Source organism: Actinoplanes sp. NPDC051388 (genome assembly GCF_055586225.1).
Genome location: NZ_JBVJIP010000009.1, coordinates 275,340 through 366,947, shown reverse-complemented (window position 1 = coordinate 366,947; position 91,608 = coordinate 275,340). Strand labels below are relative to the sequence as shown.

Genomic DNA, 91,608 nt, shown 5'->3' with positions numbered 1-91,608 from the left:
CGCGGATAAGAGCGAAAACATAGCGCCCGCCATCCCCCCCCCCCCCCCCCCCCCCCCCCCCCCCCCCCCCCCCCCCCCCCCCCCCCGCTGCTCCCTTGGTCCGCCCGCGGACGACGTGGCAGGCGGCATCGCGAACACCTTCGGACCGGCACACCGCGGGCTGGCTGCCCCCGCCGCGTCGTTGTCTACTGGCCCCGTTCCACCCCCTGGCCCACGCCGGAAAAGCACATTGGTCCGCGCCGCCCCGCCGACCCCCACCCCCTGGACCTGGCGTGCGCGCGATCCCAGGGCGTGGGCTCGTGCGCGGCCAGTGGGCGAAGGAACGAAGCGAACAACAACTGCCTTCCCGCGTTGGGACCTAAGGACGGTACGTCCGACCCCCGCCCGCCTGTCAACCGTCCGTCCCGCGCACGGGCGTGTCGCGTTCCTCGGCGTGTCATCGGGTGTACCCGAACGGTCTACATGCCGTTCAGCAGGCCGGTGGCCGCCTCCGGATGGTCGGCCGCCAGCAGCCCGGCCGCGGCCAGCACGTACTCGGTGTCGATCATCCGACGGGCGCGGGACGGGACCGCCCAGCCGCCGCCGGTGTCGCCCAGCAAGGCGTCCAGGACGGCTGTCCCCCCGCCGTGGCGCAACACCCCGCCGGACCCCACCACGAGCGTGACGGACCGGAGGTCGCGGCCGCGGGCGTGGCGGCGTGCGGCGATGGTGGCCGCGGCGGAGGCCAGCGCGACCGGGTCGGACATTTCCGGAATGCGAAGACGAGCAGCAGCCGCGGCGGCGGCCGTCGATGCCGCGCTGACCGCCACGCCCAGGTCACCCTCGACCGTGCGGGAGAGCCACTGCGTGCCGGCCACGTCCCGGCGCGGCCCGGTGGACAGCTCGGCATCCGGCACCAGCGAGGAGTAGACGTCCGTGGTCGCTCCCCCGACGTCAACCACGAGGACCCCGGTGGACAGCGCAGAGGCGAGGAGTTCCACGCCGGCCAGCACCGCGTCCGGGGTGGCCGCGCGGACCAGCGACGCGAACCGGCGGCCCCGGGACAGCCGCTTGCCGCCGATGACGTGCCTGAGGAACACCGAGCGGATCGCCGCCCGGGCCGGGCCGGGATCGAGCTCGCCGATGCGCGGCAGGACGTTTCCGGTGACGGTCACCGTCAGGCCGCGTTCGGTCAGCAGGGACGCGGCTTGGTCGCGTACCGAAGAATTGCCGGCCACCACCACCGGGAGCCGCACCCGGGCCGTGCCCAGCCGCCGGGCGTTGTGCACCAGGATCTCGCCGTCGCCGCCGTCGGTGCCACCGACCAGCAGGATCACATCCGGACGCGACGCCCGCAGGGCGGCGACGGCCGCGCCGTCCAGCGCGCCGGCCGCGACGTGCACCACCTGGGCGCCCGCCGAAAGCCCGACCCGATGCCCGGCCTCGGCGGTGACCAGCGCCTCGTAACCGACCACCGCCAGCCGCAGCCCACCGCCCGCGGACGAGCAGGCCAGGATCGGCCCGGTCCCGCCCAGCCGGCCGACGGCCTCGTCGAGACCGGTCAGCACATCCGAGCCCGCCGTGGTCGGCACCTCCGCGCGCGACACCAGGCCGCCGCCGTCCAGGTCGACCAGGCAGGCCTTGGTGTACGTGGACCCGACGTCGACGCAGACGGCGAAGCTCACGGCTTCGCGGGGACGACCACCGTGCCCGTCGCGGTCACCGCCACGATCGGCTCCGGCAGAACGGAAGCGCCCGATCCCTCGGTGCCGCGGCAGACCACCTCGGCGCGGAAGTCGATGGTCCGCGAGCGCGAGCCCATCCGGGTCACCGTCGCGGTCACCTCGAGCACGTCGCCGGCCCGGACCGGCGCCTGGAACTGCACGTCCGAATACGACGCGAACAGCCCCTCGTCGCCGTCCAGCCGGATGCACACCTCGGTCGCGACGTCGCCGAACAGCCCGAGCGAATAGGCCCCGTCGACCAGATGCCCGGCGTAGTGCGCGTGGGCGTAGGGGACGTAGCGGCGATGCGTGACAGTGATCATGACTTCTTCTCCACAACGGCGTGCACCAGATAGGAAGCGACCTCGCGCGGCGTCGTGGCCCGGCCGAAGATCCGGTCCACGCCCAGCTCACCCGCCATCAGCTCGTCGAACCGCGGCCCGCCGACGATCAGCAGCGGGCGTTTCCCGGCCGGCAGCGCCTCACGGAACGCCGCCGCCATCGCCCGGGTGTTGTGCAGGTGCGCGTCGCGCTGGGTGACCACCTGCGAGACCAGCACGGCGTCGGCCTTCTGCGCGCGGGCCGTCTCCACCAGGTCGGGCACGGACACCTGCGCGCCCATGTTGGTCACCGCCAGCTCCCGATAGGACTCCAGGCCCTTCTCCCCCGCGATGCCCTTGAGGTTGAGGATGGCGTCGATCCCGACGGTGTGCGCGTCGGTGCCGATGCACGCCCCGACCACGCTCAGCCGCCGCCGCAGCTTGCGCTTGACTGTCGCGTTGACCTCCTTGGCGGACAGCAGCGGGAAGTCGCGCTCGACGACCTGCACCTGCTCGGTGTCCACCAGGTGGGCGACCCGGCCGTAGACGACGAAGAAGGTGTAGCCGTCGCCCATCTGCTTGGCGTGCACGAGCATCGCCGGTTCCATGCCCATCTTGGCGGCGAGCTGCAGCGCCGCGCCTTCGGCCCGCTTGTCGTGCGCGATCGGCAGGGTGAACGACACCTGCACCATGCCGTCGCCGGTGGTGTCCCCATAGGGACGAACGATCGTCATTCCTTCTCCAGGAGTGTGCTGACCAGCCGCCACATGCCCGTCGACGGGTTGCGGGCGTGGTCCTGCCCGCTCGGATCCAGCTTCTTGGCACGCGCGATGGCATCGTCCAGCCCATCCACGAAGTCTTCCCAGCGCAAGCTGTTCTTGGCGTAGCTGGGGACGTGCTTCCTGAGTTTGCGGTTTACGGCCTCGTGGTCGGCGCAATAGGCCGTGCACGCCTCGTGATGGAGCAACAACCACAGTTCGAAGCACGGATTGGAAACGGCGACGTTGATGCCCGCTTTCTCGGCGAGTGCCATGGCCATGGTCACCTTTCCGCCTTCCCGCTCGAACTGGTCGACATCAGTCACACACCAGACCTCGTCGTAGTCGTCCAATCGGAACGAAGCACGCGCGTGCTGAACCAGTTGGTCCGGCGATCCGGGCTTCTTCACAAACTTCATCGTCACGGTCGCCAGCTCGGAGTCCAGCCGCAGGCCTTCCAGGTAGTCGCCTTCGGTGCTCTTGGCGCCGATGACGATCAGGATGATCGGGCCCGGTTGACGCCTCGATGAGCGGCGCGGACGAGCCGGCTCATGCCGAGCCATCGCTGCCATCCGCTCTCGTCGCGATCATCGCCTTCACGAGGGAGTCCTCGAACACCACCGGTACCGCCCCGTAACTGCCCGCCAGATAGCGGCGTTCGCGATTCTCACCCTTGCGCGGATGAAAGTCGGACAGTGGGTACAGCGTGGTGGCACTGGACTTCTTCTCCACGAACCAGATCTCGTCGCGCATCAGCACTTCGTCTCCGAGGTTCGTGCCCAGCAACGTCGCATCGTGCGTGGTGAACACGAGTTGCGCTCCCCTGCTGTTGGTCTCCGGGCTTCGGAAGAGCTCGATCAGCCGGGCAGTCAACCTCGGGTGGAGACTCGCGTCGACCTCGTCGACGGCCATGACAGCACCGTCGTTCAGGGCATGCAGAGCCGAGATCAGGAGGTCGGTCCAGGCAAGGGTGCCATCGGACTGATCTTCTGGACCCATGGCGATGCCCTCGTCACCGTGCCGGAAGACGAGCTCGCGACGGACCGACTGCTTGATGAGGCTGATCCTCCGATCCGCTTGATCGACCTCCACGGCGGATGGCGGGACGAGGGTCTCCACGACCTCAACCGCGGAGATGCCGAGATCTGCGACCTTGACCAGATCGACGAACGAGGGGAACCGGCGGATCGCCACCTGAACACGGTCTGTCAGCCCGTCGCGAGGATGATCGGCGAAGCGCAATGCCTGGCGGAACCATCGGTAGATCGGAAGCACCTCGGCCTGAGCGGCCTGGACGGCAACGCTGAGCAGCAGGGAGTTGTCCCGCAGAAGGCCGCCGAGCACTTCCGCGCGGGCCCGGCGTTCCGGGACTGTCGACCCCAGTTCGACTTTCTTGCCGTGGCGCTCGAAGATGACTCGCTCGCGGCCGTGCGGATAGGAGTAGAGCCACTCCTCCTCGATCGCTTCCGAGTCGAGCTTCATGCCGTACAAGAATTGGACACCGTCGATCATCAGATCGACCGTGAAGGAGCTCGCAGCGTCATCGGCACGCAGTCGAAATCGGTTGCGTGGAATTCCGAACTCCGGCTCCCAGCTCCGATAGGAATGGAGAACGGCACTCCGCATCCATCGCAGCGCATCGAGCAGGTTGGACTTGCCAGAGGCGTTGGCACCGAAGATCGCAGCGACCGACACGACGGGACGTGATTGGTCATAGGCCGGGATCAGCGACAATTCCTGCTCATCTCGGATCGACCGGTGATTCTCAACCCGGAAGCTACGCAGCATGCCGGCCGTCTCGGAGATCCTGAAGCATCATCCTGCAAGTAAACCGCAAAATCCTCATTGTGGCTGCTCCAGCAGGGAGGTTACGGGGTTGAAGTAGTCGTCTGCGTGGCGGGCAACACCGTTCAGGCCTTTGCCGCGGTCGGCCGGGCGCTTCATGATGCCGAACGTGCCGTCCGCGATCGCGTTGAGCAGCGTGTCGTCGGCGATCCGGGACAGCAGGTCCACCGCCTCGTCCAGCACCAGGTGGGCGCGCCGCTGGATGAAGCCGTTCCGGGCCGGGACCAGGTCCTCGTGCAGGCCACCAGCCGCGTTCAGCACGTAGCGCACGTTCTGCAGGGCGATGTCGCGGTCGGACAGCCACGGCGTGACCACCGCCTCGGTCATCATGCCGACCAGCAGGATGCCCTGGCCGGTCAGCACGCCGGCCAGGTTGAAGAAGCCGTCCAGCAGGTTGCCGCGGAACACGTCGCCGGTCATGTGCTTGGTCGGCGGCATCCACTTCAGCGGGGCCTCCGGGAACAGCTCGCGGGCCAGCAGCGCGTGCGCCAGCTCGAGCCGGAACGACTCGGGCACGTCCGGGTTGATCTCGAACGCGTGCCCGATGCCGAGCTGCCAGTCCTCGAGGCCGGCCTCGTGCGCGAAGAACTCGTTCAGCAGCTGCGACACCGTCACCGTGTGCGCCGCCTCGACCGCGTCCGCCGTGGTCAGGTAGTTGTCCTCGCCGGTGTTGATGATGATCCCGGCGCGGGCGTGCACCTGGCGGGAGAAGCGCTGGTCGACGAAGGTGCGGATCGGGTTGATGTCGCGGAACAGGATCCCGTACATCGAGTCGTTCAGCATCATGTCGAGGCGTTCCAGGCCGGCCAGCACCGCCATCTCCGGCATGCACAGGCCGCTCGCATAGTTCGTCAGCCGGACGTAACGCCCCAGCTCGCGGGACGTCTCATCGAGGGCCGCGCGCATCAGCCGGAAGTTCTCCTGGGTCGCGTAGGTGCCGGCGAAGCCCTCCCGGGTCGCGCCCTCGGGCACGTAGTCGAGCAGCGACTGCCCGGTCGACCGGATCACCGCGATCACGTCCGCGCCGGCCCGGGCCGCGGCCTGCGCCTGCGGGATGTCCTCGTGGATGTCGCCGGTCGCCACGATCAGATAGATCCACGGCCGGCGCGGGGCGTCACCGAGCCGCTTGACCAGGCGTTCCCGCTCGGCCCGGCGTTTGTCGACGCGCGCCAGGCCGGCGCGCGCGGCCTTGGTGGCGGCCCGGCGGGCGGTCAACGGCTTTTCGGGTACGCGAAACCGCACCGCCCCCGCCGCCGCCTTCTGCGCCAGCTCCGTGACATCCCCGAAGCCCTGCGTCAGCAACGCGTCGTAGACCGGCACCGCCACCCCGTGCGCCAGCCCGACATCCGCCACCACGGCGTCGACCAACCGGTTGACCCAGGGAATGCCGTCCGGATCGGCGCCGGTCACCCCGGCCAGCCGCAGCACCGCACGCTCCACCGACACCGTGGTGTGCGAGCGCGCCAGGTCGACCACCGGCTGCCCGGCCCGCGCGGCCAGCCGCCGCGCCCGCCGCACCACGCGCGGATCCAGATCCAGCTTCCCTGCCATGTCCTACCCCTCGTAGATCGTCTCGCCGTGCAGCACCGTGCGCCGGCACACCGGCCGGGCCGGGACCACACCGTCCACATCGGGCAGCAGCCGCGGCAGCCCGTGGTCCACCCCGCCGGGCGTCTCCCACACCGCGAACGTCGCGGACGAGCCCGGCGACAGCACGCCGGCCCCGTCCTGGCCGGCCGCCCGCCAGCCACCCCGCGAGGACGCCGCGAACGCCGCCCGCACGCTCATCCGGAAGGCCGGGTTGCGGGGCGCCGCCGCGGCCGCCACCACCGTCCACGGGTCCAGCGCGGTCACCGGCGAGTCCGAGCCGAAGGCCAGCGCGACGCCGGTGGCGTGCAGCTGCCCGATCGGGTTCGACGCCATCGCCCGCCGCAGGCCGAGGCGCTGCTCGTACATCCGGCCGGCGCCGCCCCAGAGCAGGTCGAACACCGGCTGCACGCTGGCCACCACGCCGAACTCGACCATCCGCGCGATCATCGCCCGGTCGATCAGCTCGACGTGCTCGATCCGGTGCCGGCCCTCGCGGAGCCGGTCGACGCCGATCGCCTTGGCCGCGATCGCGAAGCCCTCCAGGACGGTCTCGATGGCGGCGTCGCCGATCGCGTGGAAACCGCCCTGCACACCGACGCTCACGCAGTCGAGCAGGTGCTCGCCGACCTGCTCGGCGGTCAGGAACGCCTCGCCATGGCCCGGGACGTCGGTGTAGGGCTCTCGCACCGACGCCGTGCGGGAGCCGAGGGCGCCGTCCGCGTACAGGTCTCCGCCCGCGCCGGCCGCGCCCATCTCGCGGGCCTTGGCCGCGCCGCCCAGCTCGCCCCAATAGCCGAAGACCTGCGGCAGACCCTGGCCGGAGAGCGCCAGCACCGACGCGAAGTCCGCCTCGCTGGAGGTGCCCGGGCCGCCGCACTCGTGCACCGCCGCGATGCCCATCGACGCGGCCCGTTCGAGCGCGGTGCGCTGCGCGGCCGTGCGCTGGGCCGGGGTCAGCGATCGCAGCGCGACCTCACGCACCGCGTGGTGGGCCTGCTCGCGCACCCAGCCGGAGGCGTCGTAGCCGTCCGCTCCGGCGGCCGTCGCCAGCAGCGACGTCGAGCACAGCGCGGAGTGGATCGAGGCCTGGGACAGATAGACGCGGCGGCCGGCGGCGGCGCGGTCGAGCTCGGCCGCGGACGGCGGGGTCTGGTCGGGCCAGGTCGACTCGTCCCAGCCGTGCCCGTGCACCACGCCGTCGGCCGGCCGGGTCGCCGCGAACGCCGCGACCGCGTCGAGCAGCTCCCCCGCCGAGCGCACGCCGGACAGGTCGAGCCCGTCGATCGCCAGGCCGGTGTCGGTGGCGTGCACGTGCGCGTCGACGAACGCCGGGGTCACCAGCGCACCGCCGAGATCCACCGTCAGGTCCGCGGCCGGCGCCTCGGACGCGTCGCCCAGCCACGCGATCCGCCCGTCGCGCACGAGCATCGCGGTCGCCTTGGGATCGGCGGCCGCGTAGAACCGGCCGCCCGTGAAAAGAGTCATGCCGGTCAGTGTCCCGCGAGCCGCTTCTCGAACAGCGCGCGGACGGCCGGCTCCTGACGCAGCAGGTCCACCGCGAACTCCGCGTGCCCGGGCAGATAGCCGTTGCCGATCAGCATGGTCACGTCCGCCGCCAGACCCTCCGCGCCGAGCGCCGCCGCCGGGAAACTGGTCGCCATCGAGAAGAAGATCACCGTGCCGCCACTGCCGGTGGACAGGATCGCGCCGTGCTCGCAGCCCGGCACGTCCACGCACACCACGGTCACCGTGGCCGGCCCGCCCAGCGCCTGGGCCACCGCGCTCGACACCGCCACCGGGTCGCGGGCGTCGGCGATCGCCACCGCGTCGGCCAGCCCGGCCCGCGTCAGCGCGTCACGCTCGCTCGGCGAGACCACGATCCCCGCCGTACGCGCACCCGCCCGCCGCGCCGCCGCCAGCGCGAGCGACCCGGACTTGCCAGCCCCGCCGAGCACCGCCACCGTGGGCACCTCGGAGTGGTAGCCCACGCGTGCATCCGAGGCCGGAACGGACGGCTCGGCTGCCACTTTTGTTGTGTAGCCGCGCACGACCCGGTCGACCAGCGCCGGGGCGCCGCACACGTCGTAGACCGCCAGCGCAAGCTCGGCCGGCAGGTCGTCGGGCAGCACCGCCACCACCGAGCGCCCGAACAGGATGGCGTGCCCGGTGGCCGGGACCTGCTCACCGCGGCCGTCCCAGCCGGCCAGCCCGTCCGTGACGGCCAGTGGCGTGAGGGTCAGCGACACCAGGGTGGCGACTCGGTCGCCCGGCTTGACCGGCAGCGGCGACTCGGGACCGACCTCGTCCACCACGCCGATCAGCATGCCGCCGGAGCCGGTCACCGGGTTGTGCATCTTCCCGCGCGTACCGATGATCTCCAGGACCTCGGACCGGACGGCCCGGCCGTCACCGCCGTGCTTTTCGGCCAGCTGGCGGAAGCTGGCCGCGTCGAGGTTGAGCCGCTCGACCCGCACGCGCACCTCGTCGGCGGCGATCTCCGGCCGCGCGTCCAGCCGCCACGCCGCCTGCGGCAGCACCCCGGCCGGCTCGAGCACCCTCGACAACCCCACCGACATCGTCATGCGCACGTTCCTCCCACGAAACATTCCGCCATCCGGCCCACTGGCCGCAAATCCTCCGTTGCGACGGTTTCCACACCGCAGATTCTTCAGTATCCTCGATCAATGACCATGCCACCAGGCCAGCCCTACGAATACCGGCGCGTCCCCCTCGTGGAGCCGGACTGGACCCGATTCCCCGGCTGGCGCGACGTCACCGCCCAGCAGTGGGAGTCCGCGCAGTGGCAGCGGGTCAACTGTGTGAAGAACGTCAAACAGCTGCGCAAGGTGCTCGGCGATCTCGTGGACGACGGTTTCTACACCGACCTGGAGACCGACCAGCAGCGCCTCGCGACCATGTCGATGCTGGTCACGCCACAGATGCTCAACACCATGGTGCCGGATGCGACCCCCGACACGGCGTCGTTCTACGCGGACCCGGTGCGGCGTTACATGATCCCGGTGGCCACCGACCGGCACCTCGACTGGCCGTCACACCCGCACGCCACCCGCGACTCGCTGCACGAGCACGACATGTGGGTGGCCGAGGGGCTGACCCACCGATACCCGACGAAGGTGCTGGCCGAGCTGCTCTCCACCTGCCCGCAATACTGCGGGCACTGCACCCGGATGGACCTGGTTGGCAACAGCACGCCGACGGTCGACAAGCTCAAGCTGTCGCTCAAGCCGGTGGACCGTTACGACGCCCACCTGGCCTATCTGAAGGCGCACCCCGGCGTGCGGGACGTGGTGGTCAGCGGCGGCGACGTGGCGAACGTGCCGTGGAAGCAGCTCGAGGCCTATCTGATGGGCCTGCTCTCGGTGCCCACCGTGCGCGACATCCGGCTGGCCACCAAGGCGCTGATGGGTCTGCCGCAGCACTGGCTGCAGGGCGACGTGGTCGAGGGCCTCAACCGGGTGGCGATCACCGCCGAGCGGCGCGGCGTCAACCTGGCCGTGCACACCCACGTCAACCACGTGAACTCGCTGACCCCGCTGGTCGCCCGCGCGGCGCGGATGCTGCTCGAGGTGGGCGTGCGCGACGTGCGCAACCAGGGCGTGCTGATGCGCGGCGTGAACGCCACCTCCAAGGACCTGCTGGACCTGTGCTTCGGGCTGCAGGGCGAGACCGGCATTTTGCCGTATTACTTCTACATGTGCGACATGATCCCCAACGCGGAGCACTGGCGCGTCCCGGTCTGGCACGCCCAGCAGCTGCAGCACGACATGATGGGCTACCTGCCGGGTTATGCCACCCCGCGGATCGTCTGCGACGTGCCGTTCGTCGGCAAGCGCTGGGTGCACATGGTCGCGGAATACGACCGCGAGCACGGCATCTCCTACTGGACCAAGAACTACCGCACCTCGATCGAGGCGACCGACGACGAGGCGCTGAGCAAGCTCTACGCGTACTACGACCCGATCGACTCGCTGCCGCAGTCCGGCCAGGACTGGTGGCGCAAGCAGGACGCCGACCTCGAGCCGGCATGAAAGAAGCGCCCCGCCGTCTGGCGGGGCGCTTCTTCGCTATGGGGTGGATCAGCTGAACGCGTCGCGAACGTCCTTGCCGGCGTCCTTGACGTGCTCGCCCGCCTGCTTGGCGTGCGCGGACGTCTCCTGCGCCTGACCTTCGGCCTGGAGGCGCTCGTTGTCGGTCGCGTCGCCGGCCTTCTCCTTCGCCTTGCCGGTCAGCTCTTCGACCTTGTTCTTGACCTTGTCCGTGAAGCTCATGTTGTCCAACCTCCTCGGTTGCTGACTCACTGCCCGCTCGGCGACTTCACCAAACGTCACAGCGTCTCAGGCGTCCTAGGATAGTGGGATATATGATCAAGGCGTGGATGATCGTGCGGCGCATGCGAACTCGTTCGGTCCGGCGGCGCACGTCTACGAGCGCGGGCGGCCGCCCTACCCCGGGGAGGCCCTCGACTGGCTGCTCCCGGCCGGCGCCCCGCGGGTCCTCGACCTGGGCGCCGGCACCGGCAAACTGACCCGGCAGCTGACCGCCCGCGGCCTGCCGGTCACCGCCGTCGACCCGTCCGAGGGCATGCTCGCCGAGCTGCGCCGGGTGCTGCCCGGTGTGCCCGCGCACCTGGGCAGCGCCGAGCGCATCCCGCTGCCGGACGACTCGGCCGACGTGGTGCTGGTGGCGCAGGCCTGGCACTGGGTCGACCCGGAGCGCGCGGCGCCGGAGATCGCCCGGGTGCTCTCCCCCGGCGGACGGCTCGGCATGCTCTGGAACGTCCGCGACGACGGCGAGGACTGGGTGCGCCGGCTCGACGCGATCATCGGCGCCCCCGAGCAGGGGCGCACCACCGAGGTCGGCGCGCAGTTCGAGGCGGTGGAGCACCACCGGGTGCGCTGGTCGCACACGATCAGCCCGGACAGCCTGCTCGACCTGGTCGCCTCGCGCAGCCACGTGATCCTGCTGCCGGCCGCCGAGCGGGCCGCGCTGCTCGCCCAGGTGCGCCAGCTGATCGTCACGCATCCGGCACTGGTCGGCCGCACCGGCTTCACCATGCCGTACGTCACCGACTGCGCTCGCACCACCCTGCTCTGATGCACAATCGGCGGATGCCGCGATCACGCCTGGCCGGCGCCGCGGTGGCCGCCGCCGGGCTGGGCGTCACCACCGCCGTGCTGCTGCCGCTGCGCGACAACCTGTCGCTGGCCGCGGTGATCCTGCTCCACCTGGTGCCGGTGCTGGCCACCGCCGCCGCCGGTGGGCTGTGGCCGGCCCTGGGCGCGGCCGTGGCGGCCGACCTGCTGGTCAACTGGTTCTTCGTGCCGCCCTATCGGACGCTCTCCGTGGAGACCGGCGACAACCTGGTCGCGCTGGTGGTCTATCTGCTGGTCGCGGCCGCCGCCGGGCTGGCCGTGGACGCCACCGCCGCCCGGGCCGCGCTGGCCGCCCGGCTGGCCGAGACCGACCGGCTGCGGGCCGCCCTGCTCGGCGCGGTCGGGCACGACCTGCGCACCCCGCTGGCCGGAATCAAGGCGGCTGTGTCCAGCCTGCGGCAGCCGGACGTGGCGTTCGCGCCGGACGACCGGGCCGAGCTGCTGGCCACCGTCGAGGAGTCCGCCGACCGGCTCACCGGCGTGGTGGACAACCTGCTCGCGGTCAGCCGGTTGCAGGCCGGCGCGCTGGCCGCGGAGGTGCGCCCGACCGCCCTCGACGGGGTGGTCGCGCAGGCCGTGCTCGACGGGCCGGGCGGCGCCGAGGTGGACGTGCCGGACGACCTGCCGCTCGCGCTGGCCGACCCCGGGCTGCTCGAACGCGTGCTGGTCAACCTGCTGGCCAACGCGCGGGTGGCCGGCGGACCGGTCGCGGTCCGCGGCACCCACGACAGTGACCGGGTGGCGCTGGCGGTGGTGGATCACGGGCCGGGCATCGCGCCGGATCGGCTGGCGGCGGCGTTCGCGCCGTTCCAGCGGCTCAACGACCACACCGGCGGCGGGCTGGGCCTGGGGCTGGCGATCGCCCGCGGCTTCACCGAGGCGCAGGGCGGCACCCTGACCGCGAGCGAGACCCCCGGTGGCGGCCTCACGATGACGATCAGCCTGCGGGCCGCGTCGTGAGCCGGATCCTGGTGGTCGACGACGACGACCAGCTGCGCCGGGCGTTGCGGATCAACCTGACCGCCCGCGGCTACCAGGTGCTGGTCGTGGCGGACGGCGCCTCGGCCCTGGACGCGGCCGGGCGCACCCCGCCCGACCTGGCCATCGTCGACCTCGGCCTGCCCGACCTGGACGGCGTCGACGTGGTCCGCGGGATCCGCGGCTGGAGCACGCTGCCGATCATCGTGCTCTCCGCCCGCGACGAGCAGGCCACCAAGGTGGCCGCGCTGGACGCGGGCGCGGACGACTATGTGACCAAGCCGTTCGGCATGGACGAACTGCTCGCCCGGATCCGCGCCGCGCTGCGCCGGGCCGCGCCGGCGCCGGACACCGCCACCGTCGTCACGCCCGACTTCACCATCGACCTGAGCGCCAAACGGCTGATCACCGAGGCCGGCGAGGTGCGCCTGACGCCGACCGAGTGGCACATGCTCGAAGTGCTGGCCCGGCACCCGGACAAGCTGGTCACCCAGAAGGACCTGCTGCGCGAGGTGTGGGGGCCGCGCTACGAGCACGAGACCAACTATCTGCGCGTGCACCTGGCCAACCTGCGGCGCAAGCTCGAACCCGAGCCGTCCCGGCCGCGCTATCTGATCACCGAGCCGGGGATCGGCTACCGATTCACTCCGCTGCCTTGACCTCCGCGAGGCGCGGCGGGCGATTCTCGTACGGCGTGGAGAGCACCACCGTGGTGCGGGTGGTGACGTTCGCCGCCGTCCGGATCTCCTGCAGCAGCCGTTCCAGGTCGGCGGGGCCGGCCACCCGCACCAGCAGAAGGTAGAAGTCGTCCCCGGCGACCGAATAGCACGAGTCGATCTCGGAGAGATGCGCCAGCCGCTCGGGCGCGTCGTCCGGCTGCGACGGGTCGAACGGCCGGATCGCCACGAACGCGGTCAGCGGCAGCTCGAGCGCCTCGAACGACACCTTCGCCGTGTAACCGCTGATCACGCCGCGCTGCTCGAGGCGGCGCACGCGCTGGTGCACCGCCGACACGCTCAGCCCGACCCGCTCGGCCAGGTCCGTGTATGACAACCGGCCGTCCGCGGTGAGGGCGCCCACGATCGCCCGGTCGATCTCTTCCACGGCGACACCTTACTGTGCGGCCTGTTTCGCGAGTGCGCGGCTGATCACCATCCGCTGGATCTGATTGGTCCCCTCGACGATCTGCAGCACCTTCGCCTCGCGGAACCAGCGCTCCACCGGGTGGTCGGCGACGTAGCCCGCGCCGCCCAGCACCTGCACCGCGTCGGTGGTCACCCGCATCGCCACGTCGGTGGCGAACAGCTTGGCCTTCGCCGCCTCGGTGGAGAACGGCCGCCCCAGATCCTTCAGCCGGGCCGCGGCCAGGGTGAGCGCCCGCGCGGCGGAGATCTGCGTGGCCATGTCGGCGAGCATGAACCCGACGCCCTGGAAGTCGCCGATCGGCCGGCCGAACTGCGACCGCTCCCTGGAGTACGCGCACGCGTGGTCGAGCGCCGCCTGCGCCAGACCCACCGCGCACGCCGCGATCCCCAGCCGCCCGGCGTCGAGGGCCTGCATCGCGATCCGGAAACCGGCGCCCTCCCCGCCGATCAGCCGGTCGGCGGGCACCCGGGCGCCGTCGAACACGATCGGGGCCGGCGGTGAGGCACGCAAGCCCATGGTGTTCTCCGCCTTCTGCGGCAGCAGCCCGGGGGTGTCGGCGTCGGCCAGCAGGCAGGAGATGCCGGCCGGGCCGGGACCGCCGGTGCGGCAGAAGATGTTGTAGAAGTCCGCCTCGCCGCCATGCGTGATCCACGCCTTGGTGCCGGTGACCACCCACTCCGCGCCGTCCCGGACGCCCCTGGTGGTGAGCGCCGCGGCGTCCGACCCGCCCTGCGGCTCGGACAGGCAGTAGGCACCCAGCCGCTCGCCGCCGAGCAGCTCAGGCAGCATCTCGCGCTGCGCCGCGGAACCCCACGCCGCCACCGGGAAGCAGGACAGGGTGTGCACGCTGACCGCCTCGGCGATCGCCAGCCACGACCCCGCCAGCACCTCCAGCACCTGCAGATAGACCTCGTACGGCTGGCCGCCGCCGCCGTCCCGCTCGGGGTAGGGCAACCCGAGCAGCCCGGCCCGCCCGATGGTGCGCAACACCTCACGCGGAAACTCGCCCCGTGCCTCGAAATCGGCCGCCCGGGGCGCGAGCTCCCCGGCGGCGATCTCCTCGGTCAGGCCGATCAAGTCGTACGCCTCATCCGTCGGCAAGATCCGGTCCACCGTCATAACGGATAGCTTAACGGTCGTTTGGTTGCCGGGAGACTAGGCTGACGTGCCATGAGCGACCGACCGCTGCTGGCCGTGGACGCACCGAGCCTGTACTTCCGGGCGTTCCACGGCATCCCGGAAAACGCCGCCCGCACGGAGGCCGGCGAGCCGGTCAACGCGATCCGCGGGTTCATGGACATGATCGCCCAGTTGATCCGCACCCGGCACCCGGATCGGCTGGTCTGTGCCCTGGACGCGTCGTGGCGGCCGGCCTGGCGGGTGGCGCTGGTGCCTTCGTACAAGAAGCACCGGGTCGCGCACGGCGACGTCGAGGAGGTGCCGAAGGCCCTCGAAAAGCAGATCCCAGTGCTGCTCGAGGTGCTCACCGCGGTCGGCATCCCGGCGTTCGGGGTGGACGGCTATGAGGCCGACGACGTGCTCGGCACCCTCGCCGCCACCCAGCCCGCGCCGGTCGAGGTGGTCTCCGGCGACCGCGACCTGTTCCAGCTGGTCGACGACGAGCGCCGCACCCGGCTGCTCTACTGCGGCCGCGGCGTGTCCAAGCTGGAGGACGCCGACGACGCCCTGGTCCGGCAGAAGTACGGCGTCCCGGCCCGGTGGTACGCGGACTTCGCGGCGATGCGCGGGGACCCGAGCGACGGCCTGCCCGGCGTGCCCGGCGTCGGCGACAAGACCGCGGCCCGGCTGATCGACCGCTACGGCGGTGTCGAGCAGATCCTGGCCGCCCTGGACGACCCGGACGCCGGCTTCGCGCCCGGGCTGCGCGCCAAGCTCAAGGACTCGGCGGGCTACCTGGACAAGGCACTGCCGGTCTGCAAGGTCGCGCTGGACGTCAAGCTGCCCGACTTCGACTCCACCCTGCCGAAGTCGCCGGAGGACCCCGACCAGCTCCTCGCGCTGGCGGAGCGCTGGAACCTGGCGGGATCGGCCCGGCGATTGGTCGACGCCTTGGCGGGCTGAGTTCGCCCGGTCAGCGCAACCCGTTGCGGCGGGCGACCAGGACTGCGGTGTCCGGGTCGTCCGAGATCAGGCCGTCCACGCCCAGGTCGATCAGGCGCTGCATGATCGACTGGTCGTTGATCGTGTAGGGCACCACCTTGAGCCCGAACCGCCGCTGGAGCACCGGCACGGCCGGTCCGAAGAAGTACTCCGGGCTCTGCCGCAGGTACCAGTCCGGATTCGGGACCAGCGGCTGCGCCGGGTCGTGCACCTGCCAGTTGGCCGAGACGGGTGCCCGCACCGGCTTGCTGGACGAGCCTGCCGAGGTTCCGGTGGTCCCACCAGTCGAGCCCGCCGGTCCACGGGCTGGTCACCGACGGGTCGTTCCAGACCGCCTTCAGCGAGCACTCGTCGGCGATCGAGGCGCATTCGGCCGGGCCGTACTGCCAGACAGCGCGACCGTCTCGATCCGCGGCGCGATTTCCTTGGCCAGCATGATCGTGCGCCAGTCGAACGACTGGATGGTGGCCCGCCGCGCGAAGCCCGCCCGGGTGATCGCGGTGGTCAGCTTGCGGGTGAAAGTGCGGTGGCCGGCGGTGGCGTCCGGGTCGGCCGGGCTGAGCTTGGTCTCGATGTTCAGCCGCACGTCGGTGCGCCCGCTCGCCGTGACCGCGGTGAACACCTCGTCCAGCGTCGGGATCCGCTCCCCCGGCACCGGCTGCTGCGCCGGGAACTCCGGCAGCGTCTTCGACCCGCAGTCGATCGTCTTGATCTGGGCGAGGGTCAGGTCGTGGACGAGGGTGGACACGTCACGGTCGCCGAGCGACCGGCGAAACGCGGCCAGGGTGTTCTCCGGCAGGGCGGCGCGACCCCCGCGATGTGCCTGCAGATCAAACGGCGACGGGTACGCGCGCGGCACGCGCCGTCCCAGCTCGGCGAGGCCGGTGTGCAGCCGGTCCGGATAGTCGGTAATCAGCCCGTCGACGCCCAGCCCGATCAGGTCGCGCATGACGGCCGGGTCGTCCACCGTCCACGGCACCACCGGGATGCCGGCCCGGTGGGCGCTGCGCACCATGGCCCGGGTGACGTAGGGGTCGTAGCCGCCGCCGGCCCGAGGCCAGCCGTAGACCGGGGAAAACGCGTCGGCGCCGAAGGCCCTGATCGCCGCGATCGGGTCGCCGAAGTCGTCGACGTCCAGGCCGCCCAGCCACGGCGACTTCCCGGGCTGCCCGGTCTGCAGGAAATCGCGGTTGGTCAGCGCGACGATCGGCAGTGCCGGCTCGACCCGGCGCATCAGCATCAGCGCACCCCGGTCGAAGCTCTGGATGGTGACCTGGCCGAGCAGCCCGGCCCGGCGCACCTCGCCGGCGGTGACGTGCACGAACTGGGCGCGCGGCGCGGTCTCCTGGGGGCGCCGACCTCCACCTTGGTCTCGACGTTCAGCTTGACGCCGTTCGCCCGGTATTTCTTGACCAGGTCGAAGACCTCGCGCAGCAGCGGCATCCGCGCGCCTGGCACGTCCACCTGACCGGGGAAGTCGGGCAGCTCCGGCGAACCGCAGTCGAAGGTGCGCACCTGCGCGAGCGTGACGTCCTTGATATAGCGGCCGGCGTGCTCGGTGCGGCACTTGCGGCCGTCCACCCGGCGGTCGTGGGTGACCACGGCCTGGCCGTCCTTCGTGATCTGCACGTCCAGTTCGAGGGTGCTGACGCCGAGGCGCAGCGCGTTGCCGAAGGACGCAAGGGTGTTCTCCGGGCGCAGGCCGAGCCCGCCGCGGTGGGCCTGCAGGTCGAACGCTCCCCCGGCGGCTCGCGCGGACACCGGCGCGGCCAGGCCGGCGGTGGTCAGCACGAGCGCCGCGAGGGTCGCTGTGATGCGAGTCGATGGCATGCCCGCAACCTGCCGGGCAGGCGTGGCGGGCGTGAGCGAAATGAACTCCGCGCAACGTCACGATGGCGGTCCTGCAGGGGTGAACTCCGGTCGCGCCTGCTTGCCCGGCGAGAGCCGTGCCGGTCTACTCGGCGGGTGCGACACCTCCCGAAGATCCGCGGTGTTGGCGCTCTCGTCCGGCGTCCGGCGGTGTGGGTGCCGTCGGCCGTGGTCGCCACGATCGGCCTGCTGGTCCTCCTGCTCGGCCCGGTCGCCTGGTGGGCGACCCCGGCGAAGCACCTGGACGGCAAGGACAAGGCCGACGTGCGCAACGCCACCCGGCAGTTGCTGCTCGCCGCGGTCGGCGGGATGGTGCTGCTCACCGGCGCGGCGTTCACGGCACGTACCTTCTATCTGACCCGGCGCGGCCAGTTCACCGATCGCTACAACAAGGCGATCCAGCAACTCGCCTCGGACCGGCTCACCGAACGCCTCGGCGGCATCTATGCGCTCGAGCACCTGATGGTGGAAAGCGAACGCGATCACGACACGGTGATTGACGTGTTGGCCGCCTTCGTGCGTGAGCGGGCTCCGCGGACGCAGACGGTCGTTGCCGGGGCGATCGGCTCCGAGGTCTTGGCCGCCGCATCGAGCCGCGACGACCGCCCGCGGCCCGCAACGGACGTGCAGGCCGTGCTGGAGGTCCTCGGCCGCCGCCCGGATCGCCCGGAACGGAACCGGGTGAATCTACGCCGGAGCGATCTGCGAGGCGCGTCTCTGTCCTCGGCTCGCCTGCAGAACGTCAATCTCTACCGCGCGCAGCTGCAGGGGGCGGACTTGTCCGGTACCCGGCTGGAAGGCGCGCATCTGCGCGAGACGCAGTTGCATGGCGCCTTTTTGGCTCAGGCGCGGCTGCAGAACGCCAACCTGTCGAAAGCCGACCTGCGGGACGCCAATCTCCGCCAGGCCCGGATGCAGGGCACAGATCTGACCGGCGCACGCCTGGAGGGCGCGGACCTGTGCGACGCACGGCACCTGGAATTCTCGCAGGTGGCGGCGGCCCGCTTCGACCGATCCACCCACCTGCCCGACTGGTTACGGAAGGCGTTCAACCCCGATGCGTGGCCGGAATCGACGGGGCCACAGGTCACGACGCCGCGGAAGCCTTCTCCGTCCGGAGGTGGCGGCGTTCAGCGAGCACGTCGGTGAGCGCGACGGCGAAAGCGACCAGGACGAAGCTGATCGCCACCGCGAGGGCGGCGGTCAGCGCCCGCGCCCAGTCGCCGCCGCTGTCCGCGAGCTGGGCGAAGAACACCGTGCCGGCCGCCGCGATGCCCACCGCGGTGCCGATCCGCTGCCCGGTCTGCAGCACCGCGCCCGCGCTGCCGGCCCGCTGCACCGGCACCCGGGAGAGCGTGAGTGTCTGGTTCGGGCTGATCACCAGACCGCCGCCGATGCCGGCGACCAGCAGCGGCAGCGCGGCCGCCCAGCCGATGCCCCGGCCCGGCACGAAGTGCAGCACCACCGCGGTCGCGGTCAGCCCGGCGGCGACCATCACCAGGCCGACGGCCACCAGCGGGCGGCCGTAGCGTTCGACCACCCGCCCGCCGAGCGCCGAGGACACCGCGCCGCCCACCGCGAACGGCGTGACCGCGAGGCCGGCGAGCAACGCGCTGTAGCCCAGGCCGTTCTGCAGGAACAGGGTGTAGACGAAGAACAGGGCCGGGAAGCCGGCGAAGTAGACCATGCCGATCACCGCGCCCAGGGCGTAGGACCGGACCTTGAACAGGTCGAGGTCGACGACCGGGGTCGCGTGCAGGGCGTGGCGCCGCTCCCAGACGTAGAAGCCGGCCAGCACGGCGAGCGCGGCCGGGATCAGCAGCCACTTGGCCGGGCCCTTCCACTCGCGCTCCTGCACCAGGGGCAGCAGGAGCAGCAGCACGCCGACGCCGAGCAGCAGCACGCCGACCGGGTCCAGGCTCTCGTGCTTGCGGGGGCGCTCGCCGGCGGCCTTCGCCGGGATGTAGCGGAACGCCAGCACGATCGCGAGGACGCCGATCGGGACGTTGATGTAGAAGATCCAGCGCCAGCCCGACTCGGCGCCGAAGATCGCGATCAGCAGGCCACCGAGCAGCGGGCCGACCGCGGTCGAGATGCCGATGATGGCGCCCAGCAGACCGAACGGCTTACCCCGCTCGCGCGGCTCGAACAGCTGCTGGATCAGACCGGACACCTGCGGGTTCACCACGCCGGCCGCGGCGCCCTGGATGAGCCGGGCGGCGACCAGCGCGAGCGCGCTGCCGGCCAGCCCGGCGGCCGCGCTGGCCAGGGTGAACACCGCGACCCCGGCGACGAACAGCGGCCGCCGGCCGCGGGCGTCGCCGAACCGGCCGGCCGGCACCAGCAGCAGGCCGAAGGTCAGCGCGTAGCCGGACAGGACCCACTGCAGCTCGCCGGCGCTCAGGTCCAGGTCGGCCCGGATCGACGGCAGGGCCACGTTCACGATGCTCACGTCGAGCAGCGTCATGAAGCCCGCGGTCAGGGCCACACTCATCGCTTTCCAGCGGTTCGGGGTGCTCACCCGTGTGAGCTGCCCCGGCTGTCAGCGATCAAAACCGCCGGTAGAGGCGGACGTCCGCCACACTCCACCAACTGCCGCTCGAAGCGGTCGACGTGATCCGCAGCCAGCGGGCCCTGGTGCGTGGCACGTCGACGTCGGTCAGCTGCCCGGTGCCGGCGCCGCTCGCCAGGACACGCCAGGTGGTCCCGTCGGTGCCGGCTTCGAGCCGCCAGCCGCGGGCGTAGTCGCCGAGGTTGCCGCCGGAGTCGATCGACACGCGGTCGAAGATGGTCGGCCGGGCCAGGTCGATCCGCAGGTGTTGGCCGGGCGCCTGGGCGGTGCCCGACGACCAGCGGGTGGACGCGTCGCCGTCGACCGCGGCCTGCGGCGTCTCCCCCACCGGCGACGCGGTGGCGGTGGCGCCCGGGATCCGCACCGGGTCGAGCGCGCCGTCCAGCAGCCCGTCACGCGGCCACGTGAAGGTGGCCAGCGCGCCGCCGGGCAGCGTGTACTCGAACTGGCGGTCGCCGGCCCGGACCGCGAAGGTGCGCGGGTCGTCGTTCTCGTTGTGCACGATCAGCGCGGTGGAGCCGTCCGGGTTCCGGAACGCCACGTCCATGATCTGGCCGTTCCAGCCGGTGGTGCCGAAGGACGTGCTGCCGATCCGCACCGCGCCCGGCCGCACGAACTTCGCCGCGTGGCCGATGGTGAAGTACTCCGCGTCGCGGGACACGCTGCCGTCCGGCATCAGCGTGAGCAGGCTGGTGCAGGTGTCGCAGCCGCCCAGGTGCGGGCCGCCGGTGGAGTCCAGCGCGATGTTCCAGTTCACCGCGGACTTCGCCCAGTTCCGCATGGTGCCGATGATGACGTTGCGGGCGTGCCAGGTGAGGGTGCCGCGGAAGATCTGCTCGGGGCTGTCCTGCGGGCCGTGCGAGCCGGAGCACTCGGTGAACCAGATGCCCTTGCGCGGGAAGGCCTGGTGCAGTGCGGTCATCGCGCTCGGGTCGCCCGAGTAGCAGTGGTAGGCGGTGCCGGCGATCCACCGGGCCGCCCGGGTGCGCAGCAGCTGATAGGGGTAGTCCGTCTCCGGGTCCTCGCCGGGCGGGGTGCCCTCGACATCCGCCGGGTGCGTGGACCAGTTGTGGTCGTACCCGAGGATCTTGGTCGGGAGGCCGGCCGCCTGGAGCTTGGGGCCGAGCGCGGCGATCACCGCGGCCTCCTGCCGCACCGGGACGTCGCTGCCGGGGTAGCCGCTGGGGTGCCGGTTCTGCGGCTCGTTCTGCACGGTCAGGTAGTCGACCGGAACGCCCGCCCGCTGGTAGGCGCGCACGAACTTGACCAGGTAACGGGCGTAGGCGTCATAGATCCGGGGGTCGTCGATCAGCCGGCCGCCGACCAGCGAGTCGGTGGTCTTCATCCAGGCCGGCGGGCTCCACGGCGTGGCCATCACGGTCAGCGCCGGATTGAGCTGCTTCGCCCGGCGCAGCAGCGGCAGGATCTGCGCCTCGTCGTGCGCGACGCTGAAGTGCCGCAGCGCGAAGTCCCGCTGCCCGGCCGGCACGTCGTCGTAGGTGTAGTGCGCGGCCGCCGCGGTGAAGTCCGAGGACCCGACCGGCTGCCGCAGGAAGCTGACGCCGATCCCCTCGGCCGGGTCGAACAGCGACCGCATCGCCGCGTCCCGCGCCGCCGGGTCCAGACGGTAGAGGACGGCGGCCGACGAGTCGGTGATCGAGGCGCCGAATCCGTCCACCTCCTGCGAGCGGTCGGACGGGTCGAGCACGATGGTCGGCGCGTCGCTGCGGCCGGTGCCGAAGGTGACCGGCGCGCGCTCGTGCAACTGCTCGGCCCGGTCCGGCGTGGTCACCCACACCCGGGCCTGGGGTTCCTGGACATTCGAGGTCGCCACGGCTGGGGACGGCACGAGCAGGACGGCGGCGCTGAGGGCCGCGACGAGGGCGCGCATATCGAGAGGAAACAATCCCGAAACCGTCCTGTCAATTCGCGAAGATCTAGGTTGGGGGTATGACCTCCTTTGTCGTGGTGGGCGCCGGGTGGCGCGCGGAGATGTTCTGGCGGCTGGCCGCGGACCTGCCGGGCATCGAGTGCCTGGGCGCGTTGGTGCGCACGCCGCGGGACCTGCCGGTGCGCGCGCTGCGGTCGCTCGACGAGGTGCGCCCCGACTTCGTGGTCACCGCCGTGCCGTGGGACGCCAACCCGGCCGTGGTGCGCGCGGCGGTGGACCGCGGCCTGCCGGTGCTCGCCGAGACGCCGCCCGCCCCCGACCTGGCCGGCCTGCGGGCGCTGTGGGACGAGGTCGGCGCGTCGGGCCTGGTGCAGGTCGCCGAGCAGTACCTGCTGGTTCCGTCGCACGCCGCCCGGCTGGCCGCCGTCCGGGCGGGCCTGATCGGCACGCCCACCCAGGTGCAGGTGTCGTCCACGCACATGTACCACGCGATCTCGATCATGCGCGGCCACCTGGGCGCCGGCTTCGAGCCGGCCACCGTGCGGGCGTCGCGCACCACCGCGCCGCTGGTCGACCCGCTGGTGCGCGACGCCTGGTCCGGCGACGACACCCCGAAGCCCGCGCGGACCATCATCGCGACACTCGACTGGGGCGACGGCCGCTCCGGGCTCTACGACTTCACCGACAACCAGTGGCACAACCAGCTGCGCTTCCGCCGGCTGCTGGTCCGCGGCACGCACGGCGAGCTGCGCGACGACGAGGTGGTGCGGCTGCTCGGACCGGAGACCATCCTGCGGACCCCGATCGTGCGCCGTCAGACCGGCTACGACCTGGACCTGGACGGCTATCAGACGGACCACATCACGCTCGGCGACCGGGTGCTGTTCCGCAATCCGTTCCCGGGCCGGCGCTGGAACGATGAGGACATCGCGATCGCCTCGCTGATCACCGGGATGGCCGCCTGGGTGCGCGGGGACGGTCCCGAGCCGTACCCGTTGTCCCAGGGGTTGCAGGACCACCGGCTGGCATTGGCCGTGGAGGAGGCGGCCGACACCGACCGGACGATCGTGACGACGCGCGAGGCGTGGGCGCAGAACTGACGAAATCCGTCCGATCTTCCCTGTGACCGGCGGGGTGCGGATCGGAGTGACGGATGCGGGCGCGTGTGGCGCAATGGTGCTTCGCGGGCTGGATGCTGCTCCTGATCTCGGCGTACTACGCATGGCCCGGCGCGCACCTGGTGACCTGGACGGCGATCGCGGTGTCCAGCGTCGCCGCGATCGTGCTCGGCATGGTCTGGTGGAAGCCCCGCCGCAAGCTGCCGTGGGCGCTGATCGCCGCGTCGGTGGCCTGCTTCGCGGCCGGCGACACCATGTACTACGTCCAGGACGAATACGCCGCACCACCCTTCCCCGGCCCGGCCGACTTCCTCTACCTGGTCGTCTACCTGCTCCTCGCGGGCGGCCTGCTGATCTTCGTCCGCACCCAGCGCGGCGACGGCCACAACCGGGCGACGCTGCTCGACGCGCTGGTGCCGACCGTCGGGCTGGGCCTGCTCTCCTGGGTCTACCTGATCGCGCCGTACACCCGCGCCGCGGACATGACCGTCCGGACGTCCGCGAGGCGCTGCGGGTCGCGGCGGGCAAGCTGATGCCGCCGGCGAAACCGTACGAGCTGGTGATCACCGAGCGGCAGGCCGGTGATGAGGCGTGGCGGCCCGGGTTCGGCGTGATCTCGGTCGCCGAGGTGCCGCCGGACGTGCGCACCCACGGCTACCAGCACCTGATCTATGCGGTGGTGCCGCTGCCCGGCGAGCCCGGCCGGCTGGGCGTGGCCGCGCTGGGCGCTCCGCACGCCGTGCTGCGTGCCGTCCAGCCCTCGTTCGAAGCCCTGTTCCAGCAGGTGGCGGTCGTGCTGGAGCGGATCCGGCTGACCGGCGAGGTGAGCCGCCGCGACAGCGAGGCCTATTTCCGCACCCTGATCCAGAGCGCGTCCGACGTCATCCTGATCGTCGGCGCGGACGACGCGATCCGCTATGCCAGCCCGTCCGCCGGCACCACCTTCGGCCACGACGACCTGGCCGGGCACCCGATCGCCGAGCTGATCGCGGACACCCACCACACCGACCTCGAGGACGTGCTGACCCAGGTCCGGCTGGGCGCGGGCGCCGTGCTCGAGGGCGTCGACCTGATCGCGGTGTGCGCCGACCGTCGGCGCCGGGAACACCGCGGCGCGGATGGGCGGCGACGAGTTCGCGGTGCTGATCGAGGCGGGCGCCGACGTGGGCGCGGTGGAGGACGTGGCGGCCCGGATCGTGGCCACGCTCGGCGTGCCGGTGGACCTGAGCGACGGCCTCGGCGGCATGTACGTGGTCAGCGGCGCAGCCAGCGTCGGCGTCGCCACCAGCCGGGACGCGGGCAGCGCCACGGAACTGCTGCGGCACGCCGACATGGCTCTCTATCTGGCCAAGGGCACCGGGAGGGGCACCTGGCAGCCGTACCGCAGCGACCTGCACGCGGCGATGGTGGAACGGCTCGAGATGCGCACCGCGCTGCACGAGGCGGTGGACAGCGGCCAGTTCGTGCTGCAGTTCCAGCCGATCGTCGACCTCGCCGGCGCGCGGCTGGCCGGGGTGGAGGCGCTGGTCCGCTGGCAGCATCCGGCCCGCGGGCTGCTCGGGCCCGGACAGTTCGTGGAGATCGCCGAGGAGAACGGTGCGATCGTCGGGATCGGCGCCTGGGTGCTGCGCGAGTCGCTGCGGCAGTTCGCGCAGTGGCGGGCGCGGGATCCGGAGCGGCCGCCGGGCTATGTCAGCGTGAACGTGTCCGCCCGGCAGTTCCGCATGGCGGGCTTCGTCGGGCAGGTGCGCGAGGCGCTGGCCGACGCCGGCGCGCGCCCGGAGTGGCTGCTGCTGGAGATCACCGAGAGCCTGCTGCTGCGCGACGCCGAGCAGGTGTGGGCCGACCTGAAGGCGCTGCGCGCGCTCGGCGTGCGGATCGCCATCGACGACTTCGGCACCGGCTACTCGTCGCTCAGCTATCTGCGGCAGATGCCGGTCGACGTGCTGAAGATCGACAAGTCGTTCATCGACGACGTGCTGGGCAGCCGGCAGCAGCGCGCGCTGGTCAACGCGATCGTCACGCTGGCCCGCAACCTCGACCTGGCGGTGGTGGCCGAGGGCATCGAGGACGCCGCGCAGCGCACCCTGCTGGCCCGGATGGGCTGCCCTTACGGCCAGGGCTACCTGTTCTCGAAGCCGGTCTGGCCGGACGACCTGGCCGAGTGGATGACGGTCAGCCACACGGCTTAGACGCCCGGGCGTCGTTCTCGCGCACCTGGATCAGCAGCTCCGCGTGCTCCTCGAAGAACGTGAGCGCCGCGCAGCCGGGCGATGGCCGACGACGGCCGGCTGTCTGCGCGCACGCGACCCCCGGGTGTCCGTAGCTTGTGGACGACCATATCGATGCGCGATGCATCGACCCGAGTGCTGGCCGGCGAGTTCGGACATTGACAAACTTAATATGCTGCGGCGGTGGAGATCGGTCAGCTGAAGGCGTTCGCCGCGGTCGTGGACACCGGCACGTTCACCGCGGCCGCGCGGCAGGTGCGGCTCGGGCAGTCCGCGGTGTCCGCCTCGATCGCCCAGCTGGAGAAGCAGCTCGGGGCGCGGCTGTTCGAACGCACCCGCACCTCGGCGGTGCTGACCGCGGCGGGCAAGGCGCTGCTGCCGCACGCCCGCGCGCTGCTGGCCGAGGAGCAGCGGGCCCGCGAGGCGGTGGACGCCGCGGAGGGCCGGGTGGCCGGCACCGTCAGCATCGGCCTGACGCTGACCACCGGCCGGGTCGATCTGGCGAAGATGCTTCTCGACCTGCGCGAGCAGCATCCGGACGTGCAGGTGCAGCTGCTGCAGTCGACCGCCGGGCCGGGCCCGCACGTCACCGCGGTGCGCGAGGGGCGGCTGGACATGGCGCTGGTGGCTATGCACGGGCCGGCTCCCCGGGAGATCCGGCTGCACACGCTGACCACCGAGCCGATGGTGCTGTTGTGCCGCCGCGACGACCCGCTCGCCAAGCGCCGCGCGGTCACCGTGGAGCACCTGCGCGACCGGCCCTATCTGGCGTTGCCGGCCGGCTGGGGCGTGCGCGCGCTGGTGGACGCCGCGCGGGGCCCCAATGCGGCCGCGCCGGCCGTCGAGGTGGCCGAGTACACGCTGCTGGCCGAGCTGGTGGCGGCCGGCATGGGGGTGGCGGTGGTGCCGCGGCCGGCGAGCGCCGCCTTCGGCGTGCTGGCGATGGTGCCGACCGACCTGACCTGGCGGCTGAGCCTGGCCACCCACACGACCCGGCCGGTGACCGCGGCGATGGGAGTGGTGGCGGACTCCGTCCGCCGCCACTCCCATCCGGTGCAATAGAACCGCGGGTGGAGTGGTGGCAGACTCCGTCCGCCGCCACTCCCCTCCGGTGGCTTAGACCGCCGGCTCGATCCAGACGTTGCGGTACTGGACCTTGTTGCCGTGGTCCTGCAGGCGGATCGCGCCGGTGGACGGGCTCTCCGGGATGTTGCCGCCGGTGCCGCCCGGGATCGCGACGTCGTTGTGCACGGTCACCCCGTTCCACACCAGAGTGACCCGGGCGTCGGCGGTCTTCACGCCGGCCGCGTCGTAGCGGGCCGCCGTGAAGGTGATGTCGTAGCTCTGCCACGTCTCCGGCGCCGTGGACGCGTTCACGTCCGGGGCCTTGTGCAGATAGATCGACCCGGCCTCGTTGTTGTCGTTCGTCGGATCCCCGTACGAGTCGAGAATTTGGATCTCGTATCTCTCCTGCTGGTAGACGCCGCTGTTGCCACGGTTCTGGCCGGTCACGTCCGGCGGCAGCAGCGGCACCTTGAACTCGACGTGCAGCTTGTAGTCGCCGAACGCGTCCTTGGTGCGCAGGTCACCGCAGCACACCTCGGTCGCGCCGCCGGGCACCGCCGGCCACTGCGGACGCCGGCCGTCGGAGTGCTGCCAGTCGTCCAGGCCGTGCCCGTCGAAGAGCACGATCCGCTCCCCCGGCTTGCGCACGCTGATCAGGTCGAGGTTGACGTGCCCGGTGTCACCGGCGTCGACCCGGTACTGGATCGTGTTCGCGCCCTTGCGCAGGGGCAGGTTCGTGGTCGCGGTGGCCCAGTTCTCCCACGTGACCGTCGACGGCAGCGACACCTGGCGGACCTTGCGGCCGTTCACATACACACTGACCGTCTTGGTGCCGGCGAACGGGTTGGGCCCGTTGGAGTAGCGCAGCCCGACCGCGTAGTCGGCGGCCTCGTTCACCTTGACGTGCATGGTGGTGGAGGCGTTGAGCGAGCCGAAGCCGGCGGTGAAGCCGATGCCGGAGTAGCCGCCGTGGTCGGTGGCGAGCGTGGCGCCGCCCTCGCGGTTGCCCTCCTCGGCCTCGTAGTAGACCTGCTGCGGGATCGGGCCGGGGATCTCGTTGAGCGTGTACCAGGCCTCGGTGTTCCACAGCTGCTCGCCGTTGGCCGCGCTGAACGGCCGCGGCGAGCGCAGGTGCACGACGCGGTCGCGGCGCAGGCCGTCGATGGTCAGCGTGACGGTCTTGCGGTCCGGCGAGACCTTGGTGCCGGTGACGGCCAGGGTCTCCTGGTCGACCTCGGGTCCGCCGTACTGCGCGGTGGGCACGTAGCGCCACTGCTCGACGCGGTAGGCCTCGGCCAGCCCGGCGATCGTGACGTCGGACAGCGGGCGGGTGTATTCGATCTTGAAACCGTCCCGGGTGGCGCTCATCGACTTCATGTCGAACACGTTCACGCCGTTCGGGGTGAGCTTCTGCAACCCGTACCGCAGCTTGCCCTCCTGGCCCCAGTTGCCGTCGGCGCCGAGCCCGCCCAGATAGATCGCGCCATCCGGGCCGAGCTTCACCTCGTTGATGCCGGCCTCGAGGCCCTGGGTGTGCCGGAACAGCGCGCCCTGCAACTCGCCGTGCACCTCCTCGAGGAAGGCCCGCTGCAGACCGCCGTAGGTCACGTCGCCGATCACCAGCTGGCCGCGGAACGGCCCCTGCTTGAGCAGCACCGGCGTGCTCGGCGAGTTGGCGATCTGGTTGTGCGGCATCCACAGCACCGGCCGGGTCGGCTGGGCGGAGTCGAACGGCCCGTCCGGGTTGGTGTAGTGGTTGAAGAACCGGCCCTGCTCGATCTTCACCAGCTTGCTGGCCGGCAGCCAGCCGCCCTGGTTGTCGGTGACGAACAGGTCGTTGTCCGGGCCCCAGCCGATCCCGTTCGGGGTGCGCAGGCCACCGGCGACGGTGGTCACCTTGCCGGTGCGCCGGTTCACCACGATGCTCGTGCCGCGGCCCGGCACCGGCTGCGGGTCGGTGGTCGCACCGCCCAGGTTGATCGACACCGACAGGTTCAGATAGAAGTTGCCGCCGCGATAGAGCAGCCCGAACGCGAACTCGTGGAAATTGCCGCCGAACGGCCAGGTGGCGACCGTGCGCCGGGCGTCGAGCACCTCGTCGCCGTCGGTGTCGCGCAGCTCGGTCAGCTCGTGCTTCTGGGAGACGTAGACCATGCCGTCGACCACGGCCAGGCCCATCGGCTCCTTCAGCCCGTCGGCGATCTTCTGGTACGTGACCTGCTCGGGCGAGGTCTGGCCGGTCACGTGATCGACCAGGTAGACCTCGCCGGTCACCTCGTCGGAACCGCCCCAGGTGGACAGCACCATGCGGCCGTCCGGCAGGAAGTCCATGCCGGTCACCTGCGGCTGGAAGCCCGGCGGCCGGAGGTTCGTCAGGTCGTAGCCGGGGTTGACCGCGTTCAGCGGCAGCCCGTCGCCCGGGGTGTCGTCGACGCCCTCGCACTCCTTCTGCCCCGGCCCGGTCACCCGCACCACGCCGGCGTCGGTGCTCAGCGCGCTGGTCGGCACCACCGCGAAATCGGTCGCGCCGGGCGGCTGCCAGGCCAGCGTGAGCTGCTGCCCGCCGCCCGCCTCGAAGTGCTCGATGCGCAGCGGGTGCACGCCCGCGGTGAGCGTGATCGCACCGTCCTTGGGGGTCGCGCCGTGCAGCCCGTCGTGGTCCACCACGACGGTGTCGCCGACCCACAGCCGGGAGCCGTCGTCGCTGGTCAGCCGGAACGTGTAGGACCCGTCGGCCGGCGCGGTCAGGTTCGCCAGCACGTGCGTGACGAAGTTGTCCTCCTGCCCGAACTGGTCCGCGGTGGTCCAGTCGACGGTCGGCATCAACTTGTCGACGTTCGGCGTCTGGCCCTGCTTGAGCGTGCAGATCTCGCTCAGGCCGAAGCCGATGTCGAAGGTGCGGAGGGTGACTCCGGGCTCCTGGGGTGGCAGTTCGGCAGGCGCGGTGGCCTGCAGCCCGAAGGCCGCTAAGGACCCGGCCAGGACGGTGGCGACCAAACGGATCATGCGCTGCTCCCCAGTTACGACGGTGATTCAGACCCGTGAATATCCTGGTCCACTATCGACGGGGAGTCCAGATCTTTCGACTCTGAGAAACCAACTTTCTATTCGTACGCCAAAAGTCCGGTTCCCGAAATCACGTTGCCCGCCGGTCACCCGCGCGGCAGCCTCGGAACCGTGACGTCTCCCCTCGACAACCCGATCTGGTCCGCGCTCACCGGACCGCAGTCCGATCTGGCCGAGCGCCACGGCCGAGCGGTCCGCTACCCCGCGGACCTCTCGCCGTTCCACGCCATCTCCGGCCCGGACGGCTGGGCCGACCTGCACGCGCTGGCCGGCCCGGCGGCCGAGATCTTCATGTCGGGGCCCTATCTGGACCCGCCGCCCGGCTGGGAGATGACGGTCCGGCTGGCCGGGGTGCAGATGGTCGGCACCCGGGTCGAGGGGCGCCCGGAGCCGGCCGCGGAGGTACTCGGCCCGGCCGACGTGCCGGAGATGCTCGACCTGGTCGAGCGCACCCGGCCCGGCCCGTTCCGCAAGCGCACCGTGGAGTTCGGCACCTACCTCGGCTTCCGGGCGGACGGCCGGCTGGTGGCGATGGCCGGCGAGCGGATCCGGGTGCCCGGCCACACCGAGATCAGCGGGGTGTGCACCGACCCGGCGTTCCAGGGGCGCGGGCTGGCGGCGCGGCTGATGCTCGCGCTCGCCCACGACATCCAGCGGCGCGGCGAGACGCCCTTCCTGGCCGCGCTCGCCACCAACACCACGGCCCTGCGGGTCTACGAGCGGCTCGGCTTCGTGCACCGGCAGGACGTGGAGTTCACCGCGGTGCACTCCCCCGGCCTGCGCACATGAGCATATGCGCAGGTCACGATAGGTGCTCGGCGGCCATCGGCGGCTAATGTGTCCCGGTTAGCCGCCTGACCCGGAGGAACCGTGACCGTTGAGGCCACCCGGCCACCCGAGCAGCAGCAGACCCCGCCGTGGCGCTTCGGATCGGTGGAAGCGCTGGCCCTCCTGCTGATCCTGCTGGTCGTGCTGCGCAATCCGCTGGCCTCGCTGCTGTCCGCGCCATCGCTGCAGACCTGGACCACGGTCTTCGTCTCGGTGCTGGTGCAGGCGGTGCCGTTCCTGGTCTTCGGGGTGGCGCTGTCCGCGGTGATCGCGGTCTACGTGCCCCGCTCGTTCTGGGCGCGGGCACTGCCGAAGCACCCGGCCCTGGCGGTGCCGGCCGCGAGCCTGGCCGGGGTGGTGCTGCCCGGCTGCGAGTGCGGCAGCGTGCCGATCGCCGGCGCGCTGATCCGGCGCGGCGTCACCCCGGCCGCCGCGCTGGCGTTCCTGCTGGCCGCCCCGGCGATCAACCCGATCGTGCTGACCGCCACCGCGGTCGCCTTCCCGGACAACCCGGAGATGGTGCTCGCCCGGGGCGCGGCCAGCCTGGTGGTCGCGGTCGCGATGGGCTGGCTCTGGCTGCGCCTCGGCAAGGCCGAGTGGATCCGGCTGCCGCACCGGCCCGACCTCGACGGGCTGTCCCGCGGCCAGGCGTTCTGGGCCGCCGCCCGGCACGACGTGATGCACGCCGGCGGCTTCCTGGTGCTGGGCGCCGCGGCCGCCGCGACGATCAACGTGGTGGTGCCGGACCGCTGGCTGCAGACCCTGGCCGGGCACGAGGTGCTGTCCATCCTGGCGCTGGCCGCGCTCGCCGTGCTGCTCTCCATCTGCAGCGAGGCGGACGCCTTCGTGGCCGCGTCGCTGTCCCAGTTCTCGCTGACCTCGAGGCTGGTGTTCCTGGTGGTGGGCCCGATGGTCGACCTCAAGCTGATCGCCATGCAGACCGGCGTGTTCGGCCGCCGGTTCGCCGCCCGGTTCGCGCCGGCCACCTTCGCGCTCGCCGTCGCGGCGGGCGTCGTCACCGGGTGGGTGGTGCTGTGAACCGGCAGGCCCAGGCCGTGATCCTGATGCTGTTCGGCGGGGCGGTCGTCAAGGCCGGCGTCACCGACCTGTCCCTGCGCTACGTCAAGGAGGGGCTGCGGCCGTTCCTGGTGGCGGCGGGTCTGGTGCTGGTCGCGGCCGCGGTCATGACCCTCTGGTACGACCTCGGAGCGCGCACCCGGGCCCACGGTCATGACCACGGGCACGACCGCCACGAGCCGCGCGTCGGGTGGCTGCTGATCCTGCCGGTGCTCGGACTGCTGCTGGTGGCGCCGCCCGCGCTGGGGTCCTACGCGGCCGAGCGCACCGGCACCGTGCTCACCGCGACCGACTCGGACTACCCGCCGCTGCCGGCCGGCGACCCGGTGCCGGTGTCCCTGCTGGACTACGCCTCCCGGGCCGTGTTCGACGAGGGCAAGAGCCTGACGGGGCGCAACCTGCGGCTGGTCGGCTTCGTGACGGTCGGCGCGGACGGCGCCCCGATGCTGACCCGGATGGTGCTGTCCTGCTGTGCCGCGGACGGGCGCCCGATCAAGGTCGGCCTCTCCGGCGACGCGCCGGCCGGGGTCGCGCCCGACACCTGGGTGCGGGTCGACGGCGTCTACACGCCGCGGACCACGAAGGACGAGATCAATCAGGCGGCGGTGCCCTATCTCGAGGTGACGTCGTGGGCGCCGGTCCCCGCGCCCCGGCAGGAATACGAGTGACGGGCCGGCGTACCCGGATCGGGATCTTGATCGTCGCTCTGCTGGCCGCGACGGGGCTGTTGCTGCTGCCACAGCGTGACGACAAGCCGCCGGCGGCGACGCGCGCCGGGCCGGACGCGGTCTGGCCCGAGGCGCAGCGCGGGGAGATTCCGGGCAACCTGCCGGACGGCCCGCTCTTCCACCCGGAACTGTTCCTGGACGCGCGCACCGCGATCGGCACCGCGCCCACGCCGGACGGCGAATCGATCCGGCTGGTCCTGCGCGACGCCGCCGGCACGATCCGCGAGCTGCGCCGACGGTCGCTGGACGGCAATCCGGTGTTCGACGCGTTCACCACCGACGGCACCACCCTGGCCTGGACCGAATCGGTCGATGGCGGTCGCACCGAGATCTGGGCGGCGGGCACGCGGCCGCCCGCCAAGCTGGCCAATCGGCTGACCGCGGACACCGGCAACGTCCTCGCCTTCGGCTCGCAGCACGACCTGGCGATCGCCGACGGCGCGGTGCACTGGGCGGCCGCACCGCGCGGCGCGGAGTCCACCGAGATCCGATCGGTGGCGCTGACCGGCGGCAAGGTCACGGTGCGCGTGGAGCCCGGGGTGTGGTCGCTGAGCGCTTGGCCGTGGCTGATCGACGGGGCCGGGGACCGCACCGGCGCGACCCGCCTGCGCAACCCGGCGACCGGCCGCGACGTCGAGGTGAACACCACCGGCGCCGAGCTCGCCACCTGCGGTCCGGCCTGGTGCCGGGTGCTGGTGGTGACCGGCGAGGGGGTCGCCCGGATCGACGCGATGCGGCCCGACGGAAAGGATCGCCGCCGGATCGCCGGCGGCGAGGCGACCGCCGCGATCGTCGACGTGGCCGTGCTGGACCGCTTCGAGATCCTCGCCGAGCCTCAGCCGGACTCGGACCTGACCGGCACCGAGGGGCTGGCCGTGCACGATCTCGCCGAGCGGCGCACGGTCGAGCTGAGCAAGGCGGTGGACGGCGCGTTCAGCCGGGCCGGCGTGCTGTGGTGGTCGACCGGCGACCTCGACGACACCACCTGGCACACCCTCGACCTGCGCACCGTCCACCCCTCCTCGTAAACCGAGTTGAGCTAGCTCCCGATCGGGCCGCCGTCCAGCCGCCAGGTGACCACCACGCCGGGCTTGGCGAAGTCGCCGTCCGGCCAGGTGGACGCCGGGTTCTCCTGGGACGCTCCGCTGATCTCACCCGGGTGCTGCACCGCCACGAAGACCGAGCGATCGTCCTCGGTGATGAACGGCCCGCACGTCTCCGCGCCCAGTGGCACCGTCAGGAACTGCCGCAGGTGACCCCGGTCCGCGCCGTCCAGCGGCACCGCGAACAGCCCGTCGTTGCTGAGCAGCGCGTTGCCGTCGGTGGAGATCCACAGATTGCCCGCGGAGTCGAACGCCACGTTGTCCGGGCACGAGATCGGCGAGACCTTGGTCTTGTCGAAGCCCGCGAAGTACGTCGACGGGTCGGCCGGGTCGCCGCAGACGATCGGCAGCGCCCAGGCGAAGGTGGTGCCGGTGTGGTCGCCGCCGTCCTCGGTCAGCTCGAAGATCTGACCGTGCTTGTTGTTGACCCGCGGATTGGCCTCGTCCACGCCCGGGTTCGTACCGACGCCCCGGTTGGTGTTGTTGGTCATCGCGGCATAGATCTTCCCGGTGGTGAGGCTCGGCTGGACGTCCTCGGGACGGTCCATCTTGGTCGCGCCGACCGCGTCGCCGGCCAGCCGGGTGAAGGTGAGCACCTCGGCGGCGGTCATGCCGGGGACGTAGGAGCGCTCGCCGGAGACCAGCCGGATCCACTGGCCGGCGCCGTCGAACAGGCCGTCCGAGGGCAGCTTGCCGGTGCCGTCGATCTCGGCCGGCGGGCTGTCCCCGGTCACCTTGGCGGCGTAGAGCGTGCCCGACTCCAGCAGCGTCAGGTTGTGCCGGCGGTCGCCCGGCTTGTACTTCTTCTCGGAGACGAACTTGTAGAGATAGTCGAAGCGCTCGTCGTCGCCCATGTAGGCCACCACGTGACCGCTGCGGGCCACGATCACGTTCGCGCCCTCGTGCTTGAGGCGGCCCATCGCGGTGTGCTTGCGCGGCCGGGCCTGCGGCTCATAGGGGTCGACCTCGACGATCCAGCCGAAGCGGTTCGCCTCGTGCGGGTGCTTGGCCAGGTCGAACCGCTCCTGCACCCGGTCCCACTTGCGGGCGCCGGACGGGTAGCGGGTGGTGGTCGAGATGCCGTAGCGGGCCAGCCGCGGCTTGTCCGCCTCGGGCACACCGTCGCCACCGCCGAAGTACTGGTTGAAGTTCTCCTCGCCGGACAGGATCGTGCCCCACGGCGTGACACCGCCGGAGCAGTTGTTCAGCGTGCCGATCACCACACGGCCGCGCGGGTCGGCGGCGGTCTTCAGGTGTTCCGAGCCGGCCGCCGGGCCGGTCAGGTCGAAGCGCGTGGCGAAGGCGGTGATCCGCCGGTTGTAGGGCAGCCGCCCGGCGTCCGACCGCCGCCATCGGCCGGTGTCGCCGACCCGTTCGAGCTGCACGACCGACAGGCCGTGCGCCGCGATGGCCGCCTCGATCTGGTCGGTGGTCATCGCGTCCAGGCCGGTGAAGCCGGGGAACATCAGCTCCTCGTTGGTGTACTCGTGATTGCACACCAGCAGCGCGCGGCGGCCGTCGCGGCCCAGCGGCACCACGCCGACGAAGTCGTTGTTGTAGCCGAACTGCCCGGATTGCCGCGCCGCGGTCTGCCGGGTGACGTCGAGCGCCGGCGCGCCGGGCACCACCGGGTCGCCCCAGCGCATCACCACCGCGCTGTCGTAGCCGTTCGGCACCACCAGGTTGTCGAGTCTGTTCGGTGGGATCGGCTTGAAGGTGAGCGCGCCGGCTCGGGCCTTGGGCGCGGCCATCGGGGCCACCTCGGGCGCGGCGGCGGCCGGCTCGGCGCCGGACACCGCGGCCACGCCGGCGCCGATCACGATCGCGCCGGCCAGGACGCCACGCCGGGAGGCGACGATGTCACCCAGGTACGGGTTGTCCGAACCGTTCGGCACCGGATGGTCGCAGGCGTTGCCGCAGCGGTAGAGGCAGGTCATGTTGTCGCGCCCACCATGAACGGCAGGGCCGAGCAGCGGAAGCAGGCGTCGTCTCACGGTCATGTCGAGACGCTAGGAGAACCCGCTTGCCGCCGGCCCGGCCAATGGATGAACGCCGAATGAACAACCCCAGGTGAGTAACCCTTAGCTGCCGATGTAGCCGCCGTCCAGGCGCCAGGTGACCACCACGGCGGGTTTGGCGAAGTCGCCGTCCGGCCAGGTGGACGCCGGGTTCTCCTGGGACGCTCCGCTGATCTCACCCGGGTGCTGCACCGCCACGAAGACCGAGCGGTCGTCCTCGGTGATGAACGGCCCGCACGTCTCGGCGCCCGGCGGCACCGTCAGGAACTGCTTGAGGTGGCCCTTCTCCGGCCCTTCGAGCGGCGTGGCGAACAGGCCGTCGTTGCTGCCCAACTGGTTGCCGTCGGTGGAGATCCAGAGGTTGCCGGTGGTGTCGAAGGCCACGTTGTCCGGGCAGGAGATCGGCGAGACCTTGGTCTTGTCGTAGCCGGCGAAGAACGTGGCCGGGTCGGCCGGGTCGCCGCAGACGATCGGCAGCGCCCAGGTGAAGGTGGTGCCGGTGTGGTCGCCGCCGTCCTCGGTGATCTCGAAGATCTGGCCGTGCTTGTTGTTGACCCGCGGGTTCGCCTCGTCCACGCCCGGGTACGTGCCGACGCCCCGGTTCGTGTTGTTGGTGCAGGCGGCGTAGATCTTGCCGCTGATCAGGTTGGGCTGGACGTCCTCGGGGCGGTCCATCTTGGTCGCGCCGACCGCGTCGCCGGCCAGCCGGGCGTACGTGAGAACCTGCTCGACGCTCATCCCCGCGACGAAGGAGCGGCCGCCGGACGCGAGCTTGACCCACTGCCCGGTGCCGTCGAAGAGCCCGTCCGACGGGAGCCGGCCGGAGCCGTCGATCTCGGCCGGCGGGCTGTCCCCGGTGAGCTTGGCGACGTAGAGCGTGCCCGACTCCAGCAGGGTCTTGTTGTGCGCGCGGTCGTTCGGGCGGAACCTCTTCTCGGAGACGAACTTGTAAAGATAGTCGAACCGCTCGTCGTCGCCCATGTAGGCCACCACGTGACCGCTGCGGGCCACGATCACGTTCGCGCCCTCGTGCTTGAAGCGGCCCATCGCGGTGTGCTTGCGCGGCGTCGACCCGGGCTCGTACGGGTCGACCTCGACGATCCAGCCGAACCGGTGCGCCTCGTTGGGGTGCTTGGCCAGGTCGAAGCGTTCCTGCGCGCGTTCCCAGCGGCGGGACCCGCTCGGGTAGCGCGCGGTGGTGGTGATGCCGTATCGGTTCAGGGTCGGCTTCAGCTCGGCCGGCGCCATGTCCCCGCCGACGAAGTACTGGTTGAAGTTCTCCTCGCCGGACAGCACCGTGCCCCACGGCGTGACGCCGCCCGAGCAGTTGTTCAGGGTGCCGATCGCGCTCACGCCGCGCGGGTCGGCGGCGGTGCGCAGCAGCGGCGAGCCGGCCGCCGGCCCGTCGAACCGGAACGGCGTCTCCAGCATGGTGAACCGGCGGTTGTACCGGCGCCGGCCGGTGCGCACCGGCTGCCACCGCCCGGTGCGGCCGACCCGCTCGAGCTCGACCACGGACATGCCGTGCGCGGCCATCGCCACCCGGACGTGCTCGACGGTCATCGCCTCGAGCGTGGTGAAGCCCGGGAACATCAGCTCCTCGTTGGTGTACTCGTGATTGGACACCAGCAGGGCGCGGTCCCGGCCGAGCGGCAGCACGCCGAGGAAGTCGTTGTTGTAGCCGTACTGCTTGAGCTGCCGGGCGGCGGTCTGGTGGTGCACGTCCAGGGCGGGCGCGCCGGGCAGGATCGGGTCACCCCAGCGGATCACGACGGCGTGGTCGTAGCCGTTGGGCACGATCACGCTGTCGATCTCGTTCGGCGGGATCGGCTTGAAGGTGAGCTCCCCTTTTGCCGCGGGTCTTGTTGCGGGCGCCTGCTGAGCGGGCGCCGCGGCCTCGGCGGGCGCGCCGCCGGACGCCGTCGCCACCCCGGCGCCGATCACGATCGCGCCGGCGGCCAGCACGCCGCGGCGGGAGGCGACGACGTCACCGAAGTACGGGTTGTCCGAGTCGTTGGGCACCGGGTGGTCGCAGGCATTGCCGCACCGGTACAGGCAGGTCATCGGGTCGCGCCCGGAGTGTCCCAGCAGATTGAGCAGACGTCGTTCAGCCATAGGCCGACGTTAGTGGTCCGTTAACCGCTGCGAAACCTTCTGATCACTTTCAGTTCATGATCAGGCTGCTGATCTCGTCGGCGCATCCCCAGGAGAGCGTCATCCCGGCCCCGCCATGCCCATAGGCGTGCACGATCCGCCCGTCCCGCTCCACCCGCGGCCCGCCATGCCGGCACGGCCGCAACCCGACCCGCTCCCCCAGCATCTCCGCGCCCGCGAGGGCGGGCACCAGCGCGCGGGTGCGCTCGAGGATCAGCTCGCGCACCTCCGGCCGCGGGGTCAGGTCCCAGTCGTCCGGCTCGAAGGTGCCGCCCAGCACCACGTCGTCGAGCCGCGGATGCACGTAGAACCCGTGCGACCGCACCGATTCCTCGATGCCGTGGTTGCGGACCAGCACGATCTGGCCGCGGGCCGGATAGACCGCGTCGTCGCCGGCCAGCTCGCGCGCGGCCAGCCCGGTCGCATTCACCACCAGCGGCGCCTCGGCGAGCGCCTCGTCGAGCGAGCCGGCCGCCCGCCGCTCCACCTTGACCTGCCGCTCCAGCCAGGGCAGATAGACCCGCATCTCGGCCAGCGGCGCGGGGAAGCGCAACTCCCGCTCGCCCGGCTCGGCGCCCGGGCGGACGCTCAGCCCGGGTGGCGCCCACCACGGCAGCTCGTCGCCCTCGCCGGGCTCGACGTTGAGGGTCGGGCGGATCAGCAGGCCGGGCACGCCGCCGAGCGCCTGCCGGGTGAACTCGTCGTAGGTGGCCCGGCCCCACGCCTGCACCCGGGGATCGAAATCGGTCCGGGTCGGGTACCAGACCGCGGCGGCGACGGCCGACACGGTCCGCTCCGGCGGGTCCGCCGCCCACACCGTGACGTCGAGGCCTGCCTCGCCCAGCCGGACGGCGGCGGTCAGGCCGATGATGCCGCCGCCGATAACGATCACGTCTACCATTCCGTCACCCTGTCGCAATCGGACCTGAGTACCCGTGCTCAGTCGGCCGCCGCGGGCCCGCCACGAGACTCTCCGTATGGACAACAACACGAACAACAAGCCGACCGGCGCGTTCTTCGGTCAGGCCGTCGCGTCCTTCGGCATCTCGCTCACCGCCGTGTCGGTGGGGATCGTCTATCTTCCGGTCGGCGCCTGGATCCGTGCGTTCCTGGCGATCGGCTTCCTCTATGTGGTCACCTCGGCGTTCACCCTGGCCAAGGTGATCCGCGACCAGCAGGACTCCAGTTACGTGGTGCGGCGGGTCGACCAGGCCCGGCTGGACAAGCTGCTCACCGACCACGACCCGTTCAAGACCCCGGCGCACTGACGAGTTCCAGGGTGCGCTGGTCCGGGCCCTCGTAGTAGCGGGCCAGCACCCGCTCGAAGACCGGGCCGCCGCCGGCCGCCGCGAACAGGGTCATCGACGAGCGCAGCTTGAGGTCGTCGGGGAAGCCGAGGATCTCCGACGCGCTGCGGCCCTCGACCGCGAGCATCGCCTCGGCGGCCTCGGTCAGGCGCGGGCCCAGCACGGGATGCGCCAGGTACTCGCGGGCCTCGGCGAGACCGCTCAGCGCGTACCGCTGGGCGGCCGGGCTGGACCCCAGCCCGGCGACCTGCGGAAAGACGAACCACATCCAATGGGTGCGCTTCCGCCCGGCGCGCAGCTCGGCGACGGCGGTCTCGTGCACGCCCTGCTGAGCGGTGACGAAGCGATCCAGGTCGGTCAACGGTCCCTCCGGGTCGGTCGGTCCGGGCTCAGTGGCGGCATTGCAGAACGACCATCGTGTGCCCCCGGACCTGCACCGCCCCGCCCGCCTTGGCGATCTTCCGCCGGCCGGCCAGCAACGGGTCGGCGGTGTCCACCACAGTGTCCCAGGTGCGCCCGAAGCCGCGCGGCGGAAGCGTGAACGTCACCTGCTCGCCCAGCGGGTTGAAGAGCAGCAGGAACGAGGCGTCGGTGATCGGCTCGCCCATCACGTCGCGCTCCGGGATGCCCTCGCCGTTCAGGAACACGGTCATGGTCATGCCGCCGAGCGTGTTCCAGTCCTGCTGGGTCATCGGCTCGCCGTCGCGGCGCAACCAGGCGATGTCCGGCACCTTCGCGCCGGGCAGCGGGCTGCCCTGGAAGAACCGGCGGCGGCGGAACACCGGGTGCTCGGCGCGCAGCCGGGTCACCGAGGCGGTGAACTGGGTCAGCACGTCGTGGTGCCGGGCGTCCGCCCAGTCCACCCAGGACAGCTCGCCGTCCTGGCAGTAGGTGTTGTTGTTGCCCTGCTGGGTGCGGCCCAGCTCGTCGCCGTGCGAGATCATCGGCACGCCCTGGCTGAGCAGCAGCGTGGTGAGGAAGTTGCGCTTCTGCCGCTCGCGCAGCGCCAGCACCTCGTTGTCCTCGGTCACGCCCTCCACGCCGCAGTTCCAGGACCGGTTGTGGCTCTCGCCGTCACGGTTGCCCTCGCCGTTGGCGTCGTTGTGCTTCTCGTTGTACGACACCAGGTCGGTCATCGTGAAGCCGTCGTGCGCGGTGACGAAGTTGATCGAGGCGATCGGGCGGCGGCCGTCGATCTCGTACAGGTCGGAGGAGCCGCTGAAGCGGGAGACGAACTCGCCCAGGCTGGACGGCTCGCCGCGCCAGAAGTCGCGCACCGAGTCGCGATATTTGCCGTTCCACTCGGTCCACAGCGGAGGGAAGCCGCCCACCTGGTAGCCGCCGTCGCCGACGTCCCACGGCTCGGCGATCAGCTTGACCTGGCTCACCACCGGGTCCTGGTTGACCAGGTCGAAGAACGCGGCCAGCCGGTTCACCTCGTGGAACTCGCGGGCCAGCGCCGAGGCCAGGTCGAAGCGGAAGCCGTCCACGTGCATCTCGGTCACCCAGTAGCGCAGCGAGTCCATGATCAGCCGCAACGACTCGTGGTGGCGCACGTTCAGGCTGTTCCCGGTGCCGGTGGTGTCGTAGTAGTACCGCTTGTCCTCGTCGACCAGGCGGTAGTAGGCCCGGTTGTCGATGCCGCGGAAGGACAGCGTGGGCCCGAGGTGGTTGCCCTCGGCGGTGTGGTTGTAGACCACGTCCAGGATGACCTCGATGCCGGCCGCGTGCAGCGACTTGACCATCGTCTTGAACTCCTGCACCTGGCCGCCGCGGCCGCCGAACGAGCCGTAGCCGTTGTGCGGGGCGAAGAAGCCGATGGTGTTGTAACCCCAGTAGTTGGTCAGGCCGCGCTCGATCAGGGTGCTGTCGTGCACGAACTGGTGCACCGGCATCAGCTCGACGGCGGTCACCCCGAGCTGCTTGAAGTGCTTGATCATCGTCGGGTGGGCCAGGCCCGAGTAGGTGCCGCGGACGTCCTCCGGGATGCCCGGGTGCCGCTGGGTCATGCCCTTGACGTGCGCCTCGTAGATCACCGTCTGGTGGAACGGGATGCGCAGCGGGCGGTCGTTGGCCCAGTCGAAGAACGGGTTGATCACCACGGACCGCATCGCATAGGGCGCCGAGTCGCCGTCGTGGAAGGACTCCGGGTCACCGAACCGGTACGAGAACAGGGCCTGGTTCCACTCGTTGTGCCCGTCGATCGCCTTCGCATAGGGATCCAGCAGCAGCTTGCCCGGGTCACAGCGCAGGCCCGATCCGGGGTCGTAGCGGCCGTGCACCCGGTAGCCGTAACGCTGACCCGGGACGATCCGCGGCAGGTAACCGTGCCAGACCAGGGCCTCACGCTCCGGCAGGTCGATCCGGGTCTCCTTGCCGTCGTCGTCGAACAGGCACAGCTCGACCCGCTCGGCCACCTCCGAGAAGAGGGCGAAGTTGGTGCCGCCGCCGTCGTAGGTCGCGCCGAGCGGGTACGGGTTCCCCGGCCAGATGTTCGTCATCAGCACATCTCACCAGGGCCGACGCTCCGGCGCAGCGCACAGCGGCGTGGTAAACGTCTCGTGGCCGCCGGATGCGGGCAAGATGCCTGTTGTGCCCGGACGCCGCCCCTGGCTCGTGCTCGCAATCTGCTGCATGAGCCTGTTCATCGTCGGGGTGGACGTCACGATCGTGAACATCGCGCTGCCCGCGATCCGCGCCGACCTGGACGCCTCGGTGTCCGGGCTGCAGTGGATCCTGGACGCGTACACGCTGGTGCTGGCCAGCCTGCTGATCCTCGGCGGGGCCACCGGTGACCGGGTCGGCCGGCGGCGCACGTTCCAGACCGGTTTGACACTGTTCACCCTGGGTTCGCTGCTCTGCAGCGCCGCGCCGAGCCTGGGCTGGCTGATCGCCTTCCGGATGGTGCAGGCGCTCGGCGGGTCGATGCTCAACCCGGTGGCCATGTCGATCATCACGAACACCTTCACCGACCCACGCGACCGGGCCCGCGCGATCGGCGTCTGGGCCTCGGTGGTCGGCTTCAGCATGGCGGCCGGGCCGCTGCTCGGCGGCGTGCTGACGGCGTCCTTCGGCTGGCGCTCGATCTTCTGGATCAACATCCCGATCGGCATCGCGGCGGTGCTGCTGGCGGCCCGGTTCGTGCCCGAGTCCCGGGCGCCGCGGCCACGCCGGCTCGACCCGGTCGGCCAGGCGCTGGTGCTGACCGTGATGGCGTCGATCACCTACGGCATCATCGAGGGGCCGTCGTCCGGCTGGTCCTCGCTCGAGATCCTGGGCTGCTTCACGCTCGGGGCGCTGGCGCTGACCGGGCTGCTGATCTATGAGCCACGCCGCGACGAGCCCCTGCTCGACCTGCGCTTCTTCCGCAGCGCGCCGTTCTCCGGGGCGACGGTGATCGCGGTCTGCGCGTTCGGCGCGCTGGGCGGTTTCCTCTTCCTGACCACGATCTACCTACAGGACGTACGCGGGTACAGCGCGCTGCACGCCGGGCTGTACACCGTACCCATGGCCGTGATGACCTTGATCTTCGCGCCGTTGTGCGGCCGCCTGGTCGCCGCCCGCGGCACCCGGCTGCCGCTGATCCTGGCCGGCTCCGCGATGACGCTCTCCATGCTGCCGCTGACCCGGCTGGCCGCGGACACCCCGGACGCGGTGCTGATCGCCGCCTTCGTCGTCTTCGGTTTCGGCTTCGGCATGGTGAACGTGCCGATCACCAACACCGCGGTCTCCGGCATGCCGCCCAGCCAGGCCGGCACGGCGGCGGCGGTGGCCTCGACCAGCCGCCAGGTGGGCGGCTCGCTGGGCGTGGCGGTGATCGGCGCGGTGGTGGCGTCGAGCGCGGCGGCCGACTTCGCCCGGGCCAGCCACGCGGCCTGGTGGATCATCGCCGGCTGCGGCGCCACGGTCCTCGCCGTCGGCATCCTGACCAGCGGCAGCTGGGCCCGGGCCACCGCCGAGCGCACCGCCGCCACCTCCGCCTTCCAGCTTTAACCTCCGCAGCCCTCCGTCCTCTTTGTCCGGTCGGGGAGATCCACCGTAGATCGTGGCCCGGCGCTACCGGGTCACGCTTTCGGCCTCGGCCGGGTGATCCTCCGGGGTGCGGCGGATGCGCAGTCCGGCGAGGCTGCCGGCCAGCAGGGTGACTCCGGCGACCAGCATCACGCCGCTCGCGCCGAGTGAGCCGTCGGTGATGTCGTAGAGGAACTCGGGCACCACCAGGGTCGCGCCGATCACGCCGCCGGCCAGCACCACCCACTCGCGGATCCGCGCATAGGCCACGAAGCAGACGCCGGCCACCAGCGCGGTCAGCGCATAGGCCAGGAAGTCCTGGGCCTCACCGTCGCCGAGCACGATGAACTGGGCCCCGACCAGGGCATAGGTGACCGCGATGGCCAGCGCGAACCGGCGCTCGGCAAACACCCGGCCCCACGTCGCGAGCGCCCAGATCGCGCCGATCGTCAGCAGGCCGCCGCCGATCACGTCGGGATCGGTGGCGTCCCGCAGGTCGAGCACGCTCAGGTAGACCGCGAACACCCCGAACGCGAGGCCGAGCTGGCCGACCGCGCTGCGGGCGAGCAGATATCCGGCGCCGGCCACCACGAGCCCCGCGGCCGAGCAGGCGAGCGGGCCCTGGTCGGCGTCCTCGAGCCGCGCGATCACCGCGAAGGCGGTCGCCGCGGCGCCCGCGGTCATCAGCGTGCTGGCCAGCCGGCGGCGCACGTGGTCGTCGGTCCACGGCCGCCACCAGGCCTCGTCCGGTGGCGCGGCCCGCCACCGCACGGCCAGGCCGGCGCCGAACAGCACCGCGGCCATGGCGGCGAGGATCGCGACCCGGCCCGACCGGCCCAGCGACTCCCACTCCTCGCCGAGGAACAGCAGCGTCGCGCCGATCACGAAGGAGGCGCCCAGATAGCCCGCGATCTCGCCGAGCCGCCGCCGCAGACCCTCCGGCCGCGGCTGGGCTGCGACGCCGCCGACCTCCTGCACGACCGCGCCGGCCTGCACGCGGTTGAGCACGCCGCGATCGACCAGGCGGTCGAGCGCGGAGTTCAGCCGCTCCGCGCTGATCGGATCGCCGTTGCCGACGGTCACCGTTTCCACCTGGGGCCTCCCTTGTCATCGGACGCCCCTAGCGTCTCGTCCGGCCACCGGGGCCGGACAGAGTGCACGTACTCAGGTTCAGCCGGGCTTTCAGCTTCAGCCGGGCTTTCAGCTTCAGCCGGGCTTTCAGCTTCAGCCGGGCTTTCAGCTTCAGCCGGGCTTTCAGCTTCAGCCGGGCCAGGCCGGATTTCTGGTCAACGCCAGATCGGTCACCGTGTCGACGCCGCGCTGCTGTGGCGAAATGTTGCGGCTGCGCAGATTGCGGCGCAGGTGGCGGTAGATGTCGGCGAGGCGGAGCAGTTCCGCGGCCTCGGCGGTGCCGTTCTGCAACAGCCCGATGAATTCGCCGGAGAATGCGGTGTATTTCGCGCCGGCCGGGGCGTAGGAAACGTTCGTCGCGGAGGCGGAGGTGATCACATAGGTGCCCTCCACGTCGACCCGGCCGTCGGCGACGTCGGCGCCGGACATGACGCCGACCGCGCGGCCGGAATAGCAGCAGTCCAGCGCGACGACCTTGTTGCGGGCCGGGCTGTGGATCATCGCTTTGCGCAGGTCCTGATAGGCCAGGCCGGAATACATCGGACGGGCGCTGTTGGTGACCCGCAGGCCCAGATAGAGCTCACCGTCGGCGCCGAGGAGGCCGTGGCCGGCGTAGTAGACGAACAGGGTGTCGTAGGTGTCCTCGGCGATGCCGGCGATCCAGTCGCCGACGTCGCGATCGGGATTCACCTGCACGTGGATGCGGTCGGGGGCGAAGCCGCCGAGCTCGGCGTTGCCCAGCACCTTCTCGAGTGCCTCGAGGTTGTTCGCGACCGCGGGCAGATCCGCCAGGTTGGCGTCGGCGTAGGCCGGGGTTCCGATCAGGATCGCGGACGGCTCGGTGCGATCCGGCATCCGGCCGCCGCCGCTCTCCCGCGGGGTGCCCGGGCGGCCCTTCGCGCGGCGCAGGAGTTCGGTGTAGATCGCCGACTCCTCCCGGCGCAGGGCGTCGGCGCGGTCGTAGTCGCGCCGGCGGATGGCGTCGTCCACCTGCTGTTTGAGTCGTTCGCCCGCCGCCTCCAGATCCTGAATGCTGCTCCGCGAATACTTCACCGAAGGGGTGTCGGGCACGACGGCGATTAGCGAATCCACCGGGGTGTCGTCCAGAGCCCACAGCTGGCCGGTCGGAGCTTCCTCGCGCGGCACCGCACGCGTCTGCCACCAGAACTCGGAGTCCTCCTTGACGACGGCCGGCAGGCCGGAGGCCACCCGCAGTGCGTCGGAACGCATCTCCGGGGCGGACTGGTACCGATCCGACGGGTTCTTCGCGAGAGCCTTGAGCACGACGGCGTCGACGGCGTCAGGGATCCCGCGCATGACCTGGCTCGGCGGCGACGGGGCCTCCCGGACGTGCTGATAGGCGATGCTGACCGGGTTGTCTCCCTCGAACGGAGGCCGCCCGACGAGCAGTTCGAAGAGCACACATCCGGTCGAGTACACATCCGAACGACCGTCCGCCCGCTCGCCACGGGCCATCTCCGGGGAGAGGTATGCCGCCGTGCCGATGACCTCCTCGAAAGGGTCGGAGCCATCGCCGAGTCGGCCGTGGAGGCCGAAGTCCATCACCTTGACCTGGCCCTCGGGCGTCACCATCACGTTGCCGGGCTTGATGTCACGGTGGACGATCCCGTGCCGGTCACTGACCTCCAGCGCGACGCAGATGCCGGCGATGATCTCCAGCGCGCGGCGCGGGACGAGATGGTGCTCGGCGGCGAGCAAGTCCCTGAGCGAGTGCCCACGGACGAGCTCCATCACCAGGAACGGCTGCTCCAGGCCGGGCCGGGTTCCGTCCACACCGTGGTCGAAGACGGCGACGATTGCCGGGTGGTTCAGTATCGAGACGCTGCTCGCCTCACGGCGGAACGCCCTTTGCAGGTCCGAATCGCGGGCCAGGTCGGCGCGCATCAGCTTGACCGCCACGTCGCGCCCGAGCCGCTCGTCACGGGCACGGTAGACCTCGGCCGTGCCGCCGCGGCCGAGCAGCTCGCCCAGCCGGTATCGGCCCGCGATCACCCGCCCGTGGTCCGTCATCGCTGTTCATCCCATCGGGTGCCGGTGGACCGTGGGCCACCAGCGCCATACCGTAAGCCGGATGCAGGTCACTGTAGTCGCGCCCGATGATCACGAAGCCATCCGCTCGTTCGCGGAATGGTGCCGCCAGGAACCGGAACTCCGCGGCGTGCGCATTCAGCAATCCATCCCCACGCCGCCCGCGGACGAAATGGGATCGGTCGCCGACGCCCTCGAATTCGTCAGCAACAACGAGGCTCTCATCACCGCGATCGCCACCACGCTGGGCGCGTGGCTGGGGCACCCGGCGGATCAAAACCAAGATCCGGGTACGCGTCGGCGACCGCGAAGTGGAAATCGATTCCCCGTCGCCGGAAAAGGCGCAGCAACTGGCCGCCCGGATCGTCGAGCAGCTCGGCCCCGGCGAGCCGCGCTAGCGTTCCGACCATGCGGGTGGGTCTGCGTGGCAGGCAGGCCGGGCGGCGGATCGATCTCGCGCTCGGCCTGCTCCTCGCCCTCGGCGCGGTCACCGGGCTGACCGCCAACACCATCGGGGTGAACTGGCCGCTCGACCTGATCCAGGTGCACGCCGCGGCCGCACTGGCGATCCTGCTGCTCACGCCGTGGAAGATCGTGATCATCCGGCGCGGCCTCGGGCGCGTCCGGCGGGCCCTGACGGTCAAGGTCCTCTCGCTCACGCTGGCCGCCCTGGTGCTGATCACGATCGGCAGCGGCCTGCTGCACTCGACCGGCCACGCCGAGTTCGTCGGGCCGCTGACGCTGATGCAGATCCACGTCGGGGCCGCGGTGGGCGCGCTGGTCACGGTGGTCGCCCACTTCCTCCTCCATGCGGTACGCCCGCGCCGCGCCGACGCCGACCGGCGGGCCTTCCTGCGGCTGGGCGTGCTCGGCATCGGCGCCGCGGCGGCGACGGCGGTCTGGGACACCGCGGCCGCGACCGATCGCCGGTTCACCGGTTCGGTGCCCAAGCCCTCGCTCGAGATCACGTCCTGGCTCAACGACGGCGTCCGGCGGGTCGATCCGGCCGGCTGGCGGCTGCGGGTGGGCGCGGCGACGCTCGACCTGGACGCGGTGCGGGCGCTGCCGCACGAGCGGTTCACCGCGGTGCTCGACTGCACCAGCGGCTGGTGCAGCGAGCAGGAGTGGGACGGCGTACGGCTGAGCGCCCTGCTCCCCGATCCCGGCGGGCGCAGCGTCGAGGTGCGGTCGGTGACCGGCTATGCCCGCTGGTTCGGCGCAGACACGCTGGACGACGTGTGGCTGGTGACCGGGGTGGGCGGGACGGTGCTGTCCTACGGCCACGGCTTCCCGGCGCGCATCGTGGCGCCGGGCCGCCGTGGCTTCTGGTGGGTCAAGTGGGTGACCTCGATCCAGCCGTCCAGCCGGCCGGCCTGGGCCCAGTCGCCCTTCCCGCTCAGCTGATCCCGAGCGAGCGCTTCAGGAAATCGACCTCGAACTCCCAGAGGCCGCCGGCCAGCGCGCCCATGTGCGAGGCGCCGGCCAGTGGCAGCACGGTGTGCGGGCGGCCCGCCGCCAGCAGCGCCGCGGACAGCTTCATCGTGTGCACCGGGAGCACGTTGTCGTCCATCAGGCCGTGCACCAGCAGCAGCGGGCGGCTCAGGTTGGGTGCGTCGGCGATCAGCGAGCCGTGCGCGTACCCGTCGGGGTTTTCGCTCGGCAGGCCGAGCGTGCGCTCCTGCCAGTGGGAGCTGTAGAGCAGTTGGTCGGTGACCGGCGCGCCGGCCACCGCGGCGTGGAACACGTCCGGCCGGCGCAGGACCGCCAGGGCGGCCAGATATCCGCCGGCCGACCAGCCGCGAATGCCCACCCTGGTCAGGTCCAGATCGGGAAGGCGTTCGGCGGCGGCGTGCAGGGCGTCGACCTGATCCTGCAGGCGCGGGCCGGAGTGGTCGTCGCCGCGGGCGCGTTCCCAGCGGGGTCCGCGACCGGGAGTGCCGCGGCCGTCCGCGACGACCACCGCGAAGCCCTGATCGGCGAACCATTGCGAGACCAAGTACCGGTTGCGGGCGGTCTCGACCTTCTGCGCGGCCAACCCGCCATAGGGGTCCATCAGCACCGGCAGCCGGGCCGAGCCGGGCTCGTGGCCGGTCGGGAAGACCACCGCCGTGCGCAACTCCCGCTCCCCCAGCGTCATCAGCAACGGCACCGGATGGATCGGCGACTCGGCCGCGTGGCTGCGCAGCTCGTGCCCGCCGACGGTGATCCGCTCGCCGGACAGGGTGTTCTCGTTCACCACGGTCACGCCACCCGCCCGGCGGCCGTCATAGGTGCCCGGCGTCGTGGTGACCTGACGCGCGCCGCCGTCCGCGGACCAGGTCCACAGGTGACGCTCGGCCGGCTCCTCGCGCCCGGCGAAGAGCACGGTGTCGCCGTCGACCGACAGCACCTCCTCCATCTGCAGGCCGGGAGGGGTGACCGGGGCGCCGTCGACGGTGAGCCTGCGCGTGTCGCCGTCGTCCACGGTCCAGATCAGTTCGCCGCCGGGCAGGTGCGCGGGCACGCCGGAAACGATCGTCGTGTAGACCGGATCGGTGGTGTCCTGGACGGCCGCGGTCGCGCCGGTCGCCGGGTCGGCGGCGAGGATCCGCTGCACCGTCTGGCGGCGGTTCTGCACGACCACCAGCAGGGCGGTCGCATCCCAGACGACCCGGGTGACGTATTCGAACTCGGCGCGGTCCCACTCCACCGGCGTGCGGGCGCCGTCCAGGCCCAGCACGTGCAGGCTGACGTCGGCGTTCGGGGTGCCCGCGGACGGGTAGCGCAGGGCGGTCGGCGGCCGCTCCGGGAAGGCGGCGTCGGCCAGGTGCCAGACCTGCACCGGCTCGTTGTCCACTCGCGCCACGATCAGGCGCTCGCCGTCCGGCGCCCACCAGTAGCCCTCGAACCGGTCCATCGACTCGGACGCCTCGTGCTCCGCCTCACCCCAGGTCACCTCGGGGCCGTCCGGCTCGGCGAGCGGCCGGTCGTCCTTGCCGTCGCGGCCGACCACCCGCAGCGCGCCGTCCGACACGTAGGCCACCGTGCGGCCGGTCGGGTCGATCCGGGCCTCGGCGACCGGCTCGCGCGCGCCCAGGTCGTTGACCTCGGCGGTGGCCACGTCCAGCGCGTAGAGCCGCCCGCCGAGGGTGAACACCGCGGTGCGCGCCGCGGCGTCGGTGGCGTACGAGCCGATGCCGGCCGACCGGTCCCGGGCCCGCTCGCGCCGGGCGCGCTCCCGCTCGGACAACGGCTCGTTCCCGGCGTCGCCCAGCATTGTCGCGTCGACCAGCAGACGCTCCTCGCCGCCGGCCACCTCGAACGACCACAGATGGCCGACCGGGTCGTCGCCGCCGCGGGAACGCAGGAACAGCACCCGGGATCCGTCCGGTGCGACCGTGAAGCTGTTGGCGCGACCGAGCCGGAATCCGTGGGTGCGGGCGGCCAGTTCGGGAAACGAGGAAGTCATGGCCTCAGTCTTCAACACCGGCGGCCAGCCGGCTCGCGAGGCCGGCGCTGCGGGCCGCGAACGGCTGCCACTCCGGCGGGGTGCGGTCCAGGTGTGGCTGGGCGGCCGCGTGTGAGCAGGTGCGCTGCTGCCACCGGTTGAGGCGGCCGCCGCGGACCTCGAAGTGGATCAGCAGGCCGTCCGCCCAGCCGTAGACGTCGCAGTCCGGAGTCTGCGGAACGGTCACCTTCTGCTCGGCGACCAGCCAGTCGACCGCCTCGATCTCCTCCTGGAGCCGGGCCGCGAACTCGAACGCCAGGTTGACCGACGCGCGATCCCGCTGGCGGATGAGGTGGTCCCGCACCGTCGCGACGGCGGCCGGATCGCGGCGCAACACCGCGGCGGTGGTGGCCAGGAAGGCGTCCCGGTCGGTCGCCTCGACGCCGCGCACCCGGGCGAGGTCGCGGTGGAAGCCGGTCAGCCGGTCGTCGGTGCAGCCCAGCGGAAGCACCCGGTCCAGCGCGGTCACCGCCAGGCGAGCCTTCGTGCCACCCAGGTAGGGACCGAAGACCTCGACCGTGGCGCGCGGCTCGTGCAGCACCACCAGCCGCGGCTTCCCGCGGTCGAGCCCGACGTAGGCCGGCACCTCGGCGCCGCCGCGGACCCGGTTCCAGCGTGGCTTGGAGCGTTCCAGCAGGTTGCGTTCGAGCCAGGCGGCCTCGTGCACCGAGTCGCACTCGACCGCCTCGACGGAGACGATCTGCGGGACCATCCGGCGCAGATGACGCCGGTCTTTCAGATCCGACCAATAGGACCCGACGCGGCCGCGCAGGTGGGTCGCCCGCCCCACATAGAGCACCCGGCCGTTGGCGTCACGGAACCGATAGACCCCGGGCGCACCCGGCAGTCGCCCCAGCACGCTTCGCACGCCGCGCACTTTACGCCGCGGTCAAGCCTTTGATCTTGGGGATCGGCGGGAACGTATGCTCGGATCTTGTGAGTCCCTCCCTCGTCGTGGTCAGTGGCGCGCCCGGCGCGGGCAAGACCACGCTGGCGCATGAGATCGCACGGGCGGTCGGAGTGCCGGCCGTGTGCCGCGACGAGATCCGCGAGGGCATGATCCACGCCGGCACTCCGGATCGGACGATGCGCCGCACCTATGACGCGTTCTTCGACACGCTCGGTGTGCTGTTGCGGTCGGGCTGCTCGGTGGTGGCCGAAGCGGCGTTTCAGGATCGGCTGTGGCGGCCGATCCTGTCGCCACTGGCCGGACTCGCCACGATTCGCGTGGTGCGGTGCGATGCCGACCCGGCCGTGCGGCATGCCCGGATCGAGCGGCGGCTGAGCGTGCCCACCCGGCGCGCGCACGACGATCGCGGGCATCTCGAACGCGCGCCGGCGGCGTGGGTGCCGATCAGCCTCGACGTGCCGACGCTCGACGTCGACACCAACGACGGCTACTCCCCCGGGCTGGACGAGATCGTGTCGTTCGCGGCGTCGCGCTCGCGCTGAGCCGACGGCGGCAGCCGGCCGGCCACCGCGACGGCGGTGGCGAGGATCGGCAGGCCGACCAGCGCGACCAGGGCGGTGACCGAGGTGAAGCCGGCGCCGAGGCCGAAGAAGGCGTAGACGACCACCGCGAGCACCTCGGCGGCGAAGCCGCTGACCGACAGGACGGTGGCGCGGACCGCGCTCGGCGTGACGTCCTGCAGCCGGGTCTCGGTGATCACCATGGCGAACTGCAGCACGCCGAAGGCCAGGCCGATCGGGAGCATGCCCGCCGGGTGGGCGCTGATGCCGCCGATCGCGAGGAGGGCGGCGGCCGCGGCGAGCAGGAGGCCGGTCCGGATCGGCGAGATCGTCGGCCAGCGGCCGGCCAGGGCGCTGCCGACGGCCATCGCCAGTGCGGGGCCGGCGAACATCAACGGGGCGTAAGCGGTCGGGACGCCGGTGTCCCGGGTGATCAGCGGGAGGTATTCGTCCAGGGCGCTGAAGGCGGGGACCATCGCGGCGATGACGACGGCCCAGGTCACGCGGCGGCTGATCCGGACGTGCCGGAGCCCGGCCCGGAGCGTGGCGAAGTAGCCCGCTTCGGCCTCGGACTCGGCCCGGCCGGTCTCCGGGAAGCCGAGCGCGATCAGGCCCGCGCCCGCGGCGACGACCACGCTGAGCGCACCGACCAGTTGATAACCGCCGAGCAGGAAGACCGGGGTGGCGAGCAGGGTGGCGGCCAGCATCGAGAGAATGGCCACGGTGCCGCTGCGGCCGGCGATGCGCGCGTAGTGCTCAGCCTGACCGGCCGCCTCGAGCTCGTCGTAGACCAGCGCCTCGAGGGTGCCGGAGCACAGCGCACCACCCAGGCCCCACAGCAGGAAGCCCAGCGCGAAGCCCGGGTAGGCCGGCCAGAGCGTCCAGCTCAGGTAGCCCGCGGCGGTGAGCCCGGCGCCGAGCGCATAGAGCCTGCGCCGCGACCAGGTGTCGGCCCACGCGCCGGACGGGATCTCGGCCACGAACGCGACTACCGACCAGAGCCCGAACAGCGTGGAGATCTGCGCGGTGGTGAGCCCGGCGTCCGCGAACAGCAGGGCATAGATCGGATAGAGCAGGATGCCGTCTTCGCAGGCGCGGACCGCGAACCATCGGCGGGCAACCGGTTGGGAAGATCAATGTCGTCGGCGCATGGGAACGACGATTGTCCGCGCCGCGCCGCGCGTCAACCGCTTTACTTTCTGCAAGGCTGGGCCCATGACCCGGTCATCCGTATACGAAGCGGCCGGCGGCGCGCCCGCCTGGCTCACCCTGGCGGGCGACTTCCACGCCCGCTGCCTGGTCGACCCCGAGCTCGAGCACCCGTTCTCGCACACCGGCGACCCGCACCACGTGCAGCACCTCGCCGAATATTGGGGCGAGGTGTTCGGCGGGCCGCCGATCTATTCGAGTTCGCGGCTCGGCCACTCCGGCATGCTCGACCTGCACGCCCGCAACGGCATGCATCCCGAGCTGGGCGAGGCCTTCGTGCGGTGCTTCGACGCGGCGGTCGAAGCACAGCTGCCGGCCGACCCGGCGCTGCGCGCCACGCTGCACGCCTACATGGAGTGGGCCACCGACGAGGTGATGGATTACAACGCCGACGACGCGGTGGTGCCGGCCGGCCTGCCGATCCCGCACTGGGACTGGTCAGGTCCGGCCCAGCGCTAGCGTCGCGGCGTGCGCGGGCGCAGGTCGAGCCCGAACCAGTCGAGGTCGCCGTGCTCGTCGGCGGTGTGCCGCCGATAGGTGAAGCCGGCCCGGCGGGCGACCGCGCCGGAGGCCGGATTGAGCGGGTCGGCCCGGATCACCGCCTCGCGCACGTCGCCACGATCGCGCAGCCAATCGGTCATCAGCCGCACCGCGCGCCCGGCCACGCCCCGGCCGCGCCAGTGCGGCACCACGCCGTAGGAGATGTTCGCCTGGCCGGGCGCCAGATAGGGCTCGACCAGCCGGGCGTCCACCGAGCCCGCGAAGTCGCCGCCGGCCACCATCCGGATCGCGAAGGCGAGGTGCGGGCCGCCGCGCGCCCAGCTCTGCCGGGTGCCGGCGATGTAGGCCCGGGTGCCGGCCACTGTGGACCGCCCGCCGCTGAGGAAGCGGACCATCGCGTCGTCCTCGCCCGCCACGAGCGCCTCGGCGTCACCCTCCTCGAGCTGGTCGAGCCGGATCACGGAGTCGGTCAACGTCACGTCCACGCCCGGAATGCTGCCGCACCCGCGCGGTCCGCCGCCGGCATTTTCTGTCGTACGCCGATGCGAAGCTTCCCCTCGTGATCGAGCGCCTCAAAGCCTGCCTCAACGGCGGCCGCACCCAGTCCTTCGTCCCGCGCACCCCCGCCGAGCTGGCCGATGCCGCCGTGGCGGCGGTCGCGGCCGGCGCCGAGGCGGTGCACCTGCACCCGCGCGACCACGACGGACGCGAGTCGCTGGTGGCGGCCGACGTCGGCGCCGCCGTGGCCGCGGTCCGCCGGGCCGGCGTGCCGATCGGGGTGACCACCGGCCTCTGGGCCGCGGGCGGCGATCCGGACCGGCGGCACGCGCTGGTCGCCCAGTGGGCGGGGCTGCCCGACCGGCCCGACTTCGCCTCGGTCAACGTCGGCGAGGCGGGTTACGACGACCTGCGCGCGCTGCTCTCCGGCATGGGGATCGAGGTCGAGGCGGGCGTCTGGACACCCGCCGAGGCGACCCGGTGCGGCCCGGTCGACCGGATCCTCGTGGAGGTCATCGGCGTGCCCGCGGACCGGGCGGTCGCCGCCGCCGACGCGATCCTGGCCCGGCTCGGCACGGGCACGGGCACGCCGATCCTGCTGCACGGCGAGGAGGAGTCCTGCTGGCCGCTGGTGGCGCACGCCGGCCGGCTCGGCCTGCCCACCCGGATCGGCCTGGAGGACACGCTGACCGGCCCGGCCGGCGAGCCGGTGGCGAGCAGCGCCGAGCTGGTCGGCCCGGCCCTGCGGATCTGGCACGAGGCTCAGCGCGGGCGCAGATGACGACGCAGGTCGCGGGTCTCCGCGGTGGCCGGCCGCGCCGCCAGGATGCAGGTGTCGTCGTCCGGGTTGGCCTGGCGCAGCCGGTCCAGCAGCTCGCTGAGCGGGCGCTCGGGCGCGGCCCGCACCGCCTCGTCCATCGCCGCGGCCACCGTCCGCAGCCCGTGGTCCGGCCCGCGCCGCCGGTGCTCGACCAGCCCGTCGGTGTAAAAGAGGAGCACGTCCCCGATGGCCAGGTCGAGCACGGCCGACTCATAGACGGCGTGGTCGACGACGCCGAGCATCGAGCCGCGCGGCCGGGCCAGCGCGTCGGTCCGCCCGGCACGGCTGAGCAGCGGCGGCGGGTGCCCGGCCTGGGCCCAGGTGATCCGGCCGCGGGCCGGGTCGTAACGCGCGATCACCGCGGTCGCGGACAGTTCCGGCGCCTCGTGCTCGAGGTCGCAGGTGAGCCGGTTGAGGTGGCCGAGCAGGGTGGCCGGATCGGTGGTGATCACGGCGAGCGCGCGCAGGGCGTGCCGCAGCTGGGCCATCGTGGTCGCCGCCTGGGTGCCGTGCCCGGCCACGTCGCCGACCGCGAGCAGCACCGAGCCGTCCGGCGCCGTGGCGGCGTGATACCAGTCGCCGCCGACCAGGCTCTTCTGCCCGGCGGGCAGGTAACGCAGGGCCACCTTGAGCCCGGGCAGCTCGATCGGTTTGTCCGGGATCGGCAGGATGATCTCCTGCAAGGTGGCCGCCATCGCGTGCTCGGCGTCCAGGTCGCGGCGCTTCTGCGCGAGCTGCCGTTCCACCTCGGCGAGCCGCTCCGCGCTGGTCTGCTGCGAGGTGATGTCCTGCACGATGCCGAAGATCCGCAGCGGCCGCCCACCGGCGTCGCGCACCGCGTCGGCCACCGTGCGCAGATGCTTGACGCGACCGCTGATCCGCACCCGCATGGTCACGTCGGCCTTCTCGCCGCGCTCGAAGGCCTCCTCGGCGGCCATCCGCAGCGGCAGGTCCTCGGCGAGCGTCATCGCGTCCGCCTCGGCGCCGGTCAGCGGTCCCAGCGCCGGGTCCCGCTCATAGATCCGATAGAGCTGGTCCGACCAGCGCACCTCGCCGCTGACCAGGTCCCACTCGCCCCAGCCGAGGTTGCCGAGCCGTTCGGTGCTGGCCACCCGGTCGCTCTCCCGCGCCGGGTTCTCGGCGACCGGCGGCGCGAAGGGCAGCGGAGGGAAGACCGGCGGCGGCGCGTCGGTGTCCGGCATGTCGAGCAGCGCGATCACGCCGGCCGCCACCTCGGCCAGGTCGCGCTCCTGCTCCTGGGCCATCCGCAGCAGGTGCCGCTGGGCGTCCGCGAGGCGGCAGCGGGTGCGCCCGGCGAGCAGTCCGATCGCACGGTCCACGGTGGCCCGTCCGGCCTCCGGGCCGGTCCGGCGCGCGAGGCTGCGCGGATCCTCGACCGTGTCGATGTAGACCTGCCCGCTGCCTCGCACCTGTCTCCTCCCCTGACGCTCTTGTCGTCCTGCATACGCCAGTGCGGCTCGGGGCGTCATCCCCCGAACACCCCGCAGGGCATCCGACCTGCGGCGTTGAGGCCTCCGGGTCACCCGATAGAGACGTGGGCGCCGGGGGCCGTTCGGGCAGGGTCAGATCTCGAAGAGGTCGCGCACGGCGTCGGAAAGGCGGACCATGCTCGCGCCGGTGACCATGCCGAGCAGTTCGGCGCCGACCGAGGTGGGCAGCCGGCGCATCCGGTTGACCACGACCACACCGGTGATCGGGTCCTGCTCGGTGAGCGCGACGGCAAAGGGCGGCAGCTCGGTGGCGCCGCGCTGGCGGACGATCGGAGCGCAGTAGGGCGCCGCGTTCTTCCGGTCGTTGTAGGCGTCACCGGACAGCACGAGGACGCGGTAACGCAGGTCGGTGCGGTTGCCGATGGTCCAGATCTCGCCACGTCTCATAGCCGCGGGACCCTCATGGCGGGCCAGGACACGGCCGCAGGTGCGACCCACCGTCCCGCCGCCGATGCCATGCGTGGCAGCGTACCGCCGGACAGATCTTTCCCCGCGCGCGCCCGGCCTGGTCGCGGCGGCGCGTCGCGACCCCCGATCCGCCCGTAAGGGGTGACGGCGACAGCCGGATTGAGCAGGATGAGCAGTGGATGTCCGCCGCTGGGCGGCGCGCCGGCGAGAGGCGCGGCCGCGGCGGTGGACTCGATCGAACTCCCCCGGTCGCGAACACGTAACAATGACCGGGACAGCTGAGGGAAGGACGTGTACGTACATGACGGAGAAGGCACAGATCGGTGTCACCGGGCTCGCGGTGATGGGCCGCAACCTGGCTCGCAACTTCGCACGCCACGGTCACACGGTCGCGCTCCACAACCGGACCTACAGCCGGACCAAGGAGCTGGTCGCCGAATTCGGGCACGAGGGCACGTTCCTGCCGTCGGAGAGCGCCGAGGACTTCGTGGCCAGCCTGGAGAAGCCGCGCCGCGTGGTGATCATGGTGAAGGCCGGTAAACCGACCGACGCCGTGATCGACGAGTTCGCCCCGCTGCTCGAAGAGGGCGACATGCTGATCGACGCGGGCAACGCGCACTACCTGGACACCCGGCGGCGGGAGGCGGCGCTGCGCGAGCGCGGGCTGCACTTCGTCGGCACCGGCGTCTCCGGCGGCGAGGAGGGCGCGCTGCACGGGCCCAGCATCATGCCGGGCGGGTCGCCGGAGTCCTACGAAGCGCTCGGGCCGCTGCTCGAGGACATCAGCGCGAAGGTGGACGGCGAGCCGTGCTGCGTGCACGTCGGCCCGGACGGCGCCGGCCACTTCGTGAAGATGGTGCACAACGGCATCGAGTACGCGGACATGCAGCTCATCGCCGAGGCGTACGACCTGCTGCGGCGGGCCGGTGGACACTCGCCGGCCGAGATCGCGGAGATCTTCAAGGGGTGGAACGAGGGGCGGCTGGGGTCCTACCTGATCGAGATCACCGCCGAGGTGCTCAAGCAGACCGACCCGGAGACCGGCAAGCCGTTCGTGGACATCGTGCTCGACCAGGCGGAGCAGAAGGGCACCGGCCGCTGGACGGTGCAGTCGGCGCTCGACCTGGGCGTGCCGATCAGCGGCATCGCGGAGGCGGTGTTCGCCCGTGCGCTCTCGGGCGACCCGTCCAGTCGCGCGGCGGCACGCAGCCTGCCCGGGCCCAGCCCGACCCCGCAGGACAACCTTCAGGCCGACATCGAGCAGGCGCTGTTCGCCTCCAAGATCGTCGCCTACGCGCAGGGCTTCCAGCAGATCCAGGCGGCCAGCAAGGAATACGACTGGAGCATCGACCCGGGCGCGATGGCCAAGATCTGGCGGGACGGCTGCATCATCCGGGCCAAGTTCCTCGACTACATCAAGCAGGCCTATGACAAGTCGCCGGAGCTGGCGACGCTGCTGGTGGACGAATACTTCCTGGACGCGGTGAGCGGGGCCCAGGAGGCATGGCGCCGGGTGGTGGCGCTGGCCGCGCAGCAGGGCATTCCCGCGCCGGGCTTCGCGTCCTCGCTGGCCTACTACGACGGGCTGCGGGCCGAGCGGTTGCCGGCCGCCCTGATCCAGGGGCAGCGCGACTTCTTCGGCGCGCACACCTATCGCCGGGTGGACAAGGAAGGCTCGTTCCACGTGCTGTGGGCGACCGACGACCGCAAGGAGATCGACGCCTAGAACGCGCTCAGCCCGTCAGCACCCGATCTTCCGGGGCGGCCGCCATCAGCGCGGCCGCCTCGTCGGGCGGGAGCGGCCGGGCCAGGTGGAAGCCCTGCCCGAGGCGGTAGCCCATCTCGCGCAGGCGGTCCACCTGAGCCGCGCTCTCGATGCCCTCGGCCACGGCGGAGAGCTGCAGATACTCGGCCAGCTGGGCGACCGCCGCGGCCACCGCCAGGCGGCCGCGGTCGTTGCCCTCGCTGATCCCGTCGACGAACGACTTGTCCAGCTTGAGCACGTCCACCGGGAAGGCCCGCAGCAGGCTCAGCGACGACTGGCCGGTGCCGAAATCGTCCAGCGCCAGCCGCACACCCATCTCGTGCAACGCCTGCAGGGTCTCGCGCACCTGGCGGCCGTCGACCACCATCGACTCGGTCACCTCGATCACCAGGTTGGCCGGCGACAGGCCGTTCTCCCGCAGCACGGTCGCGACCTCGTCCACGAAGCCGGCGTCGCGCAGCTGGCGGGCGGCCACGTTCACGTTGATCGAGCGGATCGCCACCGGGCCCAGCTCGGCCTGCCAGCGGGCCAGCTGCTCGCACGCCTCGCGAAGCACCCACGAGCCCAGCGACACGATCAGCCCGGACCGCTCGGCGACCGGGATGAAGTCGCCCGGCGACACGAAACCGCGCGTCGGGTGCCTCCACCGGACCAGCGCCTCGGCGCCCGCGATCCGACCGGTGACCAGGTCGAACACGGGTTGATAGAGCAGGAACAGCTCGTGCCGGATGATCGCGTTGTGCAGTTCGCTGCCGAGCCGGGCGTGGTTGACCACGTCGGCCCGCATCCGCGGCTCGAAACGCGTCCAGGAGGCCTTGCCGCCGGCTTTCGCGGCGTACATCGCGATGTCGGCGTTGCGCAGCACCTCGTCCGCGCTGTCGCCCTGCCCGGCGAGCGCGACACCGACACTGGCCTGCACCAGCAGCTGGTGCTCGCCGACCGCGAACGGCGCCGCCAGCGCGGACAGGATGCGCGACGCCGCCTGCTCGGCCAGCCCGGCGTCGTCCACGTCGAGCAGCACCGCGAACTCGTCGCCGCCGAGCCGCGCCGGCAGGTCGGTCATCGAGCGGCTGTAGCGCCGCAGCCGGTCCGCCACCTCGAACAGCAACTGGTCGCCGATCGCGTGCCCCATGGTGTCGTTGACCATCTTGAAGTCGTCGACGTCGATCAGCAGCACCGCGGCCGGCAGGTGCGCGTCGAGCCGATCGCCGAGGATCGTGCCGAAGCGGGCCCGGTTCGCCAGCCCGGTCAGCGGGTCGTGCATGGCCTGCTGCTCGAGCTCGGCCTGCTGCTGCTGGATGTCCACGAGCATCCGCCGGTTCTCGCGCAGCCCGATCAGCTGCCGCAGCACCACGAAACCGGCGATCAGCACCGCGCCGACGATCACCAGACGGTGACGCCAGTCCATCTCGCGCGCGGACACCAGCACGACCAGGCCGGCCGCCGCGGTCACCGCGAGGAAGGGCAGGAGATTGAACAGACTGCGGCCGGGCTTCGCGTCCAGGTCGCGCACGGCGCGTCCCAGGACCAGGAGCTGACGGTACGCGGCGGCGCAGATGACCACGCCGACGATGGGCAGCTCGAGCACCGACAGCGTCAGGCGCGCGGGCCCCTCGCCGACGATCAGCAGCACCGCGCCCGCGGTCCCCCAGAGCGGGGCGATCGTGAGGATCCGCAGTGACAGCGAGTCGACCGGACCGCCCGCGGCCACCGCCGCCCGCCCGATCACGACGACCGCGATCAGCCCGCCGACGCCCACCACCGCGGCGCCGCCCAGGGTGGCCGGCGACATGCCCGGCGCCGCATAGTCGAACACCACGTAGAAGAAGATCAAACTGCCCGCCACGGCCACGGTCGCGCCGTCCAGCAGGGTCCGCAGCCAGTGCAGGAACGACCGGGGCCCGAACGGCAGCTGGGCGAAGGCGAGCATCGCCATCGCGATGCCGAGCACCAGCGCGGCCGCGGTCCAGGGCGACACCCCCGGCTTCTCGTCGTGCACGATCGCCGCCGTCCCGCCGGCGATGACCAGGCAGACCGAGGCGTGCGAGAGCCGCTTCCAGAAGCCGCGCACCGGCCGGGCGAGCACGATCTGCGAGCCGATCCGCTGACAGGCCACCGCCGCGGCGACCATCACGACCGGCCCGGCGAGATACCCCGGCATCAGGCTGCCGCCGTCGCGTCCCACCAGCCACACGGTCGCCGTCAGCGTGCCCGCCACCGCAACGGCGAACGGCACGAGACCGCTGATGCGGCTCGAAGGTCGGCTCATGGCGGAGTACGGCTCTCTGTCGGTCTGTCGGCCTCCTCCTAGTCGGCGCGAATCGGTCGGAACTGAGCATTACGACCACCGCGGCCCCACCGGTCCGGAACCAGTGGGGCCGCTGGGACAGGGGTGCCGACCGTCGCTCAGGCCGGCGTCTCGGACCGGCGGCTCGGACCGGCGGCTCGGACCGGCGGCTCGGACCGGCGGCTCGGACCGGCGGCTCGGACCGGCGGCTCGGACCGGCGGCTCGGACCGGCGGCTCAGACCGGCGGCTCGGACCGGCGGCTCGGACCGGCGCTCAGACCGGCGCGAGGGCGGGCGCGGGCTCACTCGCGAGGGCCGTCGGGCGTGTGCGGCGGCGGATCAGCCAGGCGGCGGCCAGGCCGTAGAGGATCAGGACCGGGACGTCCACCGCGACCACCTCCCAGGGCAGGTCGGCGGCGGTCTCGTCGATGGTGAGGTCGCCGAGGGCGGCCAACGCCAGCATCGCGACGACGTTGTTGACCACGTGCAGGGCGATGGCCGCCTCCAGGCCGCCGGTGCGCACTGTCAGCCAGCCCGCCACCAGGCCGAACACCACCAGGTCCAGGAATCCCCACGGCGTTCCCCAGCCGTGCACCGCGGCGAACAGCACGGCCTGCAGAGCGATCGGGATCCACGGCCGGCGGATCACCGCGCCGAACGCCTGCAGCAGGTAGCCGCGGAAGGCGTACTCCTCGGCGGCCGCCTGCAAAGGCACCACCAGGACCAGCACCGCCGTGGTCAGCAGGAAGGACGACCAGCCCGCGAACTCGCCGCCCGGCCCCTCCAGCAGCAGCATCGCGGGGATCACCACCGCCATGGCGAGTGCCGCCGGGAGCAGGCACCACAGCAGCAGACGCCACCGCAGCCGGCCGGCCACCGAGCTCAGCGTGCCCGGCCGGCGGCCCTGCGCCACCCGGACGCCGAGCCAGAGCGCGGGCAGCAGCAGCGCGACGCAGAGGAAGAGGATCGCCAGCTCGGCGCGCGGCGCCAGGGTCGGCAGGCCGTCGGGTCCGCTCGGCCGGCCGGACAGGGCGGCGGCCACCAGGGCGGCGCCGTAGAGCACAACTCCGGCGATCAGGCAGGCCGCGCCCGCGAGCAGGCCGCCGAGCAGATGACGCCACCAGGCCCGGTCGGCGGCGAGACGGTGATAGGGCTGCGGAAGATCCATGCCGATGAGTCTGGCGAGCGCGGCGGCCGAGCGGATCCCGCCGCCGCCGGAGACCGACCCCTAACCATCGATATAGCCGGAGCCCTGGTTGTGCACAACCGCCATCGAATTGTCGTACCCGTCGCCTAACTTGATGGCCCACCCAGTGCCGGGGTGGGGGAGGTGGCGGCGCGGCGCGGCGAGGCGGCGGCGCGGCGAGGTGGGCGAGGCCGCGGCGCGGCAAGGCGGGCGAGGCCGCGGCGCGGCAAGGCGGGCGAGGCCGCGGCGCGGCAAGGCGGGCGAGGCCGCGGCGGGGCGGGCGAGGCGGCGGCACGGCGGGGCGGCCGAGACGGCGGCACGGCGGGGCGGGCGAGGCGGCGGCACGGCGGGGCGGCCGAGACGGCGGCACGGCGGGGCGGCCGAGACGGCGGCACGGCGGGGCGGGCGAGACGGCGGCACGGCGGGGCGGCCGAGGCGGCGGCGCGGCGGGGCGGCAGCCCGCCCGGAAGCCGCGGCGGGTTTCGCGGAGACCCTAGGATCGGCGCATCATGGGCCGCCGCACCGACTGGATCCTGCCCGCCGCGCTCGCCGCCGTTCAGCTCGCGGCGTGGCCGGGCCTCGCGGCGCTGGACGATCGGGCGCTGTCCGCGCCGCAGGTCGCGGTCGTGCTGGCGGTGACCGTCATCGCGGGCGTCGCCCTGTCGTTCCGGCGCTCCTCGCCGGTGGCCGCGGCCGCCGCCGTCGTCGTGGTCCTCGCGGCCGGCGGATGGGGTGTGCCCGCCGACGACCTGCTCGTCATCTCGCTCTCCGACCTGATCGTGCTCTTCTCGGTCGCCGTGCACCGCTCCCCGCGAACCGCGCTGCTGGTCGCCGCGGGAGTGGCCGCCGAGCAGGTCGCCATGGTGCTTCGGACGCCCGCCGAGCCGGGCCTGCCGCGCGCCGCCGAGTTCGCGTTGATCGTGGTGAGTTGCCTGGTCGTGGTCGCGGCCGGGCGGCGCCGGGCGCGCTGGCACGCCGAGCGGGCGGCCGCGGCGGAGCGGTTCGCGGTGGCCGAGGCGAAACGGGCCGGCGCCGCCGAGAGCGAGCGGCTGCGGCTGGCCCGTGAGCTGCACGACGTGACCGCCCACCACCTGACCTCGATCGTGGTGTCCACCTCGGCCGCGCAGCGCCTCGCGGACCGGCGGCCGGCGCTGGTCGCCGAGGCCCTGGACCACGCCGCGCGGACCGGCCGCGAGACCCTCGACGCGCTGCGCCGGCTGGTCGCGATCATGCAGACGCCGCCCGCGCCGGCATTGCCGGACCTGGTCGAATCGTTCCGGGCCGCGGGCCTGACGGTCACGCTGAGCGTGCCCGGCGGGCCGCTGCCCGAGGCGGTGCCGGGCATCGTGCGGGAGGCCCTCACCAACGTCCTGCGGTACGCGCCGGGAGCACCGGCCCGAGTCACGGTGACCACCGACGACGGCCGCACCGAGCTCACCGTGGACGACGACGGCCCGGCCGGCGGCGCCACCCCGCACCACCTGGGCGGCGGAAACGGCATCGACGGCATGCGGGAGCGGGCCGCGGCGGACGGCGGCGTGCTGACCGCGGGACCCCGGCCCGGCGGCGGCTGGCGGGTCCGCGCCGAGTTCCGCACGGCGCGGCCGAAGCGGGCCGAGCGTCCCTGGGCCGCGCACCTCATCGACGCCGCCCTGGTCGTGCTGGCGCTCGCCGGGCCGGCCTTCGCCATCGCCGAGCTGCTGGTGCGTCCGGGTCTGCCGACGGCCGGCCAGCCCGCCCTGATCATGCTGGCCGCGGCCGTGCACGCGGTGCCGCTGATGCTGCGCCGCACCCACCCGTGGGCCGTCCTCGCCGCGGTGGCCCTGACCGGGTGGTGCCTGCCGCTGCTGCTGGCCGCCGGCCTGCTGCCGCCCGGCACCGGCTGGCTGGTCGTCACCATCGGCGGCGCCGACCTGCTGGCCGCGCACGCGGTCGCCCGCTACGGCCGCCGCCCGAAGACCGACTGGCTGGCGTCGCTGGCCGCCTACGTCTCGTTGTCCCTGCTGATCGGCTCGGTGTTCACGCTGGCGCCGCCGGACGACGTCGAACGGCCGCCCTGGTTCGCCATGCTCGTGATCTTCACCGCGATGGCCGCGATCGCGCTGATCCAGCCGTTCCTGGTGGCGTGGGTGACCGGCTGGGCGGTCCGGCGCCGCCGGGTCGACGTCGCCGCCCGCGAGGAGCACGCGGTGGCCTGGTCGGCCTTCCACTCGCGGGCCGCGGCGGACGCCGAGCGCGCCCGCATCGCCGAGGGTCTGGGCACCGCCGTGCTGCGGCGCACCGAGCAGATGATCGCCGCGGCGGACGCGCGGGACGTGGACGGCGTGCTCGCCGGTGCGCGGGCCGCGCTGGAGGCCATGCGCGGCCTGCTGCAGGACCTGCGCGCCCCGGACGACGCCGCCCGCGCGCCACAGCCCGCCCTCGCCGCGGTGCCCGCCCTGGTCGACCGCTGGCGCGAGCACGGCCGGCAGGTCGACCTGCGGATCACGGACGCGCCCCGCCCGCTGCCCGCCGACCTCGACGTGTCCGCCTATCGGGCGGTGGAGTTGCTGCTGGCGGCGGAGACCGGCCCGGTGCGGGTGGACGTGGACGCGAGCGGCAGCCCGGTGCGCCTGGAGGTGCGGCCCGCTCCCCCGGACCCGGACGGCGAGATCGCGGCGGGACTGCGGGCCCGCGCGCACGCCACCGGGGGCACGGTCGAGGAGTTTCCCGGCGGCCTGGCGGTGCTGCTGCCGGCACGCCTGATCGAGGAGGTGGCGACATCGACGCCGTGACGGTCCGGGTGCTCGTGGTGGACGACCAGCACATGGTGCGGGCGGGCATCGCGGCCATGGTCGACGCCGAGGACGACCTGGAGGTGGTGGGCGAGGCCGGCGACGGCGCGGCGGCGCTCGAGCTGGCCGCGCGCACCCGTCCGGACGTGGTGCTGATGGACATCCGGATGCCCGGCATGGACGGCCTGACCGCGACCGAGCGGCTGACCGCCGGCGACGACCCGCCGCGGGTCCTGGTGCTGACCACCTTCCACCAGGACGCGTACGTGTACGAGGCGCTGCGCGCCGGCGCCTCCGGCTTCCTCCTCAAGGACGCCCTGCCCGCGGATCTGCTGGCCGCCGTCCGGGTGGTGGCCGACGGCGCGGCCATGCTCAGCCCGGCCGTCACCCGGCGCCTGATCGACCGGTTCAGCACCGGCGGCCTGACCCGCCCGCCGGATACCGCACGCCTGGCCGGCCTCACCCCGCGCGAACGGGACGTGCTGCTCGCGATCGCCTCCGGCCTGTCGAACGCGGAGATCGGCGACCACCTGGGCATCTCCACCGGCACGGTGAAGGTGCACGTCAACACGCTGCTCGGCAAGCTCGGCGTGCGCGACCGCGTGCAGGCCACCATCGCGGCCTATGACATGGGACTGGTCCGTCCGGCCTAACCCTTGAGGGCCGCGGACACCACGGCCCGCGCCTCCTCCTGGATGGTGGCCAAGTGGTCCGGGCCGTGGAACGACTCGGCGTAGATCTTGTAGACGTCCTCGGTGCCGGACGGCCGGGCCGCGAACCAGCCGGACTCGGTGGCCACCTTGAGCCCGCCGATCGGCGCGCCGTTGCCCGGCGCCGAGGTCAGCACCTGGGTGATCGGCTCGCCGTCGAGCTCCTTGGCGGTCACCTGCTCGGGAGACAGCCTGCCCAGGATGGCCTTCTCCTCGCGGGTGGCGGGCGCGTCGATCCGGGCGTACGCCGGGGATCCGAATTTCTCGACCAGGTCGCGGTAGTGTTCGCTGGGCGTGCGTCCGGTGGTGGCCAGGATCTCGGAGGCCAGCAGGTCGAGCAGCAGGCCGTCCTTGTCGGTGCTCCAGACGCTGCCGTCGCGGCGCAGGAACGACGCCCCCGCGCTCTCCTCGCCGCCGAAGCCGATCGAGCCGTCCAGCAGGCCGGGCACGAACCACTTGAAGCCGACCGGCACCTCGTCGAGGCGCCGGCCCAGGTCGGCGGCGACCCGGTCGATCATCGAGGAGGACACCAGGGTCTTGCCGATGGCGGCGCCGGACGGCCACTCGGTGCGCACCCGGAACAGATAGGAGATGGCGACCGACAGGTAGTGGTTGGGGTTCATCAGGCCGCCGTCCGGCGTCACGATGCCGTGCCGGTCGGCGTCCGCGTCGTTGCCGGTGGCGATCTGGAAGCGGTCCTTCTGCTGGATCAGCGACGCCATCGCGGACGGCGACGAGCAGTCCATCCGGATCTTGCCGTCCCAGTCCAGCGTCATGAAGCCGAAGGTCGGGTCCACGTTCGGGTTCACCACGGTCAGGTCCAGGCCGTAGTGGCTGCCGATCTCACCCCAGTACGCCACGCTCGCGCCGCCCAGCGGGTCGGCCCCGATCCGCACGCCGGCCGCGCGGATGGCGTTCAGGTCGATCACCTGCGCCAGATCCTCCACGTACGCGGCCAGATAGTCGTACCCGGTGACCAGGTCTGAGGCCCGGGCCCGCGCGGCCGGAATCCGCCGCACGTCGGTGAGGCCCGCGGCGATCAGCGCGTTCGCCCGGTCCTGGATCCATTTCGTCGCGTCGGTGTCCGCCGGACCGCCGTTCGGCGGGTTGTACTTGAAGCCGCCGTCGGCCGGCGGGTTGTGCGACGGCGTGACCACCACCCCGTCGGCCAGCCCGTCCGTGCGCCCCCGGTTGTAGGTCAGGATGGCCACCGAGACGGCCGGCGTCGGCGTGTAACCGTCCCGGCTGTCCACCCGGACGGTGACGTCGTTCGCGGCGAACACCTCGAGCGCGGTGATCATCGCCGGCTCGCTCAGCGCGTGCGTGTCCCGGCCCAGGTAGAGCGGGCCGTCGGTGCCCTGCTCCCGGCGGTATTCGACGATCGCCTGGCTGGTGGCGGCGATGTGGTCCTCGTTGAAGGCCGTGTTGAGGCTCGATCCACGGTGCCCGGACGTGCCGAAGGCGACCCGCTGGCCGACCACCTCCGGATCGGGATGTTCGGTGTAATACGCCGACACGACCCTGGGGACGTCGATCAGGTCGGCCGGTTGCGCAGGCTGCCCGGCGCGGGGATTAACGGACATCAGGGGCCTCCTGGGGAGCGTGGACCTGCCCGGATCGTATCGTCGTCACCTACCCCCGGGATGCGATCGGTAAGCCGTTGAACCAATTGGTCCGCACATCCGAACTACCTGGTGTGACCCACGCCTGGCGCGCACGCGTCCTGGTGCTGGTCGTCGCCGGTCTCGGCCTGTTGCTGGCGCCCGCGTCGGCCAGCGCGCACGCCACCCTCGTCGCCTCGACCCCGGAGGCGGGCAGCATCCTCGGCAGCTCGCCGGCCGAGATCACGCTCACCTTCAACGAGGACGTCAGCGCACTGCCCGACCGCACCCAGGTGCTGGCGCCGGACGGCAAGCGGATCAGCGAGTCGGTCACCTCCCGCGGCAACGTGATCACGATCAGGCTGCGCACGGCCGACCGCCCGCTGGGCACGTACCTGGTCAGCTATCGGATCGTCTCGGCCGACAGCCACCCGATCGGCAACGCGCTGGTCTTCTCGGTGGGCGCGCCCTCGGCGCGACCGGCCGAGACCGATCCCACCGAGGTCCACGGTTCGGTCACGGCCGCGGTCCCCACCTTCAAATTCCTCGGGTACGCGGGACTCACGCTGGCCGTGGGCCCAGCCTTGTTCCTGGCCCTGCTCTGGCCCCGGCGCCTGTCCCGGCGTGGTCCGTCGCGGCTGGTGTACGCCGGCCTCGGCCTGATCGCCGTCGCGACCCTCGGCGCCCTCTGGACCCAGGCGCCCTACGCGAGCGGCGCCCCGCTCTGGGACGTGTCGTTCACCGAGCTCTCCGGGGTGTTCACCAGCGAGTTCGGCGTGGTGCTGACGGCCCGCCTGGCGGTGCTGGCGCTGATCGCCGGCCTGCTTCCCCCGCTGCTGCGCGGTGGCGCCGGGCGGCCGCGCGCGCTCGCCCTGATCGCCCTCGCGCTGGGCGGCACGACCACCTGGCCGCTCACCGGGCACGCCGTGGCGTCCCAGCTCAGCGGCGTGGTGATCGCCGCCGACGTGGTGCACGTCGCGGCCATGTCGGTGTGGCTCGGCGGCCTGGTCACGCTGGCCGCGTTCCTGCTGCGCCGGCGGCACGCGCGGGTGCTCGCGGTGATCCTGCCGGCCTGGTCGCGCTGGGCCGCCCTGGCGGTGGTCTGGCTGGCCGGCGGCGGCATCGTCCAGGCGGTCGTGCACGTCGGCTCGGTGCCCGCGCTCTGGCAGACCGCCTATGGGCAGCTGCTGCTGGCCAAGACCGCGATCCTGGCCGGCGTGCTGGGCGTCGCGTTCCTGGCCCGCCGATTCGTGCTGCGCGGACAGGTCTCGTCGGCCGGGCCGGCCCGGCTGTGGCGCACGGTCGGCGTGGAGCTGGCCGCGACCACGGCGATCCTGGCGGTAAGCGCGGCGCTGGTGCAGACCACGCCGGGCAACGCGGTGACCCGCGAGCGGGCCGAGCCGGTCGAGGACGGCTTCTCGCAGACCCTCACCTCGGATCTCTACACGATGCAGTTCAACATCTACCCGGTCGAGATCGGCGAGTGGAACACCGTGCACGGCATGACGTACACGCCGGAGGGCAAACCGCTACCGGCGGCACAGTGGACGGTCACCACCCGGCTGCTCGGGCCGGACGTCGAGCCGGTGTCCGAGCCGATGCTGCCGCTGCACCCCCGCAACGACGCGCTGGGCTCGCTGACGTTCCCGCTGGCCGGCACGTACGAGATCAGCTTCACCATCCGCACCACCGAGATCGATCAGGCGACCGTGCGCACCAGGGTCACGGTGCCGGCCACCGGTTAGGTTCAGCCGGGGCGGATCTGGGCAGACCTGGCCCATGCACGTGTCCGTGGTCGGCAATCCGGACGACACCGCCGTCGTCACCGTGCGCGGGCACCTCGACCTGGACAGCGCGCCCGTGCTCACCACGACGCTCGACCAGGTCCTGGAACGCCCGCATCCCCGGGTCGTCGTCGACCTGTCCGGCGTCGAGTTCTGCGACTCGATCGGGCTGAGCGCGTTCGTCGTCGGCCAGCGCCGCGCGGGCGACGCCGGCGGCTGGGTGCGGCTGGCCGCCCCCGGCGAATGGCTGGCCGGGCTGCTCGACACGGTCGGGCTGACCGGGCGCATCGGCGTCTATGCCACGGTGGCCGAGGCGCTGGCCGATCGCGGCGACGGCTAATCTCGCTGCGTGCTGATCCTGCTGCCACCGTCCGAGGGCAAGACCGCGCCGGCCGCCGGCGAGCCCGCCGAACCGGCCGCGATGTTCCTGCCGCAGCTGGCCCGGGCCCGCACGCGAGTGCTGGCCAAGGTCGTCGCGATGTGCGCGCGGACCAGCGCCCGCAGCGTCGCCGCGTCGCTGGGTGTGCTCGGGCTGAGCGCCGGCCAGCGGGACGAGATCACGCGCAACGCGACGCTGCGCGAGGCGCCCGCCGCGCCGGCCGCCGAGGTCTACAGTGGCGTGCTGTACGAGGCGCTGGACGCGCACGGGCTGCCGCCGCAGGCGCGGGCTTGGCTGGACCAGCGGGCGGTGGTGTTCTCCGGGTTGTGGGGCGCGCTGCGGCTGCCCGACCGGATCCCGGCCTACCGGTGCTCGGCCGGGGTGGTGCTGCCCGGGATCGGCGGGCTCACCCCGTACTGGAAGAAGGTCTTGAGCGGACCGCTGGAGGCGGCGGCCGCCGACGGCCCGGTGCTCGATCTCAGATCGGGCGCCTACGCGGCGATGTGGACGCCGGGCGGGGCGGTGGCCGAGCGCACGGTGGCGCTGCGGGTGCTGCACGGTGGCGCGGTGGTGAGCCATTTCAACAAGGCCACGAAGGGCCGGCTGGTGCGCTCGCTGGCGGTCTCCGGCGCGCGGCCCGCGACAGCCGACGAGCTGATCGAGGTGCTGCGCGAGAAGCACGACGTGCGAGAGCGGCCCACCGTGGCGGGCCGCCCTCGACAGCTGGATCTGATCGTCAGCGAGCTTTAGGCCCAAGAGCTTCAGGCCTAAGCAGCGTTGAGCACGTCGATCACGAAGCGGAGGTCGCCGGCCGGCTGGCCACCGGTCGGGGCCTCGCCGTAACCCATCTCGGCGGGGATGTCGAGCTGCACCCGGCTGCCGACGGAGACGCCGATCAGGCCCTCGTCCCAGCCCTTGATCAGGTTGCCGGTGCCGATCGGGAAGGTGACCGGCTGGCCGTTGGTCCAGGACGAGTCGAAGACCTTGCCGTCCTTGTAGGTCACTCCGACGTAGTTGACGGTGAGCTGCTTGCCCGCCGTCACCTTCGGACCGCGGCCGACCACCAGCGGGGTCACCTTCAGCTCGGTCACGTCGCCCTTGCCGGCGGTCACCTCGGGCGGCGCCTGCAGCCGCGGGTCGATCGCCTGCCCGGCCGGCGCCTCCGGGGACGAAGCCTCCGGGGACGGGGCCTCGGCGGCCGACTCGGACACGGCCGGCACCGGCGCCGCGGCCGTCGGCGTGTCCGACCCGCCGGAGTTCACCACGGCGAAAACGACCACCAGCACGGCGATCAGCGCGACGCCGGCGAGCGCCCCCGCGATGGCGCGGCCGCGGCCCTGCGCGTTCCCCGCACGCTGACGACTGTCAATCATTGGCTCTGCTCGCGCTCCTTGTCCGGATTCGACGGAAACTCCGCACACGGTACTCGTCCGCCTGTCGGCGCTCGCCGCCGAACCACCGATCCCCGTGATCAACCGTCCGGCTGGTTACTCAATCAACTCTGGTTAGTCACTCATCGGGATGAGATTGTGGGACTCCCCCCGATGACCTGGAGTGTCGGTTTGCCGGACGACGACCGCTGGGCGGGTCGCCAGGGCCAGACGCCGCGCCGCCCTTTCCCCGTGCCGGCCGCGCTGCTGCAGGACAGCCGCCGGCCGTTCACCGAGTTCCTCATGCCCGCGTCCGTGATCCTCGCGGGCGTGCTGCTGGTGGTGGCCTTCGGCTTCATCATCAACCGGGCGATGAACGACTCCGACAACGACGCGGCCTCGCTGCCGCTGCCGCCGCCGGCCCTCGGCGACTTCGGCCCGTCCCCGTCCGATCAGGCGGTCATCCCGATCCCGAGCGCGCCGCCGTCGTCCTCCGCGACGCCGTCGCCGACGCCGTCGCGCACCACGCCGCCGGCCCGCAAGACCCGCCCGGCGCAGGAGATCGACATCGACCGCGGCTCGGTGCCGTCGGTGGTCGACCTGTCCGGTGAGGGTGACCGCGACTGGGTGCACTGGGGTCAGGAGGGCACCTTCTCGCTGGAGCGGGCGGACGGCGGCGACTTCCAGATCCTGGAGGGCGCGCCCACCGCGCCGCGGTTCCGGCACGACCGCAGCCCGCAGCGGTTCCGGTGGCGTGACGGCTCGCCGGTGGAGAGCTCCGACGGCGTCTCGTCCGGCATCAACACCTGCGACAAGGGCAACGGCTTCACGCTGTCGGTGCCGGCCTCGAGCAGCACCCGGGTGCTCCGGCTCTATGTCGGCGTGCAGGGCGCCCGCGGGCGGCTCGAGGCCAAGCTGTCCACCGGCGGCGGCGCCGAGTCGGCCACCCTGGAACAACGCGGCCGTTCGCTGGCCACCGCGGTCTTCACGGTGACATACCACGCGTCCAAGGACGGCAAGCTCAACCTGTCCTGGATCACCGCCGACGAGTTCGTCGACGGCTGCGGCGGCGTCGCCCTGCAAGCGGCCACGCTGCGATGATCCGGCGATTACGGGGTTGATCGGCGTTCGCCGGGGAAGGGGATCTGCGTGTTCGCCGCGTGGGGATCTTGGATCGCCCGGTTCCGCGTCGCCGTGCTCTGCGCAGCCCTGGCCGCGGTGGCCGGGGCCGGCGCGTGGGGCTTCGGTGTCTTCGGCGAGCTGACCGAGGGCGGCTACCACGATCCCGGCAGCGAGTCGACCCGCGCGGCCGAGGTGGTCGAGGAGCAGTTCGGCGCGCGGGGCGGCGACGTCATCCTGATCCTGACGCCGGCGAACACGCCGATCGGCGACGCGGCGCTGGGCCGGCGCGTGGAGAACATGCTCGACCGGCTGCCACGCGAGGCGGTGACCCGGTCCGACTCGTACTGGGTGGCGCGGGCGCCGCAATATCTGTCGGCGGACAAGCGCAGCGCGGTGGTGGTGCTGACGCTCGCCGGGGCGGACGACGGGGCGAAGCTGTCCGCGTACCGGGAGATCGACGACCGGTTCGGTGTGGAGGGCGCCCGGGTGCAGGCGGCCGGGGCGTTGCCGCTCGCCGCCGCGTCGTCCGAGCTGAGCACCTCGGACCTGGGCAGGGCCGAGGCGATCTCGCTGCCGATCGTGCTGATCCTGCTGCTGTTCATCTTCGGCTCGCTGGTCGCCGCGTCGCTGCCGGTGCTGGTCGGCGGCTGCGCGGTGCTGGGCTCGCTGGGCGTGCTGCACGCGGTCGCATTGAGCCACGACGTCAACTCGTTCGCGGTGAACGTGGCCAGCCTGCTCGGCCTGGGCATGGCGATCGACTACGGCCTGTTCATGGTCGGCCGGTTCCGCGAGGAGCAGGCGGCCGGGCACTCCCCGTCCTCGGCGGTCTCCCGCACGGTGGCCACCGCCGGTCGCACGGTGCAGTTCTCCGCGACGTTGCTGATGATCGCGCTGGGCGGGCTGTTGCTGTTCCCGCAGGGCTTCCTGAAGTCACTCGCCTACGGCGGCCTGGCCGCGGTCGGCCTGGCCGCGCTCTTCTCACTCACCCTGCTGCCCGCGCTGCTGGCGATCCTCGGCCCGCGCGTCGACAAGCTGCCGATCAAGCTCCCCGGTCGCTCCTCGGCGGGCGCCGCCTGGGCCCGGCTGGCCGGCCTCGTCCTGCGCCGGCCGGTGCTGGTCGCGGTGCCGATCGTCGTCGGGCTGCTGGTGCTGGCCGCGCCGGTCCGGGGCGTGCAGTTCGGCGAGGCGGACGAACGGGTGCTGCCCGCGTCGAACACCGCCCGGCGGGCCCTCGAAACGCTCAAGGCGGACTTCCCGGCGCTGAGCACGGCGGGCATCCAGATCGTGGTGCGCGGCGGGGGCGCGACCGCCGGCTTCGCCGACCGGATCACACAGGTGCCCGGCATCGCGGAGGTCACGCCCGGCCAGTCCGCCGGTGGCGTGTCGGTCCTGACGGCCACCCTCGAAGACCCCGACCCCTTCGGTACGCCCGCCCGCAACGCCGTCCGCGACATCCGAGCCCTGTCCCCGCCGTCAGTGCTCGTCGGCGGCGCCACCGCCCGCAATGTGGACAGCCTGGACGCCACCGTCGACCGCCTGCCGCTGATGATCGCGTTACTGGCCGGGGCGACGCTGCTGCTGATGTTCCTGGCCTTCGGCTCACTGCTGCTGCCGGTCAAGGCGGTGCTGATGAGCGCGCTGTCACTGGCGGCGACGTTCGGCGTACTCGTCTGGGTCTTCCAGGACGGACATGGCGCCGGCCTGCTCGGGGTGACCCCCGCGCCACCCGAGATCGGCATCGTGGTGCTGATGGCCGCGGTGGTCTTCGGCCTCTCCACCGACTACGAGGTCTTCCTGCTCTCCCGCATGGTCGAGGCCCGAACCCGCGGCGCGTCCACAGCCGAGGCGGTGACCACCGGGCTCGCCCGAACCGGCCGCGTGATCAGCGCGGCGGCCTTGCTGTTGATCGTGGTGACCGGCGCGTTCGCCCTGTCCTCGGTGACGACGATGCGGTTCGTCGGGGTGGGCATGATTCTGGCGCTGGTGCTGGATGCGACGGTGGTTCGGATGTTGCTGGTGCCGGCGGTGCTGGGGTTGCTGGGGGACGCGGCCTGGTGGGCGCCGGGGCCGTTGCGGCGGTTGCAGGAGAGGGCGGGGCTGGCGGAGCATTCCGGCGCCGACTCGGATTCTGGTCCTGGTTCTTCCGGGTCTGGCTCTAGTTCCGGCTCCGTCTCTGGTTCCAGCTCTAGTTCCGGCACTGGCCCTGGCTCCGGCCCTGGTTCGGGTTCCGGCTCGGAAGAGCTGTTGTCGGTGGGGCGGCATGCTTCGCCGGCGGTTTCGCAGTCGTCGGGGATGTCGCGGCCGCGCCATGCGTCGTGGATCTCGGACGATGAGAAAGCGCGGCCGGATTGGGCGACCGAGAGGCCTCGCCGGTTGCCGGTCGACCGGGCGGCGTCGCCGTCGGCTGCGGGCGCTGGGCAGGCTGCGGAAGCTGGTTCGGACGGTGACCCGTCGCGGGACGTTGAGCCGCAATCGTCTGCGACGGTTTCGGGCGGGGAGACGGTCGGTGCTCAGGCATCTGCTGGCGGGGTTCCGGGGGCGGCGGAGGAAGGCACCCAAGCGGGCGCGGAGCCTCCGCCCGCGCCTGCCATCACCGGCTCCGCGGCCGCCGCCTCTCCCGCAGCCACGGCCAGCTCGCCAGCCGTTGCCGATTCCGCAGGTGCCCCAACGCCCACACCCGCCGGCTCCGCACGGACCGCTGCCTCTCCCGGCACCGCGAACGCCCCTATCCCCACACCCGCCGCCGCCTCCGCGAGCGCCGCTATCCCCGCAGCCGCAGCCGCCGCCTCCGCAGGCGCAGCCATTCCCACTACAGCCAGCTCCGCAAGCACCGCTGCGTCTCCGTCGGCCGCTCCCGCGTCGCCAGGCGCCGCCATTCCCACACCCGCCGCTGGCGCCGCGGGCACCGCCAACCCCTCACCCGCTGCCGGCTCCGCAAGCACCGCCAACCCCTCACCCGCTGCCGGCTCCGCAAGCACCGCCAACCCCTCACCCGCTGCCGGCTCCGCAAGCACCGCCAACCCCTCACCTGCTGCCAGCTCCGCAAGCGCCGCCACCTCCCCCACCCAGGCACCGGGTGGGCATCAAACTAAGCCTCCGCTACGACAATTTTCGACGCCCGACGGCCGCGCTGTGGACAACGCCGCTCCTTCGGCCGCGCCCGGCGCATCGGACCAGCCGGCGCCCATCGCGCCTAGCGCGCCGATCGGCCCAACCGCGCCCGACGGCACCCAATCGCAGCCCACGGCTGCGGCGGCCTCAGCCGCCGCCACCTCCCCCACCCAGGCACCGGGTGGGCATCAAACTAGGCCCCCGGTACGACAACTTCCGACCCCGGACGACCGCGCTGTGGACAACGCCGCTCCTTCGATCGCGCCAAGCGGGCCGGCCCGGCCGAACCCCGCCGGCACTCAAGCGCCGCACACTGCTCCAGCAGACGCAGGCTCGGCCACGCACCTAGTCCCCCAACCGCAGCCAGCCGCACACCCGGCACCCCAACCGCAGCCAGCCGCACACCCGAGAACCGAACCGCAGCCGATCACGCCTCCACGAGCCCACACTTCGCCCGGCAGCGCCGAGCCGGTCCCTGCCGCACCCGTCGGCCCCACCGCGCCCGCTCGCGACCAACCGCAGCCCGCAGCCGCGACGACGCCCTCAGCCGCCGCCACCTCCCCCACCCAGGCACCGGGTGGGCATCAAACTAAGCCCCCGGTACGACAACTTCCGACCCCGGACGACCACGCTGTGGACAACCCCCCGGAGACGCGGACGCCCGCCAACCCGAGCCGGACTGTCGTTGATCCGTCCACCGTGGACCTACGAGAAACCACAGAACGATCGACCGAACCACCAACCCTGCGCATCGACACCGGCGAGCAGCGGACCCTGCCCCCGCGCGACCCCGCCGAGCTGCCGCCGGACGAGGTCGAGACCGTCAACCTCGCCTCCCGCATGCCTCCGCAATCGGACGCCGGCAGCCCCGAGACCACCGCCGTGCTCGAGGTCGACCAGGCCGCCGCCGACCGGATCAAAGCCGCCGAGCGCCCGGCCCGGGTCCAGGAAGACGCCTGACGCGATAGCCGACCAGCAAGCTGCCCGCAGGCCCGATTGATGTCGGGTTGTCGGCAGCCGCGGCGCCGGGTGGTCCGCTAGGTTCGCACACATGCTTAGTCGTCGATCCTTGCTTCGCGGGGCCACCGGCCTCGCCGCGGCCGCGCCGCTGTCGCTTGCCCTGCGTGGCGAGGCGTTCGCCGCTGACGGTGACACCGTGCCGCAGACGCTGTCGGCCGCGCGGGGTGCCGTTCAGCCGGGCGTCACGCTCACGCCCGAGTTGCCGCTGACGCATCTCAGCGTGCCGGCCGGCGCGGACGTCCGGCTGCGGACCTCCGCCGGATGGCAGCCCTGGAGCACCGTGTCCGGCTGTCCCGGTGGCACCGATGCCGACCCGGCCGGCCCGGCTTCTGCGCTGGTGGCGGCTCGGGGCGTCACGGCGTACGAGATCAAGGGTGTTGAATCCGGTGCTGTCACCGAGTTGAACACTGTGGATGGCCCGGCGCGCGCGGTGGCGGCGGCGAGGCAGAAGTTGCCGCTGCCGCGGGCGGCCCGGTGTGACTGGCGGCCGCAATATCTGAGCCGGGCGGCGTGGGGGGCCGACGAGTCCTATCGCTACAACCCGGACGGGACGCTGGACACGCCACCCGCGTTCTTCCCGGTGCAGACGCTGACCGTGCACCACACCGGCGAGCCGGCGTTGGTCACCGGTGATCCCGCCGAGCACGTGCGCTCGATCTACCGCCTGCACGCGGTGGAGAACGACTGGGGCGACATCGGCTACCAGCTGCTGATCGACCGGAACGGCCGGGTCTACGAAGGGGTCTATTCGGACACCGACGCGGTGCCGGTGTTCGGGCCGGAGCTCTCCCCCGAGGGCCTGCCGCAGATGGTGAACGGCGCGCACGTGGCCGGCTTCAACGCGGGCAACATCGGCGTCTGCGTGCTCGGCAACACGGATCTGCAGCCGCCGACCAGCGCGGCCGTGCGCACGCTGGTCGTGGTGCTGGCCCTGCTCGCCAAGGCCTGCCGGCTCGACCCGGAGGGCACCACCAACTATGTCAACCCGATCTCCGGTTCGACCGCGACGCTGCGCACGATCTCGGGGCACGGGCAGTGGCACGACGCCAACCCGGCGGCCGGCGCCACCGATTGCCCCGGCGACAGCCTGCTCGATCAGCTCCCCGCGATCCGGCGCCGCGTCGGCGCGCTGACCCGGCTGCTTCCGTAGATCTTCGAGCGCGACCATCGGAAGTCCACCCACGCCGACGACCCCGATCGCCTCGAGGTAGGCGCCCCGTCGGACAGGTGGACCGCGAATCAGAGGAACGCGATGCCGAGAGGCCCTCGCCGAAGTGGCCGCGGGCCACTTCGGCGAAGCCGCATGATCACTACGCAGGCGCTTCCCTTGAGCGCCTCGCGTATGCGGCGTGGATCCTCAGCGATGGTCCGGCCGCCCGCACGCCGGTTGACTGGTGGCATGTTCGCACTGCGCGTGACCGCCCTGATCGCGGCAACCATGACCACCGGGCTGATGGCCGGGGTGTTCGGTCTGTACCAGCACACCGTGATGACCGGCCTGGGCCGCACCGACGACCGCACCTTCATCGGCGCCTTCCAGGCCCTGGACCGCGCCATCATCAACCCCTGGTTCATGCTCGGCTTCCTCGGCGCGCTGCTGTTCACCGCGGCGGCGTCCTTCCTCAACCCGGGCCGCGAACTGCTCCCGTGGGTGCTCGCCGCGCTCGTGCTCTACCTCGTGGTGTTCGCCGTGACGATGCTCGTGAACGTCCCGATGAACGACGCGCTCAAGGCCGCCGGCAGCCCCGATCGGATCGCTGATCTGGCCGGGGTGCGCCGGGCCTTCGACGAGGCGCGCTGGACCACGTGGAACCTGGTGCGCACGATCGCGTGCACGGCCGCGTTCGGCTGCCTCTGCTGGGCGCTGGTGGTGCGCGGCCGGCTCGGCTAGATCAGCCCGGCGAGCTTGTAGAGCACGAGCGAACCGGCGACCGAGACGTTGAGGCTCTGGCCGGTGCCCACCATCGGGATCTCCACCGCGCAGTCGAGCAGCTCCAGCGCCTCGGGCGGGATGCCGGTGCGCTCGTGCCCGAGGACCATGACGGTGCGGCGGCGGGCCGCCGGGAGGTCGGCGAGGCGGATGGCTTCGTCGGCGAGTTCCACGCCGACGACTCGCGCGCCGCCGGCCCGCTCGGCCGCGAGCCAGTCGGCCGGGTCCGAGACCCGATGGACGCAGGTGGGCCGGCGCAGCGTGTTGCCGCGGGCGAGTGCCTCGTCGATCCAGGCGGATTTGGGTACGGCCAGACAGGCGCCGACCGCATCGCAGGTGCGCAGGAGCGTGCCGAGATTGGCGCTGTGCATGGGCCACAGCGGGGCGGCGAGCAGATGCCCCCAGCAGCGGTGGGCCCGGGGCCGGCGGGCGGTGCGCAGATCCTTGCGGGTGCGCACCCGGATCGCGGGGCTCACCGGACGAGAGCGGAACCGCTCCGAGCGACGTCGAGAAACATGTCGGAAAGGCGCTTGGCGGCGCGCCCGGGCCATCACCGGCAACAAGGCTGCCGTAACGATAGCCGCGCTCGGCAATGCGCGCCATCGCACTTCTCGAATAGCCACAATGGCCGGTGTTGATCGGTTGAGTGGGTCGCGTCAGCCCTTTGCCGACGAAGGTGCCTCCCGCGGCCCGCGTCGCATGATCAACCCTTCGCGCCATCAGAACTGTTGCCACGTCAGCGATCCGTGTTGGGCGGCAGGCTCGCGCCGGATCGGCGCGCACGTCCACACGGCCCGTGCCGAACTGCACGGGCAAACTTTGCGAAATGCCAGGGTGTGCCCCTTCCGCCACGGGTAATGTCCGCGGCGGACGTCACCGGCCGCGGATCGCGCGGCGCTTGACGACATCTGACAAGGAAAGTCAAACGCGTCAACCGGTAACTCGGGAAACGACCTCGACTCGCCGGGACTATCTGCTATGTTCTTGACCGTCATGGACCGGAAGACGGCATGACGTAAAGCAATGAACGGACAGCAGATTGTAGTTCTTCGCGAGGCTATCCCTCTCCGGAGGCCGACCTCGTTCGCGACCCGAGCGTGGACCGCTGTTTATCTTGCATTTCTTTCATTTACGACGAGAAAGACAACAATGAACAATATCGCGAGTCGGATCGGTGAGTCGCGCCGTCCGTGGCGAGAAAATGTGAAGTGCATGACAAACCAGGGCTGCCCGGCCATCTGCCGGCTCGATAACGGCGATTTCGCCATCATCGGCCGCAGGGCGCCGAGCAGAATCCGGGAGCAGTTGAAGAATTTCGGCGCCGGCGTCGGCGCGGGTGAAGAGTCGATCACCATCGAGAAGACGCTCTTCCTGAACGCGGTCGGCGACCTCGCGGCCCGTGAGCTGGTGATGGCCAAGGTGCGACGGCTCAGTGAGTCGATCTTCGTCAACATCAGCATGTGGGCGGCTGCGGCCGTGGTCCGATTCCGCGCTGCAGCGCAGCGCTGGGCGACGCCGGGCGCGGCGCCCTACCGATTCGCCTGATCGGGGCGCGGCGGGGCCTCGGCAGGCGTTCACGACAGGCGCTGCCGAGGGTCCGCCGCTGCCGATGACACCTCTGCCAGGTCGGGGACGTCCGGCTCCGGCACGGCAGCGGCCTCCGCGCGACTTCGATAGCTGGCCCACGCGACCGTCATGAACTCGTCGTGCCGGCGCGACTTCTTCGCCAGCCAGCCCGGGCCGAAATCAGACCACCATTCGCGCGCGAGCGCGTCGGTGAAAAGCTCGTCGAAGGATGACCGCAGAAAGTCCGGGTCCAACTCGCCGATGTCCCACAGCAACAACCAGTGCGAGACCCACAGATTGTTCAGCAGTTTCCGGCGAGTCCGCTCCGGCGTGTCCCCCGCACGGGCTTCGTGACTCAGCCGCGGATCGTCCAGCATCAGCTTGATCAGCTCGAAGTGCCGCTCGCGGGCGCTGACCATGCGCGCCCAGACGACCTGCCGCCACTGCAGGGTCACCGAGAAGGCGACGCCGCACAAAGCCAGCCCGGAAAGAATGGCGGATATCGCGCCATAGGCCTGGCCGACGTCGGAAAGGGTCTGCCAATCCAGGTCGCTGCCGCCGGTGAGCCGTTGCAGAAAGAACGGAAACGACAGGATGGCGATCAAGAAAGCGGCCGTCAGGCCGAGGATCACCAACCCATTGATCCACCGCCGGGATGCATATCGACGAGCAGGCATACCGGCATTGTGACAAAGGCCTGCACGCTTTGTCCCGAAATGATCTTTGGTCAGATTTCACGCCGACCAGCGGGAAAGAAGCGGTCCGCCATGGCCGGGTCCCGCATGCCGCGCTGGAAGCTCTCCCAGGCGATCGGATCCTTCGCCGGGTCCGGGCAGTTCCGCGGGTTGCCCGTGGCGGCCCGGACGAAGCCGCCCTGGGCGCGTTCGCACGCCAGCTCGGCGTCGTCGGCCCTCCTCCCCCGGGTCGTCCGCGGCCTTGATCGGCTACCAAATGTAGGGGATCAGCCGGGCACGACTCGCCGCGAATTCGCGGTAGCTGTCGCCCAGGGCTGCGATCAAGGCGCGCTCCTCGATCCGCAGCCGATGGACCAGGGCGACCAGGACCAGACCGACCGCGCCGACCGCGCTGACCCAGTTCCCGACCGCCAAGCCGACGCCGGCGAAGATCAGCAGAAGCCCGGTGTAGCTCGGATGCCGCAAGACCCGATAGGGACCGCGGTCCAACACGGGCTGGCCCGCACTGGTACTGACCACGACCGTGAAATACCTGCCCAGGCTCACGAACGACGACCAGCGCCGACGCTGGCGAGGAAGGCGGCATCGCGCATGCGGCTAGGGCGCGGTCCATACGAAGCGGATGTCGGGCGCCTTCTCCTCGTTGCCCGCGCCGTCGGTCGCCTCGGCCACCGTGAAGCCGTGGCGCAGGTAGAACCGCTGCGCCCCGGTGTTCGACGCGAACGTCCACAGCTGAAGCCCGGCGGGCCGGCGGGACTTGGCGAGCTCGATGAGGCGGGAACCCAGTCCCGCGCCGGTGCAGGCCGCGTCGACGTAGAGCTGGTCGACCCAGTCACCGTCGAGAACCAGCACCGCCAGCGCCCGGCCGTCGGCGCCCTCCATCAGCCACACCTCCCGCTCGGGCAGCACGACGGCGCTGACCCACCCCAGCATCTCGGCATCCGAGTGGACGGCGGGAGGGATGGCGTCGCCCGCGGCCCGCCGGGAGTGGATCAGTACGTCCGCGACCGCCGCCGCATCCTCGGCACCGGCGCGCCGAGGCGTCGCTGAAAGGCCCATGGACCGCATCGTCCTCACCCGTCGAAGGATGGGCAATGGATTAACCCCGTCACCGCGGACGGGATGCGCGAGGGAGATCAGTCGGGGTCGGGGGGCAGGGCCAGGTAGGCCGGGCGGAGCGTCTCGACCAGCGAGTCGCCCAGCGGCGGCGGGTCGAGCTGGTCCAGCAGGGCGTCCGAGCGGCCGCGGGCGGGCGCCTCCGAGACGTACGGCGCCGGGGATCCCCAGAAGTCCGCCAGGTCGCCCAGGGTCGCGTCCGGGGCCTCCTCGACCGGTTCGACCTCGTCGAAGGCCTCCACCGCCACCGCGCCGCGCAACCTGCGCAGCCGATCGAGCAGTTCCTCGCGGGAGCGGCCGCGCCACGCGAACACCCCGAACGGGTCGGTGTCGAACGAGCGGGCGAGTTCATAGAGCGTCGCGGCCAGGTGGGTGCACGGCATCGGCCAGCGCTCGCAGCTGCAGTCCATCGCGATCTCGTCCAGCGACAGCGGCAACAGGTGCAGGCCGGCGCCCGCGAAGACCGCCTCGATGCCCGGCGGCATGCGGCCCGCGAGCAGATCCGCGACGTACCGCGCCTGCTTGGCCAGATCCTCCTCGACGCGCGCCCACTCGGCCGCGCCGAACGCGCGCAGCGCGATCCGCGCCCGGAACGACACCTCGTCCTCGGGACCCCGCACCTGGGCCACGACCAGGCTGCTCGAGATGGTCAGGCTGCGCACGTGCCCGGCCCGCATGTCGCGGCGGCCGCGCGCGAAGGTGCTGCCCATCCGCAACGACTCGAACGTGCCGAGGAACGGCGCGGCGAGACGGGCCGGCTCGAGATCCTGGGACGGCTCAGCCACCGACGGCCTCCGGGGACAGCCGGAGCAGGTCGCGCAGCTCCGTGGTGGACAGGGAGGTCAGCCAGCTCTCGCCGTTGCCGACCACACGCTCGGCCAGCTGGCCCTTCTCGGTGATCAGGCCGTCGATCCGCTCCTCGAGAGTGCCCAGGCAGGTCAGCGTGTGCACCCGCACGTCGCGGTTCTGGCCGATCCGGAACGCCCGGTCGGTGGCCTGCGCCTCGGTCGCCGGGTTCCACCAGCGGTCGACGTGCACGACGTGGTTGGCCGCGGTCAGGTTGAGCCCGGTGCCGCCGGCCTTGAGCGACAGCACGAAGATGCCGGGGCGGGTGTCCTCCTGGAAGGAGGCGACCATCCGGTCGCGTTCCGCGCGCGGGGTGCCGCCGTGCAGGTAGCGCACCGGCACCCCGAACCGCGCGGCCAGGTGCGGGGTGAGCATGCTGCCGAACCGCGCGAACTGGGTGAAGCACAGCGCCCGCTCGCCGGACGCGAGCACCGCGTCGAGGATCTCCTCGAGCCGTTCCAGCTTGCCGGAGCGGCCGGGCAGCGGCGAGCCGTCGCCGAGCAGCTGCGCCGGGTGGTTGCACACCTGTTTGAGCTTGGTCGTCGCGGCCAGCACGAAGCCCTTGCGCCGGTCGGTGGTCTCGCCCATCCGCTCCAGCATGTCGTCGAGCACGGCCTGGTAGAGCGTGGCCTGCTCGGTGGTCAGCCCGCACAGGTGCCGCACGTGCCGCTTGTCCGGCAGGTCGTCGATCACGGCCGGGTCGCTCTTCTCCCGCCGCAGCAGGAACGGCCTGGTCGCCTGCCGCAGCCGCAGCGCCGCCTCCTCGTCCGCGTAGCGCTCGATCGGCACCGCGTAGCGCGCCCGGAACGTGTGCGCGTTGGTCACCACGCCCGGGTTGAGGAAGTCCAGAATGGACCACAGCTCGGCCAGCCGATTCTCCACCGGGGTGCCGGTCAGCGCGATCCGGGTGCGCGCCGGGATCCGCCGCACCGCCGTGGCCACCGCGCTCGCGCTGTTCTTGATGTGTTGCGCCTCGTCCAGCACGATCCGGTCCCAGCTCGTGCCGGCGAGCATCTGCCAGTCGCGGGTCGCCGTCGCATAGGTCGTCAGCAGCACGTCGCAGTCGTCCATCGCGCCGAGATCCTCCGGCCGATCGGCGCCGTGCCGCACCCGCACCCGCAGCGTCGGCGCGAACCGGGCCGCCTCGCGCTGCCAGTTGCCCAGCACCGACAGCGGGCAGATCAGCAGCGCCGGCCCACGCCTCTCGTGCAGCAGCAACGCCAGCAGCTGCACGGTCTTGCCCAGGCCCATGTCGTCCGCCAGGCACGCGCCCAGCCCGAGACGATCAAGAAAGGCAAGCCAGGAAAAACCCCTTCTCTGGTACGGCCGGAGCACGCCGGCCAGATCCGGCGGCGCATCCAGCAGCTCCAGCCGCTCGTCCAGGTCACCGGTCAGCAGCCCGGCCGCCCACCCCTCGCCGTAGGCCGCGGTCACCGGCAGCGGCAACTCCTCGGGCGGCAGCAGCCGGACCATCCGCAACGCGTCCCCGGCAGTCATCGTGCCGCCGCCCCGGGCCAGGAACGCCAGCCCCGCCGCCAGCCGCTCGGGGTCGAGGTGCACCCATTCGCCGCGCAGCCGGATCAACGGCACCTTGACCTTCGCCAGGTCGGCCAGCTCGTCCTCGGTCAGCACCCGCCCACCGAGCGCCAGCCCCCAGTTGTAGTCCACCAGCGACGACATGGTCGCCGTGCGGTCCCGCAGCACCGGGCTGATCGGCTCCGGCGTGCGCACCTCCAGCGCGAGCCCGAGCGTGGGCCGCCCTCGCCACCAGGCCGGCACCAGCACGCCGTAACCCGCCTGCTCCAGCACCGACGCCTGGCTGAGGAACTGATGCGCGCCCTCGGTGTCGAGCACCAGGTCGGCCGGTCGGGCCACGCGCAGCGCGTCGTGCAACGCCGGATAGAGCCGGGCGGCCCGTCCGAGCCCGGCGAGCAGCCGCTCCTGCGGATGGTGTGTCCACCGCCGCAGCGGCGCGATCCGGTCCCGCCAGACCTCTTCGGCCGGCACCAGCACACTGGGCTCGTCGAGCGGCTGCAACAGGAACTCGAGCAGCCACGCGTCCTGCGAACTCTCGTAGTCGATCGGCGCCCCGGTGGCGTCCGGCTGGTCCGGCTCGAGCGCATGCAGATGGCCGAGCCGGAACACGACCCGCACCGCCGCCCCGCTGACCGCGTCGGAGTGCCACGCGTCGAGCAACTCGGTGAGCGTGTGCACGGTGCCCGGGGGTGCGTCGAACCGCCCACCGGGCCCGTCGGCGGCGATGTCGTCCGAGGTGAGCGCGGCCAGCCAGGGTTCGCCGGTCAAGGTCAGGTTCGCCTCGGCCAGCCGGGTGCGAACCAGCCCGTCCACCAGCCGGTGCAGCGCCGCCCGCAGGACTTCGGCGGCGGGCCGGCCTTCCAGCGCTCCCGGCCGCACCCGCTCGGCGCGACAAGCCGCGGGCATCCGAGCCACCAGCTCGGCCTGCCGCGACAGGTCGGGCCCGGTCAGCACCGGCCGCCAGAACGCCCGCGGTCCGTCCGGCCACACACTCGGCAACACCCGCCCCCGAGCGACCAGATCCGCCGCAAACGAACAGACCTCCGCCAGAAAAGCGAACGAGGGCGCAACCCGATCCCCCTCGCCCGAGACGTACCCGGAGGAAGGAGTGAGAGTGGGAGTCGGGGCGGAGGCCGATGCCGAGGCTGAGTCCGAGTTGGGATCCGAGCCCGAGCTGAGGCCCGGGTTGGAGCTGAGGCCCGAGTCCGAACCGACGCCCAAGTCCGAACCAACGCCCGCACCCGAACCGACGCCCAAGTCCGAACCGACACCCGAGCCTGAACCGACGCCCGACCCCGAACCGACACCCAACCCCGAACCGACACCCAACCCCGAACCGACACCCAACCCCGAACCGACACCCGACCCCGAACCAACGCCCGGGTCCGGGCCGAGGCCCGGATCCGAACCGACGCCCGGATCCGAACCGACGCCCGGATCCGGGCCGAGGCCCGTGTCCGGCTTCGGGGCGCTCGCGGCCAAGGCGTCAATGAGGTCGGCGGAGACGAACGGGACCGCGGAGGCGGGCACCCGCCAAGGGCGCAGCCGTGGCTGCGCCCGACGCGCCCCGAGCCCGAGCTGCGGCGACGCCAACGGCGCGGCCGAGCCGGACGGCAGCAACAGGATCGGCGCCGCCATCGGGTCACCCTCGACCGCCACCGCGAATGGGTGCCAGGGCACATCCCCACGAGCCGAAACACCATCGGTGACCACCGGCTCGTCGGTCTCGGCCCACACGCCGAGCGTGCCGTCCCGAGCGATCAGCCCGTGCAGGACCCGGGTCATTCGAGAGTCCAGGTGATGTCGGGTGGGCGGACCCGGGCGCAGCGCGGGCCGCCGTCCTTGCCGGTCAGGCCCAGGCGGCCGACCAGCACCCCCGGGCCGGCGTGGGCGCCGCGCAGCACTGCGGCCGGGATGTCGCCGAAGAGCAGCTTGGCCCGGCGGAACATGGCGAACCCGTCGCCGGAGACCGCGCCCCAGCTCAGATAGAGGAACCGGGCTCCGGGCCGGCCGTGCACCCACGGACCGAAGACGTCGAGGAAGCCCTCGCCCACGTCGCGGCTGTCGACCTCGAACTCCCAGACCGCCGCGGGCGCGGACGCGAGGACGCGGTCGACGACCTCGGTCTTGCGCTGCACGCCGACGTGCACGTTGCCCAGGCGCAACGCGTCGGCCTCCGCGCCGGCCCGCCGGCCGGGCAGGTCGCTGCCCTCGATCCTGATCCGCACCCCCAGAACTCTAGGCCGCCGGTCTGACACTTCCGCGTCTGCGCAGCTCGGGGCGCACGGGGAAGGTGATCGGGCCGCGGATCAGGCCGGACGTGCGGCGCTTGATCGGGCCGGCGCGGTGCAGGCCGGGCAGGCGCTCGGCCAGCCGCCGCACGGCGACGGTGGCCTCCAGCAACGCCAGTGGCGCGCCGACGCAGTAGTGGATGCCGCTGGAGAAGGCCAGGTGGTCGGCCACGTGCTCGCGGTGCATGTCGAACCGGTCGGCGTGCGGGAACACCGACGGGTCGCGGTTGGCCGCCGCCAGCAGGGTGACGACGTATTGGCCGCGGCGTACCGGATGGGTGTCGAGGGTCAGATCTTCGCGGGCGCACCGGCCGGTGCGCTGGACCGGCGGATCCCAGCGCAGGGTCTCCTCCACCGCGGCGGCCGCCAGGCCGGCCGGGTCCGCGCACAGGTCGGCCCACTGGTCCGGGTGGTCGAGCAGCGCGTTCACCGTGTTGCCGACCAGGTTGACCGTGGTCTCGAAGCCGGCCACCAGCAGCAGGGTGCACATCGGCAGCATCTCGGCGGGCTGGATCCGCTCGCCCTCGGCGGCCACGATGTGGCTCACCAGGTCGTCGGCCGGCTCGCGGCGGCGCAGCTCGAACAGCTGCTGGAACAGCTTGCGGAGGTCGCGCTGGGCGGCCTGCAGCCGGGCCGCGTGGCGCAGCGAGTGGATGCCGTCGAGCGCGCTGCCGAAGACCGTGCCGATCCTGGCGAAGCGGTCCGCGTCGGCGTCCGGCACGCCGAGCAGGTCGGTGATCACCGCGATCGGCAGGGGCGCGGCGAAGGCGGAGACCAGGTCGACGTCGCCGCCCGCCGCGAACCGGTCGATCAGGTCGTCGACGGTGCGTTCCACCCGGGGGCGGTAGGACTCCATCCGCTTGGGGCTGAACGCGGGCTGGGCCAGCCGGCGCAGCCGGGTGTGATCGGGCGGGTCGCGGTCCAGGAAGGACATGTCGAACTGGTCCGGGTCCGCCTCCGGCGCGATGTTCTGCTGTGCGCCCACCCCGAAGCGCCGGTCGCGCAGCACCGCCCGGCACACCGGATGGCTGGTGGTGACCCAGTTGCCCATGCGCGTCGGCACCAGCGTCCCGGCCCGGCGCAGGCGCTCGTAGACGGCGTAGGGGTTGTCCCGGCCGATCCGCAGGTGCAGCTGCGACATCGGGTCGCGGCGCAGATGACCGTGATAGGCGAAGCCGAGCCGGCGCTTGTAGAGGGCGACGGCGAAAGCGAGCTCCCGGTTAGGCATGGTCCCGGATCCAGGCGTCCATCAGCCCGCCGAAATGGCCCAGGAACCGGTCGTGCTCGGCCGGCGGGAAGGTCAGCCGCACGGTTTCGTTGAGCAGCCCGCGGAACTCCGGCGACGACACCCATTCGTAGACCATCTCGTCGACGTGGGACAGGTGCCGGGCGCAGAACTCCTGGTACTTCTCCACCTCGAAGTAGTCGTCGGCGAGCTTGCGGTATCCGGCGAGCTTCTCGGCGTACGAGAGATCCGGGTTGTCGCCCACCGCGAAGTAGTCGGCGGTGTTCATGTCCAGCCGCGGCCTGCGACCGCTGACCACGCAGAACACGGTCCACTTGAGCAGCGCCGACATGGCCCACGGGAAGTAGTAGTGCAGCGACGTGACGGCCACGTCGGGGCAGGCGTTCGCGTAGTCGATCGGGTGCACCTCGCCGCCGCGGATCAGCGACTCGCACGAGTTGAACTCCCACCGGAAGAACGCGTTGATCAGCCGCGAGATGGTGATCACCTCGTCGCCGGTCTCCGGGGTGAGGAAGTCGTGCTCGACCGCGTACCGGTCGTACATCGGCAGCTCGGGGCGGAACTTCATGACCATGGTCTCCGGGCCGATGGTCAGCGAGCGGGCGAACACGTCGTAGTTCTCCACCGACGACTGCAGGTGCATCAGGCGCTCGCCGGACGCGTCGTACGCCGCGTGCAGCTCGTCCGAGTTGCGGATCTTCGAGACGCCGACCCAGGCGCCGCCGTCGAACGGCTTCATGAACATCGGATAGCCCACCGAGGCGGCCGTCTCGTCCAGGTCGAACGCCTGGTTGTAGCGCTTCGAGGTGTATGCCCAGCGCGAGTTGTCCAGCGGGTTCTTGAACGGCACCAGCACCGTCTCGGGCACCTTGAGCCCGAGCCGCATCATCGCGCAGTACGCCGCGTGCTTCTCCATCGACTGGAACGTGAACGGGCTGTTCAGCAGGTACACGTCGTCCATGAGCGAGATCTTCTTGAGCCACTCGCGCGGGTGGTAGTACCAGTAGGCGAGCCGGTCGATGACCAGCTCGTGGCGCGGCTTGTCGCGCAGGTTGAAGGGCTCGATGGTGACCCGGACGCTGTTCACCTCGTGGGTGCGCCCGGCGTCGTCCTTCACCACACCCAGCCGGCGCAGCAGTGCCTCATAGGCCCGGGGCCAGTCGTCCTCCTGGCCCAGCAGCAGTCCGATGATGTGCTCGACGTCGGCCACGGTCGCCTCCCGGGGTTAGAACACTTTCCGCAGCAACGCGGTCAGATGTGGGTCGAGGGCGTCGCGCCACCCGATCCAGGTGTGCGCGTCCGGCACGTCGGCGAACGACACGTCGTAGCCGTGCCCGCGCAGCACGTCCGCCATGTCGACGTTGTTCGCCAGGTTCTCCTCCACCGCACCACAGGTCATCGCCACCGGCACGGCGGGGCCGCCGGTGCGGCGGCGGACCCGGCCGGTGAACCGGACGATCCGCAGGTAACGCCGGAAGCTCGACTCCTGCCGGTCGAAGCGGGGCTGGAACAACGACGCGGACTGCAGGAAGAGCCCGGCGAAGCGGTCCGGGTGGCGGCGCTGGGCGTGCAGCATGGCGAGCCCGCCGAGGCTGGCGCCGACGCCGACCACGGGCGCGTCCGTGCCGAGCTCGGCGGCCAGCTTGGGCAGCACGTCGGTGGCCAGCGCGCGGGCGTACGCCGGGCTGGCCGAGTACCACTCGAACCGCTCCCCCGGCGGCAGCAGCACCAGGTGGAAGGGCGGCACCCGGCCGGCCCCGATCATCACGGCGGCGTAGCGTCCCAGCTCGCCGAACCGGTCGTAGTCCGGCCCGTCGTGCGCGATCACGATGTGCGCGGCGCCCCCGCGCGGCGACCAGACCCGGGCCACCATCTCGCTGTGCAGCGCGGGCATCGGCAGATAGAGGTCACGCCACTCGCCGGGCGCGGGCGGCAGGCCCAGCCACTGCGGTTCGTGGTATTCCGGGCAGCGCAGTTCGGACGAGTCGCCGTAGCCGCCGGGCGCGCGCAGCGGGTTGTCCGGATCGCAGACCCACTCCGACGGGCCGACGGCGTGGATCAGCTCGAGCTTGTATTCCAGGCGGTTCACGGCCGGGCGGGGCGCGCGCAGCTCCCAGGCGTGCGTGTCCTCGTCGTAGGCGAAGGACAGGTCCGTGCCTCGGGGGAACGCGCCGCTGCCCAGGCGTACCCCGAGCAGCCGTTGATCTTGATCGTGCAACCGGAAGCAGACCTCGGCGCCGCGGCACCACACCCCCACGGCCGGATCCATGACCCCGACCTTAACGGTCATTACAGCGAAGGGCGCAAGATCCTACGGCGTGTACGACTGCGGCGACTCGGACTCCGAGGGCAGTCCGAACATCTCGGCCAGCCCGGTCACCCGCAGCTGGCGGTGCACGAACTCGCTGGGGTTGCGCAGCACGAAGCGGGTGCCGGTCTCGCGCGCCGCGTTGTAACCCGTCACCAGCGCGCCGATGCCCATCGAGTCCATGAACGTGACGAACGTCAGGTCCACGATCATCGTGACCGGCCGCTCGGCGTGCAGGGTCGACAGCAGCGCCTCACGCAGGGCGTCGACCGTGGCCGCGTCCAGCGTGCCGCGCACGTCGACGACGATCGCGCCGTCGGCCTGCCGCCGCGTGGTCATCACGGCCTCACCCATCTTCGCCGCACCTCCGCTAGTCCCGTGACAACACCATACAACGGACTGTGCACCCGTCGCAGGTTCCCTTATGTATCCGGGATTTCGCCGGACAAACCGTGCGCTGGGCGTGACTGTGCACTCACCCACCGTCCCGGGAAAACGGCAACAGATCACCGCAAGATTGCCGCCTTCTGCCGATCATCTTCCCTTCCATCTTGCGCCTGACCACGGAAAACGCAAGTGTGACCTTGGCGGTCGTCAATGCCCCCGCTCGCAGCGCGGCCGTCACCCGGGAGGGCGCGTCCCGGGGTTCGAGTGCCACGCGGCGGACTTGCGCCTCCGCCGCCCAGGTGGAGGGCAGGCCGGCATGGCCACAGCATCGGGGCAGAAGAAACCAGGGATCTTCGCGATCCGCGAGGTCCGCAGCTTGATCACCGAGACCGCCGAAGAGGGCCACGGCCTGAAGAAGGCGGTCGGTGCGACCCAATTGACCGCGATGGGGGTCGGCGCCATCATCGGCACCGGCATCTTCGTGGTGATCGGCGAGGGCGCCGGCATCGCCGGGCCCGCCGTCATCCTCTCGTTCGTCCTGGCCGCGGTGGCGTGCGCGTTCTCCGCGCTCTCCTACGCCGAACTGGCCTCGTCCATCCCGGTCTCCGGCAGCGCGTACACGTACACCTACGCGACGCTCGGCGAGATCGTCGCCTGGATCATCGGCTGGGACCTGATTCTGGAGTACGGCGTCTCGGTGGCCGCGATCGCGGTCGGCTGGGGCGGCAACCTGAACGCGTTCCTGGACTCCGCCTTCGGGGTGGCGCTGCCGGACGCGATCGCCAAGTCACCCGAGGACGGCGGCATCTTCAACCTGCCGGCCGTGTTCATCGTGCTGGCGATCACGCTGCTGCTGGTCCGCGGCGTCACCGAGAGCGCCCGGGTCAACCTGGTCATGGTCGTGGTCAAGCTGGCCGTGCTGCTGTTCTTCATCGTGGTGGCGTTCGTGAACTTCGGCACCGGCAACTTCACCCCGTTCGCTCCGGACGGCTTCGACGGGGTGACCGCCGCGACGGCGATCATCTTCTTCGCCTACATCGGGTTCGACGCGGTCTCGACCGGCAGCGAGGAGGCCAAGAATCCGGCCCGCGACCTGCCGATCGCGATCATCGGCTCGCTGGTCATCTGCACCGTCTTCTACGTGCTCACCGCGGTCGGGGCGCTCGGCATCGCCAGCCCGTCCCAGATGGAGGAGAGCGACGCGCCGCTCGCCGCGGCGCTGGACCAGGGCGCCGGGATCAGCTGGGCGGCCGGCCTGCTGGCGCTCGGCGCGGTCGTCGCGATCACCAGCGTGGTGCTGGTCATCATGTACGGTCAGACCCGCATCTTCTTCGCCATGTGCCGCGACGGCCTGCTCCCGCAGAAGCTCGCCACGGTCAACCAGCGCTACGGCACCCCGGCCCGCCTCACCATCGGCCTGGGCATCCTGATCGCCATCCTGGCCGCCCTGGTGCCGCTCAGCGAGATCGTCAAGCTGGTCAACATCGGCACGCTGTTCGCCTTCGTGCTGGTCAACATCGGCGTGCTCATCCTGCGCCGGACCCGCCCGGAGATGCCGCGGCCCTACCGCGTGCCGTGGTCGCCGGTGCTGCCGGTCCTCGGCGTGCTGTTCGCCGTCTATCTGATGCTCGACCTGCCGATCGACACCTGGATCCGGTTCGTGGTGTGGCTGGCGATCGGCATCATCATCTACTTCGCCTACGGCTACCGGAACTCCCGGGTCCGCAAGGAGGCCGCGGCCGGCACCGGCGGCACCCCGAGCTGGGCGCGCGAGCAGGACAAGCCGGAGGACGGTGAGCCCAGATGACCGCACCGGTGGTCGTCGGCGTCGACGGCGGCGCGTCCGGGCGGGACGCGCTGCTGCTCGGACGGTGGGCCGCGGACACGCTCGAGGAGCCGCTGATCGTGGCGGTGGTCCATCCGGCGCCGTCCGCGGTCGGCTCGGGCCGCGTCGACGCCGAGTGGATCGCGGACCGGCACCGGGCGGCCGAGGCGGTGCTGGACGGCGCCCGGGCGGTTCTCAAGGACCTGCCCGGCGAGGTCGACTACCGCTCGGTGGCCTCCTCGTCGGCCGCGCACGGCCTGCACGACCTGGCCGAGGAGGTGCGCGCCGAGGTGATCGTGGTGGGTTCCGGCCGCAATGCGCCGCGGCAACGACTCTTCGCGGGCAGCACGGCCGAGCGCCTGCTGGCCGGCAGCCACTGCCCGATCGCGGTGGCGCCGGCCGGCATGGCGGATCCGCCGGGCACGCTGGGCCGGATCGGGGTGGCCTATGTGGACACTCCGGACGGCCGCGCGGCGCTGGACGAGGCGGCCAAGCTGGCCCGCCGCACCGGCGCCGGGCTGCGGCTCTACACGGTGGTCGCGGACGCCAAGGGCACCAAACCGTTCCTGGTCGGGGACGACGCCGAGCACGCCTTCCTGGAGACCGCCCGGGAGACGTACGAGGAGTCGCTGCGCCGGGCCGCGGAGACGGTCTCGGACGTGGCCGTGGACTGGAGCCTGCTCGGCGGCAACGTGGTCGAGGCGCTGTCCGACCTCGACGAGGTGGACGTGCTGGTCTGCGGCTCCCGCGGCTACGGCCCGACCCGACGGGTGCTGCTCGGCGGCGTGTCGACGAAGCTGGTCCGCGGGGCTCGGCGACCCGTGGTCGTCGTTCCGCGCAGCGGTTAGCGAATCACTCGGCGCGGGGGGGGGGGGAGGGGGGGGGGGGGGGGGGGGGGGGGGGGAAGAAAGAAGGGGGGGGGGGGGGGGGGGGGGGGGGGGGGTGGGTGGGGGGGGGGGGGGGGCGGCGGCCCCCGCCACCCGGTCGGCGCTCACC

General features: G+C 72.0%; 78 protein-coding genes and 2 pseudogenes. 35 read left to right on the top strand and 45 right to left on the bottom strand.

What is annotated here, in order from left to right; all coding sequences use genetic code 11:
* Positions 1-458: 458 nt before the first annotated feature.
* Genes ACZ6TI_RS24460 through kdd form a run of 8 tightly spaced genes read right to left on the bottom strand, consistent with a single transcriptional unit; the run spans position 459 to position 8,798 of the window.
* The gene (locus tag ACZ6TI_RS24460; protein ID WP_465347446.1) at positions 459-1,664 is read right to left on the bottom strand and encodes a glutamate mutase L; all 1,206 of its coding nucleotides are present in this window, start codon (positions 1,662-1,664) and stop codon (positions 459-461) included.
* Positions 1,661-2,026 carry a 3-aminobutyryl-CoA ammonia lyase gene (kal, locus tag ACZ6TI_RS24455; RefSeq protein ID WP_465347445.1) on the bottom strand — a complete coding sequence of 122 codons (366 nt, stop codon included), beginning with the start codon at positions 2,024-2,026 and terminating at the stop codon, positions 1,661-1,663. Before kal ends, ACZ6TI_RS24460 begins: the two co-directional genes overlap by 4 nt.
* Complete coding sequence (gene kamE, locus ACZ6TI_RS24450; protein WP_465347444.1) at positions 2,023-2,757, bottom strand: lysine 5,6-aminomutase subunit beta; 735 nt, start codon at positions 2,755-2,757, stop codon at positions 2,023-2,025. Before kamE ends, kal begins: the two co-directional genes overlap by 4 nt.
* Positions 2,754-3,353, bottom strand: a complete 600-nt coding sequence (locus ACZ6TI_RS24445) for an RloB family protein (RefSeq protein ID WP_465347443.1) — start codon at positions 3,351-3,353, stop codon at positions 2,754-2,756. Before ACZ6TI_RS24445 ends, kamE begins: the two co-directional genes overlap by 4 nt.
* A complete protein-coding gene (locus ACZ6TI_RS24440) occupies positions 3,331-4,569 on the bottom strand; it encodes an AAA family ATPase (protein WP_465347442.1) in 1,239 nt (412 codons plus the stop codon). Before ACZ6TI_RS24440 ends, ACZ6TI_RS24445 begins: the two co-directional genes overlap by 23 nt.
* Positions 4,570-4,623: 54 nt before the next feature.
* Positions 4,624-6,177 carry a lysine 5,6-aminomutase subunit alpha gene (gene kamD / locus ACZ6TI_RS24435; protein ID WP_465347441.1) on the bottom strand — a complete coding sequence of 518 codons (1,554 nt, stop codon included), beginning with the start codon at positions 6,175-6,177 and terminating at the stop codon, positions 4,624-4,626.
* 3 nt (positions 6,178-6,180) lie between these two features.
* On the bottom strand, positions 6,181-7,701 hold the full coding sequence (locus ACZ6TI_RS24430; RefSeq protein ID WP_465347440.1) for an amidohydrolase: 1,521 nt from the start codon (positions 7,699-7,701) through the stop codon (positions 6,181-6,183).
* Positions 7,702-7,706: 5 nt separating this feature from the next.
* Positions 7,707-8,798 (bottom strand): L-erythro-3,5-diaminohexanoate dehydrogenase, encoded by a 1,092-nt coding sequence (kdd, locus tag ACZ6TI_RS24425; RefSeq protein WP_465347439.1) that lies wholly within the window; start codon positions 8,796-8,798, stop codon positions 7,707-7,709.
* Between the two features lie 102 nt (positions 8,799-8,900).
* On the opposite strand from kdd, the gene ACZ6TI_RS24420 reads away from it, so the two are divergent.
* Complete coding sequence (locus ACZ6TI_RS24420) at positions 8,901-10,265, top strand: KamA family radical SAM protein (protein ID WP_465347438.1); 1,365 nt, start codon at positions 8,901-8,903, stop codon at positions 10,263-10,265.
* Between the two features lie 48 nt (positions 10,266-10,313).
* On the opposite strand, the gene ACZ6TI_RS24415 is transcribed toward ACZ6TI_RS24420, so the two are convergent.
* Positions 10,314-10,505 (bottom strand): CsbD family protein, encoded by a 192-nt coding sequence (locus tag ACZ6TI_RS24415; RefSeq protein ID WP_465347437.1) that lies wholly within the window; start codon positions 10,503-10,505, stop codon positions 10,314-10,316.
* A gap of 103 nt (positions 10,506-10,608) precedes the next feature.
* On the opposite strand from ACZ6TI_RS24415, the gene ACZ6TI_RS24410 reads away from it, so the two are divergent.
* The 3 genes from ACZ6TI_RS24410 to ACZ6TI_RS24400 are packed head-to-tail and all read left to right on the top strand — an operon-like array spanning position 10,609 to position 13,027.
* Positions 10,609-11,331 (top strand): class I SAM-dependent methyltransferase, encoded by a 723-nt coding sequence (locus ACZ6TI_RS24410; RefSeq protein WP_465347436.1) that lies wholly within the window; start codon positions 10,609-10,611, stop codon positions 11,329-11,331.
* Positions 11,332-11,345: 14 nt separating this feature from the next.
* A complete protein-coding gene (locus ACZ6TI_RS24405) occupies positions 11,346-12,350 on the top strand; it encodes a sensor histidine kinase (protein WP_465347435.1) in 1,005 nt (334 codons plus the stop codon).
* Positions 12,347-13,027, top strand: a complete 681-nt coding sequence (locus ACZ6TI_RS24400) for a response regulator (protein WP_465347434.1) — start codon at positions 12,347-12,349, stop codon at positions 13,025-13,027. Before ACZ6TI_RS24405 ends, ACZ6TI_RS24400 begins: the two co-directional genes overlap by 4 nt.
* Here the strand turns inward: ACZ6TI_RS24400 and ACZ6TI_RS24395 are convergent.
* On the bottom strand, positions 13,011-13,472 hold the full coding sequence (locus ACZ6TI_RS24395; protein WP_465347433.1) for an Lrp/AsnC family transcriptional regulator: 462 nt from the start codon (positions 13,470-13,472) through the stop codon (positions 13,011-13,013). The genes ACZ6TI_RS24400 and ACZ6TI_RS24395 overlap by 17 nt on opposite strands.
* Positions 13,473-13,481: 9 nt before the next feature.
* The gene (locus ACZ6TI_RS24390; protein ID WP_465347432.1) at positions 13,482-14,633 is read right to left on the bottom strand and encodes an acyl-CoA dehydrogenase family protein; all 1,152 of its coding nucleotides are present in this window, start codon (positions 14,631-14,633) and stop codon (positions 13,482-13,484) included.
* A 51-nt stretch (positions 14,634-14,684) separates the two neighbouring features.
* Here ACZ6TI_RS24390 and ACZ6TI_RS24385 point away from each other — a divergent pair, with 51 nt between their 5' ends.
* A complete protein-coding gene (locus tag ACZ6TI_RS24385) occupies positions 14,685-15,596 on the top strand; it encodes a 5'-3' exonuclease (RefSeq protein ID WP_465347431.1) in 912 nt (303 codons plus the stop codon).
* Positions 15,597-15,606: 10 nt separating this feature from the next.
* Here the strand turns inward: ACZ6TI_RS24385 and ACZ6TI_RS24380 are convergent, their stop codons facing one another.
* The 3 genes from ACZ6TI_RS24380 to ACZ6TI_RS24370 all read right to left on the bottom strand — a co-directional run bounded on the left by ACZ6TI_RS24380 (position 15,607) and on the right by ACZ6TI_RS24370 (position 17,465).
* Positions 15,607-15,876 (bottom strand): glycerophosphodiester phosphodiesterase, encoded by a 270-nt coding sequence (locus ACZ6TI_RS24380; protein ID WP_465347430.1) that lies wholly within the window; start codon positions 15,874-15,876, stop codon positions 15,607-15,609.
* Positions 15,877-15,972: 96 nt separating this feature from the next.
* Complete coding sequence (locus ACZ6TI_RS24375) at positions 15,973-16,956, bottom strand: glycerophosphodiester phosphodiesterase family protein (protein ID WP_465347429.1); 984 nt, start codon at positions 16,954-16,956, stop codon at positions 15,973-15,975.
* On the bottom strand, positions 16,875-17,465 hold the full coding sequence (locus ACZ6TI_RS24370) for a glycerophosphodiester phosphodiesterase family protein (RefSeq protein WP_465347428.1): 591 nt from the start codon (positions 17,463-17,465) through the stop codon (positions 16,875-16,877). The genes ACZ6TI_RS24375 and ACZ6TI_RS24370 overlap by 82 nt, the downstream gene beginning before the upstream one ends.
* Positions 17,466-17,672: 207 nt before the next feature.
* On the opposite strand from ACZ6TI_RS24370, the gene ACZ6TI_RS24365 reads away from it, so the two are divergent.
* On the top strand, positions 17,673-18,653 hold the full coding sequence (locus ACZ6TI_RS24365) for a pentapeptide repeat-containing protein (protein ID WP_465347427.1): 981 nt from the start codon (positions 17,673-17,675) through the stop codon (positions 18,651-18,653).
* Here the strand turns inward: ACZ6TI_RS24365 and ACZ6TI_RS24360 are convergent.
* The gene (locus ACZ6TI_RS24360; protein WP_465347462.1) at positions 18,592-19,998 is read right to left on the bottom strand and encodes an MFS transporter; all 1,407 of its coding nucleotides are present in this window, start codon (positions 19,996-19,998) and stop codon (positions 18,592-18,594) included. The genes ACZ6TI_RS24365 and ACZ6TI_RS24360 overlap by 62 nt on opposite strands.
* A 55-nt stretch (positions 19,999-20,053) precedes the next feature.
* The gene (locus ACZ6TI_RS24355) at positions 20,054-21,967 is read right to left on the bottom strand and encodes a discoidin domain-containing protein (protein WP_465347426.1); all 1,914 of its coding nucleotides are present in this window, start codon (positions 21,965-21,967) and stop codon (positions 20,054-20,056) included.
* 59 nt (positions 21,968-22,026) lie between these two features.
* Here ACZ6TI_RS24355 and ACZ6TI_RS24350 point away from each other — a divergent pair, with 59 nt between their 5' ends.
* The 5 genes and pseudogenes from ACZ6TI_RS24350 to ACZ6TI_RS24330 all read left to right on the top strand — a co-directional run bounded on the left by ACZ6TI_RS24350 (position 22,027) and on the right by ACZ6TI_RS24330 (position 26,378).
* Positions 22,027-23,067, top strand: coding sequence for a Gfo/Idh/MocA family protein (locus tag ACZ6TI_RS24350; protein ID WP_465347425.1), 1,041 nt, complete (start codon positions 22,027-22,029; stop codon positions 23,065-23,067).
* Positions 23,068-23,120: 53 nt separating this feature from the next.
* Positions 23,121-23,618, top strand: a complete 498-nt coding sequence (locus ACZ6TI_RS24345) for a hypothetical protein (RefSeq protein WP_465347424.1) — start codon at positions 23,121-23,123, stop codon at positions 23,616-23,618.
* A pseudogene (locus ACZ6TI_RS24340) lies at positions 23,618-24,061 on the top strand (putative bifunctional diguanylate cyclase/phosphodiesterase); the annotation flags it as partial. The gene ACZ6TI_RS24345 and the pseudogene ACZ6TI_RS24340, both read left to right, overlap by 1 nt.
* 142 nt (positions 24,062-24,203) lie before the next feature.
* On the top strand, positions 24,204-25,277 hold the full coding sequence (locus ACZ6TI_RS24335) for a putative bifunctional diguanylate cyclase/phosphodiesterase (RefSeq protein ID WP_465347423.1): 1,074 nt from the start codon (positions 24,204-24,206) through the stop codon (positions 25,275-25,277).
* 222 nt (positions 25,278-25,499) lie between these two features.
* Positions 25,500-26,378, top strand: a complete 879-nt coding sequence (locus tag ACZ6TI_RS24330) for a LysR family transcriptional regulator (RefSeq protein WP_465347422.1) — start codon at positions 25,500-25,502, stop codon at positions 26,376-26,378.
* A 54-nt stretch (positions 26,379-26,432) separates the two neighbouring features.
* On the opposite strand, the gene ACZ6TI_RS24325 is transcribed toward ACZ6TI_RS24330, so the two are convergent.
* Positions 26,433-29,387 (bottom strand): 3-keto-alpha-glucoside-1,2-lyase-like domain-containing protein, encoded by a 2,955-nt coding sequence (locus ACZ6TI_RS24325; RefSeq protein WP_465347421.1) that lies wholly within the window; start codon positions 29,385-29,387, stop codon positions 26,433-26,435.
* Positions 29,388-29,558: 171 nt separating this feature from the next.
* Here ACZ6TI_RS24325 and ACZ6TI_RS24320 point away from each other — a divergent pair, with 171 nt between their 5' ends.
* The 4 genes from ACZ6TI_RS24320 to ACZ6TI_RS24305 all read left to right on the top strand — a co-directional run bounded on the left by ACZ6TI_RS24320 (position 29,559) and on the right by ACZ6TI_RS24305 (position 33,108).
* Positions 29,559-30,236, top strand: coding sequence for a GNAT family N-acetyltransferase (locus ACZ6TI_RS24320; protein ID WP_465347420.1), 678 nt, complete (start codon positions 29,559-29,561; stop codon positions 30,234-30,236).
* 81 nt (positions 30,237-30,317) lie between these two features.
* Entirely contained in the window at positions 30,318-31,313 is a 996-nt protein-coding gene (locus tag ACZ6TI_RS24315; RefSeq protein ID WP_465347419.1) for a permease, read from the top strand.
* Entirely contained in the window at positions 31,310-32,020 is a 711-nt protein-coding gene (locus ACZ6TI_RS24310; protein WP_465347418.1) for a TIGR03943 family putative permease subunit, read from the top strand. Before ACZ6TI_RS24315 ends, ACZ6TI_RS24310 begins: the two co-directional genes overlap by 4 nt.
* The gene (locus ACZ6TI_RS24305) at positions 32,017-33,108 is read left to right on the top strand and encodes a hypothetical protein (RefSeq protein WP_465347417.1); all 1,092 of its coding nucleotides are present in this window, start codon (positions 32,017-32,019) and stop codon (positions 33,106-33,108) included. Before ACZ6TI_RS24310 ends, ACZ6TI_RS24305 begins: the two co-directional genes overlap by 4 nt.
* Positions 33,109-33,119: 11 nt before the next feature.
* Here the strand turns inward: ACZ6TI_RS24305 and ACZ6TI_RS24300 are convergent, their stop codons facing one another.
* The 3 genes from ACZ6TI_RS24300 to ACZ6TI_RS24290 all read right to left on the bottom strand — a co-directional run bounded on the left by ACZ6TI_RS24300 (position 33,120) and on the right by ACZ6TI_RS24290 (position 38,256).
* Positions 33,120-35,183: a PhoX family protein gene (locus ACZ6TI_RS24300; RefSeq protein WP_465347416.1), complete on the bottom strand. Its 2,064-nt coding sequence runs from the start codon at positions 35,181-35,183 to the stop codon at positions 33,120-33,122.
* Positions 35,184-35,264: 81 nt separating this feature from the next.
* Positions 35,265-37,316, bottom strand: a complete 2,052-nt coding sequence (locus tag ACZ6TI_RS24295; protein ID WP_465347415.1) for a PhoX family protein — start codon at positions 37,314-37,316, stop codon at positions 35,265-35,267.
* Between the two features lie 49 nt (positions 37,317-37,365).
* Entirely contained in the window at positions 37,366-38,256 is an 891-nt protein-coding gene (locus ACZ6TI_RS24290) for an FAD-dependent oxidoreductase (RefSeq protein ID WP_465347414.1), read from the bottom strand.
* Positions 38,257-38,332: 76 nt separating this feature from the next.
* Here ACZ6TI_RS24290 and ACZ6TI_RS24285 point away from each other — a divergent pair, with 76 nt between their 5' ends.
* Positions 38,333-38,623, top strand: coding sequence for a YiaA/YiaB family inner membrane protein (locus ACZ6TI_RS24285; protein WP_465347413.1), 291 nt, complete (start codon positions 38,333-38,335; stop codon positions 38,621-38,623).
* Here the strand turns inward: ACZ6TI_RS24285 and ACZ6TI_RS24280 are convergent.
* Both ACZ6TI_RS24280 and glgX read right to left on the bottom strand, forming a co-directional pair.
* Positions 38,604-39,023, bottom strand: a complete 420-nt coding sequence (locus tag ACZ6TI_RS24280; RefSeq protein WP_465347412.1) for a DUF1810 domain-containing protein — start codon at positions 39,021-39,023, stop codon at positions 38,604-38,606. The two genes, ACZ6TI_RS24285 and ACZ6TI_RS24280, sit on opposite strands and share 20 nt — an antisense overlap.
* A 28-nt stretch (positions 39,024-39,051) precedes the next feature.
* Entirely contained in the window at positions 39,052-41,163 is a 2,112-nt protein-coding gene (gene glgX, locus ACZ6TI_RS24275) for a glycogen debranching protein GlgX (RefSeq protein ID WP_465347411.1), read from the bottom strand.
* A gap of 133 nt (positions 41,164-41,296) precedes the next feature.
* Between glgX and ACZ6TI_RS24270 the strand changes: the two genes are divergently transcribed.
* On the top strand, positions 41,297-42,655 hold the full coding sequence (locus ACZ6TI_RS24270; protein WP_465347410.1) for an MFS transporter: 1,359 nt from the start codon (positions 41,297-41,299) through the stop codon (positions 42,653-42,655).
* Positions 42,656-42,718: 63 nt separating this feature from the next.
* Here the strand turns inward: ACZ6TI_RS24270 and ACZ6TI_RS24265 are convergent, their stop codons facing one another.
* Together ACZ6TI_RS24265 and ACZ6TI_RS24260 are read right to left on the bottom strand one after the other, a co-directional pair.
* On the bottom strand, positions 42,719-43,765 hold the full coding sequence (locus ACZ6TI_RS24265) for a hypothetical protein (protein ID WP_465347409.1): 1,047 nt from the start codon (positions 43,763-43,765) through the stop codon (positions 42,719-42,721).
* A 168-nt stretch (positions 43,766-43,933) separates the two neighbouring features.
* Positions 43,934-45,835 (bottom strand): caspase, EACC1-associated type, encoded by a 1,902-nt coding sequence (locus ACZ6TI_RS24260; protein WP_465347408.1) that lies wholly within the window; start codon positions 45,833-45,835, stop codon positions 43,934-43,936.
* Between the two features lie 61 nt (positions 45,836-45,896).
* Here ACZ6TI_RS24260 and ACZ6TI_RS24255 point away from each other — a divergent pair, with 61 nt between their 5' ends.
* Both ACZ6TI_RS24255 and ACZ6TI_RS24250 read left to right on the top strand, forming a co-directional pair.
* Positions 45,897-46,352: an effector-associated constant component EACC1 gene (locus ACZ6TI_RS24255; protein ID WP_465347407.1), complete on the top strand. Its 456-nt coding sequence runs from the start codon at positions 45,897-45,899 to the stop codon at positions 46,350-46,352.
* On the top strand, positions 46,262-47,257 hold the full coding sequence (locus tag ACZ6TI_RS24250; RefSeq protein WP_465347406.1) for a molybdopterin-dependent oxidoreductase: 996 nt from the start codon (positions 46,262-46,264) through the stop codon (positions 47,255-47,257). Before ACZ6TI_RS24255 ends, ACZ6TI_RS24250 begins: the two co-directional genes overlap by 91 nt.
* Here the strand turns inward: ACZ6TI_RS24250 and ACZ6TI_RS24245 are convergent.
* Positions 47,250-49,301: a S9 family peptidase gene (locus tag ACZ6TI_RS24245; protein WP_465347405.1), complete on the bottom strand. Its 2,052-nt coding sequence runs from the start codon at positions 49,299-49,301 to the stop codon at positions 47,250-47,252. The genes ACZ6TI_RS24250 and ACZ6TI_RS24245 overlap by 8 nt on opposite strands.
* Before the next feature lie 4 nt (positions 49,302-49,305).
* Positions 49,306-50,208 (bottom strand): GIY-YIG nuclease family protein, encoded by a 903-nt coding sequence (locus ACZ6TI_RS24240; RefSeq protein ID WP_465347404.1) that lies wholly within the window; start codon positions 50,206-50,208, stop codon positions 49,306-49,308.
* A 68-nt stretch (positions 50,209-50,276) separates the two neighbouring features.
* Between ACZ6TI_RS24240 and ACZ6TI_RS24235 the strand changes: the two genes are divergently transcribed.
* Positions 50,277-50,792: a P-loop nucleotide/nucleoside kinase family protein gene (locus tag ACZ6TI_RS24235; protein WP_465347403.1), complete on the top strand. Its 516-nt coding sequence runs from the start codon at positions 50,277-50,279 to the stop codon at positions 50,790-50,792.
* On the opposite strand, the gene ACZ6TI_RS24230 is transcribed toward ACZ6TI_RS24235, so the two are convergent.
* Entirely contained in the window at positions 50,738-51,874 is a 1,137-nt protein-coding gene (locus tag ACZ6TI_RS24230) for an MFS transporter (RefSeq protein ID WP_465347461.1), read from the bottom strand. The two genes, ACZ6TI_RS24235 and ACZ6TI_RS24230, sit on opposite strands and share 55 nt — an antisense overlap.
* A gap of 151 nt (positions 51,875-52,025) precedes the next feature.
* Between ACZ6TI_RS24230 and ACZ6TI_RS24225 the strand changes: the two genes are divergently transcribed.
* Positions 52,026-52,478 carry a globin domain-containing protein gene (locus tag ACZ6TI_RS24225; RefSeq protein ID WP_465347402.1) on the top strand — a complete coding sequence of 151 codons (453 nt, stop codon included), beginning with the start codon at positions 52,026-52,028 and terminating at the stop codon, positions 52,476-52,478.
* On the opposite strand, the gene ACZ6TI_RS24220 is transcribed toward ACZ6TI_RS24225, so the two are convergent.
* Positions 52,475-53,005, bottom strand: a complete 531-nt coding sequence (locus ACZ6TI_RS24220; protein ID WP_465347401.1) for a GNAT family N-acetyltransferase — start codon at positions 53,003-53,005, stop codon at positions 52,475-52,477. The two genes, ACZ6TI_RS24225 and ACZ6TI_RS24220, sit on opposite strands and share 4 nt — an antisense overlap.
* 74 nt (positions 53,006-53,079) lie before the next feature.
* Between ACZ6TI_RS24220 and ACZ6TI_RS24215 the strand changes: the two genes are divergently transcribed.
* Positions 53,080-53,799 carry a 3-keto-5-aminohexanoate cleavage protein gene (locus ACZ6TI_RS24215; RefSeq protein ID WP_465347400.1) on the top strand — a complete coding sequence of 240 codons (720 nt, stop codon included), beginning with the start codon at positions 53,080-53,082 and terminating at the stop codon, positions 53,797-53,799.
* On the opposite strand, the gene ACZ6TI_RS24210 is transcribed toward ACZ6TI_RS24215, so the two are convergent.
* Entirely contained in the window at positions 53,781-55,268 is a 1,488-nt protein-coding gene (locus ACZ6TI_RS24210) for a PP2C family protein-serine/threonine phosphatase (protein ID WP_465347399.1), read from the bottom strand. The two genes, ACZ6TI_RS24215 and ACZ6TI_RS24210, sit on opposite strands and share 19 nt — an antisense overlap.
* A gap of 153 nt (positions 55,269-55,421) precedes the next feature.
* Positions 55,422-55,736: a type II toxin-antitoxin system PemK/MazF family toxin gene (locus ACZ6TI_RS24205; RefSeq protein WP_465347398.1), complete on the bottom strand. Its 315-nt coding sequence runs from the start codon at positions 55,734-55,736 to the stop codon at positions 55,422-55,424.
* Positions 55,737-56,058: 322 nt separating this feature from the next.
* On the opposite strand from ACZ6TI_RS24205, the gene gndA reads away from it, so the two are divergent.
* Complete coding sequence (gndA, locus tag ACZ6TI_RS24200; RefSeq protein WP_465347397.1) at positions 56,059-57,483, top strand: NADP-dependent phosphogluconate dehydrogenase; 1,425 nt, start codon at positions 56,059-56,061, stop codon at positions 57,481-57,483.
* A gap of 7 nt (positions 57,484-57,490) precedes the next feature.
* Here gndA and ACZ6TI_RS24195 read toward each other — a convergent pair whose 3' ends face one another.
* Positions 57,491-59,791, bottom strand: a complete 2,301-nt coding sequence (locus tag ACZ6TI_RS24195; RefSeq protein ID WP_465347396.1) for a putative bifunctional diguanylate cyclase/phosphodiesterase — start codon at positions 59,789-59,791, stop codon at positions 57,491-57,493.
* A gap of 292 nt (positions 59,792-60,083) precedes the next feature.
* Positions 60,084-60,977 carry a lysostaphin resistance A-like protein gene (locus ACZ6TI_RS24190; protein WP_465347395.1) on the bottom strand — a complete coding sequence of 298 codons (894 nt, stop codon included), beginning with the start codon at positions 60,975-60,977 and terminating at the stop codon, positions 60,084-60,086.
* A gap of 527 nt (positions 60,978-61,504) precedes the next feature.
* On the opposite strand from ACZ6TI_RS24190, the gene ACZ6TI_RS24185 reads away from it, so the two are divergent.
* Positions 61,505-63,769: a sensor histidine kinase gene (locus ACZ6TI_RS24185; protein ID WP_465347394.1), complete on the top strand. Its 2,265-nt coding sequence runs from the start codon at positions 61,505-61,507 to the stop codon at positions 63,767-63,769.
* Positions 63,766-64,422 (top strand): response regulator, encoded by a 657-nt coding sequence (locus ACZ6TI_RS24180; protein WP_465347393.1) that lies wholly within the window; start codon positions 63,766-63,768, stop codon positions 64,420-64,422. The genes ACZ6TI_RS24185 and ACZ6TI_RS24180 overlap by 4 nt, the downstream gene beginning before the upstream one ends.
* Here the strand turns inward: ACZ6TI_RS24180 and pgm are convergent.
* Positions 64,419-66,062 (bottom strand): phosphoglucomutase (alpha-D-glucose-1,6-bisphosphate-dependent), encoded by a 1,644-nt coding sequence (gene pgm / locus ACZ6TI_RS24175; RefSeq protein ID WP_465347392.1) that lies wholly within the window; start codon positions 66,060-66,062, stop codon positions 64,419-64,421. The two genes, ACZ6TI_RS24180 and pgm, sit on opposite strands and share 4 nt — an antisense overlap.
* A 113-nt stretch (positions 66,063-66,175) precedes the next feature.
* On the opposite strand from pgm, the gene ACZ6TI_RS24170 reads away from it, so the two are divergent.
* From ACZ6TI_RS24170 to ACZ6TI_RS24160, 3 genes are read left to right on the top strand one after another with little or no spacing between them, the layout of a single operon-like run.
* Positions 66,176-67,825: a copper resistance CopC/CopD family protein gene (locus tag ACZ6TI_RS24170; protein WP_465347391.1), complete on the top strand. Its 1,650-nt coding sequence runs from the start codon at positions 66,176-66,178 to the stop codon at positions 67,823-67,825.
* A 34-nt stretch (positions 67,826-67,859) separates the two neighbouring features.
* Positions 67,860-68,204 carry an STAS domain-containing protein gene (locus tag ACZ6TI_RS24165; RefSeq protein WP_465347390.1) on the top strand — a complete coding sequence of 115 codons (345 nt, stop codon included), beginning with the start codon at positions 67,860-67,862 and terminating at the stop codon, positions 68,202-68,204.
* A gap of 9 nt (positions 68,205-68,213) precedes the next feature.
* Positions 68,214-68,993, top strand: coding sequence for a YaaA family protein (locus ACZ6TI_RS24160; protein ID WP_465347389.1), 780 nt, complete (start codon positions 68,214-68,216; stop codon positions 68,991-68,993).
* Between the two features lie 17 nt (positions 68,994-69,010).
* Here ACZ6TI_RS24160 and ACZ6TI_RS24155 read toward each other — a convergent pair whose 3' ends face one another.
* The gene (locus ACZ6TI_RS24155) at positions 69,011-69,616 is read right to left on the bottom strand and encodes an FKBP-type peptidyl-prolyl cis-trans isomerase (protein WP_465347388.1); all 606 of its coding nucleotides are present in this window, start codon (positions 69,614-69,616) and stop codon (positions 69,011-69,013) included.
* A 171-nt stretch (positions 69,617-69,787) separates the two neighbouring features.
* On the opposite strand from ACZ6TI_RS24155, the gene ACZ6TI_RS24150 reads away from it, so the two are divergent.
* From ACZ6TI_RS24150 to ACZ6TI_RS24135, 4 genes are all read left to right on the top strand, one after another.
* A complete protein-coding gene (locus tag ACZ6TI_RS24150; protein WP_465347387.1) occupies positions 69,788-70,714 on the top strand; it encodes a hypothetical protein in 927 nt (308 codons plus the stop codon).
* A 48-nt stretch (positions 70,715-70,762) separates the two neighbouring features.
* The gene (locus ACZ6TI_RS24145) at positions 70,763-74,806 is read left to right on the top strand and encodes an MMPL family transporter (protein WP_465347386.1); all 4,044 of its coding nucleotides are present in this window, start codon (positions 70,763-70,765) and stop codon (positions 74,804-74,806) included.
* Between the two features lie 91 nt (positions 74,807-74,897).
* Positions 74,898-76,016, top strand: a complete 1,119-nt coding sequence (locus ACZ6TI_RS24140) for a peptidoglycan recognition protein family protein (protein ID WP_465347385.1) — start codon at positions 74,898-74,900, stop codon at positions 76,014-76,016.
* 249 nt (positions 76,017-76,265) lie between these two features.
* Positions 76,266-76,757, top strand: a complete 492-nt coding sequence (locus ACZ6TI_RS24135) for an anthrone oxygenase family protein (RefSeq protein ID WP_465347384.1) — start codon at positions 76,266-76,268, stop codon at positions 76,755-76,757.
* Here the strand turns inward: ACZ6TI_RS24135 and ACZ6TI_RS24130 are convergent.
* Positions 76,754-77,272, bottom strand: a complete 519-nt coding sequence (locus ACZ6TI_RS24130) for a TrmH family RNA methyltransferase (protein ID WP_465347383.1) — start codon at positions 77,270-77,272, stop codon at positions 76,754-76,756. The genes ACZ6TI_RS24135 and ACZ6TI_RS24130 overlap by 4 nt on opposite strands.
* A 673-nt stretch (positions 77,273-77,945) precedes the next feature.
* Between ACZ6TI_RS24130 and ACZ6TI_RS24125 the strand changes: the two genes are divergently transcribed.
* Positions 77,946-78,341, top strand: a complete 396-nt coding sequence (locus ACZ6TI_RS24125; protein WP_465347382.1) for a hypothetical protein — start codon at positions 77,946-77,948, stop codon at positions 78,339-78,341.
* Between the two features lie 29 nt (positions 78,342-78,370).
* Here the strand turns inward: ACZ6TI_RS24125 and ACZ6TI_RS24120 are convergent, their stop codons facing one another.
* The 10 genes and pseudogenes from ACZ6TI_RS24120 to ACZ6TI_RS24075 all read right to left on the bottom strand — a co-directional run bounded on the left by ACZ6TI_RS24120 (position 78,371) and on the right by ACZ6TI_RS24075 (position 88,754).
* On the bottom strand, positions 78,371-78,994 hold the full coding sequence (locus ACZ6TI_RS24120) for a DUF6082 family protein (RefSeq protein ID WP_465347381.1): 624 nt from the start codon (positions 78,992-78,994) through the stop codon (positions 78,371-78,373).
* Positions 78,995-79,306: 312 nt separating this feature from the next.
* Positions 79,307-79,615, bottom strand: a pseudogene (locus ACZ6TI_RS24115) (methyltransferase family protein); the annotation flags it as partial.
* 39 nt (positions 79,616-79,654) lie between these two features.
* Complete coding sequence (locus tag ACZ6TI_RS24110; protein ID WP_465347380.1) at positions 79,655-80,116, bottom strand: GNAT family N-acetyltransferase; 462 nt, start codon at positions 80,114-80,116, stop codon at positions 79,655-79,657.
* Between the two features lie 77 nt (positions 80,117-80,193).
* The gene (locus ACZ6TI_RS24105; RefSeq protein WP_465347379.1) at positions 80,194-80,958 is read right to left on the bottom strand and encodes an SWIM zinc finger family protein; all 765 of its coding nucleotides are present in this window, start codon (positions 80,956-80,958) and stop codon (positions 80,194-80,196) included.
* On the bottom strand, positions 80,951-83,545 hold the full coding sequence (locus ACZ6TI_RS24100) for a DEAD/DEAH box helicase (protein WP_465347378.1): 2,595 nt from the start codon (positions 83,543-83,545) through the stop codon (positions 80,951-80,953). The genes ACZ6TI_RS24105 and ACZ6TI_RS24100 overlap by 8 nt, the downstream gene beginning before the upstream one ends.
* 791 nt (positions 83,546-84,336) lie before the next feature.
* A complete protein-coding gene (locus tag ACZ6TI_RS24095) occupies positions 84,337-84,783 on the bottom strand; it encodes a DUF5990 family protein (protein WP_465347377.1) in 447 nt (148 codons plus the stop codon).
* A gap of 10 nt (positions 84,784-84,793) precedes the next feature.
* Complete coding sequence (locus tag ACZ6TI_RS24090) at positions 84,794-86,074, bottom strand: cytochrome P450 (RefSeq protein ID WP_465347376.1); 1,281 nt, start codon at positions 86,072-86,074, stop codon at positions 84,794-84,796.
* Positions 86,067-87,302 carry an ATP-grasp domain-containing protein gene (locus ACZ6TI_RS24085; RefSeq protein ID WP_465347375.1) on the bottom strand — a complete coding sequence of 412 codons (1,236 nt, stop codon included), beginning with the start codon at positions 87,300-87,302 and terminating at the stop codon, positions 86,067-86,069. Before ACZ6TI_RS24085 ends, ACZ6TI_RS24090 begins: the two co-directional genes overlap by 8 nt.
* A 15-nt stretch (positions 87,303-87,317) precedes the next feature.
* The gene (locus tag ACZ6TI_RS24080; protein WP_465347374.1) at positions 87,318-88,361 is read right to left on the bottom strand and encodes an alpha/beta hydrolase; all 1,044 of its coding nucleotides are present in this window, start codon (positions 88,359-88,361) and stop codon (positions 87,318-87,320) included.
* Positions 88,362-88,403: 42 nt separating this feature from the next.
* Entirely contained in the window at positions 88,404-88,754 is a 351-nt protein-coding gene (locus ACZ6TI_RS24075; RefSeq protein ID WP_465347373.1) for an STAS domain-containing protein, read from the bottom strand.
* A 349-nt stretch (positions 88,755-89,103) separates the two neighbouring features.
* On the opposite strand from ACZ6TI_RS24075, the gene ACZ6TI_RS24070 reads away from it, so the two are divergent.
* Entirely contained in the window at positions 89,104-90,594 is a 1,491-nt protein-coding gene (locus ACZ6TI_RS24070; RefSeq protein ID WP_465347372.1) for an amino acid permease, read from the top strand.
* The gene (locus ACZ6TI_RS24065; RefSeq protein ID WP_465347371.1) at positions 90,591-91,460 is read left to right on the top strand and encodes a universal stress protein; all 870 of its coding nucleotides are present in this window, start codon (positions 90,591-90,593) and stop codon (positions 91,458-91,460) included. The genes ACZ6TI_RS24070 and ACZ6TI_RS24065 overlap by 4 nt, the downstream gene beginning before the upstream one ends.
* Positions 91,461-91,608 lie beyond the last annotated feature (148 nt).

Excerpts from the sequence above, each read along its gene's own strand:
- kal (WP_465347445.1), bottom strand. The coding sequence starts at position 2,026 with ATGATCACTGTCACGCATCGCCGCTACGTCCCCTACGCCCACGCGCAC.
- kamE (WP_465347444.1), bottom strand. The coding sequence starts at position 2,757 with ATGACGATCGTTCGTCCCTATGGGGACACCACCGGCGACGGCATGGTG.
- ACZ6TI_RS24445 (WP_465347443.1), bottom strand. The coding sequence starts at position 3,353 with ATGGCAGCGATGGCTCGGCATGAGCCGGCTCGTCCGCGCCGCTCATCG.
- ACZ6TI_RS24440 (WP_465347442.1), bottom strand. The coding sequence starts at position 4,569 with ATGCTGCGTAGCTTCCGGGTTGAGAATCACCGGTCGATCCGAGATGAG.
- kamD (WP_465347441.1), bottom strand. The coding sequence starts at position 6,177 with ATGGCAGGGAAGCTGGATCTGGATCCGCGCGTGGTGCGGCGGGCGCGG.
- ACZ6TI_RS24430 (WP_465347440.1), bottom strand. The coding sequence starts at position 7,701 with ATGACTCTTTTCACGGGCGGCCGGTTCTACGCGGCCGCCGATCCCAAG.
- kdd (WP_465347439.1), bottom strand. The coding sequence starts at position 8,798 with ATGACGATGTCGGTGGGGTTGTCGAGGGTGCTCGAGCCGGCCGGGGTG.
- ACZ6TI_RS24420 (WP_465347438.1), top strand. The coding sequence starts at position 8,901 with ATGACCATGCCACCAGGCCAGCCCTACGAATACCGGCGCGTCCCCCTC.
- ACZ6TI_RS24415 (WP_465347437.1), bottom strand. The coding sequence starts at position 10,505 with ATGAGCTTCACGGACAAGGTCAAGAACAAGGTCGAAGAGCTGACCGGC.
- ACZ6TI_RS24405 (WP_465347435.1), top strand. The coding sequence starts at position 11,346 with ATGCCGCGATCACGCCTGGCCGGCGCCGCGGTGGCCGCCGCCGGGCTG.
- ACZ6TI_RS24390 (WP_465347432.1), bottom strand. The coding sequence starts at position 14,633 with ATGACGGTGGACCGGATCTTGCCGACGGATGAGGCGTACGACTTGATC.
- ACZ6TI_RS24385 (WP_465347431.1), top strand. The coding sequence starts at position 14,685 with ATGAGCGACCGACCGCTGCTGGCCGTGGACGCACCGAGCCTGTACTTC.
- ACZ6TI_RS24370 (WP_465347428.1), bottom strand. The coding sequence starts at position 17,465 with ATGCCATCGACTCGCATCACAGCGACCCTCGCGGCGCTCGTGCTGACC.
- ACZ6TI_RS24360 (WP_465347462.1), bottom strand. The coding sequence starts at position 19,998 with ATGAGTGTGGCCCTGACCGCGGGCTTCATGACGCTGCTCGACGTGAGC.
- ACZ6TI_RS24355 (WP_465347426.1), bottom strand. The coding sequence starts at position 21,967 with ATGCGCGCCCTCGTCGCGGCCCTCAGCGCCGCCGTCCTGCTCGTGCCG.
- ACZ6TI_RS24350 (WP_465347425.1), top strand. The coding sequence starts at position 22,027 with ATGACCTCCTTTGTCGTGGTGGGCGCCGGGTGGCGCGCGGAGATGTTC.
- ACZ6TI_RS24345 (WP_465347424.1), top strand. The coding sequence starts at position 23,121 with ATGCGGGCGCGTGTGGCGCAATGGTGCTTCGCGGGCTGGATGCTGCTC.
- ACZ6TI_RS24335 (WP_465347423.1), top strand. The coding sequence starts at position 24,204 with ATGGGCGGCGACGAGTTCGCGGTGCTGATCGAGGCGGGCGCCGACGTG.
- ACZ6TI_RS24325 (WP_465347421.1), bottom strand. The coding sequence starts at position 29,387 with ATGATCCGTTTGGTCGCCACCGTCCTGGCCGGGTCCTTAGCGGCCTTC.
- ACZ6TI_RS24300 (WP_465347416.1), bottom strand. The coding sequence starts at position 35,183 with ATGACCGTGAGACGACGCCTGCTTCCGCTGCTCGGCCCTGCCGTTCAT.
- ACZ6TI_RS24295 (WP_465347415.1), bottom strand. The coding sequence starts at position 37,316 with ATGGCTGAACGACGTCTGCTCAATCTGCTGGGACACTCCGGGCGCGAC.
- ACZ6TI_RS24290 (WP_465347414.1), bottom strand. The coding sequence starts at position 38,256 with ATGGTAGACGTGATCGTTATCGGCGGCGGCATCATCGGCCTGACCGCC.
- ACZ6TI_RS24285 (WP_465347413.1), top strand. The coding sequence starts at position 38,333 with ATGGACAACAACACGAACAACAAGCCGACCGGCGCGTTCTTCGGTCAG.
- glgX (WP_465347411.1), bottom strand. The coding sequence starts at position 41,163 with ATGACGAACATCTGGCCGGGGAACCCGTACCCGCTCGGCGCGACCTAC.
- ACZ6TI_RS24270 (WP_465347410.1), top strand. The coding sequence starts at position 41,297 with ATGAGCCTGTTCATCGTCGGGGTGGACGTCACGATCGTGAACATCGCG.
- ACZ6TI_RS24260 (WP_465347408.1), bottom strand. The coding sequence starts at position 45,835 with ATGACGGACCACGGGCGGGTGATCGCGGGCCGATACCGGCTGGGCGAG.
- ACZ6TI_RS24255 (WP_465347407.1), top strand. The coding sequence starts at position 45,897 with ATGCAGGTCACTGTAGTCGCGCCCGATGATCACGAAGCCATCCGCTCG.
- ACZ6TI_RS24250 (WP_465347406.1), top strand. The coding sequence starts at position 46,262 with ATGCGGGTGGGTCTGCGTGGCAGGCAGGCCGGGCGGCGGATCGATCTC.
- ACZ6TI_RS24245 (WP_465347405.1), bottom strand. The coding sequence starts at position 49,301 with ATGACTTCCTCGTTTCCCGAACTGGCCGCCCGCACCCACGGATTCCGG.
- ACZ6TI_RS24225 (WP_465347402.1), top strand. The coding sequence starts at position 52,026 with ATGACCCGGTCATCCGTATACGAAGCGGCCGGCGGCGCGCCCGCCTGG.
- ACZ6TI_RS24205 (WP_465347398.1), bottom strand. The coding sequence starts at position 55,736 with ATGAGACGTGGCGAGATCTGGACCATCGGCAACCGCACCGACCTGCGT.
- gndA (WP_465347397.1), top strand. The coding sequence starts at position 56,059 with ATGACGGAGAAGGCACAGATCGGTGTCACCGGGCTCGCGGTGATGGGC.
- ACZ6TI_RS24195 (WP_465347396.1), bottom strand. The coding sequence starts at position 59,791 with ATGAGCCGACCTTCGAGCCGCATCAGCGGTCTCGTGCCGTTCGCCGTT.
- ACZ6TI_RS24190 (WP_465347395.1), bottom strand. The coding sequence starts at position 60,977 with ATGGATCTTCCGCAGCCCTATCACCGTCTCGCCGCCGACCGGGCCTGG.
- ACZ6TI_RS24185 (WP_465347394.1), top strand. The coding sequence starts at position 61,505 with ATGGGCCGCCGCACCGACTGGATCCTGCCCGCCGCGCTCGCCGCCGTT.
- pgm (WP_465347392.1), bottom strand. The coding sequence starts at position 66,062 with ATGTCCGTTAATCCCCGCGCCGGGCAGCCTGCGCAACCGGCCGACCTG.
- ACZ6TI_RS24165 (WP_465347390.1), top strand. The coding sequence starts at position 67,860 with ATGCACGTGTCCGTGGTCGGCAATCCGGACGACACCGCCGTCGTCACC.
- ACZ6TI_RS24155 (WP_465347388.1), bottom strand. The coding sequence starts at position 69,616 with ATGATTGACAGTCGTCAGCGTGCGGGGAACGCGCAGGGCCGCGGCCGC.
- ACZ6TI_RS24150 (WP_465347387.1), top strand. The coding sequence starts at position 69,788 with ATGACCTGGAGTGTCGGTTTGCCGGACGACGACCGCTGGGCGGGTCGC.
- ACZ6TI_RS24140 (WP_465347385.1), top strand. The coding sequence starts at position 74,898 with ATGCTTAGTCGTCGATCCTTGCTTCGCGGGGCCACCGGCCTCGCCGCG.
- ACZ6TI_RS24135 (WP_465347384.1), top strand. The coding sequence starts at position 76,266 with ATGTTCGCACTGCGCGTGACCGCCCTGATCGCGGCAACCATGACCACC.
- ACZ6TI_RS24125 (WP_465347382.1), top strand. The coding sequence starts at position 77,946 with ATGAACAATATCGCGAGTCGGATCGGTGAGTCGCGCCGTCCGTGGCGA.
- ACZ6TI_RS24110 (WP_465347380.1), bottom strand. The coding sequence starts at position 80,116 with ATGGGCCTTTCAGCGACGCCTCGGCGCGCCGGTGCCGAGGATGCGGCG.
- ACZ6TI_RS24090 (WP_465347376.1), bottom strand. The coding sequence starts at position 86,074 with ATGCCTAACCGGGAGCTCGCTTTCGCCGTCGCCCTCTACAAGCGCCGG.
- ACZ6TI_RS24080 (WP_465347374.1), bottom strand. The coding sequence starts at position 88,361 with ATGGATCCGGCCGTGGGGGTGTGGTGCCGCGGCGCCGAGGTCTGCTTC.
- ACZ6TI_RS24075 (WP_465347373.1), bottom strand. The coding sequence starts at position 88,754 with ATGGGTGAGGCCGTGATGACCACGCGGCGGCAGGCCGACGGCGCGATC.
- ACZ6TI_RS24070 (WP_465347372.1), top strand. The coding sequence starts at position 89,104 with ATGGCCACAGCATCGGGGCAGAAGAAACCAGGGATCTTCGCGATCCGC.
- ACZ6TI_RS24065 (WP_465347371.1), top strand. The coding sequence starts at position 90,591 with ATGACCGCACCGGTGGTCGTCGGCGTCGACGGCGGCGCGTCCGGGCGG.